This window comes from Nitrospira sp. (genome assembly GCA_015709715.1).
Lineage (GTDB): Bacteria > Nitrospirota > Nitrospiria > Nitrospirales > Nitrospiraceae > Nitrospira_A.
Map to the genome: position 1 here is coordinate 3,717,589 of CP054184.1, position 115,343 is coordinate 3,832,931.

Sequence of the window (115,343 nt, forward strand, 5' to 3'; positions counted from 1 at the left end):
GTCAAGAAACTCGATGAGCTGGCCAACGATACCTTCGTTCGGGTTTTCCAGCATAGCGGGCTGGTCTGTGCATTGGCCTCGGAGGAGATGGAGAAGCCGCTGCAGTTGCCTCAACATTGGCCGCGAGGCAAGTACATGCTGCTGTTCGATCCGCTCGACGGGTCGTCCAACACCGATGTCAATATGCCGCTCGGGTCGATTTTCTCCGTGCTGCGACATAAGGGCGGGGATCGGGCGCCGGTGGAAGCGGAGCTGCTTCGGAATGGCGCCGAACAGGTGGCCGCCGGGTATCTGCTCTTCGGATCGAGCACGATGTTGGTCTTCACCGTCGGGCAGGGCGTCCATGGTTTTACGCTCGAGCCTGCCATCGGCGAGTATCTCCTGTCGCACCAGAACATCAGGATTCCCAAGAAGGGCAAGGTGTACGCGGCGAACGAGGGGAATTATCATCGCTGGCCGGTCGGCACCAGACGCTACTTCGATTACCTGAAGGAGCAGGACAAGGCGACGGGACGGCCGTACAGCGGCCGTTACTGCGGATGCCTCGTGGCCGACGTGCATCGGGTGCTCTTAGGCGGCGGCATCTATCTCTATCCCGGCGAGTCCGACAAGCCGGAGGGGAAACTGCGGCTGCTGTACGAGGCCAATCCGCTGGCCATGGTGGTCGAGCAGGCCGGAGGGGCGGCCAGTACCGGGAGCGACCGCATCATGGCGGTCCAACCGACCGCCCTCCATCAACGTATTCCTCTGATCATCGGCAGTGCCGACGATGTGCACCGGGCGGAATCTTACATCCAGGGACGGGCGTAACGACTAATGTCATTGAGGGTTGTTGGGAGGTGACGATGAGCAATCGGGTTCAGGAGATCCTGAGTTGGTATGAGAGTGACAATGCCGGCACCAAGGCGAACATCGCCAGGCTGTTGAATGCCGGGAAATTGGCCGGGACGGGCAAGCTGGTGATTCTGCCGGTCGATCAAGGATTCGAGCACGGACCGGCGAGGAGCTTCGCACCGAACCCGGGCGGTTACCATCCTCATTACCATTTTCAACTCGCTATCGATGCCGGCTGCAATGCATACGCGGCGCCGCTGGGCTTTATCGAGGCCGGTGCCAGCCGGTTTGCCGGGAGCATTCCCCTGATTCTCAAGCTGAACAACCATGACGTGCTGCATGATGAGAAGGATCCGCTGCCCTCGGTGACGGGCAGCGTCAAGGAAGCGTTGCGCCTGGGGTGCTCGGCGGTGGGCTTTACGATCTATCCGGGCTCCGCCCATTGTAATCGCATGTACGAACAGTTGCGGGCGATCGCCGAGGAGGCCAAGAGTTGCGGGTTGGCCGTGGTGGTGTGGTCTTACCCGCGCGGGTCGGCCCTCAGTAAGGAGGGGGAAACCGCGATGGACGTGGTGGCCTATGCGGCCCAGATCGCCGCGCAATTGGGCGCCCATATCATCAAGGTGAAGTTGCCTACGACCCATTTGGAGCAGGCGGCGGCCAAGAAGGTGTATGAGGCCGAACAGGTGCCGATCAAGACCCTGGCGGAGCGGGTGAAGCATGTCGTGCAGAGTTCGTTCGACGGGCGCCGGATCGTGATTTTCTCCGGCGGAGCCAAGAACGACGAGAAGACGATTTTTGACGAGGTGCGGGCGATTCGCGACGGGGGAGGGTTCGGGTCGATCATCGGCCGGAATTCGTTCCAACGTCCGAAGGCCGATGCCGTAAAGTTCTTGCATACGATCATGGCCCTCTACGCCGGCGAGCAACCGTAACGAGACCACCGATACATCGACGACTCGTATGGACGACTTTCGTATTCCAGATGGGCGGGACGCTTCGCGTCGGAACCTGATCTTCCCGCTGCTCTTGCTGGTCGCGGGGGTGTTGATCGGTGTGATCATCACCTCCGATCTCGGCTGGTTGCCGACTGGCCATGCGGTGCCGGAGCCGCAACCCGTCCCGCCCCCTGTCGCGACGCCGGTTGCCACGGCGATTCAGCCGTCATTGCCGGGGGGCGGGGGCCAGAGTTTCGTGGACGTCGCCAAGCTGGTGAAGCCGGCGGTGGTCAATATTTTCGCGACCAGGAACGGGCAAAGTGAAGGTTTGCAAGGCACGCCGTTCGACGATCCGTTTTTCCGCCGGTTCTTCGGAGACGAATGGATGAAGCGGTTCGAGGCCCCGAAGGAGCGCAAGGAGCGCGGGTTGGGGTCCGGGGTGATCGTCGACGCCAACGGCTTGATCATCACGAACAACCATGTGGTCAACAAGGCCGATGAGATCAAGGTCTTCCTCTCGGACAAGCGGGAGTTCAAGGCGAAGCTGGTCGGCACAGATGCGAAGACGGACGTGGCCGTGCTGAAAATCGAGGCCAGCGGCTTGCCTACGGTGGCCTGGGCCGATTCGGACAAGCTGGAGGTCGGGGAATTCGTGCTCGCGGTCGGCAATCCCTTCGGGTTGACGCAGACCGTGACGCTGGGGATCGTGAGCGCACTCGGGCGCTCCGCTGGAATCGCCGAGTACGAGGACTTCATCCAGACGGATGCCGCGATCAATCCCGGCAATTCCGGCGGCGCCTTGGTGAACGTGCGGGGCGAATTGGTCGGGATCAACACGGCCATCTACAGTCAAAGCGGCGGGAACATGGGCATCGGCTTTGCCGTGCCGAGCAACATGGCTCACACCATCATGGAGCAGCTGGTCCAGCACGGAAAGGTCGTGCGGGGCTGGCTGGGCGTGTCGATCCAGGAGCTGACTCCGGAACTGTCTTCGCAGTTCGGAGTGCCCAAAGAGACCAAGGGGGTGCTGGTCAGCGATGTGATGGACGACAGCCCCGCCCAAAAGGCCGGTTTCGAGCGCGGGGATGTGATCATCGAATACGACGGCAAGCCCATGGATTCTCCGGCGCATCTGCGGAATGCAGTCGCGCAGACCGCGGTCGGAAAAAAGGTGACCGTCAAGATCATTCGGGAAAAGAAGTCTAAATCGATCGACCTCACCATCGCGGAGCAACCGAAGAACTTGGCTCAAGCCGGATCTTCCGATGACGGCGGAGAATCTCTGGCGCCCGCGGGATTGTTGTCCGACATCGAGGTGCGGGAATTGAACAACGAACTGGCCGGTCGGTATGGATTGAAGGGTTCCGACCGTGGGGTCGTGGTCGTGCGGGTGAAGGCGGGCAGTCCTGCGGAGGAGGCCGGGGTGCGTGAGGGGGATCTCGTGCTGGAGGTGAATCGCAAAGCGGTCCCGACGTTGAAGGCCTACGAACGTCTGGCGACGGAGTTGTCGAAGGACCAATCGGTCCTGCTCCTGCTCAAGCGGCAGGGACGGGCCATCTATCTGACGTTGAGACCGTGATTACGGCGAACCGCTTCTACGAGGTCGCTCACGGAGAGAGGAGGGAGGCAGTATGGTAGTACGGGCCATATTTGTTCTTCTCAGCGCTCTTGCCGGTATGGCCTTGTTTCTACGGGCCCAAGACCAAAGTCGCGAGTTGTTGTGGGTGGGGTTTGGGGTCGGCGCCGCGGCAGGGGGACTCATCCTGGCCGGGGAATATGCGCTTCGAAGACTTTCATTCGGTATCATCGTCGGAGGCGCAGCGGGTCTCGCCGGCGGCCTCGTGTTGACGGGTCTCGTGGAATGGGTAGGGAGTGCGGTGTTCGATGTGGAGACGTTCCTATTTCACATCGGGGGCCTCGTGTTTCTCCTCGGCCTCCCGTATCTCGGCTTGGTGATGGGCGCCCGTTTCGGTAACGAACAGTTCCCGGGACTGGCGCAAGCGGCAACCGGACCTGGCGCGGGACAGGCTGTCGTCAAGGTGTTGGATACCAGCGTGATCATCGACGGACGCGTAGCGGATCTCTGTGAGACGGGATTTCTGGAAGGACCGTTTCTTGTGCCCCATTTCATTTTGAACGAGCTGCAGCACATCGCCGACTCGTCCGATTCGCTCAAGCGGGCTCGCGGGCGCAGAGGGTTGGATATCCTAAACAAGATTCAAAAGATGAACGACGTGGATGTCCGAATCGTCGAAGAGGATTTTCCCCACGTCAAGGAAGTGGATGCCAAACTGGTGGTGCTGGCCAAGAAAGTCGGTGGGCGTATCATCACCAACGATCTGAATCTCAACAAGGTGGCCGAACTCCAGGGTGTGCGGGTCCTGAATATCAATGAACTCTGCAATGCCTTGAGACCGGTCGTGTTGCCGGGTGAAACCATCCGCGTCTTCGTGTTGAAGGAAGGCAAGGAAGCGGGCCAGGGCGTGGCCTATTTGGACGATGGGACCATGATCGTCGTGGACAACGCCCGTCGGTGCATCGGCAGAAACGTGGACGTCACGGTCACCAGTGTGCTTCAAACGACGGCGGGTCGCATGATCTTCACCCGGTTGAAGGAAGAGACTGAGCGGGAGGAGTATCAGGTCGCTCGTGCGTAAACGGATGATGGGGTCGCAAGCGGGCCGCGTTTGGGCAGGCAGGGCCCCGAAGTGGAAAGTCCGTGCAAGGGGGGTGGAGGGCGTGCAACCTCCCTGTGCCCGCGGCGGTGAGTGTGTCCGTGCCGACTCGTGAACAGCAAAGTTTCCCGCGAGTGGTGGCGCTGGTCCCGGCGGCAGGCCGCGGGCTCCGTATGGGCGGCCGGATTCCCAAGCAATTTCTGCAGTTGGGGGGGGTGCCGATTCTCGTCCATTCCCTCCGTGTCCTTCAAGCGTCGCCTACCATTCACGAAATCATCCTCGCGGTTCCTCAGGCGGAACGGCAATATTGTCTCGATCATGTGCTGGCCGGCGGGGAGTTCGGCAAGGTGACGAAGGTCGTGGCGGGTGGGGCGCAGCGGCAGGATTCGGTCCGTCATGCCTTGTCGGAAGTCGGAAGCGACTGCGAGATCGTGCTGGTGCATGACGCCGTACGCCCCTTTCTGACCGAAGATATGGTCCGCGGGGTGGTGGCCGCGGCGGTGGAGCATGGCGCAGCGATCATCGCGCTGCCGATGCGGGATACGGTCAAATCGGTCGGGTCGAACGGCGTCATCGAGCGGACCGTGGATCGAGGGCCCCTGTGGCTCGCGCAGACCCCGCAGGCTTTTCGACGCGAGTGGTTGGCGGAAGCGCACCGCAAGGGCCACCTGAGCGGGAGCCAGGCGACGGATGATGCGCACTTGGTGGAGTTGATCGGAAAGCCGGTCGTGGTCGTCGAAGGCAGTGGAGAAAACATCAAGGTGACGAGGCCGGAAGATCTCGTGATCGGAGAAGCGATTCTCGGCGCACGAGCGGTGAGGAGAGACGGATGACGGCAATACGAATGGGGTGCGGGTGGGACATTCACCCCTTGGTGGAGGGGCGCAAGTTGATGCTCGGCGGACTGGACATTCCGCACAGCAAGGGGCTACAGGGCCATTCCGATTCGGATGCACTGGTGCACGCCGTTTGTGATGCCTTGCTGGGAGCCATGGGCGAGGGAGATTTGGGGCGGCACTATCCCAGTTCCGACCAGCGGTATAAAAACATCTCCAGTCTGAAGCTCCTGGAAGATGTGGCGGAAAAGTTGCGAGCCAAAGGGTATCGCGTGGGCAACGTGGACAGCACGATCATCGCGCAAGCGCCTCGACTGAGCCCCCACCTGGCGGCCATGGAAAGGACCATTGCCGACGTGCTTCGCGTCGATCCCGGCCTGGTGAACGTGAAGGTGAAGAGCGGTGAAGGGTTGGATGCGGTGGGACGGGAGGAGGCGATTGCGGCTCAGGCGGTCTGCGTGATCGAACGCGTGTAGTCCGTGTCGGGCGGTTGCCGCGTCGAGTGCTGGACATGTTGAAGACGATCAAACAGGACCTCCAGGCCATCTTCGATCGTGACCCGGCCGCCACCGGCAGGCTCGAAGTCATTCTCACCTATGCGGGGTTCCATGCGCTGCTGGCCTATCGCCTGGCGCATTGGCTGAAAGGCCACCACATTCCCTTCTTGCCTCGGGCCATTTCACAACTTGCGCGCTGGTTGACGGGCATCGAAATTCACCCCTCCGCAAAGATCGGGATTGGGTTCTTCATCGACCATGGCATGGGCGTGGTGATCGGCGAGACGGCGGAGATAGGCGACCATGTGACCCTGTTTCAAGGCGTGACGCTCGGCGGGACGGGTAAGGAGCGCGGTAAGCGCCATCCGACGCTGGGGAACCATGTGGTGGTGGGAGCCGGCGCGAAGATTCTCGGCGGCATCCGCATCGGCGATAACGTGAAGATCGGTGCGAACTCGGTCGTGCTGAAGCCGGTGCCGCCCAACTCCACCGTCATCGGGGTGCCGGCGCGCATCATCAAGTCACAAGGGGAGCGTCTGCCGGATGCCACCATGGATCACATCAATCTTCCAGACCCCATCAGCGACCGATTCCTCGCCTTGGAGCAGGAACTGATCGAATTGCGCAAGAAGCTCGACGAGCGCGCGTCCCAGGACCCTCGCTAGCCGGCGAGGCACATGTTCATAAATTTCTTCCGTTCATCCCCAGCCAGCTGTTTCGCCTTGGCCTCCTTGTTACAGACCTTCATTTTTTCTTGCGGCGCAGCGGCCGCCTTGGCGGGTTTGGCGGAGAGGCAGGCTTTCATAAACGCCCTCCGTTCGTCTCGCTTGCCCTCTCCATATAACCCCTGGGCATCCGCTTCGGCATTGCAGGCTTTCATTTTGTTCTGTAGGGCGCCGGCGTACCCGGCAGGCGGAGTGATCAGCCAGAGGCTGGCGACGGCCGAGGCCAACAGAATCGCGAGGTGATTCATCGACGACTCCTTTCGACGAAGAACAGGTTCGAGGAGTGAGCACTAGACCAAATGCTGCCGAGTCGGGACCATGAGCGCCTTGCTTGCCTGGCCATTCACGGTTCCATAGTCGACTCTGACGAGATACAGTCCATGAGCGGGGGCGGTCCGTCCCGCCGCCGCCCGCGTGCGTGCGGCAAGCACACGGCTCATGTCCGCCGCCGGACGTTTACCGCGGCCCACCTCCACGAGCGTGCCGACCATGCTGCGCACCATCTGCTTCAAAAACCGATCGGCGTAAAATGACAACACGATGAGGTCGTCGCGACGGGCGATATCCGCTTGTTGGAGGTGGCATTCGGGGTTCTCGTTGTCGGTGGGGGCCGTCTGGAAGGCGGAGAAATCGTGCGTTCCCCTGAGAAGGGCGGCAGCCTCCTGCATGGCGACCACATCCAGCGGTTTATATATGAGCCATACCCGTTCCCGCAACAAGGCGGCCCGTTCCGATCGGTTGAGCACATGGTACTCATACAGTTTACCGGTCGCCGAATAACGTGCGTGAAATGCATCCGGCACGGGCTCGACGGAGAGCACACTGATGTCGGGCGGCAGGTGGGCATTCAAGGCGCGCAACCATTCCCTCGGGGATAAATTCCGGTCGGTCCGGAAGCTGGCGACTTGACCAAGCGCATGGACCCCGGCATCTGTTCGTCCGGCCGCAACGAGCGACGGGCGCTCCGTCGTGATCGCAGCCAGCGCCTGCTCCATCGTGCCCTGCACGGTGACGGTGTTCAGCTGTCGCTGCCAGCCTGCATAGGCGGTCCCGTCGTATTCGATGACGACTTTGAAGGTAGTCATGGCTTACCTGGGAACTCTAACCGAACGAGAAGGGGGCTGTCACCTGAGAGGATTGGTGTGGAGGTAGGTCTTCACACCGTCGAAAATGGCTTCCGCGATATGCGTCAGGAACGGCTGGGAGCGCATCTGGTCTTCTTCGGTGGGATTCGACATGAAGGCGATTTCGGCCAGAATGCTGGGCATCGTAGTGAAGCGCAGCACATAGAAGGGTGCCGTCTTTACGCCATGGTCGATGGTGCTGTAGCGGCTGTTGAGGTTCGAGACCATGGCCTGTTTGGCGGTCCAGGCCAGCTCTTGAGAGTGCTCGATTTTCTTGGTGGTCAGGAGGTCGGCGACGATATATTGCCAGCCGACGCCGGTATTGTTGAGCGGGGTTCCATTTTCGCGTGCCGCCACTTCGAGCGCTCGCTGGTCCTTGGCTTCTCCGAAGTGGTAGATCTCCAGGCCCCGGATGCCCTTGTGGGGGTGAGAATTGACGTGAATCGAGAGAAACAAGTCCGCGTTTTTCTCGTTGGCGAACTTGGCGCGATCTTCCAATTCGATGAAGGTGTCTCGATCACGCGTCATGAGTACGCGCGTATTCGGAAGCGAGCCGATCAGATCCTTCAACATCAGCCCGACCTTGAGGGTCACGTCCTTTTCCGTGGTGCCGTGGCGTCCGATCGTGCCGGGGTCCTTGCCGCCATGTCCCGGATCGATGACGATCGTGCGGATGGGAGGGGCGGGTTTGGGACTCGCCGGGCGCGCGGGCTCCGTGACGGTGGGACTGGGGATGACCGGCGGCGTCGGCAATGCGGCGGCAGGTGCAGGAGCCGGCGGAACGGTGGTGGAGACCTCACCGACTTGGCGAGCGCCCTCCTTGGCCATGCGCGACACGTCGATGACCAGCCGGTCCGGATTGGCCAAGGCGAAGGCCTTATACTGCGTCATCTGGCTGCGCGGTAAGGTGATCGTGACCGTCCGTGGCTTGCTCTGGGTGATCTGATAGGGGTGAGGCACTGTTCCACCCGAGACGCGTCGGCGGGAATCCTTCCCGAGAACGGCATTCTGCACTTCGATGACCACGCGGTCGGGGTTGTGCAGATGGTGCTCCGAGAACGACGCCTTGCGGTTGAGATCGAGCACGAGTCTGGTACCGTCGGCGGTGGACCAACTGCGGAGGTCTCGCACCATCGTCGGGTATCGCGCACCGGCAGCAGACTCTTGTTTCACCGCCAGGAACCTCGGGGCGATCGTCTCTGCCACCGGCGTCGGCGACCAAGACGGAGCAACAGGATGTTCCGCCCGTGCGTCGACGAAGACACTACAGAGCAGGACGCTCAACAGGAGGAGAAGGATGGAACGGAACGGACGGGGGGCACGACTCACAGGCCGGAACTCCTCTCACCGAGGGTGGTGCATAAGGCCTTTTCTCAGATGTTTGTGGTAATGTCAACCAAAGCCCTCAAACGACGTGATTCTAAATGGCGACGCATCTGCTTGTCGATGGATATAACCTTCTGGGGAGCGCTGGCATGGGCGGCCCGCCGGCAGCCGGCCGTCTCGAAGCGGCGCGGGACGCATTGTTACGGAGCCTGACCGGGTATCGTCATCGGAAGGGGCATGCCATCACGATCGTGTTCGACGGTTGGCAGGGAGGGGCTCCGTCCGAGCAGCGTGAGTTCCTGTCCGGGATCGAAGTCGTCTATTCCAAACGTGGCGAGCGCGCCGACCAGGTGATTCAGCGGCTGGCGCGGCTCTACGGCAGGGATTGCGCCGTCGTGTCCTCGGACCACGAGGTGGTGGCCGTTGCTCGAGCGGCGGGAGCGTTCATTCTCGGCGCCGCGGAGTTTCGAACCAAACTCCAGGAGCGTTCCCCGTCTGGTTCTGTGGCCCCGTTCAAGGAACTGGATCGTGGAGACGATGACAGGGGCACACGCTCACAGGACAAACGGGGCAATCCTCGCAAACTGCCCAAGTCACAGCGTCGTCGCAACCATCAACTCAAGGGATTCTGAACAGCCTGCGTGCGTTGTCGCCGGTCAAGCGAGCGATGGCTTCGACCGTCGTGGGCACGCCGTTTGGCGTGAGCATGGTGAGCCGTTCGGCCACCTGCCTCACGTAGGCCGGTTCGTTGCGTTTCCCGCGATGGGGAACGGGAGTCAGGTAGGGGCAATCCGTTTCGATGAGCAGCCGGTCTGCCGGAACCGTCTTTGCAATGTCGCGCAGCACGGCGGCATTCTGAAACGTCAGAATGCCGGAGAACGAAATGTAAAATCCCAATTCGATCGCGTCCTTCGCCAGCCACGTATCGCCTGAAAAGCAGTGAAAGACTCCGCCGATCTCTGAGGCTCGTTCTTCCTTCAAGATGCGAATCGTGTCGTCCTGCGCTTCTCGGGTGTGGATGATGACGGGGAGTCGCAGCTCCCGGGCCAACTGTAATTGTTCACGGAAGCGCCTGCGCTGCAGGTCCGGGTCCGAGTGGTTGTAGTGGTAATCGAGGCCGATTTCACCATAGGCCACCACTTTCTCGCTGTCCCGCGCCAGCTGCCGCAAGGTGTCATACCAGTCGTCGGTGATGTGCCTGACTTCGTGCGGATGGACACCGACCGAGGCATAGACAAAGTCGTATTGTGCCGCCAAGGCCACCGCTGCGCGGCTGGTGGCGAGGTCGCAGCCGATGGTGATCATCCGTTCGACCCCCGCCTCGCGCGCACGGGCCAGCATGGCCTCGCGGTCGGCATCGTAGCGAGCGTCATCGAGATGGGTATGGGTGTCGATCAGCATAGCGCGCATCCTACCATGGTGTCCGACGGGGTCGCGAGTGCAAAGGAGGCACAGTCGGCCACTTGACATTCATCGGCCGCAATGTTAAATGCAACTCATTTGCAATATGGGCGACCGATGAGAACTTCGATCCTGCGCAATCTCCGATCCGGCGGCAAGAGACTGACGAAGCCGCGAAGGGCCATCTTGGACCTCTTGGAAAAGAGCGCGCTGCCTGTTACGGCGGTGGAGATCCATCAAGGGCTCAAGAAAGCGAAGGTGTCGGCGGACCTGGTGACGGTGTATCGCAATTTGACCATGCTCCAGAATCTTGGGCTGGTCCAGCCCGTCAGTTTGCACGAAGGTCAGACCCGTTACGAGGTCTCTCAGGGACGGGAGCATCATCACCACATCCAATGTCGAGGCTGCGGGCTGATCGTTGATCTGATGCTCTGCCCGGTCAAGAAGATCACCGAGCTGGTCGAACAGCAGACCAAGTTTGCGGTCGAGGGCCACGCGTTGGAGTTCTTTGGACGGTGCGCGCAATGTCGCTGAGCAGGGTATTCGCAAGAAGTCGGCATTGGGCCATCGTGCTCGCCTACCTGTTGCTGGTGTTCACGCTGCAACCCCTGTTGCTCAACCATGCCTTCGCGAGCGGCCCTTCGCATGACCATTCCGACCAGGATGCTTGCGCGTGGCTCGACCATGCCGCCAGCGCCGGCCTGCACTCCAGCGCTCCTCCTCTGTCGCTGGTGCAGATCATCACGTCCGTCTCCTCCGTCTTGACGGCTCCGCACCGTTCCACTGTGCTCTCTCACGTCTCCGTCCGCGGTCCTCCCATCCTTCTCTAACACTCGTCTCGTTGTGCTGATGGTCCCCCTCACGCGTCTTGTGCAGGGGAAGACCGGGCAGCTGCCTGCTTGCGCCTCCTGTGGGGCAGGAGCTCAAGGGGTTGGGTTGTTCTTCGCCCGGAAGAACAGCGCTCGGTCTTTTCCTGCAGAAGGCGTGCATGGTGTGCGCGCTCTGTTGAGGGTTTTCATTCACTGGAGGTGAGTATGGCTACCGACCTGATGGCGCCCGTTCCTGTGACGGTTCTGACGGGATTTCTTGGGGCAGGAAAGACGACCTTGCTGAATCGAATCTTGACGACCGAGCACGGCAAGCGTGTGGCGGTCATCGTGAATGAGTTCGGCGAAGTGGGGATCGACAATCAACTTGTCATCGGCGCCGACGAAGAAATCTTTGAGATGAACAACGGCTGCATCTACTGCACGGTACGGGGCGATTTGATCCGCATCATCGGCAATCTCCTCAAGCGAAAAGACCGGTTCGACTACATGGTCATCGAGACGACAGGGTTGGCCGATCCTGCGCCGGTGGCCCAGACCTTCTTTGTGGACGATGAGATGAAACGGCGGTTGTCGCTCGACGGGATCATCACCGTCGTCGACTCGAAACATATTTGGGAACACCTCGACAAGAGTCCAGAAGCCAAAGAGCAGATCGCCTTTGCCGATGTGATTCTGCTCAACAAGATCGATCTGGTGCCGTCGGCCGAGGTCGACCGGCTCGAGGCTCGAATCAAGGCGATCAACGTCATGGCAAAGATTCATCGGACGAGGGATGCGCAGGTGGAGATCAACCGGTTGTTGAACATCGGCGCGTTCGATCTGAGCCGGAAGCTGGAGATCGATCCGAATTTTCTGGGCGAAGAAGCTCATGAACATGATCCGAGCGTCTTCTCTGTGGCGCTGGTCGAAGAGGGAATGATCGATGAGAGGAAGGTCAACGACTGGTTCCGCGAGGTGCTCTCCACGATGGGAACGAAGCTCTACCGGATGAAGGGCATTCTGAACGTCGAAGGACGCGACCAGCGGTTCGTGTTTCAGGGGGTCCACATGTTGTTCGACGGCAAGGCGGACCGAGCCTGGAAGAAGGGGGAAGCCCGCAGCAACCAACTGGTGTTTATCGGGAAAGACCTCGACCGCGCGGCGTTGACGAAAGGATTTCGGTCATGCCTCGTCTAGCCAAGTCGAAGGCGATCATCACGTTGGGCTCGGTGGGGTATGTCACGCTCGGCGATTACATCAATCGCGTGGCCTTCTCTGCGGATGGCACCGGGTTGGCGGCTTGTTCCGCATCGGGACAAGTCTCGATCTGGCAGGTACCTACGGTGCAACCGCTCGGCGATCTCAGAGGCCATGACCGGTCGGCTCTCACGCTCGCCTGGCATCCGAGCCGGAGCGGGTTGGCAACAGGTGGGCAGGATGGCGTCGTCCGGCTCTGGGGCCTCGATGCAAGCGCGGAGAGAGCCGTGCTTCCCGTGGGAGAGCAGGGTTCGTGGGGCGAACATCTGGCCTGGTCTCCGGACGGGCGCTTTCTGGCGGCATCGGCAGGGAAGAGCCTCCGGATCTGGAGTGTGGATGCGGCGAGTAGCCCGCAGCTGGTTGCGGATGTACCGGCGCACAAAACGACTGTGTCGGCGCTGTCCTGGATGCCGAATGGGGGCGGTGTCATTTCCTCCTGCTATGGTGGTGCATGGCTCTGGACGGTGGGAACGCAAAAACCGGTGCGGCCGTTCCCGTACGACGGCGCGTTACTGTCCATCGCGGTCAATCCGTCCGGGGAGTATCTGGCTTCGGGAAATCTCGACGGCTCAGTGCATTTGTTTCGCACGGACAGCGAACAGAATTGGCACATGTCCGGCTATCCGATGAAGGTCACCTCGGTCAGGTTTGACCATAACGGGCTTAATCTGTTCACAGCCTCCGGTCCTGCGCTCGTCTCCTGGAACATGAAAAAATTCGAAGGCACCGGCGGGCGCCTGTTCAAAGGACACCTGGGGTGGATTCAGGAGATCGCCTGTCATCCCAACCTGTCGCTCGTCGCGACGGTTGGTGAAGACGGCCTCTTATGTATCTGGGAGCCGCAGACCACCAAGCCGATTCTCAGCCAGGAAGTGAACAAGTCGGGCGGACTGTCTACGGTCGCCTGGAGTCCTCACGGCACATGGCTGGCGACCGGCACGAATGACGGCGTGGTGTCGCTGTTTGCCGTGGAAAGTATCGGAGGGCGGTCATGAACCTATTCGGCGGGCGTCGCACCATCGCTCCGGATCGGGCGGAGCGCATCAAGGCCTGGGCTCGCAGGCTGTGGGTACTGTCAGACGAGACCACTGTGATGGTGACGGAATTAGAGTGCCGTGAGCCGGGATGCCCGCCGATCGAAACCGTCATCGCGGTGCTCGAAGGGCCGGGACGGACGACACAATACAAAATCCACAAAGCGGCCGACGAGGTGTCTCAAGCGGATGTCGAGGCGTTGGCGGCTGGAGAGGAGTCGCATCATGCCCACTAAGGCCACGCGAGCCAGAGCCTCAGCTTCTCCGGTCTATGTGATCGCCGGTTTTCTCGGTAGCGGGAAAACCACATTGCTGAAACGGGTGCTGGCTCATGAGTTGGAGCGTGGCGTGAAACCGGGCGTGCTGATGAACGAGTTCGGTGAAGTCGATGTGGACGGCGCCGTCCTGCATGAACATCCCCGATCCAACGAGATCGAGCTAGAGTCGCTGCTGAGCGGCTGTATCTGCTGCGACCTGTCGGGGGCATTCGCCGAGAAGGTCGGCCATCTCTTGAAAAAAACGCAGGGCGCTCCGCTGTTCGTCGAGACAGCCGGCTTGGCGGACACGGGCCAGGTGGTGGCCGGCGTCGAGCGGGCCTTGGCCGAGCATTCGCATACGGCCAGGTTGGCCTCGGTGATCGTGATGGTCGATGCGCCGAGATTCCTGAAGCTCGGCGCGTACTGGCCTGCAGCGAACGATCACCTGAAACGAGCCGATATGGTGGTCCTGAATAAGCTCGATCAGATCGACGACCGGCAGGTCGCGCTCGTGGAGGGACGGATCAGAGCGGCCAATCCCGCAGCGCGCATTGTCAGGGCGGTCCATGCGGATGTCCCGATCAATCGACTGTTAGAGGGACCGGCAGAGAGGCGCAGGGCGAAGATTGTCACCGGTCCGTTCAAGGATTCTACCGCGGGGTACCGGAGCGGCAGCTTCAAAATCCTGCGGCCGTTCGAGCCGGATCGGCTGGAGCGCTGGTTGAGGCGATATCAACGCTCCGTGGTGCGGCTGAAGGGATACGCCAGAGTTCAGGGGGGTCAAGGGATGCAAGAGGTGCAGTGGATAATGGGCGCGTTGTCCATTGTGCCGTACCAGGGTGTGAAGCAGTCGCAAGCGAAGATTGTGGTGATCGGCCGGCGGGTGGCCTGGCAACGGTTTCTGGAAGGGCTTGAACAGTGTCTCGTGCAGCCGGAGCGGGGCACCACTGGTCGGCGTCGGGCTGGGAAGAAGATGTCGCGATGAGAGGGGAGTGATCATGATGACAACGACAGGCACAGGGCACACCTTCGTCGATGATTCGGTTGCGCGCCTCCTGGTCAAGGACGCGCACAGTCGCATGTACAACTGGCCTGCCTCCTTCGCCGGCTATCGGGCGAACGTGACGCTGAACGAGGACGGGCGGATTTGGGCCGGGAGCGTACGGCTCGTGCCCAGGAAAGACACCACCGTCGAGTTGGCCGGTGCCGACCCGTCGCTGCAAGAGTGGGTACGTGAGCGGTTGTGGACCCAGGGGATGCACCTGGCCTCTGCCTCCTTCGAGGAAGGCGACGGGAAATATGTGTTGTCCTTCGACCCAGACGACGATCCCGCCGTTCCGCATCCGCGCGGGCGGCGCGTCTTGCTCACCGGTGGGCGACTCGAATCGTGGTACCGAATCAAGGATCATCGTTATACCCAGATTGGTCGTCTCACCCCCATGACCGAGCGTCGCGTGAACACGATCGAACGATACGATCAGGCGCCGGATGGTCGGCAGTATTCCTCGCACTACGTCATGACCTATTTCACGCTGGATGGCCAATCGGTCGTGAGAATGGAGAGTTACGTGAACGAGTATCTGGATATAGACGGTATGTGGTTGCCGCTGCGCCGTTGCGTGTCGTTCGGAGAAAGCGGGACGGTCAAGACGCGGTGATCGAACTCTCACAGCATGAGGTGTGGTGATGGGTGACAATCAGATAGACGGGGCTCGCCTGATACCGGAGCGGCCGGAGTTGCGGGCAGGGGAACTGGCGCTGGACACAGCCCAGATCCGAGACGGCCGAACGGCCTCCATGTTGCCTGCCGCTGGTCGTGTTGTATCAACGGGCCTGGGACCTGGCGCAGGCGGCAGAAGTGTCCTTTGCTGGGCTGATGCATTCGGCCGAAGCGGCGGCCCTGGCAGATGCGATCCGGCATCTGTTGGACGAAGTCGGGGATCGTGAAGGCAGCACCAGGTGGTCGGTGCGGTTCTCGGAGGCCAGGCATTTAAGCGCGGTGCTGCAGGATGCACTCACGGAGGGAAAGGACACCGAATCATGACGGCGACGATTACAAGGGTGGCGGCTCCTGTGGATGTGGCGGTCTTGACGGTGTCGGACAGCCGGACGCTGGAGCAGGATCGGAGTGGCGATACGATCGTCGGTCGACTGACCCAAGCAGGGCACCGCCTCGCCGACCGACGGTTGTGCAAGGACGATTTCCACACGATTCGCGAGACGATCGCTGCCTGGGTCGCCGATCCCAAGGTCGACTTCGTGATCGTGACCGGGGGGACGGGCGTCACGCAACGGGATGTGACACCCGATGCCGTCCGCTCCCTATTCACCAAACCGATTCCCGGGTTCGGTGAACTGTTCCGCTGGTTGAGTTATGCGGAAATCGGCACCTCCACGATTCAGTCCCGCGCCCGATGCCGGGGTGTGTGGGGACACGATTGTGTTTCTGCTTCCCGGGAGTCTCGGAGCCTGTCGGCTCGGCATGGAGCAGATCATCCTGCCTCAGCTCGACCTCAATCACCGACCCTGCAACCTGGTGGAGCTGCTGCCGAGGGTACGACATGAACAGGAGCCGCATGTCGACGCATAACGCGTTCATATTACAGGGCATGCGGTGTCGGAGGGCATTCGCATGATGGTCCCCGCCGAGCCGACCTGGGGATTTGCCGTTCTGATGGGGCTACTCGGAAGTCTGGGTGCCTTGATCCCGGCCTGTCTCGTGCTGTTCATCCCCGATGGATGGCGGCACCGCGCGATGCCGTACCTCCTGAGTTACGCGACCGGGACGATGTTAGCAACCGCGATTATCGGCCTCATTCCCGAGGCGCTGGGACATATTCCCATTCTTGAAGTGGGCCTCTCCTTGCTGGCCGGATTGGTGTTGTTTTTCGTGCTGGAATGGACGGTGATCTGGCGGCACGCGCACGGGGAGGAGTCCGGCCACGAGCTGCATTCTTCAAGGCATGACCATGGTCACGCCCATGGGATAGCGAAGAAGACCGGGATGCTCGTGTTGATCGGCGACGGGGTTCACAACATGGCGGACGGTATCGCCATCGGTGCCGCCTGTGTGGCCTCGCCGGGTCTGGGGCTGGTGACGACGTTGGCGGTGTTGGGGCATGAAGTGCCTCAAGAATTGAGCGACTTCACGATTCTCCTCTCGAGCGGCTTTTCACGTTGGCGGGCGTTCTTCTGGAACACGGTCTCGGGGTTGGGCACCCTCGTCGGGGTGGTGATCGCCTATGGGGGGCTCGGGTATGCAGAAGCGATTGTGCCCTACGCGCTCAGCGTGGCGGCTGCCAGCTTCCTCTACATCGGGCTCGCGGATTTGGTGCCGGGGTTGCACGGGCGTGTCGGCGCCGCCAAGGGCCTGTGGCAATTCGCCATGATGATTGCGGGAATGGTCACAATCGGGGCGCTCACGATGTTGCCGCATTGATGGCGAGGAGGCGGGCATGGACTCGACGAGAAGGCAGGCGCAACTGGGCACGCAGACCATCCATTTAACGGGAATCGTCCCCGCACCCGGAGAGCGGCTTCGGGGGAAGTTCGTGATTCCGGCCGCCAGGCGTGCGGACCGTCCGCTCACGGCCGAAGATCTCTGCCGAGGCGTGATCGTGGTCTCGACCATTCCGAACATTCACAAGCATGCCTGCCTCTCACAGATCGTCGATTTGGATGAACGAGGCCGTGCTCTATCCGAACAGCTGCGGATCGTGCACGTCTCGGCGGATCACGAGAGCCATTGGCAGGAGGTCGATCAGTTCCATCCGAACATCCAGGCTGCCGGCTATTCGTTGTGCTCTGCGGATGCTGCGAGTCGTGAGGCGTTCGTGACCACGTTCGGCGTCGGCGTGGAGGGTCACCATCGTATTGCGCATGGGTTGTTTGCCTTGCAGGACGGGTACTTCGTGGAAGTGGACATCCCCCACGATCAGATGCGCGCGGCTGAGGTCAGCGGATTTCTTGATCGTGTGATCAGAGCGAAGGGACGGGGGCGCCAGAAGGTCTAGCGCCCGCGTCATCGGGAGGGAGCGCGCGTTAGGCGAGTTGCAAGGGCCCGTGGTCATCGCAATGGGCGCCGTGGGCAAAGTGCAGATGACCGGCGACAAGGTAGTCGACGTGGTCGCCGTGTGGCACTGCGGGATGGCCACAGGTGCTCCCGTGGCGATGCCCGGACTCATGTCCCTCGCAGCGATGGGTCGGTGTGCAGCCGGTGGGGTTGTGGTTGGTGACGTCCAGCCGGTGTTCATCGACGTGGTCGCCGTGCAGGTGGTGTAGGTGTCCGTCATGCAAATAATCGGTGTGGCCATCATGGGTGACAGCCGGATGCCCGCAGTGCGCTCCATGCTGATGGTCGTGACGGTCGTGAATGGGGTGGTCGCTCATCGCAAGGCTCCCTTCGTGGGCAGATCTGATGGGCGTAGTCTAGGCCGATGGGGACTGATGGTCAATAGAGAGAACAGAGTGGAGAAGCGTTCCGTCCTCGTCCTCATGGGCGGGTGGGTCCTCGATCCGGGCCGATCGAACAGGGAGGCGGATGTATGGATCAAGGACGGTGTGATCGACGCCGTGGTAACGCCGGACACCAGTCCGCCGGCCACGGCGGAATGCGTCGATGTGACGGGACTACTCGTCTTGCCTGGTTTTGTCGACCTCCATGTCCACCTCCGCGAGCCGGGACACGAATATAAGGAGACGATTGCCACTGGAACTGCCGCCGCGGCGGCGGGCGGGTTTACGACGGTCTGTTGCATGCCGAATACGAAGCCGGTCAACGACGACATCACTGTGACAGGTTGGATCATCGAACGGACCAAGGCGACGGCGTCGGCCCATGTCTATCCGATCGGAGCCATCACGCTGGGGTCGGCGGGCCGCGAACTCGCCGATTTTCGGACACTGAAACAAGCCGGTTGCGTGGCCCTGTCCGATGACGGCCGGCCGGTCATGGGCGATGAGATCATGCGGCGGGCGATGCAGTCTGCCGCCGAATTGGATCTGCCGGTCATCGCCCATTGTGAAGATACGATGGCCTCCGGATGCGGGTGCATGAATGATGGGCCGGTGTCTCGAGCCATGGGATGGCGGGGGATGCCCGGTGATGGGGAGGACCGAATGATCGCGCGCGACATCCGGTTGGCCAGGGAGACCGGAGCCCGACTGCACGTCGCACATCTGAGCACGGCAGGCGGAGTCGAGATGGTGCGCAAGGCCAAGCCGGACGGAGTGCGGATCACGGCGGAAGTATGCCCGCATCATTTTACGCTGACTGACGAAGCGGTGCCGACCTATGGAGCGAATGCCAAGATGAATCCACCCTTGCGGAGTGAGCGGGATCGTACCGCGCTGATTGAGGGATTGGCGGATGGCACCATCGACGCGATCGCGACGGACCATGCGCCGCATGCCGAATACGAGAAACAGTGGGGAATGAATCGGGCGCCCTTCGGTGTCGTCGGGTTGGAAACAGCCTTCGCGTTGACCCAGCGTCTCGTCCAACAGGGGCGATTGACGTTAGAACGAGCGATCACGTGTTTGACCAGCGCTCCCGCTGCGGTCCTTGGGCTACAGAAAGGCACACTCGAGCCGGGAGTAGTCGCCGACGTCACGCTGATCGATCTTGAGGCGTCCTGGACGGTGCACCCTGAACGGTTTCGATCAAAAGGCCGCAATACGCCGTTTGTTGGCTGGGCGCTGCAGGGACAGGTCATACGAACCCTGGTGGCAGGTGTGACAGTCTATCAGCGTCATCAAGCAAGATGATGAACCATTGTCTGTGAGGGACACCATGACTGAACCGCTCGCAACGCCGCCGTCCGGCTTTCTTGCGTTTCTTCCGAAGGAGTATCAGGGGGAATTTTCGCCCGACTGGATCCTGGGACTCTCGCCCTTTTCCGACCAGACCTGTCGGCGGTGTCTTGCCGTGCAGCAGGGGACATGGATCGGAATGGGCGCGAGGGAATGCGAGGAACGCGACTTCACATGCGAGAAGCGGGGGTGATTGGCGGAACTGCGTGTAAAGACGAAAGGAGGAGGAATGTTACCTGAACGACGGCGTCGGGTCATCGACGACACCACGCCGGTGGATTGGAAGAACGTTGAGTGGTTGCGGAGATTTCTGAGCGAGCGGGGAAGAATGTTGCCGAGGCGAATGACGGGCAACAGCCTGCAGCGGCAACGGGTGATCGCGCAGGCCATTAAGCGGGCGCGCCATATGGCGCTGTTACCGTTTGCGGGGCCGGAAGGATCCTAGTCTGGAGCATAGCCGGTTGATCAACCAATGAGGACAGAGCCATGGCCAAATTGAGCAGCCAGTTGAGAAACGAGAAGCGCAAACAGTTGGTGGCGAAGTATGCCGAACAACGCCGAACCTTGAAAGCAGTCGTCAAAAACCAGGCCGCTAGTCCGGGAGAGAAATAGGAGGCCCAGAGCAGGTTGAACTCGTTGCCGCGCAATGCATCTCCGGTGCGGGTCCGGAACCGTTGTGGGGTTTCCGGCCGGGTACGTGGATATCTGAGACGATTCGGTATGTCGCGCATTGATTTCCGGCTGTTGGCGCTGAAGGGGGAGATTCCCGGCGTGCGTAAGTCGAGTTGGTGAGCCAGAGTCTGAAGGTGTCGGAGGTGACCCATGTCGAGTGAACAAATATCATCTCGTCCCTTGTCGGTGACCATGGTGTGCGGATTCGTGGGGGCGGGAAAGAGCACGGTGATTCGGGAGTTGCTCGCTGAACGTGGGACCGAACAATGGGCAGTACTGGTCCACGACCGTAGCGAACATGATTGGGCGGCAGTTGACGGGGCCGGTCAAGCCATAAACATCTACTCGTTGGGGGAATCGTTGGCCGAGTTGACGCGGTCCTGCGTGAGCTGTTCGTTTCGCGAGGCGCTTACGGATGCTATCTCGTCCATCGCTGAAATGCGTCGATTCGATCGACTGATCGTCGAATGTTCAGGACTGGTCGAAGCGACCATGGCGGCGGCGGTCTTCAATGATGCTATTGCAGATGAGGAGCCGCTCGCCGGGCTGGCCCGACTGGAGCAGTTGGTGACGGTGGTGGATGCCGCGACCGTCTGGGAAGGCATTCGCAGTGCCGACGCGTTGAGGGAGCGGGGAATGAGTGGCGGCGAAGACGATACCAGAGTGCTCTCGGAGCTGCTGGTGGAGCAGATCGAGCACTGCTCATTGATCGCTCTCAATCGGAGTGCAGGGATCGACGTGGACTGCCGTGAACGGGTCATCACGCTCCTTCGGTATCTGAATCCGGAGGCCGAAGTCCTTTTGGCTGCCGACAGGGTGAAACGGGAAGAGCGCATTCTGGCCCGCAGGGACGGGGCAGAATACGGCATCAGTTTCCAGCCGGGCTGGGCCAAGTTGATCGACCAGGCCGACGTTCCGCCCGAACCATCACAAGCATGGAGCACGGGGGTGTTCCGCGCGAGCCGTCCGTTTCACCCGGAACGCTTGTGGCGCTGTATTGAAGAGGACTGGCCCGGTGTCCTGCGTTGCAAGGGGTATTTCTGGTTGGCATCGGAGCCGGACCGCTGCTTCTCCTGGGAGCAGACGGCCGGCAGCCGGCACTTCGAATGGGTGGGGCAGTGGTGGGTGGCGACGCCGCAGCCTGAGTGGCCGACCAACGAGGCGTTTCTGCGCCGCCTGAAGTCGCAGTGGACGATCGAGTTTGGAGATCGACGTCAGGAACTGGCGTGTATCGGGTATGGAGCCGATCAGGAGGCACTGTTCGCCCGCCTGAGGGGCTGTCTGCTGACTGCGGAGGAACTCTTGCTTGGTGAGGACGGTTGGCGTCGATTCGACGACCCGTTCGAGCGGGCGACGCAGGAGGCGGGATCGCGAGAGGATGAGACGGATTCCGAATGAAAGGAGTCAAGGGATGACGACCACGACGACGCAGGTTTCGCAAGACCGCCGCCTGCCGGTGACGGTGCTATCGGGATTTTTGGGTGCGGGGAAGACGACCTTGCTCAATCACGTCCTTCACAATCGGGAGGGGCTTCGAGTGGCCGTGATCGTCAACGACATGAGTGAGGTCAACATCGACGCCGCCCTCGTGAAGCAGGGGGAGGCGTCGTTGAGCCGCACCGAGGAACAACTGGTTGAGATGAGCAATGGCTGCATCTGCTGCACCCTGCGGGAGGACCTTCTCAAAGAGGTGACCCGTCTGGCGGAGGCCAGGCGCTTCGACTATCTGCTGATCGAGTCGACCGGCATCTCAGAACCGATGCCGGTGGCCGAAACGTTTCAGTTCGAGGACGAAGGCGGGCGAAGCCTCTCCACAGTGTCGCGATTGGATACGATGGTGACCGTCATCGACGCCGCGAATTTTCTGAAGGACTATCAGCAGGCGGAGGATCTGGCGGCGCGCGGATTGGCACTCGGCGAACAGGATGAGCGGACAATCACGGATTTGCTCATCGATCAGGTGGAGTTTGCGAACGTGTTAGTCATCAATAAGACGGATCTGGTGTCTCCGGGTGCATTGGGGACGCTCGAGGCGATCCTGACGAAGTTGAATCCCGAAGCTCGTATTCTGCGTGCCGTGGAAGGGCGTGTGCCGCTCACGGCGTTGCTCGATACCAAGCTCTTTGACTTCGAGCGGGCCAGTCAGGCCGCGGGGTGGATGCAGACCTTGCGCGGAGAGGAGTCGTCAGAGGCCGATGAATATGGGGTGACGAGTTTCGTCTACCGGGCGCGGCGGCCGTTCCATCCCACACGCTGGTGGAACGCGATGCAACTGACGTGGCCGGGCGTCCTTCGATCCAAGGGATTGTTTTGGATTGCGTCGAGGCCTGACCTGATCGGCCTCTGGTCGCAGGCCGGTGGGGCCGGTTCGGTGCGGTGGATCGGGCGCTGGTATGCCGCGATGCCCGAAACGGAATGGCCGGATGACGAAACGGAACATCGGCGGATTGAAGGTGTGTGGGATGCCGAGTTCGGGGATCGAACGCAGGAACTGGTCGTGATCGGACGGAATATGGACCAGATCTCGCTGACCTCCATGCTCGACGCATGTCTGCTGACGGACGAGGAGTGGCGGCAGGGCTTGGCCGCATGGAGCAGGGCGGAGGATCCCTTCCCGCGACAGGTCAACGATCAGGAATTGGAGTCGGCCGGCGCATAAGCCGGCGGCATGTGACAGGAAGAACAGGAGTATTTGATGGCACGGTATTGTCAGGTGACGGGAAAAAAGCCGATGGCTGGGAACCATGTCAGTCATGCCAATAACCGGACCAAGCGGCGGTTTCTGCCGAACATTCAGCGGAAGCGGTATTTTCTGCCGGATGAACACCGCTGGATCACCTTATCGGTCTCGGCGCACGGGATGAAGATTATCGACAAGAAGGGGCTTGCGCGAGTCGTCGCGGACATGCGGGCAGACGGCCAGAAGATCTAACCGGGGTAAAGGAGTTTCATCATGCGTGGAGTAATGGCAGTGGCCTGCACCGGCTGTGAGACGCCGGGCATGTCGGTCTATTGGACAACGAAGAATAAAAAGAATGATCCGGATCGCATTGAGTTGAAGAAATACTGCGCGCGTTGCCGAAAGCATGCGACGCACAAGGAGAAACGGTAGGTCGCCATGCCGATTTATGAATACCGATCGCAAGATTGCCGGGGGCCGTCGGATTGCCCGAGGCGGTTCACGTTTTGGCAATCGATGAATGACAAGCCTATCACGAATTGTGTGATTTGCCGGGCTCCCTTAGAGCGCATACCTTCGCTGTTTTCGGCGGGGGTCGGGCTTGTCGCGCGTGGGGCGGCGATGGCCGATCCCCCAGCCGGGTCCCAGGCGCCTCCGGCGACCGTGAACAACGTCTTCGGCGGCGGCCTCAACATCCAGGGATGCGGTCATGGCCCGCTCTCTGGCCACGATACTTCGGCAGGCAAGGAAGCGTCATGATCCGAAGCCGCGCCTGTGGCGCCATCATCGTCATCCTGATCGCGTATCTGGCGCTAGCCTTACCCTTGCCGATGGTATTGCTCGACCATGAGTTGGGTGTGCTTACGGGAGACCCAGCCCACACGGTCCTCAACGACCATGCCTGGCTCGACCATGCTGCCGGGTCTGGAATCACGCCGAGCGACGGCGGAATCCTGATCCTCGTTCTCGTGGTGTCGCTCGCCTTGCCTCTCGAACACAGCGGCCAATCCGCCGACCTGCTCTCTCCGTCCGGTCGCGGCCCCCTGCCTGCTGATTCCATTGTATTCCCGAGAATTAATTCGCTGAGCATCTCGCACGCCAATTGTGGGGTGGAAGCCGTTCCCTTCGTGTCGCTTGCTCATGGACAAACAACCGGATGGTGGGTGGAACAGTCGTCGCAGGAGACCAGGGAGGGGCGAGGGTTTCGATCGTCATCAGTCAATCGCTAGGTGAGTCGGATAGGGAAAGAGGGTGCGAGTCCCTCGCGGAGCCGCCACTGTGATCGAACCGTTGGGGTTCGACAGCCAGATCGCCTATCCACTCCATGTTCCACCACGTCCTTGCGCACTCAGGGAGGTGGTCATCATGCAGGTGAGAGAACAGTGGGAGTGTCGACGACACGTTGGTATTGCAGGGAGCCCATTGGGGATAGTCCCGGAGAGCCGGGGAGAGTTTCCCGTGGAATTACAGAATGGAGCGCTGTCGTTTCCGGATCGTGTGCCGCATGGCATCCAGGCGGTGTGGCCCGCAAGGTGCTGGTCGCCGACCAGGAGGGGGTCGTCGAGCGGCTGGAGTGCGATCGGGGCTTAGGGCTATTTGAGACGTACTACACGATGGGAAGTGGTTGGAAATGTCTGGTTCAGTGGGCAACGTGGCGAGGTGGCACCATGCACGCAAGCATGAGGCGGCAGGGGGGACGGTGATGGATTGGGGAGAGCATTTCTTCCAAGCGGACCCGGAGCGCTGCAGACCGGGATATCGTCCGAAGGTCGGCGGCGTGGCCCCGCTTCGTGGCTGTACGGTAAAGGTCACGCCGGAACGTCGACGCCGTGGACTGCGCAATGCCAGATTGGCCTGCCTGGCGAGACGGTTTGTTGAGCGCCACGGCCCATGAACCGCCTAATCGAAGGTTGCTAGACGGTCTTGGCTGCCAGCGATTCCGCCATGCCGTAGAGCAGCGCTTCGGTGTCGCTCCAAGCCAGGCAGGAGTCGGTGATCGACATGCCATAGGCCAAGTGCTTGCCAGGCTCCCAGCTCTGTCGGCCGCCCTGTAGGTGGCTTTCCAGCATGAGTCCCATGATGGAGCGGCGGCCGTCCTGGAACTGCTTGATGACCTCGCCGGCCACTTCGACCTGGCGTTGATGGTTCTTCCCGGAATTGTCGTGGGAGCAGTCGACCATCACGCCGCGGGCGAGGCCTTCGCCGGCGACGGCCGATTCGGCTCGCGCAATGTCTTCGACGCTGTAATTGGTGCGGCCGCCTCCCCCGCGCAGCACGATGTGGTGGTCCGGGTTGCCAGTAGTCTTGATGATGGAAGTGACGCCGTCGGCATTCACGCCGACAAAATGGTGCGGGCTCCGGCTGGTGATCATCGCATTGATGGCCACCTGCAGGCTGCCTTCTGTGCCGTTCTTGAAGCCGACCGGCATCGAGAGACCGCTGGCCATCTCACGATGGATCTGGCTTTCGGTCGTCCGCGCGCCGATGGCGGTCCAACTCAAGAGGTCGGCGATGTATTGCGGCGTGACGGGATCGAGCAACTCGGTCGCGCAGGGCAGGCCCTTGCCGTTGATGTTCAACAGAATCGTGCGGGCCAGTTGGATGCCCTGGGCGATCTCGCAGGTGCCGTCCAGATGGGGATCGTTGATGAGCCCCTTCCAACCGACCGTGGTACGGGGCTTCTCAAAATAGGTGCGCATCACGACCAGGAGCTTCTCGCGGACGGCGTCGGCAACCGGCTTGAGCCGCTCGGCGTACTCGTAGGCGGCATCGGGATCGTGAATTGAGCAGGGGCCCACGATCACGATGAGCCGTTCCATATCACGGCCATGCAGGATATTTCTGATCGCCTGCCTGGTTTGAAAGACCAGCTCGGAGACGTCGTCCGTGATCGGCAGACGGGTCTTCACCTCTCGCGGGGAGGGCAGCGGTTTGATTTCGATGACGTGTTGGTTGTCTATCGGCCTGGTCATGGTCGTCCTTTAGGTGAGTCGCTGATTGTAGTATGGTGACACAACATACTGAATTCAGGGCGGAAAGTCCATAGGAGAAAGACCAAGTCGGATCGTCCTTGCATCACGCGAAACCTTTTGCTACAACTCACGCCGTCTTGCTCTACGTACGAACAGGGTCATGGTGTCTCGCCTGAGGCAGTTCAAAACCGGGTCGCTCGTTGCGTTGCTGCTCGTCGCGCTCTTGCTCGCGATGGCGCCGTTTGCCGTCGCGCTGGAGATTCACCACGAACTGGCGGCGGCCGACCACGACGGCCACGAACATTCCGATACCGACCTCTGTCAGTGGGTGCAATATCACACGGGACACTCGCTGGCGGGCGATGTCCCGGCCCCGTCTGCGTTCCTGGCCCATGCGCCTCCGCAGCCGGTTCGTGCACCCATCCTCGTGTCCCAATCGCTCCCTGCTTCTCGCGCCTCACGCGCGCCTCCTCAATCCTAAGCCCGTACCAGCTTCATTCACGTTGATGGGACCCCTGCGTTCAGACACTGGGCCGTGCTCTGCGTCGATGCGTGGGACTGGAACTATGGGAGGTTGCGATGTCTGTGTTGAAACGGATGTGCCGAGTGTGTGGTGCCGTCCTTGCCCTGATGGTCTTGGGACCAGTCGCCGTTCAGGCGCAGGTGCCTGCGGCGGGGCAGGGGCGAACGATTACCGGGACGGTGCAAAATCAGGACCTCCGGCGTGTGCCGCAGGCCACAGTGGAGGTCAAGGATCAGGAGGGCGTGCTGGTCGGTACGGGCGTAGCCGACGATGCGGGAGAATTTGCCGTGGAGGTGCCGGAACCTGGGACCTACTCCGTGAGCGCCGTGCAGGATACCTATCGGAGCGAGTATGCCATTTTGAAGGTCGGGACGGAGCAGCCGGGACGCGTGACACTGACGCTCTCGAAAACGCGAGAGATCGCCCTCGAAGTCGTCTCGCCCTTGGCGCCGATTCAATACAAGGCTTCCAGCGAAACCTATGCGCTCAGTCGCAAGGAAATCGAAGAACTCCCGCGCGGGAACAACAACGAGTTGCACGACGTGCTGCTCACGATCCCGAGCGCGGTCTACGGATCACTGAAGCAGGTCCACATCCGACAGGACCATGCGAATCTCCAGCTGCGCATCGACGGGGTGCCGATTCCCGACACGGTCTCCACGACCTTCTCGGACGTTATCAGCCCTCGGGCTTGGGAGCGGGCGGACATCATCCTAGGCGGCATGGAGGCGCAATACGGCAACAAGGCGGCGGCGGTGCTGGACATCACCACCAAGAGCGGCACCAAGCCGGCCTTCGGGTCGGCTCAGATCATGGGCGGCTCCAACCAGACGATCAATCCGTCCTTCGAATATGGCGGCACGATCGGCGAGAAGTTCCGCTTTTACATTTTGAACAGCCATACCGCGACGAATCGCGGCATCGAGCCGCCGACCCTGGGCCATTCCATCTTCCATGGGCAAAGCGAACGCAATCAGACCTTCCTCCGCGGCGACTACCAGCACGACAACAAGAACAACTTCACCTGGTTATTCCTGAACTCGGTGGCGAAGTATCAAATTCCGACCACGCCGGGCCTCGAACTCGACCCCAGCGGACAGCTATTGCCGCTGCTCCAGGCGAGTCGTCCCGGCTTCACTCCCGTCGCCTCCCAGGCCATCAATGAATTTCAAAAGGAAAACAACCAATACGGCCACATGGTGTGGCGGCACGACGTGAATGCCAACAACTTCTTCAGCCTCGCGGGTTACTTCCGCCACACACGCGCGACTTTCAAGACCGATCCGTTCAATGTCCTGGCCTATACTGCCGATCCGGCGGAGCCGTTTTCCGCGTCCGATCAGGATCGCAACGCCTATTCCACCGGCCTGCGGTTCGACTACACCTATGTGCACAACAAACATCACCTCATCAAAGCGGGCTTTCAGATCGATCGCACCCAAGCGGTGAACAAGACGCGGTTGTTCACGTTTGCGGACGATGGAGCAGGCAATCCGACGGGAGACTTGCTCGGACTCAATGCCGACAACCGCCAGATCGGCTACCGCCAAGAATTCTGGATCCAGGATCAATGGAGCCCCAACGACAAGTGGACCTTCAATCTCGGCCTGCGTGGCGACGCGGTGCAGTATTTGCGGAGTGAAGGCCAGGTCAGTCCGCGAGTCGGGGCCACCTATAAATACAATCAAGCGAACGTGTTCCACGCGTTCTACGGCCGGATGTTCACGCCGCCCAACTTGGAAGCGATTTCCTTCGCCAAGCTGAATACGCTCGGGACCAGGGCGCAACCGGAGGACGTAACCAACAACACGGTGCGGGCCGAGCGGGCGCACTATTTCGAAGTCGGCAGCTACCATGCCTTGAACCGTTACGCGACGCTGCAATTCACCGGCTGGTACAAGCTCAGCAACTTTCTCTCCGATGCCGGTCAATTCGGCACTACGCCCCTGCTGAACTACTTTGCCTTCGAGCGAGGTTGGCAACGCGGCATCGACGGCGCCTTGAAACTGCAACTGAACGAGAACCTGACCGCACGAGGGAATGTAGCCTGGGGACAGTGCAAAGGTTACGGCCTGCAATCCGGCCACTTTCTGCTGGAGGCGAAGGAGATTACGGATGTCAACTCACGCGGGGGCGTGTTCTGCGACCATATGCAGACGCTCACGAGTTCGGCCATCGTGAGTTACCGCTTGCTGGAACGCACCACTTTCACGGGACAGATGTTGTTCGCTTCCGGCCTGCGGACGGCGGAAAACGAAGACGCGAAGACCAATTCCACGCACAGCCCCTCCTATACGATCTACAACCTGTCCATTTCGCATGTATTCACGTTGCCGTGGGAAGGGCAGAAATTTCTGTTGGGGTTCGACATCATCAACCTGTTGGATCAAAAGTATTACATCAACCAGGGCGAAGGCAGCATCGGGCTGGGCGTGGCCCACGCGGGCACGCCACGGTCGTTTTTCTTTCGTGGCCAATGGTTCTTTTAGTATGATGCTGAACCGGGCCACCAGCGACGTTCTCAGTCGCCCGGCTCCCTGCGACGTACCGCAAGGGTGCCTTGCTGGATGGCCCGTTTGAGCATCATCTCGCAATTGGTTGGAAGACGATATGACGAACATGATTGCTGCAAGAGATCGCGTCACGAGAACGATGGTGGGGTTCTGTGTCTTGTGCCTGTGTCCGCCGGTTGGGGCGTGGGCCGTGACGGGTGATGAGGCGACGCATGAGGCGGACCATGCGCTCGATGCGGACATCATCGAATTGCCCGAGGTCCACGTTCACGGCTTGCCCTTGAACAAGGACCAGCAGTTGGGGCCGGTCGCCAAATCCACACCGTGGCCGGCCATTCCTTCGTCGTTGGACGGCAAACCGCTCGATGATTGGATGAAGGCGCGGCTGCTCGTATCGAAGGACGCTCAGGTGACCGTCGTCGTGCTGGAGCCGGCGAAGCATCGGGAGCTGACGGTGGCCGGCATCATCGCGCTCAACAAATGGACCTTCCTTCCCCAACTCAACGGCGACGACCCCGTCGACGGCGAGCTGACCGTGCGGATTCACTTCCGTTCGCAGTAGTGAGGCAGGGCGGCTGCTTCACCAGCCATCCGCGGTAGGTCGTCGGCTACGGCGAAGGCCGATTACCGGCCGGTACGTGTGGTCAGATCATTGTGCGCCCAATTGTTGTCCGCGTTGACATCGATCCCGCCGGCGGGCGGAGGCTTGTCGAGGTTCGTATATTGAAACGTGCCGAATGGCTGGATTTGATCGTCCGTCGGTAATTGCTCGCGATGCCATCCGCCGCCGAGGGCCCGGAGGAGGGCCACCGACGACCGGAGGAGCTCCGCCTTGACCTGCACCGAGTCGATACGCGCCGTGAGCGTGGCCACCTGCGCATAAATGAGTTCGAGGCTCGAAGCCAGCCCCCCCTGATAGAGCTCCATGGTGAGGTCCTGCGCCTTCTGGGTCGCCCCCACCGCCGCGTCTTGGCGGTTGGCCGCGGCGGTCAATCGATTCGTCAGGCTCAAATTGTTCTCCACTTCGCGAAAGGCGTTCAGCACCGTCGAGCGGTAGAGGTCTTCCGTCTCGCGATAGGCCGACCAAGACTGCTGCAATTGCGCGCGCCGATAGCCGGCCTGAAAGAGCGGGAGTGAAACGGCAGAGCCATAGGACCAGAAACTATTCGCGAGTGAGATCAGATTGAACCCGTTGTCTTCGAACCCGCCGGAGAGGCGGAACGACACATTCGGGAAAAAGGCGGCGCGAGCCATGCCGATGGCACGGTTGGCCTCCGCCATTCGGCGTTCCATCGCCGCGATATCGGGCCGACGTTCGAGCAAGGTGGACGGGATGGTGTGCGGGATGGTGAAGTGCGCCACCCGCAGTTCATTGACCGAGTCGATCGTGAAAGCGGCTGGCGCCTTGTTCAGCAGAATGGCGATGGCCTGTTCCGTCACCTGACGTTGTCCTTGGATTTGGGCGTATTTGGTTTCGGTGCTGAAGAGCAGTGATTCGACGCGAGCGACGTCCAGGGCTGAGGCGATGGCGCCGGCAAACTGGGCGTTTACCAGCGCGAGCGATTGTTTGTAGAGTTCGATCGATTGGGCGTAGATCGCACTTTGCGCGTCATAGCCTCGCAGCGTGAAATAATTCGCCGCCACCTCGGCCTGCAGGCTGAGCCGCGCCAGTCCGTAGTCGGCCGCGCGTTCTTGCGCCCGATAGGTCTCCAGGCGCGTAGCATTGCGCAGCGCGGACCAAAAATCCGGCTCCCAAGAGGCCAGGCCTCCCCCATACAGAGTCGTGCCGAACTCCGAAATATTCGGGGGGCGGAAGAGCGCATCGACCGACTGCTTGTTACCTGACGCGCCGATCTCCAGACCGATGCGAGGCAAGTACTGCGCCCGCGCCTTCATCATGACGTCGCGAGCCTGGACGAACCGTTCGGCGGCCGCCTGCAGATCGGGATTGGCCACCATGGCCTGGTCCTCCAGACTGTCGAGAATCGGATCATGAAACTCCCTCCACCAGTCGGGGCGCAGTTCTCCATCGGAGGGTTTCGCCTCGACGAAGGGACTCGAGCCCTGCCACGAGACCGGGACGACATAGCGCGGCGGCTGGTAGGGAGGCGCGAGGTCGACGGCGGGAAAGGCGCAAGCCGCGAGTGCACAGGCCAAGGCCAGTGGGGCGGCGGAGCGGGCATAGTGTCGAAGGATGCAGACCATGGTCACGGCTCTTTTGATGTGTCTTGTGGCATGGGCGACGGCTGACTGACGAGATCATAGCCGGGCGCCGGCGTGACGACCCGCACCTTGTCACCTTCCAGCAAGGCGGCGCTCGGGTTGTTCACGATGCGGTCATTCAGAGAAATCCCCGCGGCCACCTCAACGGCGCTGTCCATGAGTTTGCTCACGGTGATGGGTTGCAGGCGGATGCGGTCGTCCTCGGTCACCAACGCGACTTGCGTGCCCTGTTCTTGGAACACCAACGCAGTGGAAGGAATCATGAAGACGTGCCGATCAACCGGGGCCGTCAGGTGGACCTGAGCATAGGAGCCCGGCCAGAGCGCCCGATCATCGTTGTCGATCGTAAAGACGGTCACGGCGGTGCGCGTGCTGACATCGAAGCCTTTGGCGACGGTCAAGAATTGCGCGACGAAATGGCGATTGGGCAATTGCGGGACCGTCACGTCGGCGGTCAAACCGGGCTGGAGGAAGGGGCCGAACGTTTCCGGCATACTGACGAAGAGGCGCAACATATGGACGTCGGCCACCGTAAAGAGGTTGCTTTTCGCACTCGGCGTACTGAGCGTCCCTTCTTTGCTGACTAAGTCGCCGACGTTGATGGTGCGTTGCGTCACCACTCCGTCGAAAGGCGCGACGATCGTTTTGAACCGAATGAAGGCCTCGATGTTTCTGACCTTCTGTTCCGCGGCCTTGACCTTCGCCGCTTCGGCTTTCAACTCCTGTTCTTTGACCGTGATCGACTGTTCTGAGACCGCGTGATTCGGGCGAAGCGCCGCCCAGCGTTGTGCGGTCACTTCGGCGAGCTTATACCGGGCGCGCTCCGTGTCCAGATCCGCCTTGGCCTGCGCATATTCGGCATCGAGATCGGGCGCATTGATTTCGGCGAGGATGTCGCCTTCTTTCACCTGATCGCCGTAGTCCTTGTACCACATCTTTACGTAGCCGGTGACGCGCGCGTAGATCGGCGCCTCATACCAACCTACGATATTGCCCGGCAGCGTGATGGTCTCGGTCGATGCTCCCGGCTTGGGATGGACGACGGCGACGGTGGGAACGGCATCCGCGAGCGTCTGTTCACGCAGCAGTGCGGCGTCGCTCTTGCTGCCGTACATGCGATAGCCGACATAAAATGCACAGAGCAGGATCGCGACAATGGCCAAGCCCCTTCCTCCCAGCGTCTTCATCGTGCAGGTGCTCCTTTGTGCGGAGCCATTCGCCGGTTGTAGATCATCGCGTAGACGCAGGGCACGAAAAACAGGGTGAAGAGCGTGGCGACGAGCAAGCCGCCGATGACTGCGCGGCCCAGCGGAGCGTTCTGCGAATAACCCGTTGCCATGGGCACCATCCCGAGGATCATGGCCGAGGCCGTCATGAGTACCGGGCGGAAGCGAGTCTTTCCGGCTTCGAGCGCGGCCAGCAGCGCGTCGCCGTGCTCTTGCAGCCGCTCGCGCGCATAGGACACGACGAGAATCGAATTGGCGGTCCCCGTGCCCATGGTCAAGATGGCGCCCGTCAGCGCCGGCTCCGACAGACGCGTATGGCTGAGGAACAGGGCCCACGCGATGCCCGCCAAGGCGCCGGGCAAGGCCGTGATGATGATGAAGGGATCGAGCCAGGATTGGAAATTGACCACGATCAGCAGATAGACCAATACGATCGAGGCGAGCAGTCCGAAGATCAGTTCGGCGTAGGCCTCGTACATCAGCGAGGCCTGGCCGTGGATTTGTACTTCTGCGCTGCGGGGTTTCTCATGTGCCATGCTCGTGGCCACAGCCTGAACGTCCGCCAAGACCCCTCCGAGGTCGCGTCCTTCGGCGGAGACATAGATGTCGAACAACGGCATGATGTTGCCGTGTGTGATCACACCCGGTGTGCCTGTCGGTGAAATGTCGGCCAGATTGCCGAGCAACTGCACATTGTTTTCCGCGACGTTGGTCGAGGAATCCACCGGGACGGTCTTGAGACTGTTGACGCTGTTGATCTGCGGCTGGGGCGTATAGACGTTGATCAGGTACGACATGCCGGTAGAAGGATCGAGCCAATAAATTTGGTCGACTTGCTGACTGCCGGCGGTCGTCATGAGCAGGTTGTCGGCGATGTCCTTCTCGGTCCTATTCACGCCGAGCCCGAAGGTGCGGTTGCCTTCCACCATGAGGGTCGGCGTGCGCATCGTCTGTTGGATGACCACGTCTGCGGCGCCGGGGATTTCGCGGAACTTGCCCGCCAATTTGAGGGCGAACGCATAGTTGGAATACATGTCCGGGCCGTTGACCTGCACGTCGATCGGTGCAGGCGCGCCGAAGTTGAGAATTTGCGCGGTCAGATCGGACGGCTGGAACGTGAATTCCGTGCCGGGATACCGCTCCTTCAGGCCTCTGCGGAGCAGCGTGCGATACTCCCACACCGGCGACTTCTCATCCTTCAACAGAATCGTGAGATCACAATCCTGTGAACCGATCGTCGGCGTCGGAATGAAGGCCAAGTTGTGCGGTCCGACCGGTAGGCCGCAATTACTGACGATGTTTTCGACCTGACCGGGCAGCAACTCCTGGATACTCCGGGACACGAGGGTGGCGATGCGCCCCGACACCTCGATGCGGGTTCCGATCGGCGCCCGCATATGCATCTGTATGACGCCCGAACGGATCTCGGGAAAGTAATCGCGCCCGAGGAAGAAGAACAGGGAGAGGGAGCCCAGCGCGATCGCCAGCGAGACCATGACGAAGGAGTTGCGATGGGCGATCACCCGTTCGAGCAGGGCGCCGTAGCGCTCGACGGTCCGATTGAAACGCCGCTCGAACCCCTTCTGAAATCGCACGAAGGGATTTCGCGATCGGTCTGCCTCGGATTGGTCCCGCGGTTCATGCGGTTGCGACATGGTGACTCTTCATCAGATATTTCGCCATGGTCGGCACCAGGGTGCGCGACAGGATGAACGAGGCGAGCATCGCGATGATGACTGCCTCCGCCATGGGTTTGAACAGGTAGCCGGCCACACCGCCGAGCTTGAAGAGCGGGAACCAGACGATGGCGATGCAGAGCGTGGCGACGAGCGTCGGGACGACGATCTGGTTGGCGGCGTCGATGATGGCCTGCTCCAGCGGTTTACCCATGTCGATATGCCGGTCGATATTTTCGATCATCACGGTCGCGTCATCGACCAGAATGCCGACGGCCAGCGCCAATCCGCCCAAGGTCATGACGTTGATCGTCTCTTCGAGGAGATGCAGGCCGATGATGGCGGTCAGGATGGACAGCGGAATCGAGGTCCAGACGATGACCGTGGCCCGCCAGGAGCCGAGCAGTAACAGGACGATGAGGCCGACCAGCGCGCCGGCGGTCGCCATTTCATGCACGACGTCCTTGATCGAGTCCTTCACGAAGGTGGAGGCGTCGTTGAGGAGCGTGATCTTCACGCCTTCCGGAGAGACCTGTTCGGCGCGAGGGATCATCTTCTTGATTCCATCCACCACGTCGAGCGTGGAGGCCTCGGTGCTCTTCATCGCCACGATGATGACCGTCTGTTTGCCGTCCACCAGCACCACGTTCTGTTGCACGCGACCCATGAGCTTCACCGTGGCGACATCGCGCAAGTACACGAAGGCATTGCCTTCCCGTTTGATGGGAATGTCGGCGAATTCCTCGATCTTGAGCGGAGAGGCGTTCGTCTGCACGATCCAGTCGGTCGACTTGATCTTGATGTCGCCCGAAGGCAGGACCAGATATTGTTTCATGAGGACATCGTGAACGTCGGCCGGCGTCAGGTGACGCGCGAGAAGTTTTTGCTGATCCAGATTCACCATGATCTGCATGTCCTGGCCTCCGTACGGATGCGGGAGCACGATTCCCGGCACCGTCACGAGGAGCGGGCGGATACGCATGTAGGCGAGGTTATAGAGTTCCGCCGGGGTCATTGTGTCGGAGCTGATCTGCAACATGGCGACCGGAATGGAGGACGGCGCAAGACGCATGACCATGGGCGGCGAGATGTCCGGGGGAAGGGCCTTCACCACGTTTTGCGCGATGCCCACGATGTCCGCTTCGGCCCTACCGACGTCGACTCCGTCTTGGAGAAAAATATTGGTGATGCTGCTCCCGTAGTAGGAGTGGCTATGGATGTATTTGATGCCTTCCACGGTCGAGGTGAGGAACCGCTCGAACAGATAGGTGATGCGACCCTCCACCTGCTGCGGCAACAGACCGGAATAGATCCACACCACCGAGGTGACGGGAATCGTGATGTTGGGAAAGACGTCGGTCGGCATGTGGAGCACCGTGAGGCTTCCCATCAAGACGATGAGGATGGACATCACGACGAAGGTGTAGGGTCTGCGCAGCGCGATGAGAACGATGGCGTTCATGCCGCAAGCCTCTAAGGGCGATTGGTCTTCCCGTCGCTGAGCCGTCGCTGATCGGGTCTGAACCGGAATCTATTGCGTCACGTCAGGTCTCTCCTGGTATGGTCTGTTCGAAGGAGCATGAATGATGCCGTGCCGAGCGTCCCGTCACGTCGCGGAATGTGAGCCCTGTAATCGGCGTGATGATCGCACTCTGAAGAAGCACCTCCGTAAGCCGTGCGATAGAGTACCGTGCGGAGCGTGCGCAATCTCACGGTTTCATTCTTTGGCCGCCGGGAGGAGGCGAAGCGATCGAGCCGTTCAGTGACGAGAAGCATGCAGCCGCAGGCCGACGAGCGGTCGGTTCGAGGGGGCAGGGGTAGGTGGTACCGATTTTGCGTTCGTCCTGCTCGAACGCAAGAGGAGATCAAATAGCCGCCTCGTCGGCCCATACAACAGAGAGGATGCTATGGCAGAACGGCATGTGTTCGTTGCGGCGATCGTGGTTCTCGGCTTCGTCATTGGGGTGGGGACGGCAGCGAATCCTGTCCAAGCCGAGCCGCTGGTGATCGGGGCGACTTCAAGCCTCAAGCCGGCGTTCCAAGAAATTATCCCGATGTTCGAAAACGAGTACGGTGCGAGCGTGAAGGTGCAATACGGCCCGTCGCAAACGCTGCGTCGGCAGATCGAGCAGGGGGCGCCGATCGATGTGTTTCTCCCTGGAGCGCTGGAGGAAGTCGAGACACTGTATGAGAAGGGATTGACGCTCAATGGCGCGCCGCGCGTCTACGCACAAACCTCGCTGGTGCTGGTCATGTCGACATCATCACGGGCGCTCGCGGTCTCCTTGCGCGATGAGTTCGCGAATCGCACGACCCGCCTGGTCCTGGGCGATCCTCAGACGTCATCGTTGGGAGCGATCACGAACCGGGCGCTCACCATGCTCGATCCCGGATATAGGCAGCGCTTCAAGACGATGTATGCCCGGCAAAGCGACGAGGTGATGAGTGCGGTCCAAGGCGGGAAAGCCGATGTGGGCATCGTGTATCGCGTCGACGCCATCGGGAACGGCCAAGTGCGGATCATCGACGAAACACCGGCCGGCGCGCACATCTCGGTCCGTTTTGGGGAGGCGGTGGTTTGGACCTGCCGCGATGAGTCCCGCGCCGCCGCCGCACAGTTTTCCGATTTCATCACCAGCCCGCGCATCCAAAAACTCTTGCACAAGTATGGCTTCGAGCCCGCATCCATTCCCTCCGCGGCGGGAAGCAAGCGGGAGGAGCCATAGATTGAGGGCGCTGGGAAGAGGCTAAGTGGAAGTTTCTGCGTTCATTTCGTCTTGAAAGCGGAAAGAAAAAAATCCTTGAATCTCAAAGCACCGAATCCAAACCCTCCAATCAGCGAGAGACCTACTATCACTATGAAGAACATCCGATTATCAAGCTCGAAACCAAACTGATGCCGTGCCCACAAGCCCGACACCAAAAGGGTTGAAAATAGCACTGCAGAAACGAGACCAGAATAAATCCCAAAATCTGATTTCCTAGGCCTAGCGAGTCTTTCAAGGTTTTTTATTCTTCCAAGGAGTTCTTCACAAAATCTAAGCATCGGCGTGGCATGCGGGCCAGCTCTAGAGATATTCTCAATTGCTTGATGTGTACGGGATTGAAGTTCCTCAAAGCCGTGCAAGTTTGGTTTGAATGTGGCCTTGAAGCAATGGTGCATGCGAATGGATAGTCCTCTTATGATAGACGATAGATCAATGAGAGCTTTTGCAAAATGATGGGTGTTATAAACCTGTAAGTTTTGCAAGTCAGCCTGAGCCAACAGTCTTTCTGCTTCAATGGCGTTCTTTGCAATGTCATTTGTCTCAAGTTTATCCAGTTCGAGCTTATTCAAGTCTCTCTGGGCCTCATTAAAGTCGAAGAATGCTTTGTAGAAGTATGCTAGGCCGAAAAACGTTGAAGAAAATCGGGGATCATTTGCATAGTATGTTGTCGCAACTTTCTCCGACATGGTGGATGCCTTCGTTATCAGGGCTCTTGCTGAGACCATATCACCAGCATTTATAGCAATAACCGCAGCCACAAAAAATGCTTCTGGTTTCATATGGTCAATTAGGGGGTGGAACTGTTTGCCAAATCGCCCAGCACTTCTGAGATATTCCTCGGTCTCCTTGAAAAGTTGGTGACAACGATTAACGTTGGACTGTTGTAGTTCGATTATGGCGGCTGCGTAGGAGGCCAATGCCCGAGAAGATGCTTCCATTTCAGCTATGCGCAGCTCTTGAAATCCAGCTGCAGCAGTTTCCTGCAAGTTCTTGGCAAGATCGAACAGAGGGGGCTCCGGAAATTCGGACAGTGTGATAAGTGGTAGCCTGGCTTCAGCAAAGCCACCGCGAGGTGGCGACACAAAGGAGCGAGGTAATGAAGAGGACGAGACGGAACCACGGAGCGACCTTTAAGGCCCAGGTGGCCTTGGCCGCAGTCAAAGGTGACAAGACGGTGGCCGAGTTGGCCGAGCAGTTCAGGGTCCATCCCACCCAGATCACCGAATGGAAGCAACAGCTGCTGGCTCGGGCGGCGGATGTGTTTGGCGGCTCAAAACCGCCGTCGGAGGCGCCGGATCTCAAGACCCTGCATGCCAAGATCGGGCAACTGACCCTCGAGAATGATTTTTTAGAAGGCGCGCTCACCAAGGCGGGCTTGCTGAGCGCAAAGCGATGAGTGATCGCACCCATCCATTACCGATCGGGCGACAATGCCAGGTGCTGCAGCTGGCCCGGTCGACCGCGTACTACCAATCGAAGCCTGTCTCCGCCGCGACGCTGGCACTCATGCGCCGGATCGACGAGCTCCATCTGCAGTATCCGTTTGCTGGCGCTCGCATGCTGCGGGATTTGTTACGGCAGGAGGGCCATGCCATTGGGAGACGACAGGTCGCGACGCTGATGCGACGGATGGGCATCGCGGCGATCTATCGGAAGCCGAGGACCAGCCAGCGGCATCCTGCCCATCGGATTTATCCCTATCTGCTGCGTCAGCTGACGATCACGCGGCCGAATCATGTGTGGGCGTCTGATATCACGTACATTCCGATGCGGCGTGGCTTCGTGTATTTATGCGCGATTCTCGATTGGGCCAGTCGCCGGGTGTTGGCGTGGCGGCTGTCCAACACGTTGACCACAGACTTCTGCGTGGAGGCGGTACGGGAGGCAGTCACCCGGTATGGCACACCCGAGATCTTCAACACGGATCAAGGCTGCCAGTTCACCAGCCAGGAATTCACCGGGTTTCTCAAAGACCAGGGTATCCAGATCAGTATGGATGGGACGGGACGGTGGCGGGACAATGTGTTTGTCGAACGGCTGTGGCGGAGCCTCAAATACGAAGAGGTCTATCTGCACGCGTACGAGACCGTCCGAGACGCCCAGGACGGGATGGTACGGTATCTGACCTTCTATAATCAGCTCAGGCCGCATCGCGCGCTTGACGGACGCACGCCCGATCGCGTGTACTGGGAGAGCGTGCCTGCACGGCCTACGGCCGCGTAGGCGTACACCGCCCGGCACCACTTATGAACTGAAAGATTCTGTCCAAAGAAGCGGAGCCATCTCAAACTTACCTTCTGCACGAGCTATGCGTATTCCCTCGAAATGGTGCCATAGAGATTTAAGGAAGAGTTCAAGTCTCGAACCAATTAGGCTGGGGGAAAGTTGTTCCAGATATCTGGAGATTGTAACTGGAGCCTCCTCGAACGATGCCGCAAGCACCTTCTCCAAAATCCCTGCTTCCTGATGGGGCAGGTTACCGATGGTCACCGAATTATGCTCGGGTTCATCACCCATCTAACACCTCCTCGCGGCCATACCTATTAATGGGCGAGTATCCAAGTGGACGAGGATAAACACGTACCAGCTTCTACGCTTATGAATCTGGGAAAGCAACCTCATTGTGAAGGTACCTGTACCCTCATGAAATACGTGTATTGTTTCTATTGACCACCTGTTAGAGAGTAAGACACGTAGGGAGGTAAACGACGCTGGTACTCGAATTATTACTCTCATGGCAGCTGATCGATAATTACCCTCTCCTCCTCCGCATCGAACCCCCGCCAGTCAGTTGCCATTCTCAAACGAGTCCGCCCTCCGGATGCTCGATAGTTTCCACATGCTGAAATCCAAATTTTTCAAGAACTCGATGCGACGCATTGCGTACCGGTAATGTCTGGGCTGCCACGACGACAGAGGGCTCGTGCTGCCTCGCCAACGCTACGAGTCTCGCAGCCATTGCAGAGGCGAATCCGAGCCCCGCACATTCCGGGAACATAAAATAGGCAATCTCTACCCGTCCATTCTCCGGCAGCGATTTGAATCCACACGCGCCCACAGGTGTCTCATCTGCCAGAGCAAGGTAACCAATCCAGGGTACGTCAAAACCGACGGTCTCGTAGAGATCGACGGTCGCTCTGAACACCTCGCGTGCCACCTCAGGTAGAGGGCCCGCGTAGCCACGCGGCTGCCGTCCTCATTGATTGGAGCAAAATGCACTTTCAGACTCATTGTTCTGGTGCTTGTCGTTGGAGGGGAGAAGCTGATCAGAGAATTTTCATTCCCTCTTCTCCACCACATCGAACTGCAGCCCACTTGAGCCTTCCCCTCTGCCTGGGCCCTTGCGGCGGCCGATCCAGAGGTGCGTCGTGCCGTCGATCCAGCGTGCATATTGATAGGTTCTGATGACGCGTGCCCCTTCGCGTGGCACTTCTTCCTCGTAGAGCAACAACTCGCGGCTCGGTTCGAGCAATCGCCCCTGAGGGAGTTGCAGGCCCTGAATGCCACCTTCGTCGAATGCCGGCAGTGCGCCACGCTTGAGTCGCAGGGTCGTCCCGTCCTTGACCGGGAGCAACGGAATCCAATAGTCAGGCACCGTCGTGCCGAGCCGGTACACCAGCGGTGCGCCGTCAGTGTCAGCGGCAGGGGAGGGCGGCTGTTCCGCCAGCGTTGCTTGATAGGCTTCATGACGGTCTAACGGGCGACCGGCGGCGCTTTCGACGACTCGCTCGACGGCCCAGGCCACGTTGGCCATCTCATCCCTCAACAACGACAGGTCTTCCACCGGCCGGCTCTCCAACATCGGGCCTAACACCGGCGGCAGGAAGAACAGGTTCTGTGTGTCGTTCGTGAGGCTGAACATGCGCCAGGGCGTGGCAGGCCCATCCACCTCGGTCGTGTGGGGAATGAGGAACCGTTCGCCGAACGTGTTGGCCACGACGAGCGCGCGGATTTGCGAGAGTGCGCCGACGGGAAGTTCGAGCGGCAACAGGAACCAGTCGTTGCTGTATTCCAGCGCGAACTTTACGAGCAGCAGGCGGGCCAGGTCCTGCGGTGCGGCCTGGATGCTCGCAAAATTCACGGCGCCGTCTTCGAACTCCCACAAGCGCGCGGAGGGCATGCCGCGAAACGAGACCGGTGCGGGGAGAAAGGCCTCTGTGACGGAGGTGCGGCTTTCGATGGCGCCCAGCCCATTTCCCGAACTCGTCGTGAACGAAAACCAGTCCAGCCGTCCATCGAAATATTCCGGCGCGGTCAGCACCACTTCACCCGCCGCCGTCTTGGCGGCAATACTCAGGGCGTATTCCATCCGTTCAGGTATCCAGGCGGAAGGAGCGGTGCCTTGTTGGAACAGGCCGTCGAGCCAAGTCAGCCAGGTGGTCAGGATGGCGAGAATCTTAGGACGATCCACGTCGGTCACCTGATCGAACGGCGCGTTGCGAAACAAATCATTCAACCTGTTGCCGGCCTGCAGCACTCTCATGTGCGCAGCAAACCGCAGTCCGTCGATGGTGCGGCCGCTCAGCACGCGGATGAAGGACAGGCTCGCGGCGTCGATCTGCTTGGCCTGTTCTGCTGTGGGGGCGGCCAGCACATAACTGCTTGCTAACCACTGGGCGCGGGTGGGCCCGAGCCTGGCCGTTTCCAGCAGGCGCAGCAGATGCCGTCCTGATTCGGCGGCGAGGCGCCAGTTGGGGCGTGAGTCGTCCGTCACTGGTTCCGCTTCCACCAGCGTTTCCAAGGCCAAGCCGGCGGTTGCGTAGAGCCTGGCCGGATGCGAGCCGGAGCGTGGCCCCGGTTGATAGCGGGTGACGGCGGCTGTATCCACGATCACCTGCGCGGCGGCAGGTGAACCGGCATCGGCCCCGTTGAACTCGCCGAACTGCCATTGACGGCCCAACATCCAGAGCGGGTCGTGGATGCGCGCTTGCAAACCATCTTGCAGATCGGGGTTGTGGGTGCTCATGTCGAGTCTGATTCGGGAGGGCATGCCTAGGCTCCTATCGTTGGATCGATGACGCCGCTGAAGTCGAGGGTGCCGCCGGTAAACAGCAGCGCCGGTGCCGATGGGTCCTGCTCACCGGAACCGACCGGCTGCAACGCGCGTTTGCCGGCGCGATCCCACGTGGCCATGCCGTCGAACAGGGTGAAGGCCATGCCGTCCACGATCCGTCCTTCGACCCCCACGGTTGCGGCTGGCACTTCGAGCCGCACCCATCGGCCGGGCGGCGGTAGGGGCCCCATGTACTGCCGGCTGACGGTATTGTCGGTGCCCCACGGAATGAGGTTCTCTCCCCAATAGGCGCGATGCTCCCAACTGCCGTCATGCCACTGCAACATCAGCTGTCGAGGCATACGCGCAGGATCGAGGTAGACGTGCGCGAACAGGCGGTCTCCCACGCTGACGAACAGCGGGGCCTTGGCTCCTCGGAAAAAATGTTGGTGCATGCCGGCGGCGACCACCGATTGATGGGCGCGTGTGCCGGAGAGCGGTTCCGGCTTCATGCGCACCCAGATCCAGCCCTCGCCGTCGCCGAAGGGCGCGGCGCCTTCCGGCAGTTGATCCTCCACCCAGATCACTTCGTCCCCGCTGTCTGGTGCGACGGCGCGGAGCCTGGCCAAATCCATCGTCTCGTGCAGAACGGCTTCCAGGCTGTTGAGGTCCCAGGTCGCACGCCGATCCGAGGGCACGGCCAGCAACAGCGCCTGTGGAGGCGCGTTGTTCGGTTGATCGTAATGGAAGGCCACGCCGGTCGTTTCGCTGGGGCTGGGCACCGTCTCCACCCATTCGTCGATCAGGAGCCCGCAGAAGGGCTGGTCGAAGCGGAGCGGTTGTGCCGACGCCATCTGTGCCACCAGCGAGAGGCGCCCGCGTGGGAACGGCTGGTCCGGCGCCTGCGGCAGGGCCACCCAGCGATCCTGCGCCTGAAAGGGGAGTTGTCCGACCTGGAACCGGAGCGCGGCGCTGCCCACGGTTTCTGCATAGAGCATGGCTTCGTTTAGGCGCGTCGCGCCGGAGCGGACGTAGGCGACACGCTGGAACCAGGTGACGGCGGCCAGCGGATCTTGCCCTTGGAGCGAGAGGCCGGCGGCGAACGTCTCGTTCAACTGTGCAGCGTTGGCCGCAGTCAGGCGGGGCAACGCCAGGAAGTCTTGGCCGAAGATGATGCGCAATCGAGCCAGGTCGTGATCGCGCCGTTCTTCCGGCGTGGCGCTTGCCCGCTCGAAGCCCTGCTCGGATTCGGCCACGCGGTCCAGCCGACGTTGCGCTTCGAGGACGACCGAGCGCGCCTGAGTCAGGAGCAACGACCGCGCTTCCGGTCCCGTGCCGCCGATGTCCATCGGGACGGCGCTCGGTATGCCGAAGCTCGCCAAACCGAACAGGGCGCGGCGGACCTGGTCGAGGTCGGAAGTCAGGTCGTCTGAGGAGGGAGGTGATAGGAGGTCGTTCAAGATACGGTGCGCGCTGGTCAAGGCCTGCAAGGCGCGGGTCGCGCGGCCGGCAAACTCTTCATGGTCCAGGCCCGAGTCGGCAGGCGATTCGGGCAACGATAGGTCTCGTCCGTCGAGCGGGCGGGCGTTGCTGAGCAGGCGGCGCACCGTGACCGTGACTTCGCACCATTCGCTCACGCTGACGATCTCCACGCCCCAGCCGTTGTCGCGGCCAAACTGTAATCGAATGAGCGCGTCCGGCGGGACGGTCGCGGGACGGGTCTGCTGCAGCACGAACCGCCAACGTTGCTCCAATTCGGCCTGTTGCGCCCGGTCACTGCCTTCGGCCAGATAGACGGCATCCAGCGGTGCCAGCCCGAGCGTAGTGAGCGCGCTCTCGACCGCCTGATAGACCTGTCCGTCCTGCTGGTTGACGTAGTCCGCTTTGCAACGGACCTGGGCCGGGTTGGGCAGCAGCATCGCCACCCAGGCGTTGAGGATCGGTTCGGCTTGAGCCCGTGCCGATGGGGTGGTCGTCGGCCAGCCAGCCGGTGCTGTCCCGTCGGTCGCCGGAAACAGCGTGCAAAGGCGATGCGTCAACCCGACCCCGCTTCTCGGCGTGCGGATCACCTCCAAGTCAGGCGGCGGAACTTCACCCGCGGCGATGGCATCCAACGTGGCGCCGGAGCGGAGGGGGTTGCCTTGAACCAACTGATACACGCTCTCGGCCACGACGCTGTCGCCAACGGAGTCGACCAGATCGTCGAGCGCCTTGAGCGCCTCCACCAGCGCTGTGAAGTCCAGGCTGCCGGGCGGCGGAAATCCCAAGGTCGCGTTGCCGAACGGAATGGTCGTGACATCCCAGGGAGTTTGTGGCGCTTGCCGTTGTTGGCTTGCGGTCCATCGTCGGTGCAGGGCCAGCCCGTCCACGACGGCGGCAGCCGGCAACGACTTCAGTGCCTCATTCCATTGCGTGGCGAGGCGCGTGGTGAGTGCCGCCCTTGCGGCGATGAGGTCGGCCATGGCCTTGCCACGTTGCCCGCCTTCTTTGGCGAGTACTTGGCGGTCGAGTTCTGCGGCGAGTGTCTCTTGTCGTGCGACCAACTGCTGCGCGGCCGGAATCGAATCCGGATCGGCGACGTTGAGGAGCTTGGCCTGGGCCCGTTCCGCCAGCAGGCGCGTACCCTCTTGTGCGCTGACTCTCTGCCGTGCCGCTGCGGCTTGGGCCAGGGCTGTGGTATGGGTCTGGGTCAACTGTTCCACGCGGTTGTCCCATTCATCCAAGTCGCGCGCTTCCAACAACTGGACGGCAAAACGCCGAGCGGAAGGCTGCATCACTTTGCCCTGCGGTTTCGCCGCCTGTTGTTGCGCCAGCACCTGGGCCGCCTGCGTCGCCTGTGTCTCCGCGGCCTGCGCCTGTTGCGCGAGCGCGGCGATCGTCCCGATCTCGGCGCGATAGGTTTGCTCACGGCGCTCTCGCTCGGCCTTCAAGCCGCGGGCGTCCTCCGCTCGGCGCAGGGCCTGGTCGCGTTGTGCCGTCAGCAGGGTTACCTCTTGCGCCAACCGTTCGGCTCGTGTGACGGTGCCCCGGATGTCGGCGAAGCGGTCGTGGTAGGTGAAGCTGATGAGCGCGCGGAACCGTTGGATGTAGCGATCCAATCCGCGTTCGTGGAGATGGCGCTCGAACCGATACCCGAGCAGCGCGCTGAGGGACTGACCCTGGCGCACACCGTCGAGCAGCCACTTTGCCCGGTGGACCCGTTCTGACGACAGGTCGACCGCGAAGGGTGCGGCGCCGGATGCGCGATTCGACTCCTGCGAGAGATACCCGCTCCGCAGCACGGCTGCCGTCGCCGCATGGGCGAGCGAAGGGGCCTGGACGAATCCCTTATTTTGTTCCGAGCGCGAGATCGGCGTGGTGACACCGAGCGGTGGCGACGGGATCGGTTGCAGGGGGGCGGCTCGGCGGACCTGTTCCACCCAGCCGTAGGCGCCGAGCCTGATGCCGGCGGGCGTGGCCTGCCGCATGACGGCCAGCCGCCTGGTGGCGAGGGATGTCCCCCAGGCATCGAGGCGATAGGTGAGCAGATCCATCACTTCCGCGAGCAGCTGCTGCCGAACCGGTTCGGGCAAGGTCGTCACTTCGTCCCAGGCCGGCTCGTGCGGTGTGGAGAGCGCGCGAGTCAGCAGGAGTGTTCGGAAAGCGTCGGTGAGCAGCCGTTGCGGCACAGGCGGCTGTTGAGTGGAGATCTCGGGAAATTCGCGCAAGGTGTAACGAAAAGCGTTCGCTTCCTGCGCCAAGAGCACGACAGGGTTGGACTCCACCGTAGTCTGGAGGGCCTGGGGCACTTGGCGGCGACGTGTCAATTGTTGGGCACGCCACCAGGCAGCCAGAGCCTTGTCCTGGTCCTGATCGGTCGTCGAGATCCATCGGTCGAGCGCCGCCACCGGCAACAGGCCATAGGGTTGGCTGTCGACGCGCAGGACCGGCAGGGGTCCGCGGGCGCGGACGTGCTTCGTGAAGTGGTCGCGCAGGACGTCCGCTCCGGCTGCGCCGAGGAGTTGCCGTAAGAGCGGACTGTCGCAGAGCGCGAGAAGGGCTGCCTGCATGAGTGAGGCACGGCGTTGTTCCGCTCCGTCTGCTCCGCGGACATGGGCAAAGACGGAAGCCGGCAAGCCCAGGGCCTGCGCCAGCAGGTCACCGTCGGAACCTGGATGGATCAGCGAGGAACCCAGCTCGACGCCCATGCTGTCGGCGGCGTCGCGCCCGGTCGATCGATACCCGGCGGAGGCTCCCGCGGTGTTGTTCGTCGGCACCTGTTGCTCCACGAGGGCGAGACTGCCGGTGTAATGGTGAGCATCGAACAAGCGGACCAATCGGTCGGCCGTAGTCTGGGCATCCCACGAGGCCTTGAGACCTAGCACCACGATCCGGTCGAATCCGGCCTGGGCGTCCTCCTCTGTGATGGGAATACGTAGACCCATCCCGATCGATTCAGCCGCGTCGAAATCCGTGATCCACTTCATGCCTTCGTCGAGGGGCGGCAGCCCGTTGCTGTTGAGCGGGCCTGTGCTGCCTGGGTCCGGCCCGACCGCCACGGTCTCGGGGATTGGCTTGCCCCAGGCAGTGACGCGCGCTGCATCGCTGCGATAGCCGACGGCGACCCAGCGATCCGGGAGGACCTGGGTGTGGGGCGCGCGCGTCCAACTGTCGTTGCGACGAGAGACCGTTCCGGCTTGGGCGGGATCGAGCACATGGGCGATCCAGGCGGCGCGGGTCGTGCCGAATTGTTCCGTGAGGCGTTGCCAGCCCTGCCTAATGTGTTCCTGCCGGTCCGTGCCTGCCGGGGCGGCGGCGACATGGGCCCAAAACTCCTTGCTGCGGCGTTCTTCCTCTTCCGTGAGAGCCGGTTCGTGGCTGTCGAGATGGATGTCGTCCGGATACACGCGCAGCAGGAGGTCGGTACCCGGTCCCGTCCGTCTCGCGGCAAATCTGATTTCCACACGGACGGGGAACAGCAGCAGCGGATGGGTCGTGGCGACCGTGCCGCTGAGGCGATCAGTGCCAAGCAGCCGGGCGGTCGCGGCGTCACGAGTGGTTCGGTGCTCATCCACCTGCGCCGACAACGCCGCGACCTCGGCTCTCTTGCGAGTTACCGCCTCTTGTGTAGCCGTGATCTGTGCGTTCACCTGGCCCAACTCGGCCTGATAGAGCGCACGTTGCCTGATGAGCAGGGCGGCTCGCCGTTGCGCGGCTTGGGCCCGTGCGACGGCCCGGTCGTGTGCCGCTTGCAACTGCCGGAGTTTGGTCGCCCAGGCCCGGAGCAGGGCCGGGGGCACTCGTTCGGGAATATCTGGTCCTTCATCGATCGGTCTCACGCGGCTGATCCTTCCATCAACTTAGCCCACATGATTCAAGGTCGGTTCTGCTGCAATCGCGACTAGGGGCCGTCCTGTAGGACGGTCGTGACTTCAGCTTCAGCTGCCGCAAGGGCCTGCTGGGCCGCCGCCGCCTGCGCCTCCGCCTCGGGGATTTGCCTTGCGAGGTCGGCGAGAAGCGTCGTCAGTTCGTTGCGCCTGGTAAGCAAGCTCGCGAGGAGCGTTTCTGCATCCTCCAACTCGAAGCGCGCCACTAAATGGGATTCTTCCAATGTCGCCGTGCGGGCCGAAAGCTCCGCCGCCACCTGTTGCAGGGCCGCCCTCACCAGCGGGTCGCGGGTGATCTCGATGTTGACGCGCTCGATCTCGGTGAGCCTTGCTTGGAGTTCCTGCCGGCGGGGTTGGAGGGCGGCGATCGCGGCTTGGGTGGCTTGCACCGTGGCTGTCGCCGCCGCGACCTGGCGGTCCGCAGCCTGCACCAGTGCTTGGGCCTGCGTCACGCCCTGCTGCGCCTCGGCCACCTTCGCATGGGCTGCCGTTGCGGCGGCCTTGGCCTGGACGAGTTTTTTTCGCAGCGCGGCCAGGCGCAATCTCCAGGAAGCCGGGGGAATGCCGGGGGGCGGTTCGGATGCATCGAGAAGGTCCTGTCGCGCCTCTGCAACCTGTGCGTCTGTCGAAGCGGCGGCTGCCTGCAGCGGCGGAATGCGTGCCTGGGCCTGCGCCACGCCGTTCTGCGCGTTGGTGCGCTGGGCTTGTGCCGCGGTCACCGCCTGCTGCTGGGCGGTGAGTTGGGTCGTCAAGGTGCCCTGCTGTGCGGCCAAGGCCTGCAGGGCTGTCTGGAGTCGCACGGTTTCCTGTTCCAAGTAAGGCATGGTGTCGTCTCTTTCCGCCGCTACTGCTGGCCCGGTAGCCAGGTTCTGGCATGGACCGCCACGCGGAACGGCGGTTGTCTGGTGATGGTGGCCATGTGCGCCGAGTTTTTTCCCCATGGAATCTGATCGACGACGGTGTTGTTCAGCAGGCCGTCGATCGGCACATACACGATTTGTTTGAGCGCGGCCTCGTTCTGCGCCAGATGGCCCCAGGTGAGGTCGCGCCAATGGGGGGGCGTGCCGCCGTAGGTTGTGGCGACGTCCAGGCCGAATCGCGGTTCCGTCGGCTGCTCCTGCAACACGAAGAACCAGCCGGGGTGTCCTCCGGCTTTGTTGTCGGCTCCGCGCACGTCCGCTTCGGTCAGCGGAAACCCGAGCATGGTGATGTCCGGCGATTGCGTCGCGCGGAAAATCGGATACCGTTCCGTCGTGCCCAACTCCCGCTTGGTGCCATCCGCAGACCAGACGCTCTCCAACGCATAGACCATGGCCCTTGGATAACGCCGCAGGAGGTCGCCGCGGATAAGCAGGACCATCTGGCCGACCGCCGAACCGCGCGCGCTGTGGGTGCCGAGAAGGCTGTCCGCTGCCCAGGTGGTGATCCGCGTGATGTCGAAACGAGATTCACGTTCCGCCTCGGTGGTCGGAAGTTCGTCACCGCCGGCGTCCCAGAATTGCCGGAAGTAGGTGCCTCGTTGATCGGTCGGAAACCCACGCCAAAGCAGCTCGCGGCTCATCTCGTGGTTCAGCCCGACCATGTAGGCCTCGATCAACTCGGGATTGGTCTTCAGGAGCGCGATCGTGTTCGACGGCACCTGGTCCATGCCGGGCAGCAACAGGTTCGGTGCGTAGTCGCGCAGGGGTTCATACATCGGCTGTGGAAAACTCGGCGCGAAGGTCGTCAGCTCCGTATTCTCGACGGTCGGCATCGTGTTCCGCACTGCGGCCAACACTGCGTCTTTGGGTGCCAGGCGCCGCAGCACTTCCACCTTCAACTCCGACCATTCGCGTAACGCCGGCACCTGCCGCTGTTTGGTGGCGACGGCGAATTGCATGAGCGGGCGAAACGCCTGGCCGGCCGTCGAAGCGGGCGACGTGGGGGGGAGCCGAAGGCCGTCGAGTTTGGCAGCGTGCGAGGCGATCGGGCCGTGGGCGCGGGTCAGGCGGCGAAATGCGCCGGTCACGGCCGGATGGCCGAAAAGTACGCGAGAGGTCTCAGTCGGCGGCGTCGCGGGGGACGTGGCGATGCCCGTCAAGGCTCGTAACGCCGGTCCCGTGAGTTGCAGCAGCCCGGCCGGGTCGAGCGCGGCGAAGTGTTTCTTCGAGAGACTGTCGCCGACCGCCTCCGCCAACTGCGCGCGCTTGAGTCGTTGTCGATCCCGCCGTTCTTGTTCCAATTGATCCCAGGCCGAAGCCATCAACGGCTCCTGCTCGTTGCGAATCACCATCGTGCCGATGCCGGCGGCGATGCGGTGGCGCGGATCAAGATTGAGATCGCGGAACCAGTGCGGCGGTTGGTCGGCGGGCGGCACGCTGTCCCGGTCTACGTACCATTGCCCGTAGAGGGGCGGGCCGAGGAGGGCGGGGGCTCCGCTCGTGCCGGCCATGGCTGCCGGCGCGTTGAGGATGGCGCCAAGGGCCAGTTGGAACGTTTTGCGCGGTTGGTCCGGCCAGGGGCGCGGTTGCGTCTCCGGAGTCTGCAGGGCTCCACCCAGATCCAATAGGCTGCCCGGTGCACCAGGTGGCAACGTCGGCATACCCCAGCCGGGGGTTCGGATGTCCACCGGCCGCAAGCCCACGGTGGAAGGCAGGGACTGGGCCTTCAAACGGCGCGCGAGCGATTCGAAGTCTCCCGCCAGGCCGGTCCGGAACTCCCACTGGAAAAAAACCGGCAGCGTGACCGGTCCGGCGGCGTTCTTTGCCCAAGCCGGTTTCAAGGCCTGTTCGTCTTCCGGCGTGATCGGCTCGCCCAGACCCGCTTTCCTCCCCACGTCGTAGGTGGGCACGAGGCAGGCGTAGTAGGGCGTATTAGGATCGAGGCGCCGCGGCGCCAGCAGCCGCGAGAGCGTCCGTTCAGGATGGTCGTTGAGTATCTGTTGCAACGTCGCGCGTGGTGAAGGATCAGGTGTCGAGCTCTGGCCTGCTACGATCTGGGCATGGGCCCAGGCCCAGGACTGGTCGAGGTCGGGCAAGTCTTCCAGGGTGCAGGTGATCGCCGGCAGGGGCCGCTGCGGGTTGGTCTTGAGCGTGGCCCGTTCCTTGGGAACGACGATCAAGCAGATCCAAGGACGGAGTCGCCCTGCGCCGTCCGCCGCAGCCGGGGTAAAGAGCCAGGGGAAATCGGGGCGATCGAATTCGATGGCCGGAAAATAGTTCGGCTCGAAGTCGGTCATGTGGGCATGCGGCTCCGTGCGAATGATCTCGCGCGCGTCCAGGCCGGTGATGTCGCCGGGGCCATAGAGTTGCACGTTGACGTCGATGGGTGCGCGGTCGTTCACCCGGAGACGGATGGGGAGGGCGAGGCGTCCCGCCGTGGCAGGGCTGGTGGCGCCGGGACCGGAGAGGCCTGCGAGGAGTCCTTGGCGAAGCCAGGAGTAGAAGCGATAGGTAGCTGCGGTCGGTTCAGGCATGGTGTGTCATCCCATTTGAATCATGTCGTAACTGCTGTGGTATGCCGCCGTTTGCGAGCCGGGGCTTGGCCGGCGGCGCCGAAGCGGGCCACCCGCGCCAACACGGCCGCCGAGAGCACATAGCCCGGCGTGGGCCGCTCCGGCGGCCGGGTCGGATCGAGCAGCACGGTCTCATAGGCAATCGGCGCCGCGAGGCCGGCCTCGTCGTCCACCGCGAGATCGTCGGCGGCCACCGTGAGGCCGCCGTCGAGCGGCACAAACGCCGGTTGCGCCAACTGCTCGTCCTCGCGCAGGTCTTCATACTGGGCGAGGGCGAAGGGCTCCGACACCGGCGTCGTCCGCCAGGCTTGCGCGCCGGCGCGATCCGTCACCGAGACCGTCACCGTCGTGGGCCCGCCGACCAACGGGGCTGTGCCCAGCTTCGTGAGCGGTCTGTTCAACGGCGCGATCCGCTCGCGCAGCGTCAGCTCCGCCCAGGGATGCACGCGGAGTCCGTTGGCCGGCGGCGGCGTCTCTCTGATGGTCACCACCGGGGCACTACTGCGTGGAAGCGCCCCACTCCAATTGCGCCGGTCGGCCAGGGCCGCGGCGATCAAGCCGACGACATCCACCGCAACCGGCAGCGGCGGCGCCGTCCTGCTTCCGAACGTCCGTGAGAAGGACACCGAGACCGAGAAGAACAGGATCTTGATCGAGGCCTTGCCCTCCACCTGCCAGGGTGTGGGCCCGGCCAGCCGGCCTTTGAACGAGACGCCCACCAGCAGCCGCCCGCGATAGCGCAGCGCCAAGGCGGCGCCCACGTCGACCTCGAAGGCCAAGGGGGCCAACTGGATGATCGCATCGAAGCCGAGCATCCCGTCGAAGCTGAACCCACCCCCCGCCGCATGCAGATCCACCCGGGCGCCGAACTGCACCGTATTGGAGGTGACCGCCAGGTAGGCTTGGCAGCGTAACTGGAGCGAGTTCCCGTCGGCCAGCTGCAACGCCAGCCGTTGTAACGCCGGAAGCCCCGGCGGCGGCGTAAAGCGCGGATGGAACCCGCCGATCGCCAAGACGAACTGTGGCTGACGCCCCCAGCCCGCGCGGAGCGCCATGTCGCCGGTCAGGGTGAATTGCAGAATGCGCGAATCATAGAGCGTCGCATCCAACGCCACGGTCTCGGCACTCACATCCAGCACGCCCAAGGCATCCATGCGAATCTGCACGAGCGGATGGGTCTGGTTCGGCAACAGCACTTGCAAGCGGCCCAAGACCACGACGCGAACCGGCGACGGCAGTTCGACGAGCAGGGCCAGGTCGAGGGTGAGCAGGGTCGGGCTCCCCCAGCGTAGTTGCACCATTGGCCCGACCACATGGCGGCCTGCCGTCGGCGGGAACACGCGGCGCAGGTCGCTGAAGATCTGCGGGGCATTCCGCAAGGGATCGGGGGGAAACAACACCGAATTCAACGTGCCGGTCTTGAGGCCCTCGCGCAGCACGTCGGTGCGGACGGTGCGATGCAGGGCGACCAGGCCGCCGATGCCGGTGAGGGTGAAGCCCAAGCCGACGGGAATCGGCGCGAAGCCTTCGGCGGTCAGCAGAAGCACGAGCGAGAAGCCCTTGCTGCCGTCGGGCAGACGAGTGGTGAGCAGCCCCAGGGCCTTGATGGCGAGCGTCTCGGCCAGCTCCAGCTGCAGCATCCCGCTGTATTCGGCCCGTTGGGGATCGAAGCCCAGGAACCCGCCGCCGGTCACCCCCGCCGTCGCAATCGCCAGGCCCAGGCCGGTCGGAGGTTTGAAGCCAAGTGAGAGGTCGAGCGGTGCCAGGTTCCCACCGCCTGGAGGGAGCCGGAGGGTCGCAACGAATCCCACCTGGTCGATGGCGGCTGTGACCGGGCCAAGTTTGAGGGTGGCGCTCGTGGCGGCCTCGATGTCGATGCCTTGACCCTCGCCGCTGTGCGACCGGACTGCGAGCCGCAGCGACTCGATCGAAATCGCATTGAACAGGGTGACGTGCAGGGGCAGGGTCGCTTCGAATCCCACTCCGCCTTGCAGCGAGAGCCCGCGGTGGAGCGACCACTCACCGGCCAGCTCGAAAGGAGCGGTGGCGCCATTCTTTGGGAAGATCTGGGCGAGAAACCCATCGGCCTGGGAGAAATCGATCACCACCGCGCCCTGTTCCATGGCGAAGGCAATCGTCGGGTTCAGGGGCGCGCGAGCCGGTGCGGCCGCGTCGACATGCAGCTCCAGTTTCACGGAGGCGCGGAGGCCCTGCATGGCCAAGCGAGACCCTTCCGCCGAGCCGATCACGACAAAGGGTTCAGCGTTGCTCTTGCGGGCGAACTGGGCCCCCAGGCTCACGTCCATCGCGGCGCCTGCCGGCAATTGGAAATCGAGATCCAAGGGGGGGCGAATGGAAGCGGTCAGATCGCTGCTGACGCGGGCGACCGTATCGAAGGTCACTTGCCATGCGTCCTCGGTGATGGTGTCGCTGCGTTCGATCGAGGCCGGCGCACGCAACGTGACGTCCAGGCCGGGCGGCGAGAACGTCGGGTTGACCTCGGCGTTGAACCCGAAGGCTTCCAACAGCGCCGGCTCACCGGATGGGTGGAGGATCTCAGCGGGAATGCCGAACTTCTCGTTCAACAACCTCTGTAACATCGTGAACAGTGTCAGCCCGTCGAACGAGGGCGCGCCCCAGCCATAGACTTCACGCAGCAATCCCGTCGGATCGGTGAAGAGCTGCAGCAGGCGAGTGAGATGCAGGGTCTTCCGGACGTAGGGGCCTTGCAGCGACCCCTCCGGCAGGCCTGGCTCGTCGACAACCTCGATCGCGCCGGTGCCGAGCAGCAGCAGGGCCACCTGAGGGAATCGGACTTCAAGGTAGTCGGCTACCAGACGATGCAGAAGCCGTTCCGGCAACAGACCAGCGAAGGCAGCGAGTTCAGTCTTGTGTCGAGGCGAGAGGGTTGCATCGTTGCCGAGTGTTTGGAGGGCCCGCACCACTCCCTCGATGCCTTGGAGTGTGGCGCGCAGTTGTTGCAACAAGGCGGCGACGGTGGCGGCGATGGCTGCGCGATCGTCCTGCGTCACGGCTTGGGCCAGGTCGTTGATCAGCGGAGTGAGTTCGGCAGCAGCCGTGGCCGTGGCGGTCAGGGCATTATCCAGTGCGGTCGCGTCCGGTTCCAACTCGTATGAGCGCAGCCCCAGCCAAGGTAGCACTTCGTCCAACGTGCCGGTCTCGGCGCGCTGCACCAGCGGTTCGAACACCCGCGCGAGTTCTCCGGCCAATTGTTCGAGCGATCCGACGACGGTGCTCATGGTCGAGGCAAGCTCCGTGGTTCGATTGAGACAGGGAAACTCTCCGTCAGCAGCATAGGCACGAACGATCGGTACCGGTCGAGACTCTGCCGCAATCTCGGGCTGCCCTGTCGGGCCAGCAGATCCAGGCAGCGGTCGAGGTATCGAGAGGCCGATTCTTTCTCGATCGGCAGGGGGCCGTCACCGGTCCTCGGGCCGTGGATGAGGCGGCGCAGGAGCGTCGGTCCCGCCGCGCGATGCCACATGGTCGCGATGCGCCGATTGCTGTTGATCAGTCGCCGGGCTTCGCTGAAGTGTCGGCTCATGGCGGCGGCGACGTGCTCGCCTTCCGGATAGTCCTTGAGCCGCTCCCGGAGCGTGCGGAGCCAGGAGGTGAACGGCGCGGGACTGCCCGTGAAGGCCGAGGGCGGAATCATCCGAGGCGCGCCGCCGCCTCCTCCACCGCCTCCGGGCCCGCCGCCGGCGGCTTCCGCGCGCACGGCCTCGATGGCGGCTTGGACATTGAGCTTTCCACCGCCCCAGGTCGCGTCCCATCCGCCGGCCGGTCTTTCGCGTGCCGTCGCCTGCAAGTGGCGGACGATGTCGGCCCTGGTGAGCCGAGGATTTTCCTCCAAAAGCAGCGCGATGGCCCCCGCCACGTGCGGGGCCGCCATGCTGGTGCCGGTCAGGTCTTCATACAGACAACAGCAGGCATCGGGGCAACAGTCGCAACAGCGACCCCGCAGGTTGGCGGCATCGGCCTTGGCGGATGTGATCTCTAATCCCGGTGCGGCGATGTCCGGTTTCTGGTTGGTCGCGGCACCCCTCGCGACGGGGCCCCGACTGGAAGAAGAGACGATCCCGGTCGACGGCCAGCAATCGCAGCGGCTCGTGCGTGAGGCATGGTTGGCGACCGTGATGACTTGGGACGCGGTGCCGGGAATGCTGAGCGTGGCGTCGAGACTCGCGCGGACCTTGCCGTCATCCGGAGTTTTCGAGGGCAGGAACCAGGGCGTGTTTTTGCCGCGTTCGATCCAACAGTGAAAATCGACGGGCGTAGCGTTGGGATTGGCGAGGGTCAGCTTCCACGAGCCGTTGAGCATGGCGCCACGACGGGGACGTTCCAGGGTGATGCGGAAGTTGTTGTTCCGGTCATGTTCGCCGTTGATGGTGCCGTCCACCGTCACGTGGGTTTGCCGGTTGGCGGCAGCTGTGGGATTGGCGATGAAGGGCGGCGCGGCGGCGTTGGCCGGGAGGTCGGTGCCATGGTTGACGACGCCGCTGGCGGTGCCGCCTGGCGCGGTGACCGTCAGGTTGAGCGTGCCGGCCCGGTCGTACCAGAGGTCGAGCAACGCATCGCGCCTGCGACCGTTCGGGACTTCGAATTCCACCTCCAGATTGCCGTTGCCCGGCACGCGACCTTGCACGTGTCGCAACATGCCGCCTTCGTTACCGGCCGATTTGACGACGATCTGCGGATGGTGCAGGAAGTCGCCGGTTTCCACGTGGGCGTCGATCGCCAACTCGACGGCGCTCGTGCCGTCATGGGGCCCCAGGTTGTCGCCTTGGCTGATGTTGATGACCTTCGGTTTGTCGATGCTGCTGAGAAAGCCGAAGATGAAGTCGATGGCTTCGATGAGACGTTGGTTTTCGCCGATCTCCTCTTCGTCGGTATAGTCGTAGCGAACGACGATGAGTTCGGCCTCCGGTGCCACGCCCACATAGGTTTGGCTGACGTGGCAGCAGGTCGGAGGTCTGCCGTTGCCGGCGGCGATGCCCGCGACATGGGTACCGTGGCCCTCCCGGTTGTTGCTGGCATCGACATCTTTGGTGCGGACGGTGGCTCGGCCCTTGAGCGCTTGAGTGATTTGGTCTTGATCGTAGACGACGCCGATATTGTTGGGCCCTCTCGTGTCGCCCGCTCGAAAGTCCAACATTTGATCCCAGATCGCGAGAATCCTCGATTTTCCACTCGCGTCGACAAACGAACCGTGCCGCCAGTCGATGCCGCTGTCGATGATGCCGACGACGATGCCTTTGCCCTTACGCGAGTGGGGGCCGCTGTGCACGGCGGTGGCGCGGATTTCCTTCAAGCTGAAGTTGAGTTCGCGATGCATGCGGCGCGGCCCCTCCACGGTGGTGACGTGGGTGATGGCGGCCAGGTCGTCGAGCCGGTCGAAAGCGATGACGCCGGTGGCGACGCTGTAGCCCTTGCGAGGATGGCGGACGAGCGTACGTCGCACGAAGCCGGCGGCGGTCAGGTCATCCACGTTGCCGGTGAAGGCGACGATGACTCCCACCTGCTCACTCTTTGCGCGGGAGCGTGTTGTGGGCGCGGCTATGGCCATCTCACCGGTGGCCTGTTTGGCGCGGAGTTTCGACCGCAGTCCGGGATCGAGTTTTTTGTTCATCGAGGCATCCTCGTCACCGTTCTACCAGTGCGACTGCGTTTCCGCGTCGCCGTTTGCGAGCCGGGGCTTGGCCGGCGGCGCCGAAGCGGGCCACCCGCGCCAACACGGCCGCCGAGAGCACATAGCCCGGCGTGGGCCGCTCCGGCGGCCGGGTCGGATCGAGCAGCACGGTCTCATAGGCAATCGGCGCCGCGAGGCCGGCCTCGTCGTCCACCGCGAGATCGTCGGCGGCCACCGTGAGGCCGCCGTCGAGCGGCACAAACGCCGGTTGCGCCAACTGCTCGTCCTCGCGCAGGTCTTCATACTGGGCGAGGGCGAAGGGCTCCGACACCGGCGTCGTCCGCCAGGCTTGCGCGCCGGCGCGATCCGTCACCGAGACCGTCACCGTCGTGGGCCCGCCGACCAACGGGGCTGTGCCCAGCTTCGTGAGCGGTCTGTTCAACGGCGCGATCCGCTCGCGCAGCGTCAGCTCCGCCCAGGGATGCACGCGGAGTCCGTTGGCCGGCGGCGGCGTCTCTCTGATGGTCACCACCGGGGCACTACTGCGTGGAAGCGCCCCACTCCAATTGCGCCGGTCGGCCAGGGCCGCGGCGATCAAGCCGACGACATCCACCGCAACCGGCAGCGGCGGCGCCGTCCTGCTTCCGAACGTCCGTGAGAAGGACACCGAGACCGAGAAGAACAGGATCTTGATCGAGGCCTTGCCCTCCACCTGCCAGGGTGTGGGCCCGGCCAGCCGGCCTTTGAACGAGACGCCCACCAGCAGCCGCCCGCGATAGCGCAGCGCCAAGGCGGCGCCCACGTCGACCTCGAAGGCCAAGGGGGCCAACTGGATGATCGCATCGAAGCCGAGCATCCCGTCGAAGCTGAACCCACCCCCCGCCGCATGCAGATCCACCCGGGCGCCGAACTGCACCGTATTGGAGGTGACCGCCAGGTAGGCTTGGCAGCGTAACTGGAGCGAGTTCCCGTCGGCCAGCTGCAACGCCAGCCGTTGTAACGCCGGAAGCCCCGGCGGCGGCGTAAAGCGCGGATGGAACCCGCCGATCGCCAAGACGAACTGTGGCTGACGCCCCCAGCCCGCGCGGAGCGCCATGTCGCCGGTCAGGGTGAATTGCAGAATGCGCGAATCATAGAGCGTCGCATCCAACGCCACGGTCTCGGCACTCACATCCAGCACGCCCAAGGCATCCATGCGAATCTGCACGAGCGGATGGGTCTGGTTCGGCAACAGCACTTGCAAGCGGCCCAAGACCACGACGCGAACCGGCGACGGCAGTTCGACGAGCAGGGCCAGGTCGAGGGTGAGCAGGGTCGGGCTCCCCCAGCGTAGTTGCACCATTGGCCCGACCACATGGCGGCCTGCCGTCGGCGGGAACACGCGGCGCAGGTCGCTGAAGATCTGCGGGGCATTCCGCAAGGGATCGGGGGGAAACAACACCGAATTCAACGTGCCGGTCTTGAGGCCCTCGCGCAGCACGTCGGTGCGGACGGTGCGATGCAGGGCGACCAGGCCGCCGATGCCGGTGAGGGTGAAGCCCAAGCCGACGGGAATCGGCGCGAAGCCTTCGGCGGTCAGCAGAAGCACGAGCGAGAAGCCCTTGCTGCCGTCGGGCAGACGAGTGGTGAGCAGCCCCAGGGCCTTGATGGCGAGCGTCTCGGCCAGCTCCAGCTGCAGCATCCCGCTGTATTCGGCCCGTTGGGGATCGAAGCCCAGGAACCCGCCGCCGGTCACCCCCGCCGTCGCAATCGCCAGGCCCAGGCCGGTCGGAGGTTTGAAGCGCGGCGATAGGCCGAAGAGGCCAAGGTTGCCTTCCTGGAAGGACAGGGCGACGGTGACGCCGATCCGTTCGACGGTCGCGGTAACGGGGCCGAGCAGCAAGCGGGCGTTGACGCTGGTTTCCGTGTCGATGCCCTCTTCGCCCACGTCGATGCCGATGTGGGCCGCATCCAACTTCACGGGGCCAACGGCTTGCTGCAACGACAGCGACACGTGGAGTCCGCCGCTGCCGGAGAACGACAGTCCCTCTCTACTGCTCCAGCGCAACGTGAGATCGAACGGGGCCTGGACAGACTCGCGCCCGACCGTGCCTTGGATGAAGTTGTCTGCCTCTGCGAGCGAGAGGTCGAAGCGGAGCCCCAGCAGCGCAAGCTCCACGAATGTCTCCATGCGGGTGGCCGAGGAGGCATCGAGGCCGCCTGCGACGGAACACTGTTGATACCGTAGGGCCGAGCCTCCTGGTAGGCGGACCAACGGCTTGAGCTCGCCGGTCGGTTGGCCGTGCCGCAGGCCCAGCGTGAAGCGACCGTTGAGGGCATCGGCGAGCCCGGCTCCCTTGCGCAGGGTGAGGTCCTGCCCTGGCCTGAGGATGACGGCCAATCGCTTCAACACCTCCACGTTGCCGGACCATTCGACGCGAGTGTCTTCCAAACGGGGAAAGGGGACCGTGCCCTCCGCGCGCCCTTGAATGATGGGGGCGAGGCCGAGTCCGGCATCACTCGCGCCTGCCGACGTAGGAGCGGCGCCGAAGAGCGAGAGGCCCAACCGCACCCCGAATGCGGAGCCTCGTTCCTCGTGCAGGAAGGTGATGAGTTGCGGCGGTGGGTTGGAACTCGATTCGGCTCGTCCCAGCCAGGCCTCCTGCGCCGGCGGACTCAGGGGTTGGATACGGCTCCGCAGTCCCAGCGTTTGCAACAGCTGACTCAGCCTGGTGAGGAAGGTCATCGATTGGAAGTCGGGCGTATGCCAGCCGTAGGCCTCCGTCATGAGCTGATCGGGGCTCGTCACCGCCACTTTAAAGAGGTGATAGTTGATCGTGGCACGCACGTGTTCGGCTTGGAATTTTGTTGGATCTGCGGCGTAGTAGGGGTAGTCGATGATGTTCAGCAGGTGCAGGGCGGCATAGGTGAGCGGCGAGGCCTGTGCCAGGAAATTCGCGGCGAGAAAATCGAACAGCCGTCTCGGGAGTTCCTTATGGATCTGCGTGCGATCTACGTAGTCGCCGAAGGACGCCAGTCTGGCGGGCAGGGTCTGCGCCAAGTCGTGAATCTGCCGCGTGAGGGCTTCGATTGCGAGCGCGAGGTCGGCGATGCGGCCCGCCATGGCCAGGTCGTCGTTCCATTCGGCATCGGACGCCCCGATGACCGCGTCGAGCTTGGTCAGGAAATCGCCGAGGTTGAGTGCGGCTAGACCGATGTCGTCGAGGCCGGGCGGCAGATCCCAGCCCAGCAGTTTTAGAAACGCGCGCGCCTCCTCGACATCGCCCTGGACGATGTCGAGGTGCGACAGCAGCCGCCCGATCCCGGCGGTGGCGTTCTGGACTAGATGATCGGCCACGGGAGCAGGTCCTTCTTGTCGTCGACCTTACAGGTTTTGAAATCGAACTTCTGCGCCTTGCTGCGCAGGGTAGACGTGTGGATCTTGAGCGCGGCCAGATATTCCTTCGGGTCGGTCTCCGGCTTCCAGGGCAACAGGTGCGGCGCATGGTCGGAGGGGGGCGCCTGTTCGTTCTTGATCGCCTCGACATGCCTTGTGGCGGCGGCGTCCCAGTCTGCGACCCAGGTCGTGGCAGCCGGATCGGCCGGCAAGGTCTTGAGATGATCCGGCAGCGAGCTGAAACCTAAGTGCTCCTGCCACAACTGGTGGCGCAAGGCCTTGACCACGCCGTTCTCCGGCAGGCCGGCGATGCCGCTGTACATCACCAGGTTGAGCTCCACGCTGCGCGACGGTTGACGTGAACGGCCGGGGAGGGCGTGCCGGGCGGTGCGTGTGAAGACGTCGGTAATGAGTTGGGGAATGTCGGCCACGTCGCCCAACGTTTCGCGGATGGTCTCCAGCGTCTCCTTGAAGTCGAAGATCAGTTTGTAGGCGACGAAGAGCAGAACGAGCAGCGTCTTGAGGTCGAACAGGATCTGCTTGAAGACGAAGAAAAAGAGATACCAGAACAGCTCCCAGAGAAATTTCCCCGGATCGTTGGTGAGCTTCGCCTTTTCGATGGCGCGGTCGAGGATGGAGCCGGTGATGATCAAGCCGATTTCGTGGTAGTTCATCGAGGTGCCGTCGAGGTTTGCGCTGCCGGCTGTGGCCCACACGTCGTCGATGATGGCGACTTTGCTGTGCACGTACACCGGCATCACGTCGTAGCGCCGCGGATTCCCCGCGCCGCCGCTGCCTGCTTTTTCCGATCGGCTCCAGAGAGTGTAGACGCCCAGATGATGCCCGCCTGTTTTGGCGGCGCTGCGGAGTTGGTTGACGTTGTCGATCTGGCGATCCGGGTAGCCAGGCAGGTCGGGGCGCAGGTTCAGGACCATAATGATCTGCAATCGGGGTTTGGTCGTATCTTTCATCCTCGCGATGAGCGCATCGACGATTTCGGGCGAGGTGAAGTACTGGTTTTCGATGTAGATGTAGCGCTGGGCGTTGGTGATGGCCCGTTCGTAGGCTTCGAGGATGCCGGTTTCGCCGTAGGGCAGGTCCTCGTCGCTGGGATTGATGCGCTTGATCGAGCCGCCCGGTAGCGTGCGCAGGACCTGCACCGAGGCCACGTCGCCGTCGGGCGTGACGGGCAGGTCTGGAAAAGTTTTTGGCGGAGGGATGAGCATCGGTTTGCCGGTGGCATTCCAGACGCTCGCGAACGTCTTTTCGATGTGTGCCACCGCCGGGCCCTTGAGGTCGGTGTTGACGTCGTGCATCAGCGAGCCCTTGTGGCGCGCGTCGCGGATGGCATGGCTGGTGTCGCTGAAGTAGTACTGTTTGAGCGGCGACCCCATGAGGATGGCGTGGTCCCCATCCACCACGATGGCCTTGGCATGCAGCAGAGCGAAGCCCTTGTTGAAGGCATTGGTGTGCACGCCCGGCTTCTGTGCAAAGAACTCCGCCACTTCGGTCACGGTGTCCTCCGCAGACAGCGGCAGGTTCGTGACCAGGATGTTCACCGGCTTTCCGCCCTTGTTCTTGAGCACCTCTTCCAGCGTGGTCTCCGCCGCCTGTTTGCAACCGGTGGAGGGAGGATTCAGCGGGTTGAAGCTACTTTTGAATTTGGTGAGGAAGCCGTTGTCGACGTCGAAAAACAATGTCATGAGGTTGATGGATTCTGTGGCGCCCTCAGCGGCATCGGTCACCGCGGGAAACATCTTGGCCCCGTCGATCAAGTGGGTGATGCGATTGTGGTGATAGAGCGCGACCGGATTTCCGACGGCGGGATTCAACGTGGTGTGGGTGACGAGCCAGCCCTCGATGTTGTTGCGGTGGATGGTGATGGTGCCGACTTCGTGGTTGGAGTCGGTGACATCTGTTGCTTCCTTGGTTTCGTGCAGGAGGCGCGTGCCGAAGAGTTTCGGGTCTGCGTGGATGGGGCCGAATATCTGGGCGACGAGGTCGGGATTCCGATCGACCTTCCAGGTGCGGTAGGCGTCCGGCGAGTAGGAAATGAGAAAGGTGCCGTCGCCTTCTGTTTTGCCGACGCCCAGGACATCGTCTTCGCTGAAAAACGGATCGAAGTCGAGCGCGCGAACGGTCAAGCCGGCGATGCCGACCCCCCGTTCATCGATGACGCGTCCGTGGATGCTGATGTTGGCCATAGGTCACGTCAGGTGACGGCAACCTACGCCGGTCGCCCCGGCCTGTCAACCACTCAGGCACGGGGGAATACGTGTATTTCTTCTCCTATCGATGGGCAACCACCTGCTTGCCGTACCCGTGCGCCCACGCGGTTTCGACGACCCGTTCGCTCGACTGCCCCGGCGACAGTTGCTCATCGAACAGTGTCGGGTAGGACTGTCTCATGTCGTCCTGAAGCGCCGGCCATTGGTCTGCCGGGACACCCGTGAGGGCTGCCAGCGACGCCAGATACTCCCCCTGTCCACGGGCGATGTCTTCGCGCAGGTTGTCCTGTGTCTGCATCGCGAAGAAGGTGGCCTTCTGTTTGGCTCGGAGAAGCCCGCCCTCCGACAATGCGCCCGGCGTGGTGCTCGACGTGAATTCGGTCGTCGGATCGAGAAACTCCTTGGTGGCCCCGGTCGTGCCGTCGGTGAGTTGTGTGGTGGCGTCGAACGGCGCCTTTGTCAACTCGACGGTGGCGTCCGTCATGCAGCCGCCGAGGATAAGAAGCAAGCCGGGAATCAGTGCAAAGCGTGTGGTGATCATATGAAGCCTCCTGGGTTCGCCCGATGTGTACAGGTGTGGAATACCACATCGAACGCCAGGGCCGACCCTAGGAGGAGCCCTAGTTGGGGAGACAGATGGACACTAGCTTGAGCGAATCGAGATCGGCTGCAAGCCAACAGTGTCCATGGTACTTATTTGACAGCGCTGCCGGCTTGGTGGAAAATCCGCCGCCTCCGTTCCTGCTTGCTATAGACGTGGGGAGGGATGGAAAAATGCTCATGCGGTCAAAACGATTGGGGGCAGACCGCAAAAGGGGCACTCGGCAAGTTGCTGAATCCTTTTGCTGGAAAGAGCGTCGAAGTCGACGATCCTTGCGCATGTTCATCATCGCGATCCGTCCGGTGTCCGTAGTCCGCTGGATGAGGTGAGAACCTGTGCAAGGAATGGACGTTACGCCGATCCGCATAGGTCCCCGCAATAATGGGCCAATTAGCACAATTCATGGAAACACAATGGGCATGGCGAATTGTATGCGAACCGTCCTGGCGGCGTTATGCGAATAGGCACTGGCAGATCCAGCTCTTATGCGGATTGGCCGAAACATAGTTAGTTTCGGAGGTTGAAACTATGCAGAGGGCAGCCATTGATCGACTCAAGGAGTTTGTCGACAAAGCGGCAAAAATCACCAATTCGCTCGATGCTGAACAGTGGGGCCTACAGGTTGGTGCCTTTCTGGGAACTGCTCTTGGTGCGGACCACACGGATCGCTTTTTCGCATTAGGCACTCGTGGTGATGCAATGGAACATTTGCTTTAAGACTCGGTCATCTGCAGGGCCCTTTGGCAGGCGCAGAGGCGGATTCGAAGATAATAGGGACTTCGTTGTTTGCCCAACCAGCAACAGCTTCTGGCCTATCACCCGCGACCGACTCAAGAAAAGTGTTCGTGGTACATGGGCACGACAATGAAGCAAAGGAGATCACCGCTCGTTTTCTTGAGAAGGTTCGACTACAACCCATCATTCTTCACGAGCAGGCTAGCTGTGGGCGAACGATTATTGAGAAGTTTGAAACGTACTCGGGTGACATTGCATTCGCTGTGGTTCTTCTTACCCCTGATGACGTTGAGGCATCTGCGGCAAATCAAGCGCAATTAAATCCACGGGCACGTCATAATGTCATCTTGGAGCTCGGCTACTTCATGGGTAGACTTAGCCGAGTTCGAGTCTGTGCGCTATACAAAGGTAGCGTTGAACTTCCGTCTGACTTCCAGGGAGTCATTTACATCGAAATGGACGCAGCTGGCGCGTGGAAAGCAAAGTTGGCGCAGGAGTTTGTTCAAGCCAAATTGCCGATAAACCTCGATGGCTTACTTGGTAGCTAGCCCCGTTTGGCAGACGATGCGCAAAGACCGCGCACCCCGAACCCTGACGTTGCGTTGAAATTGGGGGCAGGTCTTGTACCTGCGCTTGGCGCAATTTGGGGCAGTATGTTCTAAACGCTTTTCCTAAAATATTCGGGTAGCTGTATCGCGTCACCACTCGGGTTAATATCGGCCACGACATAGCTGGAGAAAGAAAGGGGGCAGGAGTCCTGGTCTGATGAGCGCCTCTCTCAACCTGATCGTGTAATGACGAGGTTGCTGGCCCAGAATTCAAAGGCCGGTCTGTTGAGGCCGTGGTAACGGAGATCCGTCAGTAGTATATTAAGCGCCGAGCGTGAACGGCTGCAGGGTGCTATCGTGATGGCCGTACTTGGAGGGATAGGGATGGATTGGAAACCCTACATTTCGACCGATCCGCAAATTATGCATGGCGCTGTGTGTTTTCGAGGCACGCGCATACCGGTATCGGTGGTGCTGGACAATCTCGCTGCAGGCGAAACGCTTGAGCGTATTCTCGATCAATACCCCTCGCTTCGGCCTGAGCATATTCCCGCAGCGATCGGCTATGCAGCGGACTTGGCGCGAGAGCGTATCGTTCCCATCCCCGCTTAAGCGCGCAGGATGCCCATCCGATTTAAACTCGACGAGAACCTTCCTCGCAATGCTGAAGTCTTACTTCGGCAGGCCGGTCACGATGTCCACACCGTACTTGCCGAGCAACTGGGAGGGAGCCCAGATCCACGGGTGTTTAGCGCCTCCCAAGCAGAGGAGAGAATTCTTGTCACATTCGATCTCGATTTCTCCGATCTCCGCGTCTATCCCCCCGCAAGTCACCATGGAATCTGGGTATTGCGTCCACACACGCAAAGTATCGAAAACACGCTGGCGTTGCTGCGATCCGCGTTGCGGGTTCTTGAAGCTGAACCTCCCCAAGGGCGGTTGTGGATCATCGAACCTGAACGGGTTCGGATTCATGAATAGCTGAGTACTGCTCACTCCAGCAAGGCACAAAGCAGTCCATTCTGTGGACATTTCGAAAAGACCCCCGTGTAAGAGAAGATCGCCATCGCCGTACTGTTTTGATCCTGGGCGATTCAGGAGGGCACCCCCTCTGTCTTATCCGGCTGAGCGTGCTCGATGCGAGACACCGTGGATATGCGAGAGGCGGCTAGGGGGACGAGGGAGAGACTGTGATGGCCGCATGCAGGCCTGGAGGAACAGTTCTTCTATCGGCCTCGGTGTGTTAACCGCTTGAGTGCTTCCTGATAGACCGCAAGATCTTCGCGCCTGCCAATGGCAACGACTTCGACCAGGATCTGTTGGTCGATGATCCGGTACACGATACGGATCGATTTCTTTGCTGCGTAGAGTTTGTAGTAGCCGGTGAGATCGAGACCGGCGCGATTGTCAAGATGCTCGCCGAGCCGTGGGGCAGTTTCGAGTTTCCTGAGCTGCGTCGCAACCGGTTCTTTCAGCGATCCGCCAAGACGTCGAAAATCATCGGCGGCTGCGACAGTCAGGACGACGCTCTATCGCAAGTCGTTGCTCCTTCAGCAACGACTCTAATGAGACGGGTTTCTTCCCTTTCTTGCGTGCCCGCTGCGTGACAAGGCGATGGATCTCCATGTGTTCCAGGAGATCGAGCGCCTCCGCCATCTTTTCATAGTCATCCACCGGCACGATCACAGCTTCCACCTGATTGTTCTTGAGAACGACCACTCGCCGCCGATGCTGGGCCTTCAGATCGGTCAGCACTTTTCCGAAGGACCACGCGACTCGAGATGCGCTGAGGATTTCTTCTTTCTTATACGCCACGGCCATGTGTTACCTCACGCTTTGTTATGTGTGCAACATAGCGTGTGATTCTACGCAATCGCAAGGTTAAGAACTCCTGAAGCCAAGGAGTTGAATCGTAATAGAGGGGCGACCCCTATTTTCGAGTTGCTCCTACTTGGCCACTTTGCCGTATGAGGTTTCCACTGGATTGATCGGAAGCGATCACGCGACACACGGACAAGGCGGGACGATAGAAGAAGCGCAGGAAAGCCTGCCGCGGGCGATTGAATTGATTCTGGAGGACCGCAAGGCGGACATCCTTCGTGGATTACCGGAAGACGCCGGAGTAAACGATAGGCGTCACAGCGAACAAAGGAAATGACCCATGCACACTTTCGCACAGAACCCGAAGGTAACTCAGCAGACTACGCCTGCCAAGTCTACGATCCCTGCTCAAGCCCACTTTGGGCACAGCCGTACACGGGTTTATTCAAGGGGGCCGACGGGAATTCAGACGAAGCTAAAAGTTAACACCTTGAGAGACGTATACGAACAGGAGGCGGATCGCGTCTCGGAAGCGGTGATGCGCATGCCTGACCCCGTAGTCCACGATGTGCTGCGGTCTCCGGGGCAGCCGCTGGGCGCATCCATCCGCGGGTTCATGGAGCCGCGATTCGGGCACGACTTCGGTCAGGTGCGCGTGCACGCGGACGCGAAGGCGGACGCCTCAGCGCGGGCGATAGGCGCGCTGGCCTATACCGTAGGGCGCGACGTCGTGTTCGGGGCGGGGCGGTATGCGCCGCACACTCCCGCGGGACGGCAGTTGCTCGCTCACGAGTTGGCCCACGTCCTGCAACAGGGCGGCGGCGAGCTTATGGTTCGTCGGGCGGTCACATATCCTCGCCCCACCGTCTCTTCGGAGAATCCAATCCTTCGAGTTCTAAGGGGCGAACCGGACCTGGCAAGAACAACGCCGACTATTAACGGAGCGGTAGCCCAGACTGACACAATTGCGCTGAGGGAACTCAGAGCAGCTTTCAACCCGACAGGTATCGACATCATGAGCGCACCCCAGACGCCCACACAGGGTTCAGGCTCAGGGAGCGGCTCGGGTTCCGGGAGCGGGTCTGGCGGTACTGCCGCCAGTACCGAATGCGCCTTTAAGAACTTTGATGTGAGAATCTCCGCGAGCATGATTATGCCCACGGCTCCGGGCCGCGACCGTTGGGGCCCTCTTTCCGTTAGCGGGACCATGCTGGCAGCCAACGCCCCCTCGATTTGCAGGGCCAAGAGGAGTATCAGCGTCACTATGAAGGGCGAGCCTGATACGGCAACCTTCTATGCAAAGATAAAGACGAATGAGCAGGAGCACGTGACGGATCTTATGGACGCCTCCAACCGATATCTTGTCCCGCACTTCCAGGCGATTATGGCGCTGAGGGGGAGAGGTCAGAACGCCAGTGCCTGTAGGACAGACCTCCAGAGTAAGCTCGCGCAGGTGCCGGGGAGCAGGATTCAAGACTTCGTGGCGCGGGTCCTTGCAGACATACAGCGGCGAGATACCCCCGGGGCACACCCCACTGAGCAAGCGACGCGCGTCCTCGACGACTGCAATCGAATGGAGATTACTGGGAAGCAGAAGCCGGCTCCTACTCCGGCGGTAAGGCGCACTCCGTAGAAGATCCAAATTGGAATATGTGGCCCACGCCTTGGCAGGCGCTTCGCGCCTAGGCGGCGGCCGGCGACAGGCCCTGCCACGATTTGCCTCGCACCACGAACCATTTGACTGATCCCTCCCGACCCTTTATCGTCGCGGCATGGGTTTCGACGAAACGCTTTTTCGTGCGATCAACGGTCTGGCCGGGCGGTCGGCGTTCGTCGATTGGCTGATGGTCGAATTGGCCAAGCCGGGGAATCTGCTCTATCCGATTCTGCTCGCCGCGGCCTATTGGTTCTGGAAAAACCGGCGGGAATGTCTGATCGGCTTGGCGGGGGGTGCGGCGGTGGTGGGCGCGACGGATGCGCTCGGCACCCAACTCAAGGGCCTGGTGCAACGCCCGCGGCCCTGTGTGACGCTCGCCGAGGTGCAACAGCTGCTGGGCTGCGGCGGCGCCTTTTCTTTTCCCTCCAACCACGCGGCCAACACGGCGGCGGCCGCCGCCTTCTTTCAGGTGCTCTATCCCAAGTCGGGTTGGATCGGCTGGCCACTCGTGGCGGCCATTGGCGTTTCGCGCGTCTACATCGGGGCTCACTATCTGACGGATGTGGTCGGCGGCTGGCTGGTGGGCGGACTGATTGGAGTTGGTGTGGCCTGGTTGCTCACCTGCTGGTCGCGGTTCCGGCCCCGTCCGACGGACATGGCCGCGGCTCCTGTGCGGCAGCCTTCCGCCGGTTCGTTATCGTGATGAGGTTATCAGGCGAGGCAGGCCAGGAGGGCGGCGCGGCAACCTGCTTGGTCGAAGTCTCGTCCGATCAGCACCACGACATGATCCGGCTCGTCGAGCAACATGACCGGCTCAAGGGTGCCGGTGCGCGGTGGGAAAAATTGAAACTCCTGCAACTCCGGTTCGCCCGCAAATCGAAAGAAGCCCTTCGCCCGTTCCACCCCCTCCGGTAGCGTCTGCATCCACTGCGTAAAGCGAGTCCGATCCAGCGGGCCAGGTAGGCGCACCGTCGTCACCATCGGGTGGTGTGAGGCGCGGGCGTCATGATGCGTCCCGTGCGGCGCGGATTGCTCGAATAACACGTTTGTCGGCGCGGGGCGCGAGGCGGGCGCGCCCAGCAACGAAGCCAGGTCCAGCCTCGCATGGCTGGTTTCCCAGAGCTTGCCGTAGGGATTGTAGGCGGTGATGGTCTCGCGGAACTGTTCCCAGTGGCCGGGAATGTAGAGGTCGCGTTTGTTGAGGATGAGGTCGTCGGCGTAGCGGATGGCGTTGCGGATGACCAATTCGGCCATGCCGGTATCGGGAAGCGGGACCGGGTGGAGGAGGGCTAGGACCCGCTCAAGTTTGGCGATCCGCGACACGTAGGCATCGGTGACGGCATCCACCACTTCCGCCGGATCGGCCATGCCGGAACATTCGAGGACGATTAAGGTGGATTCATAGTCGCGCACGAGCTGGGTGATGCTCCAGGCGAGGTCGTCCTTGGTGTCGCAACAGATGCAGCCGCCGGCCAGGTTCAGGACCTGATCGGCGATCGTTCCCGCGCGCGGGCCGTCGATGCTGACTTCGCCCGCCTCGTTCATCAACACGCCGACCCTGTGGCCCTGTTGGTTCCAGAATTCGAGCAGGCGCATGAGCAAGGTGGTTTTACCCGCGCCGAGCGAGCCGCAGAGGATGTAGAAGGGAATGGGGAGTGTCTGAGTCATCGCAGTCATTGTAGCGGCTGGGGTTGCGTCGCGGCTAGTGATGGCTGTGCAGGAATTCGGGATGGGCGTGCTGGGCAGCCAGACGGTTCAAATCGCAATGCACGGCGTCGGGGTGACAGCATTCCGTTTCGAGCTGGATGGTGAGGTGTTTGATGCCGAAGTCGGTGGCCACCCGGTGGCGGATGGTTTGGAGCAGGTCGCTGGTCATGGCTTGGTCGCCGCCCTCGACTTGGACGTGGGTGGTCATCATGATGAGTCGTGGTTCCACCGCCCAGATGTGGAGGTCGTGTACGTTCTTCACGCCCTGGATCGATTCGATGGTGGCTGCCACCAGCGCCGGGCTCAAGCCGGGAGGGGTCGACTCCAGCAAGACTTCAAGTGATTCCTTAAAGAGCGGCCAGGCCCCGCGCGTGATGGCAATGACGACGAAGAGACTCACGAGCGGGTCCAGGATAGTCCAGCCGGTGAATAGGATGAGGCCGCCGCTCAGAACCACGCCGAGCGAGACCCAGGCATCGGCCAGCATGTGCCAGAAGGCGCTCCGGATATTCAGGTCGTCTTTGGCGCCGTGCTGGAGCAAGAGCGCGATCGACAGGTTGGCCACGAAGCTCACGGTTGCGATCAGCATGACCCAGCCGCCCGGCACGGCCACGGGATCGAGGAGTCGTTCGATGCTCACGAAGGTGATGCCGACCGCCGTCAATAGCAGGATGAAGGCGTTCAGGAATGCGGCGATGATGCCGGCGCGATGGTACCCGAAGGTGCGGCTGTCGGTCGCGGGGCGAGCGGTCAGGACATGGGCATAGAGGGCGAGAAAGAGCGAGCCTTGATCGACTAGGTTGTGCCCGGCATCGCCGATGAGGCCGATGCTGTTCGTGAGAAAGCCGCCGACGAACTCGGCGACGATAATGACGGCGTTGAGGGCCAGCGCGATCCGCAGGCGAGACCGCATTTCGTGGTAGGTGTGAGCAACCATGCCGTCAGTGTCTCACGGGTGCAGGTTCAGGGCAAGGACTGGGCGATGTCACACCTCTTCAACCAACACTTTCAGTTCTTCACCGCTGATCGTTTCTTTCCCCAGCAGCACCTGGGCGGCCTTGCGGAGGGCGGATTCCCGGGCCGTGAGCAAGCTGCGCGCGCGCTCGTATTGCTCGTCGATCAAGTGCCGCACTTCGCAGTCGATTTCACGCGAGGTCTGCTCGCTGTAGTCGCCGGGTGACTGGGCCGGCATCGCCTGGAGAAAGAGCGGTTGGCGGTCGCGTTCGAGGCTGACCTGGCCCAGTTTCTCGCTCATGCCATAGACCTTCACCATGCTTTTGGCGATGTCGGTGGCCTTGCGCAGGTCGTCTTGCGCACCGGTGGAAACTTCACCATAGATGAGTTCTTCTGCCGCCCGCCCACCGAGGAGTACGGCGATCTTGTTCTTCAGCTCCGTGTAGGTCATGAGGAAGCGGTCTTCGGTAGGGAGCTGCATGGTATACCCGAGCGCCGCGATGCCGCGTGGGATGATGGAGATCTTGTGAACTGCATCCACGCCGGGGATCGAGAGGGCGACGAGGGCATGGCCGACCTCGTGGTGGGCGACCCGCTCGCGCTCCATCTTGTTCAGCACGCGATTGCGCTTTTCGAGCCCCGCCACGACACGTTCAACCGCTTCTTGAAGTTCCGGCATGCCGACCACATCTCGGCTTCGCCTCACGGCCAGGAGGGCGGCTTCGTTGAGCAGGTTGGCGAGGTCGGCGCCTACGAACCCTGGCGTCATGGCGGCGATGGTTTCGAGGTCGGACGGGTTTTCGAGCACGATGTTTCGCGCGTGGACTTTGAGAATCGCCAGTCGGCCTCCCTTGTCGGGCCGGTCGACGAGCACCTGGCGATCGAATCGGCCGGCACGGAGCAGGGCTGGGTCCAGGATTTCGGGGCGGTTGGTCGCAGCCATGAGGATGACGCCGACGCGAGAGTCGAAGCCGTCCATCTCGACCAGCAGTTGGTTGAGGGTCTGCTCGCGTTCTTCATGGGCCATCGGACCCATGCCGCGGGCCTTGCCGAGCGCGTCGAGTTCGTCGATGAAGATGATGCAGGGCGCCTTGCCCTTGGCCTGTTCGAAGAGGTCGCGCACGCGGGCCGCGCCGACGCCGACGAACATTTCCACGAACTCGGAACCGCTGATGGAGAAGAACGGCACACTGGCTTCGCCGGCCACGGCCTTGGCCAGGAGCGTCTTGCCGGTGCCGGGCGGGCCGACGAGGAGGATGCCTTTGGGGATCTTGCCGCCCAGGCGACGGAACTTTTCCGGCGTTTTCAGGAATTCAATCACTTCTTCAAGTTCTTGTTTCGCTTCATCCACCCCGGCCACGTCCGCAAAACTGACCTTGACCTCCTTTTCCATGTAGATCTTGGCCTTGCTTTGGCCGACGGTCATGAAGCCCTGGCTCTGGCCCATGCGCCGTAGCAGGAACCACCAGACTCCGAAGAAGAGGGCGATGGGCACGATCCAGGACAACACGTCGCGGAACAGGGTGCTCTCGATCACGCCGGTCACCTTGACCTGGTGCTGAGCGAGGCTGCGCAGGAGGTCGGGATCTTCGATGCGGATCGTGTTGAAGACCTTATCTTCCTTCATCTTGCCGTGGATGATCTGCGGTGACACCGCGACCTCGGTCACCTTGCCGGCCTCCACGGCTTCCTTGAACTCGCTGTAGGGGATCTCGGTGGGATTGAAGACGGAGGGCAGGAACATCTGGATCAACATCAAGACCCAGAGGGCGATGAACATATACCAAATGGAGAACTGTCGTTGTTTAGGGTCCATGCCGTGATCCTGCGTTGAGGTTCGGTGCCGTCGTGCCTCTCTCAGATAAAGCTGTGATCCACGTCGTCAATTCCTCTTCGACCGCAACCGTTCGGGAACGACCGGATACTGGGCCGTGCCCATGCCGAAATTGCCGGTGGCGGCGTCCGCCGCGATGACACGCAAGGTGATACCGTTGGGCGCGTCCTTGGGGAGGGGCACGAAGAACGGTGCTTCGAATCGGCTCTTCTCGCCGGAGTAAAACATCTGCAACCGTTCCACCACGCGATCCTCGATCAGCAACTCGCCGTAGATGTGTACCTTGCGGGAATCCCAATCGCTGTGCGGGCGGACGAGGGAGCCGGAGAGCGTGCGCACCGAAGCGCGGAGCATGACGTCTTCCTTGGCGATCAGGGATTCGCCGGGTTTGGGTTGTTCCACCTGGACCAGATAGCCGTAGAGGTGCAGCACGATGCCGTCGTTCGTGAGGTCGTGGCCGGGGATGAGCAGGACGGTTTTGCTGGCCCGTTGAAGCGCGGCGGGGTAGGCCAGGGGGCCTTCCGCGGTGATTTCCACCAAGGTCGGACGCGCGAGTTCCAGCGTGGTGGTGAAGGAGGCGGCGGGGCGGGCACTGTAGAGCGGTTCTTCCATGAGGTGGGGCGTGCGCATGATCTGGCTTTGGTCGCCCGATTCGCCCTGTTGCAGGCCGGAGGCCAGGAGTCGGCCGGTCGCCACGTCGGTGATCGTCACCCGCGCGCCTCCCACTTCGTGCCCCAGCACCAGGGATCGATGGGCCACGACCCGCACGACCACGGTGGTGGGCAGGGCATCGTTGTAGTGAGCTTTACTCTCGAGTTCGCTTTCGGAGGGTTCCGGGACAAACGCCGCACCCGCGCTGCTCAGCAGTACGACGAGACAGGTGCTGGTCAGGCGCGTGAGGAGTCGACCGATCATTTCACCTTGGTGCCGGGCTCCACGTCTTCGACGAAGGTGGCGAGCCCCCGCACTTCGCTGTCGCCTGCCGCGAGGACCATGCCTTGAGATTCGATCCCCATGAGCTTCGCCGGCTTCAGGTTTGCCACGATGACGATGGTCTTGCCGACCAGTGCGTCCGGTTCGTATTTCTTGCCGATACCCGCGACGATTTGGCGTAGTTCCGTCCCGAGACTCACTTGCAGCTTCAGCAACTTTTCCGACTTCGGCACCCGCTCGGCCGACAGGACCTTGGCCGTCTTGAGCTGGATCTTCATGAAGTCGTCGATGGTGATCTGGGCCGGTTGTGCGGCGGCCGGTGTGGTAGTCGGAGCCGGCGATTGCGACGCAGCGGGGGCTCCGGTCGTGGCGGCGGCCGTCGGTTGCGGAGATGCTGGTGTCTCACTCACGGGTTTGGCTCCTTGTGGTTTGGTGTCAATGCGGGGGAATAGTGCGGCGCCTTTCTTCACGGTTCTACCAGGCAGCAGATGTGGGTCTAGATATGTGAGTGCTTTTCCGTCTTCTTTCGGTTCGAGGCCAAGCTGTGTTGCCATCGTGGCACTCGTCCGCGGCATAAAGGGGTAGAGCGGGTGGACAAGTGCTCCTAGGGTATATGCGATGTGATAGAGGCTATTCAGGAGCTTGGGCCGATGTTCAGGTTTCTTCGCGAGGACCCACGGTGCAGTCTTATCGATATATTGATCGCATACCTGAACGATTTCGCTGATGGACTCCAGCGCTCGGCTGAATCGAAGGTGTTCGATGTGGTCCGAAGCTTCGCCGAACAATTCTCCGGAACGTCTCATCAGATCAGTTTCAAGGTCGCCGTCGCTTATGGTGTCGTGGGGCGGGATAATCCCCCCCGCGAACCGCTCGATCATGGTCAAGCTGCGACTTAGAAGGTTGCCCAATCCATCCGCCAATTCGCTGTTCATGCGCTTGACCATGCCGCTTTCCGAGAAATCCCCATCCTGCCCGAAGGGCACTTCGCGCAGCAGGAAGTAGCGGAAGGCATCGGCGCCGAACTGATCGACCATCTTATTGGGATCGACGACGTTGCCGCGGCTCTTCGACATCTTTTCGCCGTCTACCGTCCACCAGCCGTGGGCGAAGACGGTCTTGGGGAGCGGTCGTTCCAGCGCCATCAACATGGTGGACCAATACACCGCATGGGTCGTGAGGATGTCTTTCCCGACCAGGTGCACATCGGCGGGCCAGTAACGCAGACCGGCCGGTTGTTCTTGCGGCAGGTATTCCAGCGCAGACATGTAGTTCACGAGTGCATCGAACCAGACGTAGGTGACGTAGTCTTTGTCGAACGGCAATTCGATGCCCCAGGAGAGGCGGGACTTCGGACGCGAGATGGACAGGTCGCCCAATGTTTGGGTTTGCAGGAAGCCCAGCACTTCGTTGCGGCGCGACTCCGGTCGGATGAAATCCGGATGCTCCAGGATATGCCGCTGCAGCCGGTCCTGGTACTGTCCCATCCTGAAAAAATAATTGTGCTCGCTGAGTCGCTCGATGGGGCGCTTGCAGTCCGGGCAGAGGCCGTCGGCCACGTCTTTCTCGGTCCAAAACCGCTCGTCAAACGTGCAGTACCATCCCGTATAATCTGCCTTGTAAATCAGCTGCTTATCGTACAGCTGTTGAAGATATCGTTGAACCACTGACTGGTGCGGCCGGTCGGTGGTGCGGATGAAGGCGTTATGAGAAATGTTCAACCGTTGCCAGAGGTGTGTGAACTGCGGCGCGAGGCGGTCGCAATGGGCCTGGGGATCGATGCCGGCCTTCGCTGCGGCCTGCTGCACCTTCTGGCCATGTTCATCCAGGCCGGTGAGGAAAAACACGTCGCGTCCCCGCAGCCGCCAGTACCGCGCCAGCACATCTGCGGCGACCGTCGTGTAGGCGTGGCCGATGTGCGGCACGTCGTTGACGTAGTAAATGGGGGTCGTGATGTAGAAGGTGTGTCCGGCGCTCATATTGTGACGGAAGATACCAGTTCGGCGGCAGGGAAAGCTAGGTTAGCGTCTCGGACTCGGGGCTGTTTTGGGGACGAGAACATCGCGCAGCCGGAGCAGGAGTGATTCGAGGGCGATCTGCAGATTGATGTTCCGCTGGGTCTGTCGCTCCAGCAGCTCGAGTTCACCGATGAGCTGCAGGAGGTCGTCGACGTTCACGCGTTCAGCGATGACCCGCAGCTCGGAGAGGGCGTCGCGATTCAGGATTTGTTCTGATTCGGCGCCGATGGCAAGGAGGAGCAGGTCGCGCAGCCATCGGAGCAACCATTCGAACGCGTCACCGGCGCGATCACCTTTGGCCAAGGCTTCGGCGGTGGCCAGAATGGTGCTGAACGACTGGAGTCCTTTGGGCGAGAAGAGCAGCGCATATTCCTTCTGGCTCCTGCGAGCCTCGGCGAGGTCGGTGTCTAGCGCGTGCCCCAACTGCCCCTCGCTCAACACGGCGAGAAAGTGAGCGTCGGCCGGCGGCAGTTCGCGCTTGAGGATGATGGCGGCTTCCACTTGGGTTTGCGCCGGGCTGGCAAGCCGCAACGCCTGGCAGCGGGAGCGGATGGTGGAGGGGAGTGCATAGGGTCTGCTGGATACCAACAGGAACAGGCTATGGTCGGGCGGTTCTTCCAATGTTTTGAGCAGGGCGTTGGCGGCGCCGATGGTCATGCGATCTGCGTCGTCGATGAGACAAATTTTCCGATTGCCGATCAAGGGGCGATAGATCATCTGGTGTTCGATGTCGCGAATGAGTTCGATCTTGATCTGCGGATTGGCCTGCTCGCGGTCCGGTTCGATCACCAGAAAATCGGGATGGGTTCGCGCCTCGACCTGGCGACAGGCGCGGCAGGTGCCGCAGGCGTCCAAGTCACCGTGTCCGGCGACGGTTTCGCAGAGCAAGGCTTGAGTCAAGCGAAGGGCCAGCAGGCGTTTGCCGATCCGATCGGCGCCATGGAAGAGGTACGCGTGGGCGAGGCGATTTTGCAGGACGGCCGACGTGAGCAAACGCTTCGCGCGGTCATGGCCGATGATGTCAGCGAACGGCATGACGGGCCTGCCTTGCGCGAGAGGGTGATGGGTGCAATGCTGGTGCGGTGCTCGCGTCGACTCGAGAATGTTTCGCCAGCAGCGGCGCGACGGCTCGGTCGACTGCGCGGGCGACGGCTTCTTTGGACGGTTGCGCGGAAATGACGGTCACGCGTGTGGGAGCGCGTCGGGCGAGATCGAGAAACCCGGATCGTACCCTGTTGTGGAACGCGAGCGATTCACGGTCCAGCCGGTTCAACTCGACGGTGGTGCGTCGACGGGCCAGACCGGTCGCCACGGGGAGGTCGAACAGCAGCGTCAGGTCCGGTGCGACGGTATGGGTGGCCAGTCGATTGAGCCGTTGCAACATGGCGAGGTCCAGTCCCCGGCCGTAGCCTTGGTAGGCCAGCGTGGAGTCGGAAAAGCGGTCACAGAGGACCACGGCTCCTCGAGCGAGCGCCGGTTCGATGACCTGCGCAACATGTTGGCGCCGGGCGGCAAACACGAGAAAGGCTTCGGTCTCTGGGGCGACCGGCTCGCCGGTACGATCAAGGAGGACGGCCCGAATCTTTTCTGCCAATGGTGTGCCCCCCGGTTCCCTGGTTTCCACCGTCAGGTATCCCTGGCTGCGCAATCGGTCGGCCAAGAGTTTGGCCTGGGTCGACTTGCCGCAGCCCTCGATTCCTTCCAGCGTGATGAGAATGCCTCGGGAGCGTTTCCGGCCGTGGGTCGTCATCGAGTCCAGACTGCCAAGAAAAAGGAGGCGCATCCTATTCCAAGTGCTTGAAAATAGCAAGAAAAGGCTTGCGACGACTGGTGAAAGATCGGTATCATGACGTTCCACCCTGGACCCCTCAGCCGCGCATGGTCAAAGCCTCGTTAAAACGGTACTTTCTGACAGGTTTGCTGGTCGTCATTCCCTTCTGGGGAACCGTCCTGATTCTGAAGACGCTCTTTGTGAGCTTGGACGGGATTCTCGGGGATGCGGCCGCCCGCTTAGTGACCCCGGGCTACTACGTGCCTGGCCTGGGCATCATCGCGCTGTTGCTCCTCATCTTTTCCACCGGCCTGTTCGCGGCCAATTACATCGGGCGCCATGTCGTGCGGCATTGGGAAGGGTTGCTCAATCGCGTGCCGGTCGTTCGCGGCATCTACTCGACGATCAAGTCCATGATGGACATCCTCTCGTTTCCGGAACGGGAAAATTATCGCCGCGTCGTGCTGATTCAGTTTCCGAAGAACGGGCATTACTGTTTTGCGTTCGTGACCGGCGTAACGAAAAGCGCCATGCAGCAGCTCTCGCCGGACCCGCTCGTCCACGTGTACGTGCCGACATCGCCTAACCCCACCTCTGGGTATTTCCTGTTGGTTCCCGAGCGAGAAGTGATCGCGGTGGACATTACGGTCGAGGAGGCGATGAAACTGATCGTCTCCGGCGGGCTCTATGCTCCGAACAACGCGACCGGTGCCGCGCCTCAGACCGGCGGATCGCAGTGGGCTCCAGTGAAACAGCCGAATGCGGGGGTGCAGGTCGGCTGAGACCGCAGTAGGGCCACGCGTCTGTGGCCGCACGCAGGAAGGTGACGATTCGATGACGCATTCATCTCAACAGCAGACTGCCTCTTCCTCCGTCCCGGGGCTCGGTGTCATCATCATGGCGGCAGGACTCGGCAAGCGCATGAAGTCCTCCTTGGCCAAGGTGCTGCATCCGGTGGCGGGGCGGCCGATGGTGCGCTACGTTCTCGACATTGCCTGTCGCTTGGCAGAGCAGGGCGTGGCCGTGGTCGTGGGACATCAAGGTGCCGATGTGCGCAAGGTCGTCGAATCGGCCGGCGCGCAGGTGGCGGTTGCCGAGCAGGTCCAGCAGTTGGGGACGGGCCATGCTGTGTTGCAGGCGCGTCCGCTCTTCACCGGTCAGCCTGGCTGCCGGCCGACGCGCTACCTGATCTTGAACGGCGACACGCCGCTTCTGACCGAATCGACCTTGCGGGAACTGCTGGCGATGCACGATGCGCAGGGGGCGGCTGTCACGTTGCTGACCGCCGTGCTGGATGATGCGTCGGGGTATGGCCGCGTGATTCGTCGCCGTCGCGACGAGTGGCTTACGGGAGCGCCGGACAATGCGGTGCAGGCTATCGTTGAAGATAAGGATGCGTCCGACGAGCAACGGACGGTGCGAGAGAGCAATGTTGGTACCTACGTCGTCGACGGCGATTTTCTCTTTCCGGCGTTGGATCGGCTCGATCCTCGCAACGCCCAGGGTGAATACTACCTGACTGATATCGTGCAAACGGCGGTCCGTCAGGGCAAGACGGTCGCGGCTCTGCGTCTGCGCACGATCGATGAGGGCTTGGGCATCAACAGTCGCGTGCAACTGGCGGAAGCCGAGCGGGTGATCCGGCAGCGGATTCGTGAGCGGTGGCTGGAGGCCGGCGTCACCATGCAGGATCCTGCATCAACGTGGATCGACGAGGGCGTGACGATCGGGCGGGATACAGTCCTGTCTCCGAACGTGACGTTGGAGGGACGGACGGTGCTCGGAGAGGGTGTGGTGGTCCATTCCGGCACGCGGATTACCGACTGCACGATCGGTGATCGGGTGGAGATTCTGGACCACTGCATCCTGCGCGAGTCTCAGGTGGAGGCGGACGCGCATCTCGGCCCCTTCGCGCACTTGCGGCCTGGTGTGCTCGTACGGCGCAAGGCCAAGGTCGGCAACTTCGTCGAGATGAAGAAGGCGGAGCTCGGCGAAGGCTCGAAGGCGAATCACCTCAGCTACCTGGGAGATGCGCGCATCGGAGCCAGCGTGAACATCGGGGCGGGCACGATCACCTGCAACTATGACGGGTGGAATAAGTTTCAGACCGTGATCGGAGACGGGGTGTTCATCGGCAGCGACGTGCAACTGGTGGCGCCCGTCAATGTCGGGGCCGGGTCGATTGTGGCCGCTGGGGCGACCGTGACGCATAATGTGCCGGCGGATGCGCTCGTGATCTCACGGGTACCGCAGGTGACGCGGGAGGGCTGGGCTGCCAGGCGGCGCGCGATGCAGAGCGGTGTCGAACCGCCGCCCGCACCCAACGCGGCGCGCGCGGAAGCCGTTTCAAAGGGCACGGCCGCCGCGCCGGCTCGACGTGGGACTCGTTCCAAGAAGTCTCAGCAGACGACCGTTCAACGTACGAAGCGGAGGTAACGACGACCTATGTGTGGCATCGTTGGCTACGTAGGACATCAGGATGCGGTTCCGATTTTGTTGGACGGACTGTCGAAGCTCGAATACCGGGGCTATGATTCGGCCGGCGTGGCCGTGCAGCGCGGTGAGAAGATCGAAATTCGCCGAAGCGTCGGCAAGCTCGTAAACCTGCAGAAGTCACTCGCGCAGAAGCAGATTGCGGGAACCTGCGGTATCGGCCATACCCGATGGGCGACACACGGGAAACCATCCGAGCAGAATGCCCATCCGCATCGCTCCGAAAGTTGCGTGCTGGTCCACAATGGGATCATCGAAAACTATGTGGAACTCAAGCAGCGACTACTGAAGGACGGCTACAAGTTCCAGTCTGAGACGGATACCGAAGTCGTCGCGCACCTGATCGACAAGCACCTACAGAAGGCCGGCCTGCACCTCGCAGATGCGGTGCGCGCGGCGGCGAAGGAGATCCGCGGGAGTTATGCGATCACGGTGATTTCGGAGCGCGAGCCGGGCATGTTGGTCGCCGCGCGGTCCGGTTGCCCGTTGGTGATCGGGCGGAGCACCGATGCCTCGTTTGTCGGGTCGGATGTTATGGCTATGTTGGCCCATACCAGGGACGTGACGTTCCTGGAGGAAGGCGATGTGGCCGAGGTGACCGCCTCCAATGTGACCTATACGGATTTGGACGGCCATCCCGTCACCCGCAAGAACAGCATGGTGACGTGGGATGCCTCCGCTGCCGAGAAGAGCGGGTATCCGCACTTCATGTTGAAGGAGATTCACGAGCAACCGCAGACGATTCTCGATACGATTCGCGGGCGTTATTCCTACGAGAGCGGTGAGGCGGACTTGCCGGACATCGGGCTCACGCCGAAGCAGTTCGCGGAGGTGGGGCGGATCTGGATCGTGGCCTGCGGGACGAGTTGGCATGCCGGATTGGTAGGGAAATATCTGCTGGAGGAGATGGTTCGAACGCCGGTGCAGGTGGATATCGGCAGCGAGTTCCGTTATCGCGATCCGTTGATCGAGAAGAACGACCTGTTCATTACGATTTCGCAATCGGGGGAAACCGCCGACACGCTGGCGGCCGCCCGTGAAGCCAAGCAGAAGGGCGCGCGTGTCGTATCCATCGTGAACGTGGTGGGGAGTACTCTGGCGCGCGAATCCGACGGCGTGCTCTACACCCATTGCGGCCCCGAGATCGGCGTCGCCTCGACCAAGGCGTTCACCAGCCAGCTGGCCGCGCTCTACATGTTGGCGCTCCACCTGGGGCGGGTGCGGGGGGTGTTGAGTGCGGCGGACGGCAAGGCTTGGCTGGACCGGTTGGTCACCTTGCCGGCGCTGGTGAAACATGTGCTCGGCCGTGAGGCGGAGATTTTGGCGATCGCCAAGCGGTATTACAAGAAGCCGGATTTCCTTTACTTGGCGCGGGGCATCAATTATCCGATCGCTCTGGAAGGCGCGCTCAAGCTCAAGGAGATTTCGTATATCCATGCGGAAGGGTACGCCGCTGGCGAGATGAAGCACGGCCCGATCGCCCTGATCGACAAGGACATGCCGGTCGTGGTGTTGGCGCCGCGTGATCGTCTGTACGAAAAGACGGTCAGTAACCTCATGGAGGTGAAGGCGCGCCGGGCACCCGTCATTGCATTCGTGGCGGAAGGGGAGCGTGAGTTGGGGAAGACGGCCGATGCAGTCTTTACCATTCCCGATGTCCATCCTCTGTTGTCGCCGATTCTCTTCACGATTCCCTTGCAGTTGTTGGCGTACCACATTGCCGTGTTGCGCGGGGAGGATGTGGATCAGCCGAGGAACTTGGCGAAGAGCGTGACGGTGGAATGAGGTGCAAAGAAGGGGCTCTCATGCTCGCGCAACGCGCGGCCTCGGAAGGCCCTCGTTGGACGCGCGCAGGAGGAGCCCCTGACTTCGCACCGTTTCGGTAGGGATTAGGAGTGTAGAGTGGAGATAACAAAACAGGAAGTCGAGAAGGTGGCGAAGTTGGCGCGACTGGCATTGACCGAGGCGGAGATCGCGGCGTTCGGCCAGCAGTTGAGCCAGATCGTCGCCTATGTGCAGAAGTTGAAATCGTTTCCCACCGAAGGAGTGGAGCCCACAGCGACGGTGCTGGGACAGACGAATGTGTTTCGGCCTGATCAGGTGGAGGCCTCACTCGTTCCCGACCAGGCAATAGCCAACGCTCCGGACGGAGAGGCGCAGTGTTTCCGGGTCCCGAAGATCATTCAGGAAACCTAAGCAGGCAAGGAGAGAACAGAATCCTATGTTTCGACAAATGTTGCGGGCGAAGATCCATCGGGCCACGGTGACGGAGGCCTGCCTGGAATATGAGGGTAGTTTGACGGTGGATGAAAATCTGTTGGATGCGGCGGGCATTCTGCCCTATGAGGCGATCGTCTGCTCCAATTTGAATAACGGCGAGCGTTTCATGACGTACGCCATGAAGGGCAAGCGCGGAGGCGGGGAGATTGTACTGAACGGTCCGACGGCGCGCAAGGCGGCGGTCGGCGATCAGATTATTATCTTCTGTTACGAATATTACAGCGATCAGGAGATCAAGCGGCACAAGCCTAAGATCATCCAGGTCGACGGCAAGAATCGGATCGTCCGCAAGGCGGCAAAACGCTGATGTCGTGGCTGTCGTTACATAAACTTACTCTGGCGGAGTTACAGCGGAAGTTTACGGCCGGTGATGTTACGGCCACAGAGATCGTGCGTGCCTACAATCTTCGGGTAACGCAGGTCGAACCGAAAGTGAACGCCTATCTGACGCATTGCCGCGAGGCGGCGATCGAGCAGGCGGCACGGCTCGATCAGGCGCTGAAGGGCTGGCGCAAGACAGCGCCGATGATGGCGATGCCGTTGGCGGTGAAGGACAACATCTGCACGGCGGGGGTACGGACAACGTGCGCCTCGCGCATGCTTGAAACCTTCGTTCCTCCCTATGACGCCACCGTGATTGCCCGGCTTCGAGAGCAGGGGTGTCTGTTATTTGGTAAAACGAACCTGGACGAATTCGCCATGGGTTCGTCGACTGAGAATTCAGCCTTCGGAGCCAGCCGTAACCCCTGGGACCTCCATCGTGTGCCGGGTGGGTCGAGCGGCGGGTCTGCGGCGGCGGTGGCGGCCGATGAATGTGTGGCTGCCCTGGGGTCCGATACCGGCGGGTCCATTCGGCAACCGGCGGCGTTCTGTGGGGTCGTGGGACTGAAACCGACCTACGGCCGGGTGTCGCGTTATGGGCTCGTGGCCTTCGCGTCGTCGCTGGATCAGATCGGACCGATCACCAAGGATGTGACCGATGCCGCGCTGCTGCTGGGCGTCATTGCCGGCCATGATCCGCGCGACTCGACCTCAGCCAACGTGCCAGTTCCGGACTATCTGAAAGCCCTCAAGAAAAAAGACCTGAAGCGCCTGAAGGTGGGAGTGCCGGGGGAGTATTTCGCCGACGGCCTCGATCCGGAAGTGGAGCAAGCGGTTCGCACGGCGATCGAAGGGCTCCGAGAGCTGGGGGCGGATCTCCGCGAGATCAAGTTGCCGACCACCGATGCGGCCGTGGCGACCTATTATGTCATCGCAACGGCCGAGGCCAGCTCGAATCTGGCGCGATACGACGGTGTGCGCTATGGCTTGCGGGCGAGAGAGAGCCGGGATTTGCTCGACATGTATCTTAAGACGAGAGCCGAAGGATTTGGGCCGGAGGTGAAGCGCCGCATTATGCTCGGCACCTATGTGCTCAGCGCCGGCTATTACGATGCGTACTACGGCAAGGCGCAAGCGGTTCGAACGTTGATTCGACAGGAGTTCAATGCTGCGTTCCAAGGGGTGGACTTGGTCGTGACGCCGGTCACGCCGACGACGGCGTTTGGGTTCGGAGAGAAGGCGCAGGATCCGCTCCAGATGTATCTGTCCGACATTTACACCATCTCCGCCAATTTGGCTGGGTTGCCGGCCATTGCGCTGCCTTGCGGCTTCAGCCGGGCGGGGCTGCCGATCGGCCTGCAATTGATCGGCCGTCCGTTCGAGGAGGATGTTCTGCTTCGGGGCGCGCATGCGTACGAGCAGGCCACGAACTGGCGGGCGAAGAAACCGGTGATCCGTTGAGCATGACGGGAGGGGCCCATGGTCGTTGAAATCGCCGCTATTCTGGTTGCGATCGCCTTCGCGGTGTTGGTCGGCTACCTGGTTCCCTTGCTGATTCAAGTGCGGAAGACCGTGGCGGAGTCGGAACAACTCGTGCTGAAAATGAACGACGAACTACCGACGCTGATTGCCGAACTGCGGGCTATGAGCCAGAATCTCAACGACCTGACGGAGCAGGCCCGCGGTGGGGTCGAGCATGCCGCGGTGTTGCTGCATGCGGTGGGGGAAGTCGGTGAGTCGGTCAACCAGGTCCATCACCTGGTGCGGGGGTCCGGCGGGTCTCTCTTGGCGAACGTCGCCAGCGTCGTGGCCGGACTCAAGGCGGCGAAACAGGTCGTGCAGGAACGACTTAAAGAAGGAGGGCGCCATAATGGGGGATGATCGAGGGACATCATCGGCGGTGGTCTTGCTGGGGTTTCTGAGCGGAGCGGCGTTGGGGGCGATGGCGGCCTTGTTGCTTGCGCCGCGCACCGGCCAGGAGTCGCGGGAATTGCTCCGCGGGTACGCGCGACGTGCGGAAGATGAGTTGCGGGAGTTAGTAGGGGAGGCCGGTGAGCGGCTGGAAGGAGTCGTGGAAGAAGGGCGCGATTTCATTGCATCCAAGAAAACCGTCTTGCGCGACGCCTTCGAAGCGGGACGTGAAGCGATGCGGCGGGAACGGGAGCACCTGACGAAAGGCGAGCAGGGCTAAGCGTGGCGTACGAAGTCGTCATCGGTGTTGAAGTGCATGCGCAGCTGCGCACGCGGTCGAAATTGTTTTGCCCTTGCGGGACGACGTTCGGTCTGGCGGCGAACTCCCAGACCTGTCCGGTCTGTCTTGGCCTGCCTGGGGCGCTCCCGGTGATCAACGAACGGGCGGTGGAGATGGCTGTTCGCGCGGGGTTGGCGCTCAACGGCACCATTCGGGCGCAAAACCGATTTGCGCGCAAGAACTACTTTTATCCGGACTTGCCGAAGGGCTACCAGATTTCCCAATACGAGGCCCCGATTTGCGAGAACGGATGGATCGAGATTTCGGTTGAGGGCGCGCGCAAACGCGTGCGCATCCGGCGAGCCCATTTGGAAGAGGATGCGGGGAAGAACATTCACGAGGCCGGGGGCGGGACGAGCCTGGTCGATTTGAATCGGGCCGGAACGCCGCTGTTGGAAATCGTGACCGAACCGGACCTCCGGTCGTCGGACGAAGTCGTGGCGTATTTGAAGGCATTGCGTGATCTGTTGATGTATTTGGATGTCTGTGACGGCAATATGGAGGAGGGGAGTTTCCGATGTGAGCCGAATCTGTCCTTGCGTCCGGTGGGACAGACGGCGTTCGGCACGAAGGTGGAACTCAAAAACATCAACTCCTTCAAGTTCGTCAAAGACGCCGTGGATTATGAAGTGAAGCGGCAGACGAAGGTACTTAATGAGGGAGGCACGATTCGCCAGGAAACCAGACTGTGGAATCTGGACCGCGGTGAGACGGCCGTGATGCGGAGTAAGGAAGAGGCGCACGACTATCGGTACTTCCCGGATCCCGATCTGGTGCCCATGAATCTGTCGGCCGAATGGATCGACGGCTTGCGGAAGGAATTGCCGGAGCTGCCGTCGGCCAAGCAACAGCGGTTCATCGAGCAGTTTGCGTTGCCGGAGTATGATGCGGGAATTTTGATCTCCAGCAAGGCGCTGGCCGGCTATTTTGAGGCCTGTGTGGCACTCTATCCGCAACCCAAAACGGTCAGTAATTGGGTGATGGGCGAGTTGTTGCGCGAACTGAAGCATGCGGGGATCGAGGCCGATGCATCGCTGCTGAGCCCTCAGCGGTTGGTCGAATTGCTTACGCTTGTGGATCAGGGCACGATCAGTCTCAAGGTCGCTCGTGAGATTTTTCCGGATGTGTATGGATCTGGCAAGCCGCCGGCCCAGATCGTTCAGGAACGGGGGCTCACACAGGTTTCCGATGAAGGCGCCCTGGCGGCCCTTATCGAGGAGGTCCTGAAGAAGAACCCTGCCCAGGTGACACAATTCAAAGAGGGTAAGCAGCAAGTGTTGGGTTTCTTGGTCGGCCAGGTCATGAAGGCATCGGGTGGAAAGGCCAATCCCGGGAAGGTCAACGAACTACTGAAGAAGCAGCTCGGGTGAGCGAGTGTGGGAGAGACAGTGCAGTGAGACAGCCGACTTGGACGGGTGGAGGAGAATAGGCCAATGAGCGCAATCAGTCATGTGAAGGCACGGCAGATCATTGATTCACGCGGAAATCCGACGGTGGAGGTCGAGGTGGTGCTCGAAAGCGGCGCCCAGGGCCGTGCGGCGGTGCCATCCGGCGCCTCGACCGGGGAGAAGGAAGCGATCGAACTTCGCGACGGCGACAAGAAACGGTGGATGGGGAAGGGGGTGTCGAAGGCCGTGGCCAATGTCACCAAAACGATCGCCCCGAAACTGTTGGGAATGGAGGCGTTGGATCAGGCAGCCGTCGACCAGGCGATGATCGCGCTGGACGGGACCAAGACGAAAGGGAAGCTGGGGGCCAATGCGATCTTGGGCGTATCGCTGGCCGTGGCCAAGGCCGCGGCGAACGAAACGGGCCAGCCGCTGTATCGGTATCTTGGCGGGACCAATGCGCGTGTGTTGCCGGTGCCGCTCATGAACATCATCAACGGCGGGGCCCATGCGGACAATCGCCTCGACCTACAAGAGTTCATGATCATGCCGGTCGGCGCAACCCGCTTCAGTGACGCGTTGCGTATGGCGACGGAGGTGTTTCATACGCTGAAGGCGCTTCTGAAGAAGAAGGGGCTCAATACGGCCGTCGGCGACGAGGGGGGATTCGCCCCGGATCTGCAGTCGAACGAAGAGGCTTTGGCCCTCATCATGCAAGCCATCGAAGATGCCGGGTATCGACCGGGTCAAGACATTGCCTTGGCGCTCGATTGCGCGGCCAGCGAACTGTATGAGAAGGGCCGCTACGTGCTTGAAGCGGAGAAGAACCCGGAGCGATCGTCGGAGGAGATGGTTGCGTATTATGGAAAGTTGCTGGACCGATATCCGATCCTCTCCATTGAAGACGGGTTGAGCGAGCTGGATTGGAAAGGATGGAAGGTATTCACCGAGAAACTCGGCAAGCGCGTTCAACTCGTTGGGGACGATATCTTCGTCACCAACGTGGAGATCTTTGCCAAAGGCATCGCCGAAGGGATCGGGAATTCCATCTTGATCAAATTGAACCAAATCGGCACGCTGACGGAAACGCTGGATGCCATCGAACTGGCCAAGCGTTCCGGCTACACGGCCATCATTTCGCACCGCTCCGGAGAAACCGAGGACACGACGATTGCGGACGTTGCCGTGGCGACCAACAGTGGATTGATCAAGACCGGGTCGTTGTCGCGGACCGATCGTGTCGCCAAGTACAACCAGCTGCTTCGGATCGAGGATGAACTGGGTTCGGCCGCCGTCTATCGAGGGCGTGACGCGGTGCCGTCGCGGGCGTAAGCTCCATTATGGTGAAACCAAATCGTGGGCGAGATTGGTTGGATTGGCAGCGGAAGCTGTATTCCGTCGGCAAGTGGACTGGTTTGGGCTTGGTGATTCTCATGTTGGGGGCGTTACTGTTCGGTGAGATGGGGTTCTCGCGGTACCTTCAGCTGCGCGACCATGCCGAGCAGCTTGACCAGGAACTGACCGATCTTCAGCGGTTGAATAATGAATTGCGAGCGGATTTGGATCGGGTGCAATACGATCCTTCTCGGATCGAAGAGCTGGCCCGCGAGCGGCTGGGGTACGTGCGTAAGGGCGAAACGGTGTACCAGCTTGCGCCGCTGGGAGACAAAGAACGGACCCCGCGGGGGAAGACGCCATGAAGGTCGGCAGTGTTGCAATCGTGGGGCGGTCGAATGTGGGCAAATCGACGTTGCTGAACCGACTGCTGAAAGAAAAGGTGGCGATCGTCTCCGATAAACCGCAGACGACCAGGACTCGGATTTTGGGGGTGGCTCACGTCGAGGGAGCCCAAATCGTGTTTTTGGACACGCCGGGATTCCACGAACCGCGTCATCTGCTGAACCGTCGCATGGTGCGCACGACGTTGGAAACTTTTGAGGATGCCGATGTGCTCTATGTCGTCGTCGAAGCGACCGCCCCGCCCGGACCAGGCGATCTGGCCGTTGTTGAACATGTGCGGGCGGCGGTGGCCAAGCATGCGCGTCCCGTGGTGTTGGTCATCAACAAGGTCGATCTCGTGAACAAGGCGCGGCTTCTCCCTTTGATGGAGCAGTACTTGCGCATGTTTCCCTGGACGGAGATGGTGCCATTGTCGGCGGAAACGGGGGACAACGTCGATCGGTTGCTTACGGTGACCATACCATTGCTGACCGAAGGGGAAGCGGCCTACGGCGAGGATGTCTTGACGGACCAGTCCATGCGGACCTTGGCAGCTGAACTGATCCGCGAGAAGATTCTCGAACAGACGTATGAAGAGGTCCCGCACTCGGTGGCCGTTGAAATCGAGCAGTTCCAGGAAACGAAAAAAATGGCCAAGATTGCCGCCGTCGTTTTGGTGGAGAAAGAGTCGCAGAAGGGCATTTTGATCGGCAAACATGGCGAGCGTCTCAAGCTTGTGGGTACCGCCGCTCGGCAGGAGATGGAACGGTTGTTCGGCATGAAGGTGTTCGTACAGCTGTGGGTGAAGGTGCGGGAATCGTGGCGAGAGGACGAACATACCCTCGCGGAGTTGGGGTATTAGCGAAACAGCCCTCCATACCTCGGACCGGTCTCGGCTTCCTGATAAGGAACCGTTGGGGAAAGATGGATCCCGCGATTCCAACGACCGTGGTCCGACCAAATCCGACATGCGGTTGGTGTCCATCCAGCGGTTGCTGCGTCGCGGCGCCATCACCAATCTGGCGAAGATGCTGGCGCGGATGCATCCGGCCGATATTGCCAATGTCATCGATCACCTCTCATCGCAAAAGGAAAAGCGGGAAATTTTTGAGTTGGTGCGGGGAGAGGTCAAGCGGGGGCAAGTACTCAGCGAGCTGGACGGCGACAGCATGACGCTGGTGCTGTCGGACTTGTTACCGTCGGATGCTGCGTGGTTGCTCAAGGACCTCGGTCCGGACGACATCGCGCATATTCTCAGCGTCATTCCGAACGATCGCGCCAAGGAGATCTTGGCGTTGATGCGGACGGAAGATTCGACCGAAATCACCGACCTGTTGAAATATCCGAAGGGCACGGCAGGCGGGATCATGACGACGGAGTTTTTCGCGTTGTCGGAGGATGCGACGGCGCAAGAAGCGATCCGCCGACTTCAACAGGCGACCGATGCGGAGATGGTCTTCTACATTTATGTCACGGACAAGGAGGACCGGCTTGTGGGGGTACTCTCCCTCCGGCAATTGTTGACGGTGCCGCCGGCGACTCCGCTCAAGAACATCATGACGCGTGACCTCATCAGCGTGGCCGTCGATATGGACCAAGAGGAGGTCTCCCGGCAGGTCGCCAGTTACAACTTGCTGGCCATTCCTGTGGTGGAGAAGGATGGGAAGTTGGTCGGTATCATCACGGTGGACGACGTCGTCGACGTCATTCGAGAAGAGGCGACTGAGGACATGTTGAAAATGGCCGGCGCCGTGGAGGAGGAGGCAACTTCGAAATCGTCGAGTCTTGCGGCCGCTCGCGTACGCCTGCCCTGGTTGTTTACCAATCTGGTGGGAAGCTTGTTGTCCGGGATGCTCTTGTGGGTGTTTCGCTATACGATCCAGGAAGTGGTGGCGATCGTCAGCTTCATACCGGTGATCGCGGCCATGGGGGGAAATGTAGGGCTACAGTCCTCCACGCTGATTATTCGCGGGCTCGCGACGGGGCATGTGGAATTGACAGATGTCTGGAAGATTTTTTTCCGGGAAGCCAAGATCGCGTTCCTGATGGGTCTGGCCTGTAGTCTGATGTTGACCGTGGTCGGTTGGTTGTGGCACCAGGTCTTTCTCGGGATGGTCGTCGGGGTTTCGCTCATTACGGCGTTTCTGGTATCGACGAGTATGGCCACCGTGATGCCGATCGTGCTGAAACGTATGGGGGTAGATCCCGCCGTGGCCGCCGGTCCGTTTGTCACGACGGCCAATGACATTACTGGTATCGCCATCTACCTGACGTTGGCCACCCTGTTCCTTGAGTATATTCGATAGCTGCTTGAGCGCACTCATCGACCCGGACCCTCTGATGGTGAACCGGTGCCATTGGTCAAGACCGCCGCAATCGTATTACACAGTCGGAAGTGGGGCGATGCCGACCGTATTGTTACTCTGTACACGTTGCGGTTTGGCAAAGTACGTGGGGTGGCGCGAGGTGCGCGGCGGCTCAAAAGTCGGTTGGGGGGGATGCTTGAACCCTTTACGCGCTGCCATCTGGACCTTTTCGAGAAACCGGGCGATTCGCTGTATCGGATTTCACAAGTGACCCTGGAAGAGCCGTTCGTGCGATTCCGCAGCGACCTGACCTTGATGACGGCCGCGGGCCGTATGGTCAACCTGGTGAACGTGTTAATGCCTGAGGGGGATGCGGAGCCCAGGGTTTTTGAGGTCCTGGAAACGGGGTTACGTACCTTGCTCGACAGTCGGGATGCAGCCTGGACGACCCTGTTGTTTCAGATTCGGCTCCTGTCTCTGACGGGGTTTCGCCCGCAGACCGAACAATGTGCCGCCTGCGGGCAAGTTTATCGGAACTCCCTGTCACAGTTTTCCCCGCCGGCCGGCGGCATGGTGTGTGAGCGCTGTGCCAGCCGACAGCCATCTCGATGTACTGCTTTGTCCCGAGGGAGTGTGGCCTTTCTCCAGCAGGCCTTGCAGATGCAGCCGGCCCTGATGAACCGGTTGCACGCGGTCGGGCAGGTGCGGGCTGAAATTGAGTCGGCCATCGAGAGTTATGTGACCATTGTGGCGGGGAGGCGGCTGCCACCGATCGATTTCTTGGCGAGTGCGCCTGTCGTGTAATGTGTAGGGACGGCGTGAGTGGCTTGTTCTGTCGCGTCTGAAATGGAGCTTTCGGCAGCATGAGTGAGACGGTTCTTGAGCCAGTGGATATGGAATGGGTGGAGAAAGGCGTGCTGGGGATCGCCTGGAGTGATGGGCATAGGGCCGTGTATCCGGTGCGATACCTCCGGCAGCATTGCCCCTGTGCCGCTTGCACGGATGAATGGACGGGCGAGCTGCGCTTGAAGCCGGATGATGTGCCGATGGTGATCATGCTGCAAGATGTGCAATCGGTCGGACGGTATGCGCTGCAATTTACCTGGAGCGATGGGCACGATACCGGGCTCTACTCCTATGCCTTTTTACGTCGGCTGTGTCGCTGCGATGTTTGTCAGCCCGTCAAGCCGGCGGAGCCGAAATCTAGGCGGCTTCTTTAGCCGAATGCTGCAAGCCAAGATGTTGAGGAAAAAGAATTCGGAAATGAAGCCTCATCGATTGAGCTGTGTTGTCGTATGGACGTTGGTTGGGGTTTTGTCAGCGGCCTGCTCAAGTCTCGCACCTCTGGATCAACAGAAACGGTGGGTCGACGCGGGTGAGTTGCGCTTGCGTCAGCTCACGCCGCGCGCTTTTGTCGAGACCTGGGGTGAGCCCACCTATGTGCATCAGCAGTTTACCCATTTTTTCGGAATGAAAGATGGGCGATTGATCCCCCAGGCCAGGATGGCCTTGGGGGAATCACCGCAAGGGTGGGAAATTGGGCTGGAGGCCGGTGAGGCACTGTTCATGGCCTATGTGAGTCGAGGTCGCTACCTTGTGTTTCTTGACGAAACCCTTGTGTATCAGGAAGAAATGTCCGCCGACAAATTGCATGCGATCGGCAAATCATGGAAGCATGAGGCTCAATTTCGAACCAGCCTTGAATCCTCTTCTATCGGGCAGTGATGGTTTCTTTTCCCTCTCAGATTGACCCGATACAAGCCATGCGTCCCCTGCGCATCTGCATGGTGTCGTCCGAGGTTGTGCCTTTTGCAAAAACCGGTGGGCTGGCTGATGTCGTTGGAGCGCTGGCCGTTCAATTTGCCAGACTCGGTCACGAAGTCTGCGTGGTGCTCCCCTTCTACAGGCAGGTTGAATCACTCGGGTATCAGTGGCGAACCTATGCTCGGTTGTCAGTTCCTACATCGGCAGGAGACTGCCCTGTCGAGATACAAGAGCTCATTGGCCCATCAGAGAGGCTTCTCGCGGGAAGCGGATTGCGGGTATTTACCGTCCGCCATGATCCGTTTTTTGCTCGATCCGGCTTGTACCAGGACGGCGGGCATGACTATCCGGATAATTTAGAGCGCTTCGCCTTGTTTTGTCGTAGCGTGATGGAGTGGCTGCTCTATATTGGTGAGCAGGAACACTGGCTTACTGACATATTGCATCTTCACGACTGGCAGGCTGCGCTCTGTGCTGTATATTTGCGCGCCCTGTATCGAGAACGGGCGGCATTTGCCCTTACCAAGAGCGCCCTCACGATCCATAATCTCGGGTATCAGGGATTGTTTCCCGGTGAGAACTTTTATCTCACCGACCTACCAGCGTCTCTTTTTGCTCCCGCTTCGCTGGAATTTTATGGGTCGGTCAATCTACTGAAGGGAGGGCTGGTCTTTGCCGATCTACTCACCACCGTGAGCCCGACCTATAGCCGTGAAATCCAGACGGCTGACTATGGATTCGGCCTTGATGGGGTATTGAAGGAGCGAAAGCATGTGTTGCACGGAGTGGTGAATGGTATCGACGTCGATTTCTGGAACCCTGCCACAGATCCCTATTTACCCGCCTCATACTCCAGTCAGGATCTAACTGGGAAAGCCGTTTGCAAGGTGGAGCTGCAGCGGGAGTTGGGGCTCCGCCGTTTGAAAGTCCCTATGTTGGGGGTGATCACTCGCCTGGCTGCTCAGAAGGGGATCGACCTTATTATTCAAGTTATCCCGGAACTTATGGAGTTGAGTTTGCAGATGGTGATCCTTGGGACCGGCGATGTCACATATGAGAAGCAAGTTCAAGGGTTAGCCGAGCAGTATAAAGAGCGAATTGCCTTCCGTAATATCTTTGACGAGGGACTGGCGCACCGGATTGAGGCCGCTTCGGATATTTTTGTTATGCCGTCTCGGTATGAGCCCTGTGGACTCAGTCAGCTCTATAGTCTCCGCTATGGCACCGTGCCGGTCGTGAGAAGTACCGGAGGACTCGTTGATACGGTTGTCCCCTATACGCCTCGCACGTTTAAAGACTCGCGTGCTACGGGATTTAGCTTTACCGATACCACCGTTTCCTCGTTGCTTACGAGCCTGCTCCTGGCGCTTTCGGTTTATCGGAAAAAGGCAGACTGGAGCAGCCTCATTAAGACAGGAATGAGCCAGAACCTTTCATGGACTCGTTCCGCCTCGATTTACCTTCAACTTTTCGAACAGTTAGCGGATAAAACTCCAACTGAATAAAAATAGCGGGAGGTATTCTGCTGGTAGATCGATTAGTGGAGAGAAGCTTGGCGCGAGATCTCTAACTCGTAGAGATGGGCTCTGGCCTGATCTCTGTAATAGGAATAGGCAGCTTGCGTATGGCTATTCACGACCTTCTGAAAATGGTCTCTTGCCAGCTCAGATTCTCCTGCTGAAGTTGCAAGTATTCCTGTGTGAAGGCTGCAAGACGCTGCCATAGCCTGTACATCCACAGCCAGCCTTGCGGTTGTTTGGGGGACTTCGCCGGCGAAGGGGATCGAAAGGAGAGCATGCTTGGGGCGGGATGATACAGTTGTGTCTATTCGACTCATCGATGACAGTTTTTGAGCGTCCTCCACGGCTAGCTGACTATCTTCGGTCGAAAGGCAGTGTGTATAGGTCTTCCACAATGCCATAAAGCCGATATTATCGTATCGAACGGATGTTATGGGCGGGCTAGCCTGACATCCCGCCAATAACAGGGTTGCAGTAACTGCAACCAGCCAGGTTACGTTTCTGGTGCCAGTCATGCCCGTGTCCCTCGACTTCATCGTTCGACTCTGACTGCGCGAGGGAGCAATTGTTGAGCCTGCGGATGGACACAGCAAGTTATTGATAGTACAGAATTTAATAAATTTTGGTGGCTAAGGAGGTGTGCTGAAAATGAATCAGTGTGATGATTCTTCCACGCGGACCCGTTGTAACTTTTTGGGGGTTGGACTTGAGTTGGAATTGTGGTCGGGGCGAGAAGAAATTAATAAGCTTAGGTTCGAGAGAACCGATGAGGGGGCACCCACCGTCAGGCCAATGCCAGTTGTACCGCCCTATATGTAATCTGATGTACCCTTGAGTATCCCCAAGCTGAAATCTTGTTGAGAGTTGGCCCCCCGCATGGGCTACAGTCACGCACCAGTACAAGGGGGGGTCCGATGAGAATGATCACGACGAAGGTGTAATGACTTGTCAAGAAGTGACCCCAGGGTTTAGGTCGTGGTTGTGACAGAGCACCCGTCGCACAAGTGGCTCAGGACACGCGATTGGCGGCGGGTCCATGGTCGAGGTCGAAGTGGGAACCGGATGCGGGAGGACGGTGCCTGACGGAAGCGGAGACGGAGCCGTGAATGTCGCGAGTTTCTCGGCCGGGGTGAGGCCAATGAGGGCCATGGAGAAGCGCTCGTGGTTGTAGCGGTGTTCCCAGGCCAGTACGGCTTCGGCCGCCGGTGCGAAACCGGCAAACGTTGACCGACTCCAAAACTCCTCGTTATCAACACGATGACTGCGTTCGACTTTGCCGTTCTGCTCCGGACATCGCGGCTTAATGTAGCGTAGCCGCACCCCAGCCTGTTGAACCGTGAGGGCAAAGGCGAGCGAGAACTCTGCGCCGTTGTCGACCTGTACTTTGCGGATGGGAAATGGGAGCGCGGCCCGAAGGGTGCTGAAGAAGGTATGACTGGTCTGATGATTTTTCCGGGGATAGAGACGGAGAATCCGATAGCGCGTGCAGTCGTCGATAGCGGTGTATTGGAAATACGTCGCACCCGCCACTTTGACTTCCTTGACGTCCACCTGGACACAGTCCCCCGGTCGCTCGCGACTGAAGAGCGTTAGTTGCCGAGGACGTCGTGAGGGTTTGCGGCGGAGCGATGGATAGCCGAGCCGGTGGCAGATCCGGCGAATCGTGGCCGCGGCGACCCGGATCCGATGGACACGCTCGAGCCAAATCCGGGTGCGGACCGCCCCGTACATCAGATCGCGCCGGGCGTGTTCAATCAACGCCACGGTCGACTCCGCAATGCGGCGTGCACGGATCGGCGGGTAGCGCGGAACCAGGCCCACGAGACCGGCGGCCTGCAAGCGGCGGCGCCACGCTCGGACCGTCTTCCGATCCAGGCCAAACCGCCGCGCCGGGCCGCTCCTTTGATCCCGTAGTCCGTTGCATAGTGCACGATGGCGAGGCGGCTCTTGACGGTGTGGTGATACCGTCTGGGGATCTTCAGTGTCGTCAACTCCTTGGTCGTGATCGTCGACATACTGTCCCTCCTTCAATGGTGCTGCGACTCTCGCGCAGTGGAGGGGCCCATTCTCAACAAGATATTTCAGCCAGTGGGCCGCCGGGTTGGTGCCGCGCCACCCGTTCAAGCGACGGCGGCGGCTGTCCGAGGAAACGGTGCGCCTGATCGAGCACGTCCGCTGCGACCTGCACTTCGGAGCGATGCGGACGCGCATCTGGCTGAACCGGATGCATCCCATCTATGTGGCGGCCGCCACGATTCGCCGGATCTGCCGGGATCTCGGCTCTCCCCCCGTCCGACGGACCGAGCCACGGCGCTCACGCCACCTAATCCTCTTCAGTAAAGAGCATTCCGACGAATGTGTGCAGGTCGACGTGAAGGAAGTGAAAGTCGCCAGCCAGAAACGTTTCCAGTACACGCCCTCGACGACTGCACGCGGTATCGCGTGTTGCGCCTCTATCCGCGGAAGTATCACGGCACCAGTCTTGACTTCTTGGCCACGGTGCGACAGGCTCTGTCGTTCCCCATTCAGAAAGTTCAGGTCGACAACTGGACAGAATTCCCGCTGGCCTTTGCGCTGGTGGTGCAAGAAGCTGGCATCCGCCTCCGCCATATTGCTCCGCGGCGGCCTGAACAGAACGGCAAAGTGGAGCGAAGTTATCATATCGATGAGGAATAATTTTAGAGTCGCTCGACCTTCGACGGCTTGACATCAGCGGCTCAGGCCCTGCGTGCCTGGGAGCATCGGTACAACCACGACCGATTTTCCATGGCCCTCCAGGGCCTCACACCCGCTGAGAAATTGGCGACGTTCCTCTCGCCGCCAGCACCATCATCACCAACCACGCCATGCACACATACGGGGGCCGCGCTTGGCAAGTCATTACACTAGGATCGAAAGACCTGAACTAGGACTCCTGTCCGAGTTGTGGAGTTTGTCTTTCTCATGATGTGTTTAATGTGCTCTTTAACGGTCTGCTCCGTAATCTTGAGAGCGTTTGCTATTTCTTTGTTCGTCCATCCTTTAGCTAGGTTTTCAATAACTGTCTGCTCTCTGTTGGTAAGCTGAAATCGTTCTTTGGCCTGATCTGTATTCAGATGATTGCGGCGTCCTAGTTCTTCCATCGTGACAACTAGGCGAGCATGCTGAATCCCTTCTCGGTCGGGCAGGCCAAAGCCTCTCAGAAGTATCGGCTGGTTAGGATTCCCCGCGATTCGCTTGATTTCAAATTGTTCCCAATCTTTTGCTTCGGTGCGAACTTGAAGAGCTTTGATGATCTCAGCGCAAAGTTCTGTTAGTACGGCTGGGAGCACACCGTTGGCGGTCTTGGGTAGCCCTCCCCCGGTATGGCTGATGTGCATTAGCTTGGACAGCTCGGCGGCTTGTCGATTCATGTGGAGCAGTTGCATTGAAGAAGACAAAACTACGATTCCAGACCCGGCGCGCTGATCAGCAAGAGAGTCTACATTGTCCTGTGTTTGAGCGGTGTTCTGATTCACCATGCCACTCCTATGCTTGGTTCCCTGACTGGGATAACGGCCCTGTGTCTATAGCGTGGATCCACTTCTAGTAAGGCTACATAATACTTTTGAGGTAGTCAAATGACGCTTTAGGGGGATGTAGTTCTTCTTCGTTGGTATTGTTCGAGCAGAAGGAGCGCACTATACTTTCGACTCAATTTCTTTACGCAAACAGTATGCCACAACCTCTTCCGTGTTGAACAAACCTTATAAGCGATGAGCATCGTTGTGGAAGATCTGATATAAAGGCTATTCTTGTTTTTCTCCGGTTCATGAAGGGTATCATTCAGATTTGTGGCTGAAAGGACGTTCTCGCTGGCGCACGAGAAGCATCGCAGAGGGTCATTCTTTCTCAGCTTTGGGGGAATGATGACCTATTGGTTCAGGCCTAATGCGCGCAAATCGTACAATGTCGATCAGTTATATTACGTATATGCGATATTTCTCAGGGCTGATCTCAAGGGAAGGATCGTGCCGAGGGAATGCTTTCTCTCTGGATATTAGTAGTAGGAGAATACCTCTTCTGATGGATCAGGCTCCATTGCGCGATCAAGTGATGGAAGTTACGTGCCGACCTCAGTTGAAAGTGCCAAGATTCCCACATTGGCTGAAGTTCGTTGGACTAGGAGATTGCCGCTTGGTCCTTCCAGAGAATAGGGCCTACTTTGCAGGACTTAAGTTTCTCTTCTCTGTCAGTTAATAGCAGTGGTAGGCTCATCTGTCAGACTGGTGGTCGTATTATCGAGGGAGAAAGCGTTATGAATAAGAAAGTATTGTTCGGCCTCGGAGTTTTTTTAATTGGGCTTCCGTGGTGGGCGTCTGCAACTTCATATGAGCAAGCACCACAGATTCGTCTAATCGCTGGGCCTTCCTCTACGGGAGGAGGCTCTACTACTCGACAAGGGACGGAGGGCGCAGAGAAGTCTTCACTCACCGTAACCCCGGATTACATAATGGGGCCGGAAGATGTTCTGGAAATTACTGTGTGGAAGAATGCTGATCTCTCGAAGCAGGTCCAGGTTCGTCCGGATGGAAGAATTTCACTTCCCCTCATCGGAGATGTGTCAGCTGTGGGGAGAACTGCGGCCCAGCTAACAGAAGAGATTTCCGCTCGGCTCAAATCCTACATGGAAAACCCCACCGTCTCGATCTTGGTCCGAGAGGTGAATAGCTACCAAATCTATGTATTAGGTGAAGTTAATGCCCCAGGCAAGTATCCACTGAAGAGTAAGACCACTCTACTTCAGGCGATTACTATCGCCCATGGCTTTACTCAGGTAGCAGCACGGAACAAGATTGTAGTGTTTCGGTTCGGGAAAGACGGAGAAGGGTTAAACAAAATTAAAGCTAGTTATGATGATATAGTTCTCAGGGATGGGTCGGATCAGAACATTGAATTGAAGCCGGGAGATCAGATCGTTGTTCCCTCTGAGACGATGGTGGTTTTACCTTCGAGATAGATGCGCAATTACGGTTTCTCTTCTAGCGCCGTACCGATGAGCATCAAAGGAGCCGCGAAATTGAAAACTTTCGGTTGCAGAAGGTGGCAAGGGGCGGTATGTATTGTCCTCGCCGCATTTATGACTCTACAGGGCTGCTGGCTAGGGGGAGAGCAAGTTGACTTTAATGTAACCTACATTCCGCCAAATGAGTTCCTGCTGGGCCCGGAAGATATTCTAGTCGTAAATGTATGGAGAAATCAGGATCTGTCACGCGAAGTGGTTATCCGGCCCGATGGGAAAATCTCTTTACCACTAGTTGGCGATATTCAGGCTGCGGGTATGACCGCGAATGTGCTTGCCAAGAGGATCGCGGATGGTCTGACAGAGTTCATGCCCAATCCTACCGTTTCTGTGCAGGTGAAGGAGGTCAATAGCTACTATGTATATGTGCTAGGGGAAGTCTCAAAACCCGGCAAAGTGCCGTTGAAATCGTATGCTACTGTCTTGCAGGGTATCTCCCTAGCTGGTGGATTCACCACTTTTGCTTCTCGAAACAAGATCCATGTTCTGAGAGTTGTTCCAAATGGTCAAGGCCAGCCCAAGCAAATACAAATTCCTGTTCCATATGAAGATATTATCCAGGGTAAGAATTCGGAGGGAAACTTTTTCCTCAAAGCAGGTGATGTCATTGTGGTTCCATAATCATGTCTTGAAGAGCAGTGGTATTGCTTGGGCGATAGTGGTTCTCATTCTGTTATGGGATGGAAATTCCTTTCAGGCAGTGGCGCAACAGATACGAGTCGTACCCTCTCTATCCGTTATGGAGCAATATGATACCAACGTGTTTTTTACGCCCAAGTCTCAACTCGCCTCAGGAATTAAAGCAGATGACTTCATTACAACCGTTACACCACAATTAAATTTTCTGCAGAGCAGTTCACTGATTAAGACAAATTTATCCGTCGGTGCTCTCATACAGAAGTTTGCGCACAATTCTGAGTTGGACAATGTCGGGTTTATCGCCTCCGCAGGTATTGACCTCGCCCAGGCGGTGAATCGTGTCCTGCCAAGAATGAGGGCGTTTCGAATATTTGGTACGTATCAATACATGCCATCAGCGCCTGCCTTCGGAGGCGGAAGTCTTGGTGGTGGCTTTGGCGGGTTCGGTGGGGGGTTCGGCGGATTCGGGATGGGGGGGGTGGGAATATCTGGTCCCGCTGATTCTGGCCTGCTAAGTCAGAGGATTAGGACCTCCATTTTTAATGTAGGGTTTGCAGACTCCTATTCCCTCTCACCTACCACTGATTTTCAGACTACGTATACCTATTCCCAGCTCAGCTTCGGTGGTGCATATGCTCCGCAAGCCGTCACTTCTGGGCAGACGGTAGGAACAGTTTTCGATACAGCAACCCATACAATTAGCGCCGGACCAGTGTCCAAGATCTCGGCGGTCGATACCTTAAACGTTCGATATACGTTTACACAGATGTCACAGCCACAATTTGGGGACTATACTACTCATTCTGGTACTTTGGGGTGGGGAAGAATGTGGACCAAGGAGTGGAGTTCGTTTCTTAATGGTGGATTAACGCTCATTGAACCAATCCCGGATATAAGTGCAGCGGGGGGAAACCGTCGAATCCCTGCTACCATGTTTCCCACTGGTGGATTTGGCGTAGTTTATGCCTCAGGATCTTCCTTCCTTCGAAAGTTAGGAAGTGAAATTCAAGAAGCAACGGGAGGTGGGGCTGCGCCATTACCAAGTAGCGGGAGTTTTCTCCCCATGCTTCCGGGCATGAATATGCCCGGAGGTATAGCTAGTCCTGGATCATACCGGCTTATGCTCGCATATAATTTGGGTGTGTATCCCAGTTTTGTTCAATCAGCGGGGCCTATATATACCCATATGATTTCATTAGGTGGGATGGCTGGGATTACCGATAGGCTGACGGGCCAAGCTCTCTTCAATTTCGCGCATAGTAGTTATACTTCAGATGCTATTGCGACGACTTTTAGTACCTATGGCACGACGGTTGCTCTGAGCTATCTCATCACTCCTACATTTGCAGCGAGGTTGAGTCACCAATGGTTGATGTTTGACAACCAAGTAAATACTACAAGTTCTGGTGATCTAGGATTTGCAAAGCAGGTAGTACTCCTTGGATTTACCTATGCGTACTCCCCGCGTGGAGATTTCTTTAGGGCTGGAGCATTTTGGGGGAGTCCTTCAGTGGGAGCAACGACGGATTCAGGAAAGCCTGGAGCAGGAGGGATAGATTTAAAGAAATGAACACGCGCACGTTGTCGCCAGAAGACTATTGGCGGGCGGTTGTTAGCAGAAAGTGGCTTGTTTTTTCTGCAATTTTGGTCTCGCTTAGCATCGCGGGCGCAGTGTGTGCGTTAATGCCCAAGATTTATCAATCGAGCACTAAGATGTGGTTTGAAGGTGCGAAGATTGAAGAGTCTATTGTGAGTGGACCAAGTCCTGGGGGGGGAGCCTATGTGCCTACCCTTGACGATAGAGTCATGGAGGTACGGCAGTTTGTCATGGGTCGTAAGACCCTGGGGCAAATAGCTGGGGAGTTCGGCCTCTTTGGATACGATAAAGAGCGGCCTGAAGGAATAGACTCAGAGAATGCTGTTCGGGCAATGCGTGGCTCTATTAAGGTGGAACCAACAAAAGACAAGCTTTTTATTACACTGTCATTCTCAAGCGAAGATCCTACCCTTGCCAGGGATGTAACTTCCAGGCTGAGCGATTTGTTTATCGAAGAAACACTGAAGGATCGTGAACGAGGGGTTGAGGCGGCTGAGGATTTTTTAGGGTTGGAGTTGAGGCATGCCAAGGCGGAGTTAGAGGCAAAAGAAAAAATTATCTCTGAATTCAAACAGCAATATTTAGGAGAATTACCACAGCAAATTGATGCTAATCTTCGCAAGTTGGATCGCCTTCAGGATGATATGAAGACTCAAGGTGAACAGGCTCAGAATTTGAGTAGCCGTCTAATTCAGCTTGATAAATCAATCAAGGATTACGAGGAAACCGGCGAGATTAGTGATGCGCCTGGTGGCGCCGCTAAGCGAAATAAGGATCCGCGGTTGGCGAGAATTAAAGAGCTGGAGCGTCGACTAGTTGAGCTGTCGTCTATGTATAAGGAAACTTATCCTGACCTAGTTCAGGTCAAAGAGGAGATTAGAAAGCTCAGAGAGATGACGTCGGCTCAATATCGGGACCTACTCCCAGACAATGATGTTCCTGAAGATACCGCCGAGGCAAAGCGAGGCAAGAGAAAAAGCATAGACCCCTACCATGCAGAACTACTGAGGCAGCGAGATGATATAGTGCTGGAGTTGGATGCGGTGAAGCGTCGACAGGCACATATTGCCGCGGAAATGTCACAGTATGAAAAACGAGTGGAAAGGACGCCTGAGCGGGAGCAAAAGCTAAAAACATTGGAACGAGATTACGAAAACCTCCAGAAAAATTATCAATCTCTGTTAGATAAGAAGCTTAGTGCAGGGGTACAGAAGAGCTTGGCCCAAGGACGCAAAGGGGCTAAGTTCAGTATTGTGGATCCGGCGTATACACCAGTTGTTCCAGTTATCCCCAATATTCCCCTCATCATGTTGGCGGGGCTTGCTGTTGGGTGTGCACTGGGAATTGGGGGTGCGGTGGGGCTTGAACTTATGGGGCGTGGGTTTCGATCGGCAGAGGAGGTTGAAATTACTCTGGGGTTGCCAGTCATTGCATCGATTCCACTGTATGAGAGTGCTTTTGGTGGGACGATGCAAACGGTAAGGGCGTTCTCTCGCAAGAGCGGAAGGGCTTCTTCATTGATGCTATCGAGTAAGGGAGAGCAAGACGAGGAGTACAGGAATTCTCGAGGATTGCCTGCCATCACATCATCGATGAAACACAGTATTCAAGGAGGACAGCTTCAGAAGCCAGCTCCGGGCCTTGAATTGGTGTCGATGTGGAGGCCGTTATCGTTCGTTGCCGAGCAATATCGTGTTGCAGCAACCAGACTTGAACTAATGTCGGGCGAACGGAAGAGTACTACCATAGTGGTTACCAGTGCGGTTATGGGGGAAGGAAAGTCTTCAACGGCTCTCAATCTTGGCTATGTGCTCGCCAAAGATTTGGACCGAAGGACGCTTGTAATTGATTGCGATCTTAAGCGCCCAATGCAGCACATCTATGCGGGGCTTTGGCAACAGCCTGGGTTGGCAGAGGTGCTTCGCGGGACTAAAACAATTGAGGACTGCATGCAGCGACTAGGGGAGGCCGGTCCGTGGATCCTCACCGCAGGATCTGTTGCAGACAATCCATTGGCGCTATCAAAGATGCATCAGCTTGCAGAGCTGGTTACAGACCTTAAAGAGAAGTTTGATTATGTAATTATTGACGCGCCTCCTGTGTTACCTCTCGCGGATATGCATGTATTGTCCAGTATGGCAGATGTGCTTGCCTATGTAGTTAAGGCAAGCATGACAGGCCGGGACGTTGTGCATAAGGCTTTGCGTGCGATCGGAAGCACGGCGAATATCGGAATTATCTTGAATGGGTTGGACGCTCATACGACGCCCTACTATATGCAGCAAGAATACTACCGCGAAGCTCATCATGAACAGGTCAAGCAAGTCTGAATCGGACGTCCGCATAGAGCGTATACCCGGTCAGCAACCTCTGGTTTCAATATCCTTAGCAATACCTCGGCTTAGGCGTCGGGTGCTGATTCTTGGGGTTGGGCCGCTTGCTCGAGACCTCTGTCAAACATTGCTGGCAAAGCGTACAGGTTTTACTGAGGTGGTTGGCTTTCTTGATAAAGATGCTACCCGTATCGGTGAGCGGATCGTCAATCCGAGTATAATCGGAACCTATGACCAATTGTTCGAAATCGCTGAGCGGTATCAAGTGCACACTGTAGCAGTATGTTTAGAGGATCGGCGAGCGGTCTTGCCAGTTCAGACTTTACTCGACATGAAGGCGATGGGGCGCGACGTTGTTGATGGGCATTATCTATATGAAGAGGAGTCCGGTCGACTCTCCATAGACCATTTGAAGCCGAGCGCTCTGATTTTTTCGACAGGGTTTCGTCGCAGATTAGTTACTATGCTTCTGAAGAGGTTTGTGGATATTGTGATTGCAATAACGGGAGGCATCCTACTCCTTCCACTTTGCTGCATATTGGCACTTCTTATTAAGTTGGATTCGCCGGGAACCGTCTTTTATCGTCAAATGCGCGTGGGGTTGCGTGGGCGTCCTTACATGATTTGGAAATTCAGGTCCATGCGTAATGATGCCGAGCTGCACGGCGCCAGATGGGCATCTGCCGAGGACCCACGAATATCTAGAGTCGGACGGTGGCTTCGTAAGTGGCGACTGGACGAATTCCCCCAACTCATTAACGTTGTTAGGGGAGAGATGAGTTTGGTCGGTCCTCGTCCAGAGCGACCTGTTTTCGTTCAAGAATTGAGAAATACTATTCCTTATTATGATCTAAGACATACAGTTCGACCGGGCATTACCGGGTGGGCCCAAACTAGGTTTCGATACGGTGCGTCTAAGGAAGATTCGCATGTCAAGCTCCAATATGATTTATTTTACGTTAAGAACCTTTCGCTGATATTGGATCTTCGAATCGTGATTCATACCGTGAAGGTCATGTTAATGGGTGAGGGAGCACGTTAAAGGGGAGTTATCGTGGTGTCCGCTCAAAGACATTGTCTGTCATTCGATGTGGAAGAACACTTCCAGGTTTCTGCATTTGAATCACCGATGCGCAGAAGGCACTGGTCGCAGTTAGAAAGTCGAGTGGAGGCTAATACTGAAAAGCTACTTAATTTATTGAGTGCGGCGAACGTGCGGGCAACTTTTTTCATCTTGGGGTGGGTGGCTGAGCGCTTTCCCTCCCTAGTGCGGCGCATTGCTTCGATTGGGCACGAAGTTGCATCTCACGGATATGGTCACGAACTTATCACGAGTCAGACCCCGGCTATGTTTCGTGAGGATATTCGTAAAGCAAAAGGCATTCTAGAGGACATTCTTGCCTCTCCAGTGCTGGGCTATCGAGCTCCAAGCTTTTCGATTACTCGCGACACGATGTGGGCAACTGAGATTCTCGTGCAAGAAGGTTATAGGTATGATTCTAGCGTCTTCCCCATTTTGCATGATCGGTACGGAGTACCTTCGGCACGACCGACTGTGCACTGCATTCAAACGGCGTCGGGAGCACTATGGGAAGTACCTCCCTCAACGATAGGATATGCAGGGGTTCGGCTGCCAATTGCAGGGGGGGGGTATTTTAGGCTGTATCCGTACTTTATATCGCGAGTTCTTCTTCGTAAATTGGAGAGCGAGGGGACGTCATTGGTGATGTATTTGCATCCGTGGGAGTTCGATCCGGATCAACCAAGAATGGAAGGTTCTGTAATGTCGCGCCTGCGACATTATTTGAACCTCGATAAGACTGAATCGCGCCTAAACATGTTGCTTCAGGATTTTTCTTTTGCTCCTATTAGGCAGGTGTTTCCGCCCATTGAGCAGATGTACCTTGGAAAACTGGTCTCGCGGACAATAGAAAGACATCTTCCTTCTACCTGCCAATGACATTGAGCTTTTGAGAGAAACCATTGCCGAACTGATGCGCCATCCGTAAGGGGAGTTTGCCACATCGCTTCGCGAATTGTGGGGCCTTCGGATTCTTTAACGATGGAATTGCTAATATCTTTTTGACTGTCAGGAAGTCCTCACTTAGCAGCACAGCCCCTGTGCCTTTCCGGTGACTTTGATGCAACGGTATCCTCAACTTACGTAATGACTCACCTGCGCATCGGATGCGAATTCCCTTATACTCCCTACCGAACTTGAGAGCCTCGATCGGTTAGCCGTACCTGGGTGGTTACATGGTAGGTATCCATAATCTCTGTGTATCCCAGGTTGTGCTACTCTTATTTGAAAAGTTCAAAGTCAATCTCCCCAAGCGGAATACTTCAAGCCATGATAGCGTTCTTACGTACTCCAGTGTTTCATGTCCCTCAGCATTTATGCCGTACAGGGTGCAAACCAGTGTGTTCCGCTTTTTTTAGAAGAACTGTGTGTAACAAGCGAGTGATGTGCCGTGGCTTCTAATACGTCCGTGTTGATTATTGAGCCCCGCAAGGGGATGTGGCAGATCGACTGGCGCGAGATCTGGGCTGCACGCGAGTTGTTCTATTTCATAGCGTGGCGGGATTTAAAAACGCGGTATGCACAAACAGCCATTGGAGCTGGTTGGGCTCTGATGCAGCCACTGATGAGCACCGCAATCTTCACCCTCGTGTTTAGTTACCTGGCTAAGATGCCTTCTGAGGGGATACCTTACCCCCTCTTTGCACTGGCTGCTCTCCTGCCTTGGTCCTTGTTTGCTAAGAGCCTGGAACGCAGCACCTTGAGTGTGGTGACAGAGGGCAGCTTAATCAAGAAAGTCTATTTCCCCCGCTTGATCATTCCCATCGCGGCGACCTTTATCAATGTGGTGGATTTCGCTGTAGGACTCTTTTTGTTACTTGGGCTGATGGTCTGGTATCAGGTCATGCCTTCGTGGGCCTTAATCTTCCTACCCTTATTCGTCGTCATTGCTCTTGTCACAGCACTGTCCGTAAGCCTATGGCTCTCTGCGCTCAACGTAAAGTATCGGGATGTTGCCTCTATCGTTCCATTGCTGACACAAGTATGGATGTTCGCTTCACCGGTCTTATATCCGAGTTCATTGGTGCCTGATTCTCTACGCCTACTCTATGGATTGAATCCGATGGCCGGCGTCATTGAGGGGATGCGATGGGCTCTGCTAGGGAGAGTTCCACCAGACTGGATCATGATTGGGGTGAGTTTGGGTGTAGTGCTGTTGCTGTTGGCAGGAGGACTCGTCTTTTTTAGGAGGGTGGAGCGGACCTTCGCTGATCTGATTTAACATGGGTGATACGGCTATTCTTGTTGACCGACTCCACAAGCGCTACCAGCTGGGCGGTGCCCACGGCCAAGACGGGTCTTTGGCACGAGCGTTGGCGGGTGGCATGCGAAAGCTTTGCGGCCGATCTGCCCTTCCCTCCATCCACCCAGAGCAGACCATTTGGGCGCTTCGTGATGTGTCATTTGAGATTAAGCAAGGAGAGGTTTTCGGAGTAGTCGGGACGAATGGGTCCGGTAAAAGCACCCTTTTAAAGATTCTTTCAAGGGTAACGGAACCGACAAAGGGCCGAGCATTTATTCATGGGCGATTCTGTGGCTTATTGGAAGTAGGTACCGGCTTCCACCCGGAGTTAACCGGTCGAGACAACGTATACATGAGCGGCGCGATTTTGGGTATGAGCCGTCATGAAATCGCCAGGAAGTTTGATGAAATTGTGGCCTTCGCGGAGGTAGAGCGTTTTATCGATACGCCGGTCAAACACTATTCTAGTGGTATGTATGTGCGCCTGGGATTTTCGGTCTTAGCACATATGGATCCAGATATTTTGATCGTTGACGAGGTGCTGGCAGTTGGAGATGTTCGCTTTCAGAAAAAATGTATGAGCAAGATGGAGGATGTCGGGCAACATGGACGAACGGTCATTCTCGTCTCCCACGATATGCCGGCTATTACCCGATTGTGCAAACGAGCCCTCCTCTTAGAAAAGGGGGAGGTGGTTCAGGAAGGCTCCGCACATGACGTCGTTAACCACTATCTTCACGCTGGCCATATCAAGCCTTGCGTCGAGTGGCCTGATGCAGACAAGGCTCCTGGGAATGAGGTTGTCCGCTTGCGTGCCGTGCGAGTTCTGTCGGAAAGCGGCGCGGTGTCAGCCATCTTGGACATCCGCCGACCGATCCGGTTGGAGATTGAGTACGATGTTTTAAAACCAGGTCAAAAGATTGTAGCCCAATTTGGTCTGAATACTGAGGAAGATATAGTTGCTTTTATTGCAAACGACCGAGATCCCGCATGGTACAGAAAAGCTAGAAGCGTGGGGCGCTATGTCAGTACTGCCTGGATTCCAGGAAATTTTTTGTCAGAAGGTACGATGGTAATCGGTGCGGGGATTTTTGCAGAAGATCCATGGCAGGAATACTGTGATGTTCCGCGCGTCGTTGGTTTTCGTGTGGTTGATCCGGGAGCAGGAGATACAGCTCGAGGGGATGTGACTGGGCGATGGGAGGGGGCTGTCAGACCCTTGCTCAAGTGGACTACCGAACATACTCCACCGTTGGATTAGTCGGATAGCTAATGTCGTTCCCTATATCGAACAATCGAGATCGCAACTAGCGGCCACTAATCAATGTGCGTCTCTAGAGGGCCAAGTGGAATCGGCGATTGGCTATAGGAGGGCTTATGAAGGCAGTGATTTTGGCTGGTGGGTTAGGTACAAGGCTTTCCGAAGAAACAGTGCTTCGTCCTAAGCCTATGGTGGAGATCGGAGGGAAACCAATCCTTTGGCATATCATGCAGATTCATGCCGTGCATGGCATCACCGAGTTCGTCATCGCGCTTGGTTACAAAGGTGAAATGATTAAGGAATATTTCCTGAATTTTTTTGCGATCAACAATGATTTATCCGTCGATCTCTCCACAGGAAAAACGACGATCCATGACGGAAACCAACCCAAATGGACCGTTCATCTGGCTGACACAGGTCTCACTACCCAAACTGGTGGAAGGGTTAAGCGTCTCAAGAAGTGGCTAGAGGGGGACGATACCTTCATGTTGACCTATGGCGATGGTGTAGCAGACCTCGATATTCATAAGCTGCTGGAATTTCATCGCTCTCACGGTAAGCTGGCCACGATGACTTCGGTTCGATCCCCCGCACGTTTCGGACGCATCGGGTTCGATGGCGATCAGGTTACGGAATTTTTTGAGAAACCAGAATCTGGGGAGGGGTGGATCAACGGCGGGTTTTTTGTACTCAGTACTAAAGCACTGGACTATATTGAAGGAGATCACACGGTTTGGGAAAGAGATCCGGTTGAGCGATTGGCCTATGCGGGTGAGATGATGGGGTACAAACACTATGGATTCTGGTCTTGCATGGACACATTGAAGGAAAAGGGCTATCTCGAAGAATTGTGGAGTTCAGGTAAGGCACCTTGGAAAATATGGTAATGGGGAAGGCAGGCCATTAAAATATACGGATCACTAAGTAACCATTGTCGAAGTCGATAAAGTCTGCAGTTCCTTTTGGGACAGGCATCTCACCACCACTTTAACCAGAGAGAAAGTGAATGAAGATCTTGATCACGGGCAACATGGGATACGTCGGCCCAATAGTTGTCGCTCGTCTTAGGGAGTCCTATCCCTCATCAAGGTTAGTGGGTATGGATATGGGGTACTTTGCAACCTGTTTAACGGCTGCCAGCCGGCTTCCTGAATGTAGGATAGACCTCCAGATCTTTCAGGACGTTAGGGATGTCGGAAAAGATGCACTCAACGATATCGACACGATTGTATACTTGGCCGCGATCTCAAATGATCCAATGGGAGCATCGTTTGAGCGGATTACGTTAGATGTCAACCATCGGGCGGCCGTCACGTTGGCGACACTGGCCAGGGATGCGGGAGCCAGGAGTTTTGTTTTTGCCTCAAGCTGTAGCGTCTATGGTATGGCGGAGGGTGGAGCAAAATCCGAGGAGTCCACCCTGAACCCGTTAACAGCATACGCCAAGTCAAAAATTGGTGCGGAGCGTGATCTTGCTGCGCTTGCTCGTCCAGACTTCACGGTAACATGTTTGCGTTTTGCCACGGCTTGTGGGATGAGCGAGCGTCTCCGCTTAGACCTCGTGTTGAATGATTTTGTCGCGAGTGCATTAAGCTCTCGGAAAATCACGATTTTGAGCGACGGCACACCTTGGCGTCCGTTGATCCATGTAAAGGACATGGCTAGAGCCATTGATTGGGGGATGCAGCGAAGTGGCAAGGACGGTGGAGATTTTTTGGCTGTGAACGTCGGGAGTGATGAGTGGAATTATCAGGTGCGAGATTTGGCTGAGGCTGTAGCCAAGGTTCTCCCCAACGTGGAGATATCTTTGAATTCCAATGCGCAGCCTGACAAGCGGTCTTATCGGGTGAGCTTCGAAAAGTTCAGACGATTGGCTCCTCACTATCAACCACGAGTGGATTTGCGTACGGCAATTGAAGATTTAGCTGATGGACTAGAAAGGATGAAGTTCTCAGACGTTGAGTTTCGAAAGTCTCATCTTGTACGACTCAACATGTTGAAAACGCTTAACGCGGATGGATGTCTTACAGATGACCTTCGTTGGGCCTGATTTAGCGGACGTGGGATTATTAGCGACGCGTGGTTTTCATGTTGATCTGTCGTGACCTTACCGATGCGGCCTCCTTGAAGATGACTGAGCTTGGCGATCATTACGTCATGTGAGGGAGACGAAGAATGAACTCTAAGATACGGTCGAGTGCAAAACGCTCAGGTTCCAGCGTGAAAACGTCGCCGAGGATAGCCAATCGTGCATGTCGATTTTGTGGGGCACATCTCGATCAAACTTTTGTCGATCTTGGAATGTCTCCTCTAGCTAATTCTTACATCAAGGCCGAAGAGGCCAATCGAATGGAGCCTTTTTATCCTCTCCATGTCTATGTTTGTAAAACATGCCTCTTGGTACAGCTTGAAGAGTTTACGAGTCCTCAAAGTATTTTTGGCGACTATGCCTATTTTTCATCATACTCTGAGAGTTGGTTGGAGCATGCTAAGCGCTATGCGCACCTCGTGTCGGAACGATTTTCTCTGACGTCCCGGCATCAGGTAGTCGAGATAGCGAGTAATGATGGATATCTCCTGCAATACTTTGCTGAAAAGGGGATACCTGTACTGGGGGTAGAGCCGGCTAGTAATGTCGCTGCCGTCGCTAAAAGAAAAGGTATTCCCACAGTCGTCAAGTTCTTTGGCGAAAAGACCGCTCGAGATTTAGTAAGGCAAAAGAAACGCGCGGACTTAGTAATTGGAAACAATGTGCTGGCACATGTGCCCCGCATCAATGATTTTGTCGAAGGTTTGCGAATTTTGCTGAAGCCTCAAGGCGTCATTACGATGGAATTCCCTCACCTTCTGAGGCTCATGGCGGAGAATCAGTTTGATACGATCTATCATGAACATTTCTCCTATTGGTCACTGCTATCCGTCGAGCGTGTGTTTGAGAAGCATGGGCTCTCGATCTTCGATGTTGAGGAGGTCCCTACACACGGAGGCTCGCTGAGAATTTATGCTCATCACAGTGATGATGCTACTAGGTCAATCGGGCAGCGCATTGTGGAACTCAGGCAAAGAGAGTTGCGTGCAGGATTTGCCAACTTGGAGCACTATGCCGGTTTTTCCGCGCAGGTGGAAAAGACGAAGCGCAAACTACTTCGCTTTCTGATAGAGGCGAAGGAACAGGGCAAGTCAGTTGTCGGATACGGTGCTCCTGCCAAAGGCAACACCCTGCTTAATTACTGCGGAATCCGAACCGATTTGATTGATTATACGGTGGACAGAAGTCCTTACAAGCAAGGTCAATTTCTTCCAGGGGTTCGCATCCCCATCTTTGCTCCGGAGAAAATTAGGGAGACAAAGCCGGATTATGTGCTGATTCTTCCATGGAACATTCAAGATGAAGTGGTACTCCAGATGGAGTTTATTAAAGGGTGGGGTGGTAAATTTGTCGTTCCAATCCCTGAGATCAAAGTACTGCCGTGATTTTCCATGAAACGGTGCTCCCGGGGGCATTTGTCATTGATGTGGAACGAATTGAAGACGAGCGAGGGTTTTTTGCCCGAAGTTGGTGCGCGCATGAGTTTGATGCACATGGTTTGGAAACCCGGTTGGTACAATGTAATGTGTCATACAACAGGCTGAGAGGAACCTTGAGAGGTATGCACTATCAGATCGGGGTCTCCTCTGAAGTGAAACTGGTGCGTTGTACTAGGGGAGGAGTGTACGATGTGATCGTTGATCTTCGTCCTCACAGTTCCACATACAAGCACTTCTGTGGGGTGAGCCTCACAGCTGAGAATCGACGAATGCTCTATATCCCCAAACACTTTGCTCATGGATTTCTCACGTTGACCGACGGCGCAGAAGTGCAGTACCAGATGTCAGAGTTCTATGCGCCCAATTATGCGCGAGGGTTCAGATGGAATGATCCAGCGTTTAATATTGTCTGGCCCGAGCCAGTGCGAGTGATCTCCGAAAAAGATCGAACCTACTCGGACTATTCGGAATGATTCTGGCATGAAGATGAGTGAAGTCAGGGAGGCGCTCGACTCGACTCGAGAAGGGAAAGTCCTGCACGATTTGGTGGCGCATCTGTATCCAATTTGTCGGAGTATCACAGGTGAAGGCGTTCGTGCAACACTGCGATATCTACAAAGCTTTCTCCCGTTGGAAATTCATGAGGTCCCCAGCGGAACTCAGGTGTTTGACTGGACCGTTCCGCTGGAATGGAACATTAAAGATGCCTATATAGCCACCGTGCAAGGGGAAAAGATCGTCGATCTTGGCCAGAGTAACCTTCACGTGGTCAGCTATAGCCTGCCGATAAAGGGGCGAATCAGACGTGAAGATTTAACCGGTCATCTGCACTCGCTACCGGATCGACCAGACTGGATACCGTACCGGACCTCGTATTACAAAGAAAATTGGGGTTTCTGTTTGTCACACCGTCAGTTGGAGAGGTTGACGGATTCCGAATATGACGTGTGCATAGATTCATCATTGCAGCCTGGCCACTTGAGTTATGGAGAAGTGTTCTTGCCGGGGGCTACACCCCAAGAGGTGTTAATTTCTGCTCATGTGTGTCATCCCTCCCTTTGTAACGATAACCTTTCTGGAATTGCCGTCGCCACCCAGATTGCACAGGCCCTAAGCACTGTAAGACGAAGGTATTCGTACCGATTCGTTTTTATTCCGGGAACGATCGGGTCAATCACCTGGCTTTCTCGCAACCAAGAACGGGTCAAGCTGATTCGGCACGGACTTGTGTTAACAGGCGTCGGCGATTCTGGCCATATCACCTATAAGAGAAGTCGGCAGGGTAATGCTCCAATCGATCGAGTCCTCAGCCATGTTCTGACGCATACAGGAGATAGTCACCGAGTAATCGACTTCTATCCGTATGGATATGATGAACGGCAATATTGTTCCCCAGGCTTCAACCTTCCCGTCGGCTGCTTCATGCGTAGTTCCCATGGAGAATATCCAGAATATCACACCTCAGCAGACAATCTGGATTTTGTATCTGCTGCTTCGCTCCAGAACTCGTTGGATATTTTGCTTAAGGTTCTGTTCGTGATCGAGAATGACACGGTAGTTTTTAGCAAGAACCCGTACTGTGAGCCACAGCTTGGAAGGCGGGGGTTATACCGTGCTATTGCTGGGCAAAAGGAAGGCGCAAAAGCTGAGATAGCACTTCTTTGGACTTTGAATATGGCGGATGGTTCCCATTCATTGCTCGACATCGCGGAGCGTGCCGGCACTTCTTTTGAGTTGATTTACGATGCAGCACAGACCTTGAGTAAACACGGACTACTCAAGGAAGGCGTGGTGGAGCATTTTGTAGAGAACAAGGAGAGGAACCATGAATAATGCAGTGTATTATGATGCTCCCATCACTGACGATCTCAGGCGGCAGATGCTATTCGATGGACAGTTGTTCGTGTATTCCCCCCGGCCTTCGTCTCTAGCGTTTATCGAATTTGCAAGGACATTAATTCGGGAGGCGTTTTCTCCTCATGATCCAGAGCAGGCTCAGCATTTCATGTCGGTAGAAATATTTGCAGAGGTCTTGGGCAAGCTTAAGCCACACTTCATCCATCATCCAGAGTCTAAGCGACACCTTCAAGCAGTTCTGGCTGAATTGGGATGTGATCTTGAGAAAACCTACTTTGACGTTCCTAAGATGCGAAGCTCGACGAGTGATAACTATCTCACTACGGGGATAGCCTATGCCTGGCACCCCCATCGGGACACCTGGTATTCAGCGCCGATGTTTCAAATTAATTGGTGGATACCGATTTACGACATTCAGGCTGATAACGCCATGGCGTTTCACCCTCAGTATTGGAATTCGCCCGTTGCCAATACTTCAAACGGGTACAACTATTATCTCTGGAATCAACAGCATCGAGGTGGGCACGTTTCCCAGTATCTCAAACAAGACCCTCGTCCCCTTCCCCGACCCACGGAAGCCCTGCAATTGGACCCCCAGCTCAGGTTGATTGTTCCAGCCGGAGGAATCATCCTATTTTCTGCCGCGCAGATGCATTCCAGCGTACCTAATACTTCTGGAAAAACACGGTTCAGTATCGATTTTCGTTGTGTGAATATGGAGGATGCTATCGCGAGATGTGGCGCTCCACGCGTCGACGAAGCATGCACGGGAACGACCATGCGTGATTACTTGCGTGGTTCAGACCTTGCCCATATTCCAGACGATATCGTAGCCCTATATGACGATGGTACTGGGGATTCGGGAAAGCTTGTTTATCATCCAAAGGCATCGTAATGGCCTACAGTGACGAGGGGGGCCCCCCCAGGCCCCTCACCGAATGGCGAGACGAAACGGTTTTAGTCACGGGGGGGGCAGGGTTTCTCGGATCTCACCTGTGTCGCCGTCTGCTGCTAGCCGGAGCGGTCGTCCATGCCACATCACGCCGCCCTCAGATACCAGGCCCTGGGAGGGGCTGTTGGTGGCAGTCGAACCTCTCTTCATTGGACGAAGTGAGAAGCCTTGTCCGCCGAACGAAGCCAACGATAATTTATCATCTTGCAGGATCCGTCGGGGCCAAGCCCGACATTCAGTATGTACTGCCTACATTTGAAAGCCTACTCTCCAGCACCATTTATATTTTGATTGCAGCAGCTGAAATCGGTTGCCGGCGTGTCGTTTTGAGCGGATCACTGACGGAACCAAACTTGGACACTGTTCTCCCGATTCCCAGTTCTCCTTATGCGGCGGCAAAGTGGGCTGCGAGTGCGTACGGGAGAATGTTCCACGTTTTGTATCGAACTCCCGTTGTGTCGGCGGTACCGTTTATGACATTTGGCCCACATCAAGATGAGAAAAAATTGATACCTTCGGTCATATTGAGCTTTCTGAGAGGAGAAGCTCCTGAACTGACGAGTGGTCGATGGGAAGCTGACTGGGTATACGTAGATGATGTGGTAGATGGATTGTTAGCGGCCGGGGTGGTTCCTGGCATTGAAGGGAATACTCTCGATCTGGGATCGGGAAGAACGAGGGCAGTGCGAGAGGTTGTGGAAACAATCGCAACAATTATGGCGTCTGCGCCACAGCCAAATTTTGGAGCATTGCCTGATCGTCCCAGTGAACCTGTTCGCATAGCAAATGTCCAAGAGACACGACGGCGTATCGGTTGGTCTCCTCAAACGGTGTTCGAAGAGGGGCTTCGACGAACCGTCCTGTGGTACCGACAACGGGCGCCGGAGAAGCGGTCATGACATTGATGCCCAGTAAGGCGCTGAAGTGGCATGCCAAACAACTTGTGCGTCACCTAGCACCTGAGCCCATTAAACGCTGGCTGCTCGGCATCGAGTCACCCGCCTATCACTTGTGGTCCATTGGAACGGCGATCGGTCGCTCGCCGTTCCAACTTGCTAGAGATCGATCCATGGACCGTCCAGTTTTAACGCGCGAGGATGTGACGGATGTGCGTGCGTTGTTTGTGGCGGATCCCTTTATGATCCGAGTGCACGACCTATGGCATATGTTCTTTGAGGTGTACAATTACGATTCCGATCGAGGTGAGATCGGCTGGGCAACGAGCTGCGATGGTCGTGTATGGAACTATGAGCAGATCGTCTTGAGGGAGTCTTTCCATCTATCTTATCCGTATGTGTTTGAGTGGAATGGATGCCACTATATGGTTCCAGAAAGCCATCAGGCTCGGAGTGTTCGTCTTTACGAAGCCAAGCAATTTCCCACCGAGTGGGTGTGCACGGACGTTTTGCTTAAGGGGGAGTGCTTCAACGATAGTTCTCTATTCCGCTATGGCCAGCATTGGTGGATGTTGAGTGAAACCAGCTCGGAGCTACGCCACGATACGTTGCGGCTGTATTACTCGCGTCACCTCCGATGTGGGTGGCAGGAGCATTCACGTTCCCCCATCATTCAAGCGAACCCTCACACAGCGCGGCCGGCTGGCCGCGTGAGGGTAGTGGGGGATAAGTTAATTCGATTTGCGCAGGACTGCTCCCCAATTTATGGAACCTCCGTGCGCGCGTTCGAAATTACGGACCTGACCCTCGTTACCTATGAAGAGCGAGTGTTACTGGCGCAACCATTTTTAGGTCCTAACTGGAGGCCTTGGATGCAAGGAGGGATGCACCATATCGACTTGCACCACCTGGGGACAAACCAATGGATTGCGTGCATGGACGGATGGAGACCAGTAGGTGGGTTGGTGCCAGAAGCGTGGCAGGCCGCAAAGTGCTAAGACGTGTACGGCGATTTCTGCAGCGTTTTCAACTCTACCTGTGGGTTCGGGAGGTGCTCTCAGCAGTTCGGCAGGTGACACACCAATTTCACGGTGGAGTCGTCTCGTTACATACAGCTGGTGCAGCGAAAGGTAATGTACTTATTTCCTATGACAATGAAGGGTTGTTGTGCAAGATGCGAGGCGTGGCAATTCCGACCAGTCACCCGCAATTGTACAAGACTATGGCCATGGCTCAGACCTACCTTGATCTTGGCTATGACGTTGATGTCATTCATTGTGAGAATCACAAGTTTATTCCATGGAAATCATACGATGTCATCGTTGACACCCGATTTAATTTGCAACGCCTGCGGCCCTACTTGCCGTCAGGCTGCATAAAAATCCTGCATTGCGACACCGCTCACATCATTT

102 protein-coding genes, 5 pseudogenes and 1 riboswitch (2 of these 108 only partly in view) are annotated in these 115,343 nt (G+C 59.2%); of the genes and pseudogenes, 75 read left to right on the plus strand and 32 right to left on the minus strand.

Annotated features, from left to right (window positions below; all coding sequences use genetic code 11):
- The 7 genes from fbp to cysE form a co-directional block, all read left to right on the plus strand.
- Positions 1 to 810: the 3' portion of a class 1 fructose-bisphosphatase gene (fbp, locus tag HRU82_17745; GenBank protein QOJ36680.1), read on the plus strand. The gene continues 195 nt to the left of window position 1, outside the view; the window shows 810 of its 1,005 coding nt (coding positions 196-1,005); its start codon lies off the left edge, out of view; its stop codon occupies positions 808 to 810.
- A gap of 35 nt (positions 811 to 845) precedes the next feature.
- A complete protein-coding gene (locus HRU82_17750) occupies positions 846 to 1,769 on the plus strand; it encodes a class I fructose-bisphosphate aldolase (GenBank protein QOJ36681.1) in 924 nt (307 codons plus the stop codon).
- A 28-nt stretch (positions 1,770 to 1,797) separates the two neighbouring features.
- Positions 1,798 to 3,351 carry a DegQ family serine endoprotease gene (locus tag HRU82_17755; GenBank protein QOJ36682.1) on the plus strand — a complete coding sequence of 518 codons (1,554 nt, stop codon included), beginning with the start codon at positions 1,798 to 1,800 and terminating at the stop codon, positions 3,349 to 3,351.
- 52 nt (positions 3,352 to 3,403) lie between these two features.
- Positions 3,404 to 4,429 (plus strand): TRAM domain-containing protein, encoded by a 1,026-nt coding sequence (locus HRU82_17760; protein QOJ36683.1) that lies wholly within the window; start codon positions 3,404 to 3,406, stop codon positions 4,427 to 4,429.
- Between the two features lie 119 nt (positions 4,430 to 4,548).
- Positions 4,549 to 5,280, plus strand: coding sequence for a 2-C-methyl-D-erythritol 4-phosphate cytidylyltransferase (gene ispD, locus HRU82_17765; GenBank protein QOJ36684.1), 732 nt, complete (start codon positions 4,549 to 4,551; stop codon positions 5,278 to 5,280).
- Positions 5,277 to 5,759, plus strand: a complete 483-nt coding sequence (locus tag HRU82_17770) for a 2-C-methyl-D-erythritol 2,4-cyclodiphosphate synthase (GenBank protein ID QOJ36685.1) — start codon at positions 5,277 to 5,279, stop codon at positions 5,757 to 5,759. Before ispD ends, HRU82_17770 begins: the two co-directional genes overlap by 4 nt.
- 35 nt (positions 5,760 to 5,794) lie before the next feature.
- A complete protein-coding gene (gene cysE, locus HRU82_17775) occupies positions 5,795 to 6,445 on the plus strand; it encodes a serine O-acetyltransferase (GenBank protein ID QOJ36686.1) in 651 nt (216 codons plus the stop codon).
- On the opposite strand, the gene HRU82_17780 is transcribed toward cysE, so the two are convergent.
- The 3 genes from HRU82_17780 to HRU82_17790 are packed head-to-tail and all read right to left on the minus strand — an operon-like array spanning position 6,442 to position 8,958.
- The gene (locus HRU82_17780; GenBank protein ID QOJ36687.1) at positions 6,442 to 6,753 is read right to left on the minus strand and encodes a phosphate starvation-inducible protein PsiF; all 312 of its coding nucleotides are present in this window, start codon (positions 6,751 to 6,753) and stop codon (positions 6,442 to 6,444) included. The two genes, cysE and HRU82_17780, sit on opposite strands and share 4 nt — an antisense overlap.
- Before the next feature lie 42 nt (positions 6,754 to 6,795).
- On the minus strand, positions 6,796 to 7,590 hold the full coding sequence (gene truA / locus HRU82_17785) for a tRNA pseudouridine(38-40) synthase TruA (protein QOJ36688.1): 795 nt from the start codon (positions 7,588 to 7,590) through the stop codon (positions 6,796 to 6,798).
- Positions 7,591 to 7,629: 39 nt separating this feature from the next.
- Positions 7,630 to 8,958: an N-acetylmuramoyl-L-alanine amidase gene (locus HRU82_17790; GenBank protein ID QOJ36689.1), complete on the minus strand. Its 1,329-nt coding sequence runs from the start codon at positions 8,956 to 8,958 to the stop codon at positions 7,630 to 7,632.
- 146 nt (positions 8,959 to 9,104) lie between these two features.
- Between HRU82_17790 and HRU82_17795 the strand changes: the two genes are divergently transcribed.
- Positions 9,105 to 9,587, plus strand: a complete 483-nt coding sequence (locus tag HRU82_17795) for an NYN domain-containing protein (GenBank protein QOJ36690.1) — start codon at positions 9,105 to 9,107, stop codon at positions 9,585 to 9,587.
- On the opposite strand, the gene HRU82_17800 is transcribed toward HRU82_17795, so the two are convergent.
- Entirely contained in the window at positions 9,574 to 10,356 is a 783-nt protein-coding gene (locus tag HRU82_17800; protein ID QOJ36691.1) for a TatD family hydrolase, read from the minus strand. The two genes, HRU82_17795 and HRU82_17800, sit on opposite strands and share 14 nt — an antisense overlap.
- Positions 10,357 to 10,473: 117 nt before the next feature.
- Between HRU82_17800 and HRU82_17805 the strand changes: the two genes are divergently transcribed.
- The 20 genes and pseudogenes from HRU82_17805 to rpmG all read left to right on the plus strand — a co-directional run bounded on the left by HRU82_17805 (position 10,474) and on the right by rpmG (position 23,308).
- Positions 10,474 to 10,890 (plus strand): transcriptional repressor, encoded by a 417-nt coding sequence (locus tag HRU82_17805; GenBank protein QOJ36692.1) that lies wholly within the window; start codon positions 10,474 to 10,476, stop codon positions 10,888 to 10,890.
- Complete coding sequence (locus HRU82_17810) at positions 10,881 to 11,186, plus strand: hypothetical protein (protein QOJ36693.1); 306 nt, start codon at positions 10,881 to 10,883, stop codon at positions 11,184 to 11,186. The genes HRU82_17805 and HRU82_17810 overlap by 10 nt, the downstream gene beginning before the upstream one ends.
- A 204-nt stretch (positions 11,187 to 11,390) precedes the next feature.
- Complete coding sequence (locus tag HRU82_17815; GenBank protein QOJ36694.1) at positions 11,391 to 12,362, plus strand: GTP-binding protein; 972 nt, start codon at positions 11,391 to 11,393, stop codon at positions 12,360 to 12,362.
- Positions 12,350 to 13,417: a WD40 repeat domain-containing protein gene (locus tag HRU82_17820; GenBank protein QOJ36695.1), complete on the plus strand. Its 1,068-nt coding sequence runs from the start codon at positions 12,350 to 12,352 to the stop codon at positions 13,415 to 13,417. Before HRU82_17815 ends, HRU82_17820 begins: the two co-directional genes overlap by 13 nt.
- Positions 13,414 to 13,692 carry a hypothetical protein gene (locus HRU82_17825; GenBank protein QOJ36696.1) on the plus strand — a complete coding sequence of 93 codons (279 nt, stop codon included), beginning with the start codon at positions 13,414 to 13,416 and terminating at the stop codon, positions 13,690 to 13,692. Before HRU82_17820 ends, HRU82_17825 begins: the two co-directional genes overlap by 4 nt.
- Positions 13,682 to 14,698 (plus strand): GTP-binding protein, encoded by a 1,017-nt coding sequence (locus HRU82_17830; GenBank protein QOJ36697.1) that lies wholly within the window; start codon positions 13,682 to 13,684, stop codon positions 14,696 to 14,698. Before HRU82_17825 ends, HRU82_17830 begins: the two co-directional genes overlap by 11 nt.
- 13 nt (positions 14,699 to 14,711) lie before the next feature.
- Complete coding sequence (locus tag HRU82_17835; GenBank protein QOJ36698.1) at positions 14,712 to 15,371, plus strand: DUF3386 family protein; 660 nt, start codon at positions 14,712 to 14,714, stop codon at positions 15,369 to 15,371.
- Between the two features lie 158 nt (positions 15,372 to 15,529).
- Positions 15,530 to 15,757: a hypothetical protein gene (locus tag HRU82_17840; protein QOJ36699.1), complete on the plus strand. Its 228-nt coding sequence runs from the start codon at positions 15,530 to 15,532 to the stop codon at positions 15,755 to 15,757.
- Positions 15,754 to 16,303: pseudogene (gene moaB, locus HRU82_17845) on the plus strand (molybdenum cofactor biosynthesis protein B). The gene HRU82_17840 and the pseudogene moaB overlap by 4 nt, the downstream one beginning before the upstream one ends.
- A 42-nt stretch (positions 16,304 to 16,345) precedes the next feature.
- On the plus strand, positions 16,346 to 17,152 hold the full coding sequence (locus HRU82_17850; GenBank protein ID QOJ36700.1) for a ZIP family metal transporter: 807 nt from the start codon (positions 16,346 to 16,348) through the stop codon (positions 17,150 to 17,152).
- Between the two features lie 16 nt (positions 17,153 to 17,168).
- Positions 17,169 to 17,726 (plus strand): hypothetical protein, encoded by a 558-nt coding sequence (locus HRU82_17855; GenBank protein ID QOJ36701.1) that lies wholly within the window; start codon positions 17,169 to 17,171, stop codon positions 17,724 to 17,726.
- Between the two features lie 49 nt (positions 17,727 to 17,775).
- Positions 17,776 to 17,994: a hypothetical protein gene (locus tag HRU82_17860; protein ID QOJ36702.1), complete on the plus strand. Its 219-nt coding sequence runs from the start codon at positions 17,776 to 17,778 to the stop codon at positions 17,992 to 17,994.
- A 165-nt stretch (positions 17,995 to 18,159) separates the two neighbouring features.
- Entirely contained in the window at positions 18,160 to 19,479 is a 1,320-nt protein-coding gene (locus tag HRU82_17865) for a dihydroorotase (protein ID QOJ37257.1), read from the plus strand.
- 25 nt (positions 19,480 to 19,504) lie between these two features.
- Positions 19,505 to 19,717: a hypothetical protein gene (locus tag HRU82_17870; GenBank protein QOJ36703.1), complete on the plus strand. Its 213-nt coding sequence runs from the start codon at positions 19,505 to 19,507 to the stop codon at positions 19,715 to 19,717.
- A gap of 36 nt (positions 19,718 to 19,753) precedes the next feature.
- Positions 19,754 to 19,969: a 30S ribosomal protein S18 gene (locus HRU82_17875; GenBank protein QOJ36704.1), complete on the plus strand. Its 216-nt coding sequence runs from the start codon at positions 19,754 to 19,756 to the stop codon at positions 19,967 to 19,969.
- A 41-nt stretch (positions 19,970 to 20,010) separates the two neighbouring features.
- A pseudogene (gene rpsN / locus HRU82_17880) lies at positions 20,011 to 20,316 on the plus strand (30S ribosomal protein S14).
- A gap of 30 nt (positions 20,317 to 20,346) precedes the next feature.
- Positions 20,347 to 21,594 (plus strand): GTP-binding protein, encoded by a 1,248-nt coding sequence (locus tag HRU82_17885; GenBank protein QOJ36705.1) that lies wholly within the window; start codon positions 20,347 to 20,349, stop codon positions 21,592 to 21,594.
- Between the two features lie 13 nt (positions 21,595 to 21,607).
- On the plus strand, positions 21,608 to 22,855 hold the full coding sequence (locus HRU82_17890) for a GTP-binding protein (protein QOJ36706.1): 1,248 nt from the start codon (positions 21,608 to 21,610) through the stop codon (positions 22,853 to 22,855).
- Positions 22,856 to 22,891: 36 nt separating this feature from the next.
- Positions 22,892 to 23,128 carry a 50S ribosomal protein L28 gene (rpmB, locus tag HRU82_17895; GenBank protein QOJ36707.1) on the plus strand — a complete coding sequence of 79 codons (237 nt, stop codon included), beginning with the start codon at positions 22,892 to 22,894 and terminating at the stop codon, positions 23,126 to 23,128.
- Positions 23,129 to 23,149: 21 nt separating this feature from the next.
- Complete coding sequence (gene rpmG, locus HRU82_17900; protein ID QOJ36708.1) at positions 23,150 to 23,308, plus strand: 50S ribosomal protein L33; 159 nt, start codon at positions 23,150 to 23,152, stop codon at positions 23,306 to 23,308.
- Positions 23,309 to 23,694: 386 nt separating this feature from the next.
- Here rpmG and HRU82_17905 read toward each other — a convergent pair whose 3' ends face one another.
- Positions 23,695 to 24,018, minus strand: coding sequence for a hypothetical protein (locus HRU82_17905; protein QOJ36709.1), 324 nt, complete (start codon positions 24,016 to 24,018; stop codon positions 23,695 to 23,697).
- A 40-nt stretch (positions 24,019 to 24,058) separates the two neighbouring features.
- A riboswitch (cobalamin riboswitch) is annotated at positions 24,059 to 24,212 on the plus strand.
- 294 nt (positions 24,213 to 24,506) lie between these two features.
- Here HRU82_17905 and HRU82_17910 point away from each other — a divergent pair.
- Positions 24,507 to 24,770 (plus strand): hypothetical protein, encoded by a 264-nt coding sequence (locus HRU82_17910; protein ID QOJ36710.1) that lies wholly within the window; start codon positions 24,507 to 24,509, stop codon positions 24,768 to 24,770.
- Positions 24,771 to 24,789: 19 nt separating this feature from the next.
- Here the strand turns inward: HRU82_17910 and HRU82_17915 are convergent, their stop codons facing one another.
- Positions 24,790 to 25,848, minus strand: a complete 1,059-nt coding sequence (locus HRU82_17915) for a 3-deoxy-7-phosphoheptulonate synthase (protein QOJ36711.1) — start codon at positions 25,846 to 25,848, stop codon at positions 24,790 to 24,792.
- A 160-nt stretch (positions 25,849 to 26,008) separates the two neighbouring features.
- Here HRU82_17915 and HRU82_17920 point away from each other — a divergent pair, with 160 nt between their 5' ends.
- The 3 genes from HRU82_17920 to HRU82_17930 all read left to right on the plus strand — a co-directional run bounded on the left by HRU82_17920 (position 26,009) and on the right by HRU82_17930 (position 29,446).
- Positions 26,009 to 26,329: a hypothetical protein gene (locus HRU82_17920; GenBank protein QOJ36712.1), complete on the plus strand. Its 321-nt coding sequence runs from the start codon at positions 26,009 to 26,011 to the stop codon at positions 26,327 to 26,329.
- 98 nt (positions 26,330 to 26,427) lie between these two features.
- Complete coding sequence (locus HRU82_17925; protein QOJ36713.1) at positions 26,428 to 28,860, plus strand: TonB-dependent receptor; 2,433 nt, start codon at positions 26,428 to 26,430, stop codon at positions 28,858 to 28,860.
- Between the two features lie 121 nt (positions 28,861 to 28,981).
- A complete protein-coding gene (locus HRU82_17930) occupies positions 28,982 to 29,446 on the plus strand; it encodes an energy transducer TonB (protein ID QOJ36714.1) in 465 nt (154 codons plus the stop codon).
- Positions 29,447 to 29,508: 62 nt separating this feature from the next.
- Here HRU82_17930 and HRU82_17935 read toward each other — a convergent pair whose 3' ends face one another.
- From HRU82_17935 to HRU82_17945, 3 genes and pseudogenes are all read right to left on the minus strand, one after another.
- The gene (locus HRU82_17935; GenBank protein ID QOJ36715.1) at positions 29,509 to 31,089 is read right to left on the minus strand and encodes an efflux transporter outer membrane subunit; all 1,581 of its coding nucleotides are present in this window, start codon (positions 31,087 to 31,089) and stop codon (positions 29,509 to 29,511) included.
- Positions 31,090 to 31,091: 2 nt separating this feature from the next.
- Complete coding sequence (locus tag HRU82_17940) at positions 31,092 to 32,294, minus strand: efflux RND transporter periplasmic adaptor subunit (protein ID QOJ36716.1); 1,203 nt, start codon at positions 32,292 to 32,294, stop codon at positions 31,092 to 31,094.
- A pseudogene (locus HRU82_17945) lies at positions 32,291 to 35,471 on the minus strand (efflux RND transporter permease subunit). The gene HRU82_17940 and the pseudogene HRU82_17945 overlap by 4 nt, the downstream one beginning before the upstream one ends.
- A gap of 445 nt (positions 35,472 to 35,916) precedes the next feature.
- Here HRU82_17945 and modA point away from each other — a divergent pair.
- A complete protein-coding gene (gene modA / locus HRU82_17950; protein QOJ36717.1) occupies positions 35,917 to 36,735 on the plus strand; it encodes a molybdate ABC transporter substrate-binding protein in 819 nt (272 codons plus the stop codon).
- Positions 36,736 to 36,776: 41 nt separating this feature from the next.
- Here the strand turns inward: modA and HRU82_17955 are convergent, their stop codons facing one another.
- Positions 36,777 to 37,859 carry a hypothetical protein gene (locus tag HRU82_17955; protein QOJ36718.1) on the minus strand — a complete coding sequence of 361 codons (1,083 nt, stop codon included), beginning with the start codon at positions 37,857 to 37,859 and terminating at the stop codon, positions 36,777 to 36,779.
- 14 nt (positions 37,860 to 37,873) lie between these two features.
- Here HRU82_17955 and HRU82_17960 point away from each other — a divergent pair.
- A protein-coding gene (locus HRU82_17960; GenBank protein ID QOJ36719.1) for an IS3 family transposase occupies positions 37,874 to 39,000 on the plus strand; the annotation gives its coding sequence in 2 pieces (ribosomal slippage) (positions 37,874 to 38,129 and positions 38,129 to 39,000; 1,128 coding nt in all).
- A 21-nt stretch (positions 39,001 to 39,021) separates the two neighbouring features.
- On the opposite strand, the gene HRU82_17965 is transcribed toward HRU82_17960, so the two are convergent.
- The 11 genes from HRU82_17965 to HRU82_18015 all read right to left on the minus strand — a co-directional run bounded on the left by HRU82_17965 (position 39,022) and on the right by HRU82_18015 (position 62,424).
- Complete coding sequence (locus tag HRU82_17965) at positions 39,022 to 39,294, minus strand: hypothetical protein (protein QOJ36720.1); 273 nt, start codon at positions 39,292 to 39,294, stop codon at positions 39,022 to 39,024.
- 283 nt (positions 39,295 to 39,577) lie between these two features.
- Positions 39,578 to 39,922 (minus strand): GNAT family N-acetyltransferase, encoded by a 345-nt coding sequence (locus tag HRU82_17970; GenBank protein QOJ36721.1) that lies wholly within the window; start codon positions 39,920 to 39,922, stop codon positions 39,578 to 39,580.
- A gap of 132 nt (positions 39,923 to 40,054) precedes the next feature.
- Entirely contained in the window at positions 40,055 to 41,767 is a 1,713-nt protein-coding gene (locus HRU82_17975; protein ID QOJ36722.1) for a hypothetical protein, read from the minus strand.
- Between the two features lie 2 nt (positions 41,768 to 41,769).
- On the minus strand, positions 41,770 to 47,088 hold the full coding sequence (locus HRU82_17980) for a hypothetical protein (GenBank protein ID QOJ36723.1): 5,319 nt from the start codon (positions 47,086 to 47,088) through the stop codon (positions 41,770 to 41,772).
- Between the two features lie 62 nt (positions 47,089 to 47,150).
- Complete coding sequence (locus HRU82_17985; protein QOJ36724.1) at positions 47,151 to 47,960, minus strand: hypothetical protein; 810 nt, start codon at positions 47,958 to 47,960, stop codon at positions 47,151 to 47,153.
- A 20-nt stretch (positions 47,961 to 47,980) separates the two neighbouring features.
- On the minus strand, positions 47,981 to 50,590 hold the full coding sequence (locus HRU82_17990) for a hypothetical protein (GenBank protein ID QOJ36725.1): 2,610 nt from the start codon (positions 50,588 to 50,590) through the stop codon (positions 47,981 to 47,983).
- Positions 50,591 to 50,610: 20 nt separating this feature from the next.
- Positions 50,611 to 53,889: a hypothetical protein gene (locus tag HRU82_17995; protein ID QOJ36726.1), complete on the minus strand. Its 3,279-nt coding sequence runs from the start codon at positions 53,887 to 53,889 to the stop codon at positions 50,611 to 50,613.
- Entirely contained in the window at positions 53,886 to 56,279 is a 2,394-nt protein-coding gene (locus tag HRU82_18000) for a S8 family serine peptidase (GenBank protein QOJ36727.1), read from the minus strand. Before HRU82_18000 ends, HRU82_17995 begins: the two co-directional genes overlap by 4 nt.
- Positions 56,280 to 56,292: 13 nt before the next feature.
- Complete coding sequence (locus tag HRU82_18005) at positions 56,293 to 59,616, minus strand: hypothetical protein (GenBank protein ID QOJ36728.1); 3,324 nt, start codon at positions 59,614 to 59,616, stop codon at positions 56,293 to 56,295.
- Entirely contained in the window at positions 59,601 to 61,859 is a 2,259-nt protein-coding gene (locus HRU82_18010; GenBank protein QOJ36729.1) for a hypothetical protein, read from the minus strand. Before HRU82_18010 ends, HRU82_18005 begins: the two co-directional genes overlap by 16 nt.
- 85 nt (positions 61,860 to 61,944) lie before the next feature.
- Entirely contained in the window at positions 61,945 to 62,424 is a 480-nt protein-coding gene (locus tag HRU82_18015) for a DUF3015 family protein (protein QOJ36730.1), read from the minus strand.
- 588 nt (positions 62,425 to 63,012) lie between these two features.
- Between HRU82_18015 and HRU82_18020 the strand changes: the two genes are divergently transcribed.
- The 4 genes from HRU82_18020 to HRU82_18035 all read left to right on the plus strand — a co-directional run bounded on the left by HRU82_18020 (position 63,013) and on the right by HRU82_18035 (position 64,748).
- Positions 63,013 to 63,201, plus strand: a complete 189-nt coding sequence (locus HRU82_18020) for a hypothetical protein (GenBank protein QOJ36731.1) — start codon at positions 63,013 to 63,015, stop codon at positions 63,199 to 63,201.
- Between the two features lie 11 nt (positions 63,202 to 63,212).
- Positions 63,213 to 63,767, plus strand: a complete 555-nt coding sequence (locus HRU82_18025; GenBank protein QOJ37258.1) for a nucleotide-binding protein — start codon at positions 63,213 to 63,215, stop codon at positions 63,765 to 63,767.
- A 384-nt stretch (positions 63,768 to 64,151) separates the two neighbouring features.
- On the plus strand, positions 64,152 to 64,379 hold the full coding sequence (locus tag HRU82_18030) for a DUF433 domain-containing protein (protein QOJ36732.1): 228 nt from the start codon (positions 64,152 to 64,154) through the stop codon (positions 64,377 to 64,379).
- Between the two features lie 9 nt (positions 64,380 to 64,388).
- Positions 64,389 to 64,748, plus strand: coding sequence for a DUF5615 family PIN-like protein (locus tag HRU82_18035; GenBank protein QOJ36733.1), 360 nt, complete (start codon positions 64,389 to 64,391; stop codon positions 64,746 to 64,748).
- 245 nt (positions 64,749 to 64,993) lie between these two features.
- Here the strand turns inward: HRU82_18035 and HRU82_18040 are convergent.
- Positions 64,994 to 65,305, minus strand: a pseudogene (locus HRU82_18040) (type II toxin-antitoxin system RelE/ParE family toxin).
- Positions 65,265 to 65,588: a hypothetical protein gene (locus tag HRU82_18045; protein QOJ33427.1), complete on the minus strand. Its 324-nt coding sequence runs from the start codon at positions 65,586 to 65,588 to the stop codon at positions 65,265 to 65,267. The pseudogene HRU82_18040 and the gene HRU82_18045 overlap by 41 nt, the downstream one beginning before the upstream one ends.
- Positions 65,589 to 66,126: 538 nt before the next feature.
- Here HRU82_18045 and HRU82_18050 point away from each other — a divergent pair.
- Together HRU82_18050 and HRU82_18055 are read left to right on the plus strand one after the other, a co-directional pair.
- Entirely contained in the window at positions 66,127 to 67,221 is a 1,095-nt protein-coding gene (locus HRU82_18050) for a DUF4157 domain-containing protein (GenBank protein ID QOJ37259.1), read from the plus strand.
- 139 nt (positions 67,222 to 67,360) lie between these two features.
- A complete protein-coding gene (locus HRU82_18055; protein QOJ36734.1) occupies positions 67,361 to 67,948 on the plus strand; it encodes a phosphatase PAP2 family protein in 588 nt (195 codons plus the stop codon).
- Positions 67,949 to 67,956: 8 nt separating this feature from the next.
- Here the strand turns inward: HRU82_18055 and HRU82_18060 are convergent, their stop codons facing one another.
- The 7 genes from HRU82_18060 to HRU82_18090 form a co-directional block, all read right to left on the minus strand.
- Positions 67,957 to 68,913, minus strand: coding sequence for a GTP-binding protein (locus HRU82_18060; protein QOJ36735.1), 957 nt, complete (start codon positions 68,911 to 68,913; stop codon positions 67,957 to 67,959).
- A gap of 34 nt (positions 68,914 to 68,947) precedes the next feature.
- Positions 68,948 to 69,889, minus strand: a complete 942-nt coding sequence (locus HRU82_18065; GenBank protein ID QOJ36736.1) for a cation transporter — start codon at positions 69,887 to 69,889, stop codon at positions 68,948 to 68,950.
- 48 nt (positions 69,890 to 69,937) lie between these two features.
- Positions 69,938 to 71,722, minus strand: coding sequence for an ATP-dependent metallopeptidase FtsH/Yme1/Tma family protein (locus HRU82_18070; protein ID QOJ36737.1), 1,785 nt, complete (start codon positions 71,720 to 71,722; stop codon positions 69,938 to 69,940).
- A 66-nt stretch (positions 71,723 to 71,788) separates the two neighbouring features.
- Positions 71,789 to 72,655, minus strand: a complete 867-nt coding sequence (locus tag HRU82_18075) for a hypothetical protein (GenBank protein ID QOJ36738.1) — start codon at positions 72,653 to 72,655, stop codon at positions 71,789 to 71,791.
- A complete protein-coding gene (gene metG, locus HRU82_18080) occupies positions 72,652 to 74,652 on the minus strand; it encodes a methionine--tRNA ligase (GenBank protein QOJ36739.1) in 2,001 nt (666 codons plus the stop codon). The genes HRU82_18075 and metG overlap by 4 nt, the downstream gene beginning before the upstream one ends.
- Positions 74,653 to 74,694: 42 nt before the next feature.
- Entirely contained in the window at positions 74,695 to 75,726 is a 1,032-nt protein-coding gene (gene holB, locus HRU82_18085; protein QOJ36740.1) for a DNA polymerase III subunit delta', read from the minus strand.
- The gene (locus HRU82_18090) at positions 75,713 to 76,441 is read right to left on the minus strand and encodes a dTMP kinase (GenBank protein ID QOJ36741.1); all 729 of its coding nucleotides are present in this window, start codon (positions 76,439 to 76,441) and stop codon (positions 75,713 to 75,715) included. The genes holB and HRU82_18090 overlap by 14 nt, the downstream gene beginning before the upstream one ends.
- A 128-nt stretch (positions 76,442 to 76,569) precedes the next feature.
- Here HRU82_18090 and HRU82_18095 point away from each other — a divergent pair, with 128 nt between their 5' ends.
- From HRU82_18095 to glgA, 17 genes are all read left to right on the plus strand, one after another.
- Positions 76,570 to 77,244, plus strand: coding sequence for a DUF502 domain-containing protein (locus tag HRU82_18095; GenBank protein ID QOJ36742.1), 675 nt, complete (start codon positions 76,570 to 76,572; stop codon positions 77,242 to 77,244).
- 52 nt (positions 77,245 to 77,296) lie between these two features.
- Positions 77,297 to 78,898, plus strand: a complete 1,602-nt coding sequence (gene glmU, locus HRU82_18100) for a bifunctional UDP-N-acetylglucosamine diphosphorylase/glucosamine-1-phosphate N-acetyltransferase GlmU (protein ID QOJ36743.1) — start codon at positions 77,297 to 77,299, stop codon at positions 78,896 to 78,898.
- 9 nt (positions 78,899 to 78,907) lie between these two features.
- A complete protein-coding gene (gene glmS / locus HRU82_18105) occupies positions 78,908 to 80,740 on the plus strand; it encodes a glutamine--fructose-6-phosphate transaminase (isomerizing) (protein ID QOJ36744.1) in 1,833 nt (610 codons plus the stop codon).
- Positions 80,741 to 80,857: 117 nt separating this feature from the next.
- On the plus strand, positions 80,858 to 81,151 hold the full coding sequence (gene gatC / locus HRU82_18110; GenBank protein ID QOJ36745.1) for an Asp-tRNA(Asn)/Glu-tRNA(Gln) amidotransferase subunit GatC: 294 nt from the start codon (positions 80,858 to 80,860) through the stop codon (positions 81,149 to 81,151).
- Between the two features lie 25 nt (positions 81,152 to 81,176).
- On the plus strand, positions 81,177 to 81,542 hold the full coding sequence (locus HRU82_18115; GenBank protein ID QOJ36746.1) for an aspartate 1-decarboxylase: 366 nt from the start codon (positions 81,177 to 81,179) through the stop codon (positions 81,540 to 81,542).
- On the plus strand, positions 81,542 to 83,017 hold the full coding sequence (gene gatA / locus HRU82_18120) for an Asp-tRNA(Asn)/Glu-tRNA(Gln) amidotransferase subunit GatA (protein ID QOJ36747.1): 1,476 nt from the start codon (positions 81,542 to 81,544) through the stop codon (positions 83,015 to 83,017). Before HRU82_18115 ends, gatA begins: the two co-directional genes overlap by 1 nt.
- A gap of 18 nt (positions 83,018 to 83,035) precedes the next feature.
- Positions 83,036 to 83,437 carry a DUF948 domain-containing protein gene (locus HRU82_18125; GenBank protein ID QOJ36748.1) on the plus strand — a complete coding sequence of 134 codons (402 nt, stop codon included), beginning with the start codon at positions 83,036 to 83,038 and terminating at the stop codon, positions 83,435 to 83,437.
- Positions 83,427 to 83,747, plus strand: coding sequence for a YtxH domain-containing protein (locus tag HRU82_18130; GenBank protein QOJ36749.1), 321 nt, complete (start codon positions 83,427 to 83,429; stop codon positions 83,745 to 83,747). Before HRU82_18125 ends, HRU82_18130 begins: the two co-directional genes overlap by 11 nt.
- A 2-nt stretch (positions 83,748 to 83,749) precedes the next feature.
- Positions 83,750 to 85,177, plus strand: coding sequence for an Asp-tRNA(Asn)/Glu-tRNA(Gln) amidotransferase subunit GatB (gene gatB, locus HRU82_18135; protein QOJ36750.1), 1,428 nt, complete (start codon positions 83,750 to 83,752; stop codon positions 85,175 to 85,177).
- 63 nt (positions 85,178 to 85,240) lie between these two features.
- Positions 85,241 to 86,527, plus strand: a complete 1,287-nt coding sequence (gene eno / locus HRU82_18140; GenBank protein QOJ36751.1) for a phosphopyruvate hydratase — start codon at positions 85,241 to 85,243, stop codon at positions 86,525 to 86,527.
- An 8-nt stretch (positions 86,528 to 86,535) separates the two neighbouring features.
- Positions 86,536 to 86,895 carry a septum formation initiator family protein gene (locus tag HRU82_18145; GenBank protein QOJ36752.1) on the plus strand — a complete coding sequence of 120 codons (360 nt, stop codon included), beginning with the start codon at positions 86,536 to 86,538 and terminating at the stop codon, positions 86,893 to 86,895.
- Complete coding sequence (era, locus tag HRU82_18150; protein QOJ36753.1) at positions 86,892 to 87,776, plus strand: GTPase Era; 885 nt, start codon at positions 86,892 to 86,894, stop codon at positions 87,774 to 87,776. Before HRU82_18145 ends, era begins: the two co-directional genes overlap by 4 nt.
- A 106-nt stretch (positions 87,777 to 87,882) precedes the next feature.
- Positions 87,883 to 89,220 carry a magnesium transporter gene (gene mgtE, locus HRU82_18155; protein ID QOJ37260.1) on the plus strand — a complete coding sequence of 446 codons (1,338 nt, stop codon included), beginning with the start codon at positions 87,883 to 87,885 and terminating at the stop codon, positions 89,218 to 89,220.
- 45 nt (positions 89,221 to 89,265) lie between these two features.
- Entirely contained in the window at positions 89,266 to 90,024 is a 759-nt protein-coding gene (gene recO / locus HRU82_18160; GenBank protein QOJ36754.1) for a DNA repair protein RecO, read from the plus strand.
- A 59-nt stretch (positions 90,025 to 90,083) separates the two neighbouring features.
- Complete coding sequence (locus HRU82_18165; protein ID QOJ36755.1) at positions 90,084 to 90,440, plus strand: DUF971 domain-containing protein; 357 nt, start codon at positions 90,084 to 90,086, stop codon at positions 90,438 to 90,440.
- A 43-nt stretch (positions 90,441 to 90,483) separates the two neighbouring features.
- On the plus strand, positions 90,484 to 90,945 hold the full coding sequence (locus tag HRU82_18170) for a hypothetical protein (GenBank protein QOJ36756.1): 462 nt from the start codon (positions 90,484 to 90,486) through the stop codon (positions 90,943 to 90,945).
- Positions 90,945 to 92,489, plus strand: coding sequence for a glycogen synthase GlgA (gene glgA, locus HRU82_18175; GenBank protein ID QOJ36757.1), 1,545 nt, complete (start codon positions 90,945 to 90,947; stop codon positions 92,487 to 92,489). The genes HRU82_18170 and glgA overlap by 1 nt, the downstream gene beginning before the upstream one ends.
- A 963-nt stretch (positions 92,490 to 93,452) precedes the next feature.
- Here the strand turns inward: glgA and HRU82_18180 are convergent.
- Entirely contained in the window at positions 93,453 to 94,628 is a 1,176-nt protein-coding gene (locus tag HRU82_18180) for a DDE-type integrase/transposase/recombinase (protein QOJ36758.1), read from the minus strand.
- A gap of 318 nt (positions 94,629 to 94,946) precedes the next feature.
- Between HRU82_18180 and HRU82_18185 the strand changes: the two genes are divergently transcribed.
- Positions 94,947 to 95,180, plus strand: a complete 234-nt coding sequence (locus tag HRU82_18185) for a hypothetical protein (GenBank protein ID QOJ36759.1) — start codon at positions 94,947 to 94,949, stop codon at positions 95,178 to 95,180.
- Between the two features lie 209 nt (positions 95,181 to 95,389).
- Here HRU82_18185 and HRU82_18190 read toward each other — a convergent pair whose 3' ends face one another.
- Positions 95,390 to 96,004 (minus strand): response regulator transcription factor, encoded by a 615-nt coding sequence (locus HRU82_18190; protein QOJ36760.1) that lies wholly within the window; start codon positions 96,002 to 96,004, stop codon positions 95,390 to 95,392.
- A gap of 776 nt (positions 96,005 to 96,780) precedes the next feature.
- Between HRU82_18190 and HRU82_18195 the strand changes: the two genes are divergently transcribed.
- The 17 genes and pseudogenes from HRU82_18195 to HRU82_18275 form a co-directional block, all read left to right on the plus strand.
- Entirely contained in the window at positions 96,781 to 97,482 is a 702-nt protein-coding gene (locus HRU82_18195) for a polysaccharide biosynthesis/export family protein (protein ID QOJ36761.1), read from the plus strand.
- Positions 97,483 to 98,166: a polysaccharide biosynthesis/export family protein gene (locus HRU82_18200; protein QOJ36762.1), complete on the plus strand. Its 684-nt coding sequence runs from the start codon at positions 97,483 to 97,485 to the stop codon at positions 98,164 to 98,166.
- A 424-nt stretch (positions 98,167 to 98,590) separates the two neighbouring features.
- Positions 98,591 to 98,677: pseudogene (locus HRU82_18205) on the plus strand (TPM domain-containing protein).
- Positions 98,678 to 99,750: 1,073 nt separating this feature from the next.
- Entirely contained in the window at positions 99,751 to 102,111 is a 2,361-nt protein-coding gene (locus HRU82_18210; GenBank protein ID QOJ36763.1) for an AAA family ATPase, read from the plus strand.
- A gap of 82 nt (positions 102,112 to 102,193) precedes the next feature.
- Positions 102,194 to 103,156: a TIGR03013 family PEP-CTERM/XrtA system glycosyltransferase gene (locus HRU82_18215; protein QOJ36764.1), complete on the plus strand. Its 963-nt coding sequence runs from the start codon at positions 102,194 to 102,196 to the stop codon at positions 103,154 to 103,156.
- A 15-nt stretch (positions 103,157 to 103,171) separates the two neighbouring features.
- Positions 103,172 to 104,074 carry a DUF3473 domain-containing protein gene (locus tag HRU82_18220; protein QOJ37261.1) on the plus strand — a complete coding sequence of 301 codons (903 nt, stop codon included), beginning with the start codon at positions 103,172 to 103,174 and terminating at the stop codon, positions 104,072 to 104,074.
- A 556-nt stretch (positions 104,075 to 104,630) separates the two neighbouring features.
- A complete protein-coding gene (locus HRU82_18225) occupies positions 104,631 to 105,416 on the plus strand; it encodes an ABC transporter permease (GenBank protein QOJ37262.1) in 786 nt (261 codons plus the stop codon).
- A gap of 1 nt (position 105,417) precedes the next feature.
- Positions 105,418 to 106,698, plus strand: a complete 1,281-nt coding sequence (locus HRU82_18230; protein ID QOJ36765.1) for an ABC transporter ATP-binding protein — start codon at positions 105,418 to 105,420, stop codon at positions 106,696 to 106,698.
- A gap of 116 nt (positions 106,699 to 106,814) precedes the next feature.
- The gene (rfbF, locus tag HRU82_18235; GenBank protein ID QOJ36766.1) at positions 106,815 to 107,585 is read left to right on the plus strand and encodes a glucose-1-phosphate cytidylyltransferase; all 771 of its coding nucleotides are present in this window, start codon (positions 106,815 to 106,817) and stop codon (positions 107,583 to 107,585) included.
- A 119-nt stretch (positions 107,586 to 107,704) separates the two neighbouring features.
- On the plus strand, positions 107,705 to 108,748 hold the full coding sequence (locus HRU82_18240; protein QOJ36767.1) for an SDR family oxidoreductase: 1,044 nt from the start codon (positions 107,705 to 107,707) through the stop codon (positions 108,746 to 108,748).
- A gap of 125 nt (positions 108,749 to 108,873) precedes the next feature.
- On the plus strand, positions 108,874 to 110,172 hold the full coding sequence (locus tag HRU82_18245) for a class I SAM-dependent methyltransferase (GenBank protein QOJ36768.1): 1,299 nt from the start codon (positions 108,874 to 108,876) through the stop codon (positions 110,170 to 110,172).
- Positions 110,169 to 110,699: a dTDP-4-dehydrorhamnose 3,5-epimerase gene (gene rfbC / locus HRU82_18250; protein ID QOJ36769.1), complete on the plus strand. Its 531-nt coding sequence runs from the start codon at positions 110,169 to 110,171 to the stop codon at positions 110,697 to 110,699. Before HRU82_18245 ends, rfbC begins: the two co-directional genes overlap by 4 nt.
- A 7-nt stretch (positions 110,700 to 110,706) precedes the next feature.
- Positions 110,707 to 112,059, plus strand: a complete 1,353-nt coding sequence (locus HRU82_18255; protein ID QOJ36770.1) for a DUF4910 domain-containing protein — start codon at positions 110,707 to 110,709, stop codon at positions 112,057 to 112,059.
- A complete protein-coding gene (locus HRU82_18260) occupies positions 112,052 to 112,978 on the plus strand; it encodes a phytanoyl-CoA dioxygenase family protein (GenBank protein QOJ36771.1) in 927 nt (308 codons plus the stop codon). The genes HRU82_18255 and HRU82_18260 overlap by 8 nt, the downstream gene beginning before the upstream one ends.
- On the plus strand, positions 112,978 to 113,934 hold the full coding sequence (locus tag HRU82_18265; GenBank protein QOJ36772.1) for an NAD-dependent epimerase/dehydratase family protein: 957 nt from the start codon (positions 112,978 to 112,980) through the stop codon (positions 113,932 to 113,934). Before HRU82_18260 ends, HRU82_18265 begins: the two co-directional genes overlap by 1 nt.
- Positions 113,931 to 114,929 (plus strand): hypothetical protein, encoded by a 999-nt coding sequence (locus HRU82_18270; protein QOJ36773.1) that lies wholly within the window; start codon positions 113,931 to 113,933, stop codon positions 114,927 to 114,929. Before HRU82_18265 ends, HRU82_18270 begins: the two co-directional genes overlap by 4 nt.
- Positions 114,908 to 115,343, plus strand: the 5' end (the start) of a protein-coding gene (locus HRU82_18275) for a glycosyltransferase (GenBank protein ID QOJ36774.1). The gene runs 788 nt beyond the window's last position; 436 of the gene's 1,224 nt are visible here — the first part of the coding sequence; the start codon lies at positions 114,908 to 114,910; the stop codon falls past the right edge of the window. Before HRU82_18270 ends, HRU82_18275 begins: the two co-directional genes overlap by 22 nt.

Coding starts and splice junctions, on each gene's coding strand:
- HRU82_17750 (QOJ36681.1), top strand. CDS start 846: ATGAGCAATCGGGTTCAGGAGATCCTGAGTTGGTATGAGAGTGACAAT.
- HRU82_17755 (QOJ36682.1), top strand. CDS start 1,798: ATGGACGACTTTCGTATTCCAGATGGGCGGGACGCTTCGCGTCGGAAC.
- HRU82_17760 (QOJ36683.1), top strand. CDS start 3,404: ATGGTAGTACGGGCCATATTTGTTCTTCTCAGCGCTCTTGCCGGTATG.
- HRU82_17770 (QOJ36685.1), top strand. CDS start 5,277: ATGACGGCAATACGAATGGGGTGCGGGTGGGACATTCACCCCTTGGTG.
- cysE (QOJ36686.1), top strand. CDS start 5,795: ATGTTGAAGACGATCAAACAGGACCTCCAGGCCATCTTCGATCGTGAC.
- HRU82_17780 (QOJ36687.1), bottom strand. CDS start 6,753: ATGAATCACCTCGCGATTCTGTTGGCCTCGGCCGTCGCCAGCCTCTGG.
- truA (QOJ36688.1), bottom strand. CDS start 7,590: ATGACTACCTTCAAAGTCGTCATCGAATACGACGGGACCGCCTATGCA.
- HRU82_17795 (QOJ36690.1), top strand. CDS start 9,105: ATGGGCGGCCCGCCGGCAGCCGGCCGTCTCGAAGCGGCGCGGGACGCA.
- HRU82_17800 (QOJ36691.1), bottom strand. CDS start 10,356: ATGCTGATCGACACCCATACCCATCTCGATGACGCTCGCTACGATGCC.
- HRU82_17805 (QOJ36692.1), top strand. CDS start 10,474: ATGAGAACTTCGATCCTGCGCAATCTCCGATCCGGCGGCAAGAGACTG.
- HRU82_17810 (QOJ36693.1), top strand. CDS start 10,881: ATGTCGCTGAGCAGGGTATTCGCAAGAAGTCGGCATTGGGCCATCGTG.
- HRU82_17815 (QOJ36694.1), top strand. CDS start 11,391: ATGGCTACCGACCTGATGGCGCCCGTTCCTGTGACGGTTCTGACGGGA.
- HRU82_17820 (QOJ36695.1), top strand. CDS start 12,350: ATGCCTCGTCTAGCCAAGTCGAAGGCGATCATCACGTTGGGCTCGGTG.
- HRU82_17825 (QOJ36696.1), top strand. CDS start 13,414: ATGAACCTATTCGGCGGGCGTCGCACCATCGCTCCGGATCGGGCGGAG.
- HRU82_17830 (QOJ36697.1), top strand. CDS start 13,682: ATGCCCACTAAGGCCACGCGAGCCAGAGCCTCAGCTTCTCCGGTCTAT.
- HRU82_17835 (QOJ36698.1), top strand. CDS start 14,712: ATGATGACAACGACAGGCACAGGGCACACCTTCGTCGATGATTCGGTT.
- HRU82_17850 (QOJ36700.1), top strand. CDS start 16,346: ATGATGGTCCCCGCCGAGCCGACCTGGGGATTTGCCGTTCTGATGGGG.
- HRU82_17855 (QOJ36701.1), top strand. CDS start 17,169: ATGGACTCGACGAGAAGGCAGGCGCAACTGGGCACGCAGACCATCCAT.
- HRU82_17865 (QOJ37257.1), top strand. CDS start 18,160: ATGGTCAATAGAGAGAACAGAGTGGAGAAGCGTTCCGTCCTCGTCCTC.
- HRU82_17870 (QOJ36703.1), top strand. CDS start 19,505: ATGACTGAACCGCTCGCAACGCCGCCGTCCGGCTTTCTTGCGTTTCTT.
- HRU82_17875 (QOJ36704.1), top strand. CDS start 19,754: ATGTTACCTGAACGACGGCGTCGGGTCATCGACGACACCACGCCGGTG.
- HRU82_17885 (QOJ36705.1), top strand. CDS start 20,347: ATGTCGAGTGAACAAATATCATCTCGTCCCTTGTCGGTGACCATGGTG.
- HRU82_17890 (QOJ36706.1), top strand. CDS start 21,608: ATGACGACCACGACGACGCAGGTTTCGCAAGACCGCCGCCTGCCGGTG.
- rpmB (QOJ36707.1), top strand. CDS start 22,892: ATGGCACGGTATTGTCAGGTGACGGGAAAAAAGCCGATGGCTGGGAAC.
- rpmG (QOJ36708.1), top strand. CDS start 23,150: ATGCGTGGAGTAATGGCAGTGGCCTGCACCGGCTGTGAGACGCCGGGC.
- HRU82_17905 (QOJ36709.1), bottom strand. CDS start 24,018: ATGAGCAAGCGACACGAAGGGAACGGCTTCCACCCCACAATTGGCGTG.
- HRU82_17910 (QOJ36710.1), top strand. CDS start 24,507: ATGTCTGGTTCAGTGGGCAACGTGGCGAGGTGGCACCATGCACGCAAG.
- HRU82_17915 (QOJ36711.1), bottom strand. CDS start 25,848: ATGACCAGGCCGATAGACAACCAACACGTCATCGAAATCAAACCGCTG.
- HRU82_17920 (QOJ36712.1), top strand. CDS start 26,009: ATGGTGTCTCGCCTGAGGCAGTTCAAAACCGGGTCGCTCGTTGCGTTG.
- HRU82_17925 (QOJ36713.1), top strand. CDS start 26,428: ATGTCTGTGTTGAAACGGATGTGCCGAGTGTGTGGTGCCGTCCTTGCC.
- HRU82_17930 (QOJ36714.1), top strand. CDS start 28,982: ATGACGAACATGATTGCTGCAAGAGATCGCGTCACGAGAACGATGGTG.
- HRU82_17935 (QOJ36715.1), bottom strand. CDS start 31,089: ATGGTCTGCATCCTTCGACACTATGCCCGCTCCGCCGCCCCACTGGCC.
- HRU82_17940 (QOJ36716.1), bottom strand. CDS start 32,294: ATGAAGACGCTGGGAGGAAGGGGCTTGGCCATTGTCGCGATCCTGCTC.
- modA (QOJ36717.1), top strand. CDS start 35,917: ATGGCAGAACGGCATGTGTTCGTTGCGGCGATCGTGGTTCTCGGCTTC.
- HRU82_17965 (QOJ36720.1), bottom strand. CDS start 39,294: ATGGGTGATGAACCCGAGCATAATTCGGTGACCATCGGTAACCTGCCC.
- HRU82_17975 (QOJ36722.1), bottom strand. CDS start 41,767: ATGCCCTCCCGAATCAGACTCGACATGAGCACCCACAACCCCGATCTG.
- HRU82_17985 (QOJ36724.1), bottom strand. CDS start 47,960: ATGCCTTACTTGGAACAGGAAACCGTGCGACTCCAGACAGCCCTGCAG.
- HRU82_17990 (QOJ36725.1), bottom strand. CDS start 50,590: ATGCCTGAACCGACCGCAGCTACCTATCGCTTCTACTCCTGGCTTCGC.
- HRU82_17995 (QOJ36726.1), bottom strand. CDS start 53,889: ATGAGCACCGTCGTCGGATCGCTCGAACAATTGGCCGGAGAACTCGCG.
- HRU82_18000 (QOJ36727.1), bottom strand. CDS start 56,279: ATGAACAAAAAACTCGATCCCGGACTGCGGTCGAAACTCCGCGCCAAA.
- HRU82_18010 (QOJ36729.1), bottom strand. CDS start 61,859: ATGGCCAACATCAGCATCCACGGACGCGTCATCGATGAACGGGGGGTC.
- HRU82_18015 (QOJ36730.1), bottom strand. CDS start 62,424: ATGATCACCACACGCTTTGCACTGATTCCCGGCTTGCTTCTTATCCTC.
- HRU82_18020 (QOJ36731.1), top strand. CDS start 63,013: ATGCAGAGGGCAGCCATTGATCGACTCAAGGAGTTTGTCGACAAAGCG.
- HRU82_18030 (QOJ36732.1), top strand. CDS start 64,152: ATGGATTGGAAACCCTACATTTCGACCGATCCGCAAATTATGCATGGC.
- HRU82_18035 (QOJ36733.1), top strand. CDS start 64,389: ATGCCCATCCGATTTAAACTCGACGAGAACCTTCCTCGCAATGCTGAA.
- HRU82_18045 (QOJ33427.1), bottom strand. CDS start 65,588: ATGGCCGTGGCGTATAAGAAAGAAGAAATCCTCAGCGCATCTCGAGTC.
- HRU82_18050 (QOJ37259.1), top strand. CDS start 66,127: ATGCGCATGCCTGACCCCGTAGTCCACGATGTGCTGCGGTCTCCGGGG.
- HRU82_18055 (QOJ36734.1), top strand. CDS start 67,361: ATGGGTTTCGACGAAACGCTTTTTCGTGCGATCAACGGTCTGGCCGGG.
- HRU82_18060 (QOJ36735.1), bottom strand. CDS start 68,913: ATGACTCAGACACTCCCCATTCCCTTCTACATCCTCTGCGGCTCGCTC.
- HRU82_18065 (QOJ36736.1), bottom strand. CDS start 69,889: ATGGTTGCTCACACCTACCACGAAATGCGGTCTCGCCTGCGGATCGCG.
- HRU82_18070 (QOJ36737.1), bottom strand. CDS start 71,722: ATGGACCCTAAACAACGACAGTTCTCCATTTGGTATATGTTCATCGCC.
- HRU82_18075 (QOJ36738.1), bottom strand. CDS start 72,655: ATGATCGGTCGACTCCTCACGCGCCTGACCAGCACCTGTCTCGTCGTA.
- metG (QOJ36739.1), bottom strand. CDS start 74,652: ATGAGCGCCGGACACACCTTCTACATCACGACCCCCATTTACTACGTC.
- holB (QOJ36740.1), bottom strand. CDS start 75,726: ATGCCGTTCGCTGACATCATCGGCCATGACCGCGCGAAGCGTTTGCTC.
- HRU82_18090 (QOJ36741.1), bottom strand. CDS start 76,441: ATGACGACCCACGGCCGGAAACGCTCCCGAGGCATTCTCATCACGCTG.
- HRU82_18095 (QOJ36742.1), top strand. CDS start 76,570: ATGGTCAAAGCCTCGTTAAAACGGTACTTTCTGACAGGTTTGCTGGTC.
- glmU (QOJ36743.1), top strand. CDS start 77,297: ATGACGCATTCATCTCAACAGCAGACTGCCTCTTCCTCCGTCCCGGGG.
- glmS (QOJ36744.1), top strand. CDS start 78,908: ATGTGTGGCATCGTTGGCTACGTAGGACATCAGGATGCGGTTCCGATT.
- HRU82_18115 (QOJ36746.1), top strand. CDS start 81,177: ATGTTTCGACAAATGTTGCGGGCGAAGATCCATCGGGCCACGGTGACG.
- gatA (QOJ36747.1), top strand. CDS start 81,542: ATGTCGTGGCTGTCGTTACATAAACTTACTCTGGCGGAGTTACAGCGG.
- HRU82_18125 (QOJ36748.1), top strand. CDS start 83,036: ATGGTCGTTGAAATCGCCGCTATTCTGGTTGCGATCGCCTTCGCGGTG.
- HRU82_18130 (QOJ36749.1), top strand. CDS start 83,427: ATGGGGGATGATCGAGGGACATCATCGGCGGTGGTCTTGCTGGGGTTT.
- eno (QOJ36751.1), top strand. CDS start 85,241: ATGAGCGCAATCAGTCATGTGAAGGCACGGCAGATCATTGATTCACGC.
- HRU82_18145 (QOJ36752.1), top strand. CDS start 86,536: ATGGTGAAACCAAATCGTGGGCGAGATTGGTTGGATTGGCAGCGGAAG.
- era (QOJ36753.1), top strand. CDS start 86,892: ATGAAGGTCGGCAGTGTTGCAATCGTGGGGCGGTCGAATGTGGGCAAA.
- mgtE (QOJ37260.1), top strand. CDS start 87,883: ATGCGGTTGGTGTCCATCCAGCGGTTGCTGCGTCGCGGCGCCATCACC.
- HRU82_18165 (QOJ36755.1), top strand. CDS start 90,084: ATGAGTGAGACGGTTCTTGAGCCAGTGGATATGGAATGGGTGGAGAAA.
- HRU82_18170 (QOJ36756.1), top strand. CDS start 90,484: ATGAAGCCTCATCGATTGAGCTGTGTTGTCGTATGGACGTTGGTTGGG.
- glgA (QOJ36757.1), top strand. CDS start 90,945: ATGGTTTCTTTTCCCTCTCAGATTGACCCGATACAAGCCATGCGTCCC.
- HRU82_18190 (QOJ36760.1), bottom strand. CDS start 96,004: ATGGTGAATCAGAACACCGCTCAAACACAGGACAATGTAGACTCTCTT.
- HRU82_18195 (QOJ36761.1), top strand. CDS start 96,781: ATGAATAAGAAAGTATTGTTCGGCCTCGGAGTTTTTTTAATTGGGCTT.
- HRU82_18200 (QOJ36762.1), top strand. CDS start 97,483: ATGCGCAATTACGGTTTCTCTTCTAGCGCCGTACCGATGAGCATCAAA.
- HRU82_18210 (QOJ36763.1), top strand. CDS start 99,751: ATGAACACGCGCACGTTGTCGCCAGAAGACTATTGGCGGGCGGTTGTT.
- HRU82_18225 (QOJ37262.1), top strand. CDS start 104,631: ATGTGGCAGATCGACTGGCGCGAGATCTGGGCTGCACGCGAGTTGTTC.
- HRU82_18230 (QOJ36765.1), top strand. CDS start 105,418: ATGGGTGATACGGCTATTCTTGTTGACCGACTCCACAAGCGCTACCAG.
- rfbF (QOJ36766.1), top strand. CDS start 106,815: ATGAAGGCAGTGATTTTGGCTGGTGGGTTAGGTACAAGGCTTTCCGAA.
- HRU82_18240 (QOJ36767.1), top strand. CDS start 107,705: ATGAAGATCTTGATCACGGGCAACATGGGATACGTCGGCCCAATAGTT.
- HRU82_18245 (QOJ36768.1), top strand. CDS start 108,874: ATGAACTCTAAGATACGGTCGAGTGCAAAACGCTCAGGTTCCAGCGTG.
- HRU82_18255 (QOJ36770.1), top strand. CDS start 110,707: ATGAAGATGAGTGAAGTCAGGGAGGCGCTCGACTCGACTCGAGAAGGG.
- HRU82_18260 (QOJ36771.1), top strand. CDS start 112,052: ATGAATAATGCAGTGTATTATGATGCTCCCATCACTGACGATCTCAGG.
- HRU82_18265 (QOJ36772.1), top strand. CDS start 112,978: ATGGCCTACAGTGACGAGGGGGGCCCCCCCAGGCCCCTCACCGAATGG.
- HRU82_18270 (QOJ36773.1), top strand. CDS start 113,931: ATGACATTGATGCCCAGTAAGGCGCTGAAGTGGCATGCCAAACAACTT.